A 115343-nucleotide genomic window follows, 5' to 3' on the forward strand; every position below is an offset into this window, starting at 1 on the left:
AGCTCGTCAGTTTGCAGCTGCAACAGGATCTGCAAAATGCATTACAGCAAGTCCGGAAATTCCAGGAAAGTCTGGCTTACTACGAAGGCGAGGGCACCGCAAATGCGGACCTGATCATTGCCACTGCGGATCAGCAGTTTCAAGGCGGCGACATCGATTTCCTGCAATGGGCGCTCGTTGTGGATCAGGCCATTGCCATTAAAACGGAATACATTAATGTGCTCAGCGGCTATAACCAGGCCGTTGTCCAATTTCTCAAATTGAATAACCTGTAACGATATATGAAAAATTACATCATCCTGAGCTTGTTGCTCATCGCATCCTGCTCAGGCTTGTTGCTCATCGCATCCTGCTCAGCGCCGGAAAAGGAAACGGCCGATCACGAAGAGGCGCAGTCGGATTCGCTTGTGACCGAACAAATTGTATCAGTCAGCAATGCGCAGCAAAAAAGCGTAGGCATAGAAGTGGGAACGCCGGAGATGGAAAACATTAGCGGAATGATTTCATTGCAAGGGAAAATTGACGTCCCGCCCCAAAGCACGATCAGTCTGAGCTTCCCACTGGGCGGTTATTTGAAGTCTACAAACATGCTTCCGGGCATGCACGTGCGGAAAGGCCAGGTGCTCGCCGAATTAGAGGATATGGCGTTTATTCAGCTGCAACAGGATTATCTAACAGCGAAAGAAAAACTTGTTCTGGCAGAATCAGAATTTAATCGTCAGAAAGACCTTAATGCTAGTAAGGCCAGCAGCGACCGGGTGTTTCAGCAGGCACGCGCAGAAATGGAAACCCAACGTATTCTGGCCAGCGCATTAAGTCAGAAACTGGAAGTGATCGGAATTGATCCGCACAAGCTGAAAGCAGACAAGATCTCCAAAAGCGTGTCCATCGTTTCGCCCATTAACGGATTTGTTTCGAAGGTTAATGTGAATGTGGGCAAATACACAGCGCCCACGGATATGCTTTTCGAACTGGTTAACCCGAATGACATTCATCTCGTTTTGAATGTGTTTGAAAAAGATCTTTCTGCATTATCAGTGGGGCAGCGGGTGTATGCTTATACCAATGCCGATCCGGACAAGAAATTCCCTGCCGAAATCATTCTGATCACGAAAAGCCTCGATCAGGACCGCATGGCCGAAGTGCATTGTCATTTTGAAAAATACAGCCCTGCGCTGGTGCCCGGCATGTTTATCAACGGCGAAGTTTCCATCAGCAATCAAAAAGCGCTGACCGTTCCCGAGGATGCACTTGTGCGCTGGGAAAACAAATTCTATGTCTTCACCGACCAGGGCAGCGGCAAATTCGAAATGGTCCATGTCAAACCCGGCGTCATCAATGAAGGCAAACAGCAAATAGAAGCAACGGGCATTGACGACACTACAAGGCTCGTCGTAAAAAATGCCTATGCCTTACTGATGAAAATTAAAAACACCGAAAAGGATGGTTGATTGAATGTTTACAGAGCCTGATCCTCCAACAAGAAGACGATTTCCGTTTGCCATTTGTCAGGATCAGGCTCAAATTCCGGATCAACAAGATAGAATTCCGTCCTACCTCCCCAGGTGGTGCCATCGGCCGTGGTTTCAGCTTTTTCACGCAATCCCTGCTCCTTAATCCAGCTTTCCAGCGCCATATGTGCCTGCATCATGTGTTTGAAGTCGCCGGTGTAAACAAGTGTTGCATAATCACCGGCCGGAAAAACACCTGCCTGGACGTAACCGTCACCAGGAACTGCGCGGTCAACCGGAAATCCGGCTTCGCACGCCAGCTCATTGCGGTTGTTCATGGATTTGTAAAGGAAAAAATCCGGCCCTGATGCTGTAATGTCGTTCGCATTCAACCACTCCTTTACTTCCGGAATAAGCGGCGGCAATACGTCGGGCACGTCAGTACATGGGAACCGTTTTGGAAATAGCGGCATAATGTCTCGCGTCCCTGCGCTCAATTTTTGGTTGTGACAACATGGATTGGTTTGATAAATGTGTGAACAAAGCTATATGCTTCAAACAAAACGCTGCATGGCAAAACACGACAAATAAGAAGGCTTTTCACGACAAAAACAGAAACGCCATTCCACTGAAATTTTATCCTGCGAAAAGATGTGGTGGACGAGGAAGGATTTGCTATGATTTATAATCGGCAATATTATTTCCCGGTTTCGGAATCCAGTGCGTCAACAGGTTTGGATTCGGGCGAACCTTTCTGACGCAAAAAGATGGTCAGGATTACAATGCTGGCGATGGAAAGAAATTCGCTTTGCCAGTTTTGAAAGGATTCAAACCAGAAATTGGCCTGCATCAGGTAACTGCCCATTGAGTCGGCCGCTTCACCATTGATAATGTTATCGTTGTTGTGATCCACCCAGCTGCCATAGAAATGCAGATACCAGCTGATCAGAAACAGGATCAGGAAAACAGTGAATAAAGAATTTTCATAGATTTTAAGGATCCAGCCGCCTTTTCTGACCGGCCACGGCGCGTCGGGTCCGGGCTTTGGTTCGCGGTCTACTTCTTCCGGCTCGTCCAGTGACTTGGATTCTGCCGAACCTTTTTGCCGCAATCCGACGGTTAGCACCACGTATAAAGCCATTTGCAGGAATTCGCTCTCGAAATTTTCGAATGTCGCCGATATGAAATGCCCGCTTTGCAGATAGCTGAGAAAATCGATCGTAGCCGCTTTTTGCTGTTCCAGTTCCGCATTGTGTTCATGCCAGCCAAAGACCGCCTGTGCGACCAGCGCCATTAGAAAAAGGCTCAGGGCAACAATACTAAGCCCGTTTCGGTAAAAGAATGAATGATTTTTTGCGCTCATGGTTTTGGGTTGATCATATTTATTTGGCAAGAAGGGTTAACTGCACCACCGCAGCCTGTGAACCGTCGGAGTTGCTTCGCTGCCAGCCTACGGAAAGCGGCACACGCTTGGACAGGAATACTTCGAAACCAAGTGAAAGCTTGCCTTTCTGGTGATTGCCAGAGATCCAGTCCGCCAGCAAATGCACTTTTTCATGCAATATGCCCGCATCCACAGCAGCCTGAACGCCATAAACCGGTCCGTCGCCCAGATAATGATGATTGCTGATGTATGGCCCGGCGGCTAACTGATATTGCTCCTCGGAACCCAGCGAAGCGACCAGATTTGAATATCCATAATAAACCAGATGCTGGCGGTGTGCTGTCAAATTTGTGCCGCTGACGCCGCCAATGCCGATCGACAGTGCGTCTGTAAGCTCAAAAACCTTCTGCGCATTTAACAGCACAAGCGGTGCGAAGGGCGTTGCCATGGACGTGTCATTGACCTCAATATGCCGCGTATTGGGGTTGAAATCGAGATTAATGACGTTTATGCCCGCTTCCCAGTTCCGCCCCAGTCCGTACGTTAATGTGGTAGAAGATTCAATGATGTCCTCAATTTCAAATTGCTGCTGCACACTGATTTTTCCCGATTTTGAGATTTCAGAGGAAGACACATTGAAGACCGTAAGCTGAGCGAATGCTGCCGAATGAAGTAAGCTGCACACGATCAATGAGATAGCAAAAAGCAGGCTGCGCCTGCTTAGGCGCAATCCTGCTTTTATTTTGCTGTTTATCAATTTTTGAGTTTCTGTAAAAACGCGTGGTTGAATAGAATTATGTGATTGCATATCGTGGTGGTAAAATTCGAGAGATGTATCTCAAAAAGTTTGCCAACATTGATAACTATACGCAATTCTTGATCATGCTACTATTCAACCGGGCATCGGAGCACCATAATGGAGCGCGCCGCAATGTTCAGTTTCTCACCGGGCTTCATTTCATATTCATTTTCACCGATAAAATTTTCAGCCGTATTAATCACAATGTGCCATTTCGTAGCGCATTCATCTTTTGGCAACACAAAATCCACAGGCTTATTACCAGCGTGGAAAATGATGAAAAAATTGTCATCGGTGAGCCTTTTCCCATCAGGCCCTACGCAGCGGATTTCTAGTCCGTTAAGGAAAACCCCGAACGACCGAGCAACCGCCCGGTTCCACTGCTGTCGTCGATCTGCTTTCCGCTGGGCAGATACCACATAATGTCCTTGTATTTTGAGCCCGTAACAGGAAGGTCCTGAAACCAGCGGCGTCTACGGAAAGTAGGGTGGTCGCAGCAGAATGTGATCAGGTCTCTTGTAAAACTAAGCAGCTCCTGGTCAGCTCCTTTCCAGTTGAGCCATGAAACCTCGTTGTCCTGGCAGTAAGCATTATTATTTCCATTTTGCGTGCGGCCAAATTCATCACCGGCCACCAGCATAGGAACGCCTTGCGAAAGAAACATGGTGGTCAGGAAATTCCGTTTTTGTGTCGCACGGATCGCATTGATCTCCTCCTGATCCGTAGGACCTTCTACGCCGCCGTTCCACGAGCGGTTGTCATTCTCGCCATCCCTGTTATCCTCACCGTTCGCTTCGTTGTGTTTTTTCTCGTAACTCACCAGATCATTCAGCGTGTAGCCATCGTGGGCTGTGATGAAGTTAATGCTGGCTGTCGGGCGCCGGTAACCGCTTTGGTAAAGATCCGGGCTGCCCGTAAAGCGGTGTGCAAAATCGGTCAATGAAGTGTTTGCACCGCGCCAGAAATCACGGACCTGATCTCTGTACATGCCGTTCCATTCACCCCAGCCGACAGGAAATTTACCAACCATATAACCTTCTTCACCAATGTCCCAGGGCTCCGCAATCAGCTTAACCTGCGAAATGACGGGATCCTGATGGATAATGTTGAAAAACGAGCTCAGAGTGTCCGTGTCGTGCAATGTGCGGGCGAGGGCAGCTGCAAGGTCAAACCGGAATCCGTCGACGTGCATTTCGGTGATCCAGTAACGCAGGCTGTCCATAATGAGCGCGAGCACATTGGGAAGCTGCACATTAAGTGTGTTTCCCGTGCCCGTGTAATCCATATAATAGCGCAGATCGTCTTTAACGAGCCTGTAATAAGCCGCGTTATCAAAACCTTTAAATGAATAGGTCGGACCCAAATGGTTTCCCTCCGCGGTGTGATTGTAAACCACATCCAATATCACTTCAATGCCCGCTTTGTGCAGGTCTTTCACCATTTGTTTGAATTCCGTCACTTGTCCGCCTTGTGCGCCGCTGCTGCTGTAACGGGGATCCGGTGCAAAAAATGCGAGTGTGTTATAGCCCCAATAATTCGTCAGCCCTTTTTCGATCAGGTGCTGGTCTTCGACGAAGTGATGCACAGGCAAAAGTTCAATAGCCGTGATGCCCAGTTTTTTAAAATAATCGATGTTGACAGGGTGTGCAATAGCTGCATAAGTGCCTCTGATTTCTTCGGGAATCTGTTCCTGCAATTTGGTAAAACCCTTTACATGCAGCTCATAAATGACCGTGTTGTGATACGGAATGTCAAGCCTCACATCGTCTTCCCAATCAAAATGGCTGTCGATCACGACCGCTTTCGGGATAAACTGCGCGCTGTCCGTTTCACTGAAACTCAGATCTTTCTTCTTGCTATCCATTTCATAGCCGAAGACGGATTTGTCCCACTTAATGGTGCCATTAATGGCTTTTGCATAAGGATCAACCAGGAGTTTGTTGTGATTAAAACGATGGCCTTTTCGGGGCTCATATGGCCCGTGAATACGATATCCGTAAAGCTGGCCGGGTTTCAGGCCGGGAACATAGGCGTGCCAAATGTGATGCGTTACTTCCTCTACTTTAATCTTAATGTACTCTTCTTTCTCATTGTCCGGCTCAAAAAGGCAGAGCTCGACGCCGCTTGCATTTAAAGAAAATACGGCAAAATTGACGCCGTTCCCATCCCACGTCGCACCGAGGGGAAAGGGTTTGCCTGGCAAAACTTCAACATCAACTGATTTCGGAGATTCTAGAAGTTCATTTTCAATGTGTCTGTCCATGTTCGTTGAAGGTTTTTGTAAAATAATAGTGTGCATTAAATGCTTCTTCCCGGCCGCATCGGGCAGCAGCGCTGTCCAGGCAGATCCGGGAAGAAAACAGGAAGCGCTTAATGCTTACCAAAGCCACTCTTTCAATCTGATGGCTTCTTCAAGGTGATGCTGCAACGTTGGCAGTTTTCCGGCTGCAAAGCCTTTAACTTCCGCATCTTCACCCAAAATTGTTTCTGTTTTAAATAAATCGATTGTTTCCACGTGTGAAACCACCATCATCATCATGTAAGTGGAATCAAATGCCATTCCAGACAGCATCGCAAGGCTGTCCAGTTTCCTTTGCTTAGGTTCAGGCAGCGTCATCGGAAGCGTCACCATTTTCTTTTCGGCAAGCATTTTAAGTTCTTCGGTTGCCTTGCTGTGATCCATCACCATGTGGTGTCCATAATGTTTGACGGAATCAACGACCGCTTTCATGGATGCAAGCTCGCCCGCTTTAATCTCAAAAAGATTGCCCTCTGCGGCTTTAATCATGAACTGGCGGTCTGCCTCAGCAACCATCCCGACCTCATGGTCAGTACAAGAATAAAGGGAGAAGCCCAGCACTGCAACAAAGTAAAATAGTACGCGCTTTTTCATAATAAATGAGTTTTGAACAAATTGTTAAATAATTGATTGATGAAAAAAGTGATCATTGCGGCGAATGTGGCCGTAAACGCTGGGTGCACTAGTAAATAATATGCCAGGTTATTTCGGCGTATACCAAAACCGGCAACATTGTGATTTTCACCTTGAAATGGTGCGTTACATCTACATATGTGGGGAAGGCCCTGTTACTCGAATTGGGTAAAAAGGATGGTTAGGACGTCAGCAAGGCACTTTTCGAGTGATTGTTAGCGGCGATCGTGCGGACAGTTTTCGCTTAAGGAACGGTTTTTAAAAATGCGGCACTTCAAATGCTAAGTTTTCATCAACAGTTCTAAAAAACGAAAAGGTATGTTAGCAATGAATTACCGCGGGCCTTACCGCGTCCGGGCTGACCGGAACAAGCCGATGCCCAAAATTGAACATTCCGGTGACGCGATCGTGCGGGTGACCCGGTCATGTATCTGCGGATCGGATTTGCACTTATATCACGGCCTGGTGCCCGATACGCGCATCGGAACCACATTTGGCCATGAATTTGTGGGTGTGGTGGAAGAGATTGGTGACGCGGTGCAAAACCTGAAAGTAGGGGACAATGTGTTGGTCCCGTTTAATATCGCTTGCGGCAAATGTGTTTTCTGCGAGCAGCAACTCTATGGGAACTGCCACGAATCCAATCCCCAGGCCACAGCGGTCGGCGGGATTTTTGGTTATTCACACACAGCCGGCGGATTCGATGGCGGACAGGCAGAATATGTCCGCGTGCCTTATGCGGATGTGGGCCCCACGATCATTCCGGCTGATATGGATCACGACGACGCAGTGTTGCTCACTGACGTTTTGCCAACTGGTTATCAGGCTGCTGAAATGGGAGGGATCAAACCGGGAGACACAGTTGTAATCTTCGGTGCCGGCCCGATCGGCATTATGGCTGCCAAGTCAGCATGGCTCTTTGGCGCCGGGCGCGTGATCGTTATTGACCACATTGAATACCGCCTTGAATTTGTTAAAAACTACGCGCAATGTGAAGCATACAACTTCCGCTCGCTGGAAGATCCTGTTTTATTTATCAAGAAAACAACCGACTGGATTGGGGCCGATGTGTGTATCGATGCCGTAGGTTGTGAAGCGGCAGGTGATGCATTGCAGACCATTACGGGAAGGAAATTAATGTTGCAGGCCGGTTCGGCAACTGCATTGCATTGGGCAATCAACTCGGTGAAAAAAGGTGGAATCGTTTCTATTGTAGGTGTTTACGGTCCGACCGGCAATTTGATCCCGATCGGGAATGTGGTGAACAAAGGCATCACGATCCGTGCTAACCAGGCTTCTGTTAAGCGCTTACTGCCCCGGCTGATCGAGCACGTGCAGGCGGGCCGCATTGATCCGAAAGCGATCATTACGCACCGCGTGCCAATGGAAGAAGTCGCAGACGCGTATCATATTTTTTCGGCCAAGCTCGACAATTGCATTAAGACGATCCTTATTCCACCATCAGCAAGAAAATAAGAACGATATGAAAAAGACAGCAAGCGATTACAGTCACATCAACGGATGGGGAATCGACGCCGATCCCCTGGATGTGCCTGCTTATCCAATGAAAAGACGCACAGAAAATGATAATAAGGGCATGATCTGGGAACGGCCGCCACAGCAGCCCGAACTGGTTGAAGTCCTGCATTCCAATGAACGGCCTAATGTTACTGCCGTTTTTGGCTCGCCCAATCCGCCAACCGGACTGAGCGGACAGCTCCGCAGATTTGCATTCAGATACAGCGAATCGGAATGGACGCACTGGCTTTCATTACTCCTGGCCGACCGCATTCAAATGATAGAAGGAATCAGGGACGACATTAAGAGCGGACATTTTCCTGACTTCTTTACTGAGCTTGGCGGGAAGTCGGAATTGAAGTATAACAAAATAGGATTTGCCAAAAAAGTCCTCACCGGCATTGCCCTCACCGGCTTACTGGTGTTGCTGGTCAAAGGAGGTGACGACGATGATGACGAATATGAAGATCGTGATGATGATTAGTGATGATTGATAAAAGCAAAGGCTTCCGATTGGAAGCCTTTGCTTTTATGCCGGAAATTGGGTCGGTTTAGTCACCCTTTTCCTCTTCGCGCTTAAAGTCATCATTTCTGTTGCGCACATAGCCGCGTTGTCCGTCACCCGCTTTCACAGCTTGCCTTTCAACCAGTTCCTGATCTCTCGATTCACCGGAATCTGCTGTTCCGTAATCGTCAACATCGTCCGTATTGAAGTTGTCATTTGCATTCCTTCCGTTCGCAAGGGCCTTGTTTACGGCTTCATCGTCACTCAGTTTCGTTTCTTTATTTTGTTGATTTTCCATAGTGCAATTGGTTTAATAATGCCCATGCCTGATAAAATTATCATTCCAATAATTGATCTTGAACTACATCGGGCCAGAGGTCGAATTCGTTGGAACGTGTTTTTTAGGGTAACTGGCATTATCAAATAAACACTTCACCATGTCCAACGACGAATCGAAACAACCCAAGCCTGAACAACCTGCAAATGACAAGACCGCAGACCTAACCAAAAATACCGAAGTGTCTACCGGTCAATTCCTTACAACAAATCACGGTGTAAGGATCAATGACGATCAAAACTCACTGAAAGCCGGAGAACGCGGCGCCACCCTGCTGGAAGACTTCATTCTCCGCGAAAAGATCACCCATTTTGACCACGAGCGCATTCCTGAGCGCGTAGTGCATGCACGCGGCTCAGGCGCACACGGCGTTTTTAAGCTTTATGAATCCATGGCGTCGGTTACGAGAGCTCAGTTTCTGAATGATACGGAAATTGAAACACCCGTTTTCGTACGCTTTTCCACGGTGGCAGGCTCACGCGGAAGCACCGATCTTGCGCGCGACGTGCGCGGATTCGCGGTTAAATTTTATACCCAGGAAGGCAACTTCGACCTGGTGGGCAATAATATGCCCGTGTTCTTTATTCAGGACGCTATCAAGTTCCCAGATCTGATCCACGCTGTAAAGCCGGAGCCGGATAATGAAATTCCACAGGCCGCATCGGCGCATGATACATTCTGGGATTTTATTTCGTTAATGCCGGAATCCGCGCATATGGTGATGTGGGCAATGAGCGACCGCGCCTTACCACGCAGTTACCGCATGATGGAAGGCTTCGGCGTACATACATTCCGTTTGGTAAATGCGGAGGGCGTGTCCAACTTTGTTAAGTTTCACTGGAAACCTTTATTGGGTGTGCATGCAGTGGCTTGGGACGAGGCGCAGAAGATTTCGGGTAAAGATCCGGACTTCCACCGCCGCGATCTTTGGGATGCGATCGAAAGCGGTAATTACCCGGAATGGGAACTGGGCGTTCAAATAATCCCGGAAGCAGACGAGTTTAAGTTTGAGTTTGATTTATTAGACTCAACCAAAATTGTCCCGGAAGAACTCGTTCCTGTTCAGCGCATTGGCAAGCTTACATTAAACCGTAACCCGGACAACTTCTTTGCCGAAACAGAGCAGGTTGCATTCCACATCGGTCACGTTGTTCCCGGAATTGATTTTACCAATGACCCTTTGCTGCAAGGCAGATTGTTCTCTTATACGGACACACAATTGATCCGCCTGGGTGGTCCGAATTTCCAGGAGATTCCTATTAACAGGCCAATATCGCCGGTTCACAACAATCAGCGCGACGGTTACATGCGCCAGACGATCAACAAAGTGCGGTCTAGCTATAATCCGAACATGGTCGGCGACGGTTATCCGAAACAGGCTACCGTTGCGGAAGGTGGATATGCTTCCTATCCGGAGCGGATTGATGCAAGAAAGATCCGCGCAAGAAGCAAAAGCTTCCTGGATCATTTCAGCCAGGCAAAATTGTTCTTTAACAGCCAGTCTGTTCCCGAGCAAACGCACATTGTAGACGCACTAAGCTTCGAACTGGGCAAAGTGCAGGATCTGGACATTCGTAAAAGAATGTTGGGAATCCTGTCACTTATTGAAGAAAGTCTGGCTGCGCAAGTTGCATTCAATCTCCGTATGCCTGTTCCCGAAGATCCGGCATTGCCATTGAATCACAGCATTCCTGCCGATGCCGATCCAGCTGATTATGACTCCACTATGGTTGAAAGTTCGCTGAAATCATCGGGTGCATTGAGCATGGCAAACACGCCGAAAGACTCAATCAAAACACGCAAAATTGCATTCCTGACCGCAGATGGCGTGGATGGAAACTCATTGAAAACGGTTAAGCAGGCGCTTGAAGCGGCTGGTGCCGTTGTAGAAGTGATTGCGCCGCGTCAGAGCTTTGTGCTTGCAGAAGATGACTCTGAAATTCCGGTTAAACAGAGCTTCCTGACCGCAGCTTCTGTTTTATATGACGCAGTATATGTTCCGGGTGGAGCGGTTAGCGCGGCCACGTTGGAAGCAGATGCAGACGCAGTTCACTTCCTGAATGAAGCATTTCGTCATTGCAAGGCCATTGCCGCTGATGCTTCGGCAATGCAGGTTTTGGAAGCGACATATTTTGGCAAAAAATTACCCGCAGATCAGTCCGATGAGTCGGTGTTGACTGAGGGCGTTGTAGTCAATAGTGATGCTGCACAGCTTTCGGAGCAATTCATCAAGGCCATCGCGCAGCACCGTTTCTGGGAGCGTGAAAAGCCAAGAAGAATTCCGGCATAACCGGGTTTTAGTAAGGCTTATTAATGGCCTGACATAATAAAGAGCGAAGTAGGCGACATTGAACATGTCTTTTACTTCGCTCTTTTGTTTATTGAATGAGCGTGTTTATGCGTAGTTTTCCAGCAACTCCACTGCTTCATCATTGCCTTGTTGCAAGGCTAAATCTGTTACCGAAAGTCCGCGCACATCCAGGATTTCCTTGTCTGCGCCTTGTGCGAGCAGTAATCTTACAAGATCATTCCGACCGAACATGGCGGCGAACATTAAAGCGGTTCCGCCGTTGCCATGTTGCAGGTTCAGGTCTGCACCGCGTTCGATCAGCAGCTCAGCGATATCCGGATAACCTTTAAAACTTACCCCCATTAATGCCGTGTTGCCACCAAAGTCAAATGCATTGACATCGGCACCATTGTCCAACAGCGTTTTTGCGGCTTCCAACTTATTGTTATAGCACGCGATGATCAGTGGCGTGTAACCTTTTTCGTCCCTTACGTCAACATGGACGCCGCGGGCGAGTAATTCAAGAATGACCTCAACATTGCCTACCCGTGCAGCGTGGATCAGAACGTGATCGTAGTTTTCCATTAATTCATTGATTGTGATGGCGGTTCTGGCATCTGCATTTAGTGAGATGCGGTAGTCTGTTTTGTCTAAAAATTGTTCCAAGCAAGAATCGCTGCTGTTGCCATAATACAACATTTCAGCTTTTTCGAACCTGCAAATCCCTTCGGCACAATCTTTTATAACCTCCCGCCTGATATTTCAAACCTTATGAAAGAAAAAAATACGGATTTCAGCTTCAAGTTTGATTGCGGTTTTGCGGCTGTAAAGTTGCGCAGCGCATTGGCAGCACTCGCCTTCCTATCATTTTTATCTCCGGCATCAGCCCAGGAAAAGCTCGCTCCCCTTGACCTCAAAAACAACATTTGGTATAAAAACGCCATTATTTACAACCTGGAAGTTGGTGTGTTCAAAGACAGCGACGGCGATGGAAGAGGGGATTTTACGGGGCTGATCCAGAAGCTGGATTATCTGAGTTCGCTGGGCATTGACGCAATTTGGCTGGCGCCTTTTCAGCCCACGCCCGGGCAGGACGACGGATACGATGTCGCCGATTTTTATGGCGTTGATGAAAAGCTGGGATCAGGCGGTGACTTCGCGGAATTCCTGGTGCAGGCGCATAAAAGAGGCATTCGTGTTATAATGGACCTGGTTATTAACCACACATCGGAGCAGCACCAATGGTTTAAGGAGGCAAGAAAAAGTAAAAATTCCAAATATCGCGATTGGTATATCTGGTCGGAGAAGCTGCCCAAGGATTACGACAAGGGAATGGTGTTTCCGGGTGTTCAAAAAGCGGTTTGGACGATGGATTCGGTGAGCGGGCAATATTACTATCACCGGTTTTACCAATTCCAGCCCGATCTGAACTATGCCAATCCGGAAGTGGTGAAAGAAGCGCAAAAAATCATTGGTTACTGGCTCAATCAGGGCATTTCCGGTTTCAGGCTGGATGCTGTTCCATTTATCATTGAGGTCCCGAAAAGCCCGAGCGATAAACCGAAGCTGGATTACAGGTTTTTGGCGGATATAAGACAGTTTGCACAATCCAGACGTGCCGATGTGGTGATCCTGGGCGAGGCTAATGTGGTGCCGGAAGAGAACCTGAACTTCTTCGGGAAATCTGGTGAATCTATGCAGATGATGTTTAATTTTTATGTTAACCAATTCATGTTCTACGCTTTGGCAAGCGGCAAACTCGAACCTTTCAAAAAAGCACTGGCCGAAACACAGGAAATACCGGAAGCCTCACAGTGGGCTAATTTTCTGAGAAATCATGATGAAGTGGATCTGGGACGGCTTACAGACAAGCAGCGGCAGGAAGTTTACGACAAATTCGGTCCCGATGCGAACATGCAGCTTTACGATCGCGGCATCCGCAGAAGGTTGGCAACCATGCTTAATAATGACCAAAAGCATCTTGAAATGGCATATAGTCTGTTATTCTCTTTGCCCGGAACTGTCGTGATCCGATATGGCGATGAGCTTGGAATGGGTGACGATCTGCGGCTTAAAGAACGGATTTCGGTGCGGACTCCCATGCAATGGACTGCGGACAAAAATGCCGGTTTTACCACGGCTGACACGGCTTTGCGCCCGGTGATCGATTTCGGGGAACACGATTACAGAAAGGTTAATGTCGCGCAGCAATCACGCGATTCAAGCTCACTGCTCAGCTGGACCACCACATTGATCCGGCTCAGAAAGTCCTGCCCGGAAATTGGCCTGGGCGATTACACCGTGATAGACACCGGGTCGCCTAATGTGCTTGGGCTGCAATATCATCATGATGGGAAGTCGGTCGTGGTGCTCAACAATTTCAGCGACAAACCGCAGGAAACCAATTTCTCGGTAAAAGACGCGAATGTGTTATATGATCTGATCAAAAACGATGACAAGCGACCTGCGAAGGGCAAGTATAATGTTTCATTAAAAGGTTACGGTTATCAATGGTATCGAGTAGATCAGTTGATTCCCAATTAAACAGGATTGAATGTTATGAAAATAGGAGAGAAGTTGCTCAAAAAGCTCAGCAAAAAATATGAGCCGGATCGCATGATCACCCAAAAATTTGAACGCTACGATATCAGATTTAAAACAGATGACGAAGGCAATGCAATCCTGCTTTTCATCGGAACACTGGATGAACAAGGGCGGATCCGAGGCGAGCGTTTTGCGCGCAGATTAGTAAAAGATCCGCAGGGGATTTTGATCAAAGACCATTGGGATGCCAAGGGAAAGACCTGAACGAATGCTTTTAGGCAGAATCTGGCACCATTGTTATAATGCACAGCAGCAATTCAAAGAATGTACACTTCAAAACAAACAGGGATGAACAAGCAGTATGAAAGAAGACAGTTCTTGCAAAATATGGGAACGGCGGCCATCGCGGTTCCTGCCATGCAGTTGTTAAGTTTTGATGCGCTGGCCGGTGAAATGGCTTCGGCGCAGCCGGGCGGAAATCTTTCGCAGGACAAGAAGCTCGGCATTGCACTGGTGGGCCTTGGCAATTATAGCGAAAAGCAACTGGCGCCCGCATTACAGGAAACATTACAATGCAAGCTAACCGCCATCGTGACCGGCTCTCCGGACAAGGCGGCAAAGTGGAAGGAAAAGTATAACATCCCGGACAAGAACATTTATAATTATCAGAATTTTGATTCGATAAAAGACAATCCGGATGTGGACATTGTCTATGTCGTGCTGCCCAATTCCATGCACGCCGAATACACGATCCGTGCTGCGAAAGCGGGTAAGCATGTGATCTGTGAAAAGCCGATGGCGACTTCTGTAAAGGATGCGGAGGCGATGATCGCTGCGTGCAAGTCCGCGAGGAAAATGCTTTCGATCGGTTACCGGTTGCACTTCGAGCCGCACCACCAGACTTTCATGGAATTTGGCAAAAAGAAAATGTATGGCAATGTGAAAAAGATCGAGGCGATTGACAGTCAGGAAATGGAAAAAGGTGCCTGGCGGCTGGATAGGGAGCGCGCAGGCGGCGGCCCGGTGATGGATCTGGGGATTTATTGCGTGCAGGGAGCCATTTACAGCGCCGGTGTGAATCCGGTCCGCGTTTCTGCAAAAGAGGGAGAAAAGACGGATGTGGAGCGCTTCGGTGAGGTGGAACAGACCATGAACTTCCAGCTAGAATTTCCCGGCGGCATCATTGCCAATTGTCATACAAGTTATGCCGAATCGGGCAATTTGCTCCGGGTGGAAGCGGAGAAAGGCTGGTACGAATTGCAGCCGTCCTATGCTTATGACGGACTGAAAGGTAAAACTTCGCAAGGGCCGATGGATCTGAAAAACGTAAATCAGCAAGCCAGACAAATGGATGATTTTGCAGATTGCGTGATGAAGAAAAAGCCCACGCGGGTGCCCGGTGAGATGGGATTGCGCGATGTCAAAATCCTGATGGCAATATATGAGGCCGCACGGACCGCCAAGCCCGTGGATCTAAAACTTTCTTAACGATTATATGGAAGGAGTTGTTTCGCGCTGGGGTGATTTTAAAAGGGTGTGCATAGACGTCAGAACGGAGTCGAAATCCTGGGTTTTGGTCCAATCTATCGTCTTGTGCAACTCCTTATTCAAAGGGCCCCAGCGCTCCGGCTCTCCATCCATGCTGATAACAATGCTGGGCGTGCGGACCGCCGAAGCAATGTGCGAAACCCCTGTGCAATTGCTGATCAGCAGTTCCGCATCTTTAATCAACTGACCTATTTCACCCAATCCTGTCTTGCCGGTAAGGTCGATGGCCGGGTAATCCATCAGTTCAAGCACCTGGCTTGTTACCGGCGCTTCGTCTTTAGTTCCGGTTAAGATAACCTGATATCCTAGTCCCGCACATTCATCTGCCAGACATGCAAAATGCGAAGGCGGCCATTGGCGCCACGCACCCCGCGAGCCAGGATGCACACACACATAACGGCCATCTTCGAGATATGGATTTTCTTCTTTTAAATGTGCTCTTTCAGCTTCCTGAACAGGAAATTCAAGCTCATTGCCTTCCGGCTTAATGCCCAGATTGGCAAGCATTAGCAAGTGTTTGTCAATCTCTGAAATGCCATTTGGATATTCTAAAAACAGACCGTTATCCCGATAATTGCCAGCGCTATGAAATCCCGCCACGCGACCCGCCTGAAGGTTTTCCAGCATATCATTAACAATGTTGCCGTTACCCTGCATTTGCAGGATGAGATCGAAGTTTTCTGAACGCATTTGCTCCGCAAACTGATCCCAAAGTTGCTGATCGACAGGCTGCTCAGGCAAACCTTCATATCCCGGAAAATGAATAAACCGATCAACATATGATGAAAAACGCTCCTGAAATGACGCCGCCCAGGACAAGCCCAATAATGTAATTTCCGCATCCGGATAATTGCGCCTTAATGCACGTAAGGCAGGCACGACGCAAAGCATATCACCAAGTTGTAATGCTCTGAAAACGGCAATTTTGTGGGTGGTATCGATCGGGAATTTCATAGGAAAAATACTTTATAGCGCATCGCGCCGCGAAGCGTCCAATAAACAGAAAGATATGGAATAACCAATGATGTAACCACCATTTCAGCACGGTGCGAGAATGAAACATCCGTTCCTTTTAACCGCTTGGCAATAAAAGTGATGATCGCAATGGCCCATACGACCAGTGCAGCAATAGCCAGGAATTTGATTTGCATGGCAAATGCAATGATCGCTATAATGGTTGCAGCGATAATGGTGTAATAATTCCAGACCGGACCAGACGCGATTTTGGTGCGATACAAGTCTGGATGCTTTTTGAAGAGCAATGCATTGAACATACTTTTCTGCTGGTCCCGGATGCTCGTTCCCCACGATGCAGCCCGAGCGGGATGGCAAACCAGTGCATCGCTTACATGCAGAATGAGAATGTTCTCCTTTAATAACTTGAATTGCAGCTCGGAATCTTCGCGCCAGGCAATTGGAAAATCTTCGTCAAATCCGCCTACGCTTTCCAAAGCTGCGCGAGAACAGGCGCAATTCGCCGTGATGAATTCGGCTGTTGAAAGATGCGCTACATTTTTCTGGTAATCTGTCGGGCGCTCGGGAACGGGCACTTCCACTTTGCCCGTGAAACCAATCAATGACCGGTTGCGCAGCAAGTAAGCAGACCAGTAAGCGTCCAGCCACAACGGAGCCGGAATGCAGTCGTCGTCGGTAAAAACGATAAGTTCGCCCAGGCCTTTTTTCCAGCCAAAATTCCGTGCAGCGGCAGGCCCGCCCTTGGCTGGTAATGCATGGTAACGAAGCGGGAATTCGGGAAAGTTCCGGTTAAACTCTGCCGCAAGCGATTCGGTTTCAGAGTCCGGACCGTCGGAAATTACCAGCACTTCATAAGTGCAATCCGGACAGATCTGCTGCCGGATTGCTTCCAGGCACCGGCGCAAAAGCGCCGGCCGCCTGTATGTTGGAATCACTACGCTTAGGCGCACATTATGCATCATTTTTGCAGGATGAACGAGTTGATAATCAATGCATCAAACGGGGAAGTCCAGAAACATTCAATCGCGTCTCTCGGCGAGCATACGATGGGTTCTCCACGTGTGTTGAATGATGTATTTACCAAAACAGGGACGCCTGTCAATGCTTTGAATTCACTGATCAGCTCATAATAAAGCGGATGTTGCTGCGCATTGATGGTCTGCACGCGTGCGGTGCCGTCCGTGTGTCTTACCGCCGGAATGCGGTCGGCCTTGTCATCTTTGACAGGATAAACAAACAACATAAACGGCGACACGGTCGCATCTTCAAACCATTCCGGTGCATCTTCTTCTAAAACCACCGGCGCAACTGGCCTGAAATCTTCGCGGTCTTTAATGTCATTCAATCTTGCCTGCATATCCGGGTGGATCGGCGAGGCCAGGATGGAGCGGCTGCCAAGTGAACGTGGCCCGAATTCCATTCTGCCCTGATACCATGCAATGATCTTGTCTTCCGCCAGTATCGCTGCCGTTTCCTTTGCAATGTCAGTCAGTCTTTTATAAGGGGTTTTAGCCCAAATCATAAATTTTTCAATCTCATCGTCCGTGTACTCAGGGCCCCAGTAAACGTGGTCCATCGGTGCGGTATAACGCTCGCTTGTGCCTGCATTGATTTGTACATCAAGCCATTGTGCAGCGCCGAGTGCTGTTCCGGCATCTCCCGCAGCTGGTTGCACCCAAACATTTTTGAACGGGCCTTTGTCGCGGATCACTGCATTCATCACACAGTTAAGCGCGACGCCGCCAGCCATACAAAGGTTTTCGGACTGCGTTTCAGCGTGCAGCCACGTCACCAGTTCCAGGACCGTTTCTTCCAAAGCTTTTTGCAAAGAATGTGCAATGTCATGGTGCACTTGCTCAAACGGATCGTCTTTTTTGCGTCCCGGTCCCCACCATTGCTCCGGATCAAATTCGTCTATAACATATTGACCATTATCTTGCACATGGATTACGGAACGGAAATCTTCCAGATAAACCGGCTGACCATAAGACGCAAGCGCCATCACTTTGTATTCATCAGATGAATGCAGGAATCCGAGGTAAGTCGTGATTTTCTCGTATAACATGCCCAGTGAATGCGGCATATTGACGGTGCCAAGCTGTTTCAAAGCATTGCCTTCGCCCATGAAATATCCGGTTGTCGCTTTTTCACCGCGACCGTCCAATGTCATAACCGCCGCACTTGAGTAAGGCGAAGGGAAGAATGCACTGGCTGCATGCGCAATGTGGTGATTGACAAATTCCCACTTATCGATTACTGAGCCTGCATCGGCAAGTCTTTTTTGTAAATGATGCGGATAGCCGTCGCGCAATTGCTCTGGTGCTTTGCGAATGTAATTCAGGAAAATCGTGTCCCAGCCGTTGTAAATGTCGGAAGCAACGAGCACGTCCGAGTCTGTCAGCAAGTCATCTTCATAAACAGAAGCTTCATTAACACCTTCCGGATCGAACGAGTAAGCGACGCGGTCGACGTCTTTCAATGTTATCCCAGCCGTTTTGAGGCAATAATCAATGGCGTGAAAAGGCAATTCCCAGGTCGAAAACGGAACAGGTCTTTTGCCATGTTTGATGTGCGTAAATCGCTCTTCTTCCGCGGCAGCGATGATTTTACCGTCTTTTACAAGCGCAGCAGCAGAATCATGAAAGGCTGCATTGATTCCCAAAATATACATAGGCCATGAGTCAAGTTTAAAATGCAGCGTGGCGTGTACAAGTACCGTGCCAGTCGGCCCCAAAATTTCACCTGAAACCGGCACAATTATACGTTTTTGAACGAGAAGCGCTTGCTTATAAAGCGATTCCGTATAGTCTCCATAATTTTTTAGAAAACGCACTTTTTTTGTTGACACGAAGAATGTGCGTGAACTGTGGATATTCTTCCATGCCAGAATTATTTCATAACCATCTGTATACGTTGTATTTAGAGCCGTTTTATACGCTCTATAGAAGCGTTTTGTAATTGCCTCGTAATCAGGGAAGCGTTTCTTGTGGAATGGCACCGTTTTTTACAGGCCGCGTTCTGATTCATGCAACAAGCAACCATATGAATGATCTGTTCGACACGAAAAAACGGTTAAGAATATTTACCTGGCACATACACGGAAGTTACCTGTACTATCTTTCACAAGGCAACTACGACATTTTTATTCCGACAACGGAAAGTAAAACAGAAGGCTATTATGGCCGCGGAACAACGTTTCCTTTCGGCCCGAATGTAATTGAAGTCCCGGCCGAAGAGGTTCGCAACATGCAATTCGATTGCATACTTTTTCAGTCCCAGCGCAACTTTCTGATTGACCAGCACGAAGTTCTTGCAGACTGGCAAAAATTGCTGCCAAGAGTTTACGTTGAGCACAACACGCCTGAAATCCATCCTACCAATACGCGCCACGTTGTGACCGACCCGGCAGTGACACTGGTGCATGTGACCCATTTTAATAAACTCATGTGGGATAATAACGGACTGCCGCATGTGCGTGTGATTGAGCACGGTGTGTGCATTCCGAAAGTGGCTTATCAAGGTGATATTCCCAGAGGAATTGTTGTGATCAACCACATTCAGCAGCGTGGCAGGATCACGGGCTGGGACGTTTTTGACGAGGTCAGAAAACACGTTCCGCTGGATCTTGTGGGCATGGGAACACTCGAATCGGGTGGGTTAGGCGAGGTTTTGAATCCGCAGCTTCCTGAATTTATCAGCCATTACCGCTTCTTCTTTAACCCCATTCGCTATACCAGCTTTGGACTGGCTGTGTGCGAGGCCATGATGACGGGCATGCCGGTGGTTGCGATGGCGACAACTGAATATGTGACGGTGATCAAAAATGGCGAGTCGGGCTTCATCGATACGAACATCAACAAACTAATTGACGATATGAACCTGCTGATCGAAAACCACGATCTGGCGAAGCGGTTAGGTGAAAATGCGAAGCAGCTTGCTTTGGACAAATTCAGCATCGACCGCTTTACCAATGAATGGGAGGCGATTTTCAGGGAAACAATCGAACTAAACGTCAACGATCATGAAAAAGCAAATAGCATTTATCAGTGAGCACGCATCTCCATTGGCCGTTTTGGGTGGAGTTGACAGCGGAGGCCAGAATGTATATGTGGCCGAAATCTGTAAGTCACTTGCTAAACTGGGCTATGTGATTGACATTTTTACCAGAAAGGATAATGAAGAACTGCCGCAGGTGGTTTCCTGGCTGCCCAACATTCGTGTAATCCACGTGGACGCAGGCCCGGCCAGGGAAGTTGCAAAAGAAAAGTTACTGGGTTATATGGATGAATTTACGAGAAGTATGATCCGGTTTATCCGCAGTAATGATGTGGATTACGACCTGGTGCATGCCAACTTTTTCATGTCCGGACTAGTGGCTTCCAATATCAAAAAACGCCTCGGTATTCCTTATGTCATCACTTTTCATGCTTTGGGCAAAATACGGATGATCCATCAGAAAGAGAAGGACGCATTCCCCGCTGCCAGGCTTGATATTGAGCAAATGATCGTGGAAGATGCCGATTACATCATTGCTGAATGTCCGCAGGACAGGCAGGATCTGATCGAATATTACCATGCAGATCCCAGCCGCATCAGCATTATTCCTTGCGGGTTTAGTTCACATGAATTTTATCCTGCCTCAAAAGCGAGCGCCCGTGGGCGGCTTGGCTTACAAAAGGATGAACTGATATTGTTACAACTCGGGCGGGTGGTTCCGCGCAAAGGCATTGACAATGTGATCCGTGCCATGCGCTATTTAAAAGATATTCCAAAAATCAAGCTGCTCGTTGTCGGCGGTTCGACGGACAAACCTGACTTCGACAATGATCCTGAATTAAGGCGATTAAAAGAAATTGCGGATAAAGAAGGCGTTGCGACGGCAGTTGAGTTTGTGGGCAGGCGCAACAGGCAGGAGCTCCGGCATTATTACCAAGCCGCAGATTTTTTCATCTCGACGCCCTGGTACGAACCATTTGGCATTACGCCTTTGGAAGCCATGGCATGCGGCACGCCCGTAATCGGCTCTAACGTGGGTGGAATCAAATATACAGTTCAGCATGCAAAAACGGGCTTTTTAGTGCCGCCACATAACCCGGAAGCACTTGCTAATGCATTGAAAGAAGGCATTTCGTGCCCTGAAAAATATAAAGACTTGTGTGAAAATGCATTGCGCCGCGTGAATGAGAACTTTACCTGGGATTTTGTAGCAAAAAAAGCGCATCAGCTTTACGCCCGCTTGACCGGACAGACTTACGCCGGACGCGTTTATCTGCTGCATGTAAAAGGATTGCGCAGAAATGCACCGAAAAATTACAGGTCCAGCGCTATCACTTATGCTATATCCTGAACCGAAGCTCTCAAAAGCTGTTTTTTTAGACAAGGACGGCACATTGATCAAAGATGTGCCTTACAATGCTGATCCTGAAAAAGTGGTTTTTGAAGAAGGTGTATTTGAAGGCCTGGCAGGATTGCAGATGAATGGTTATAAACTGGTCATTATCTCCAATCAGCAAGGATTAGCGCTGGGCAAATTCACACAGGGTGATCTTGACCGGCTTATCCGATTTTTTGAAGAAAGTTTTAGAGAAGAAGGCCTGATTTTGTCAGGCTTTTATTATTGTCCGCATGCGCCGGTCAGCGATGATAATGCGTGCAAATGCCGTAAACCTGAGCCGGGAATGCTGTTTCAGGCGACGGCGGATTTACAAATTGACCTTAAACAATCGTGGATGGTTGGTGATATACTGAATGATGTAGAAGCTGGAAATCGTGCGGGCTGCAAGACAATCCTGATCGATAACGGCAATGAAACGGAATGGGTGCAAGGCGCACACCGCGAACCTGATTTTACGGCGTCCAACTTTTTCAGCGCAGCTGAATTTGTCCTTGCCAAAAGTGAATTACAACATGTTTGAGCAATCAGGTTATAAAAATATATTATGTATTCGGGCCGATAATATGGGCGATGTCATCATGGCGTCACCTGCTATACGGGCCCTGAGGGATTCTTTTGGCAGCAAAATTACTTTACTCACTTCAAAAGCTGGTGGCATTATTGCGCCTTATTTGAATTGTATTGACGATTCGATCATCTTCAATCTGCCCTGGGTGCAGAGCACGGGTTCTTATAGTTCGGAACTGCTGTCACTTGTTGACGAGATCCGCGGCCGCAATTTTGATGCTGCCGTTATTTTTACGGTTTACAGTCAGAGCTCGCTCCCGGCTGCTATGCTGGCATATCTGGCAGAAATTCCCGTGCGTGTGGCTTACGCGCGTGAAAATCCTTACGAACTTTTAACGCACTGGATTCCGGATCCGGAACCTTATCAGCTGATCCGCCATCAGGTCGAGCGCGATCTCGTGCTGGCTGCACATTTGGGCGCTGAGATTATCGATGATGCGTTTCATTTGAAAAGCAGCGCAGCGGAAAGAGATGCTTGCGAGCGAACGATGAGCAACCTGGGCATCACTCTGGATAAGGAGTTTCTGGTCCTTCACCCTGGTGTTTCGGAGGAAAAGCGTCAATATCCGGCAGACTATTGGGTTCAGTTGGGCAAAGATTTGATCGAGCAGTTTAATATGCCTGTGCTGGTAACGGGCTCTGCCACGGAGCGTGAATTGGCTGAGCGCATTGCCCTTGGCATTGGAAATGGCGCAGTGGCTGCCGCGGGGCATGTTTCGTTAGGTGAATTTATTTGCCTCATTAGTCACGCAACAGCTGTGGTTTCAGTCAATACAGGCACAATACACATTGCTGCGGCGACGAAAACCCCGGTCGTCGTACTTTACGCACAGACTAATCCTCAGCATACGCCTTGGAAATCGCAGCATAGGATCATTGAATATTCAGTGCCACATGCGCTTCGCAGCAAAAACGGGATCATTCAATATGTTTCAGAAAAGCTTTATAAAGAGGACATTCCGTTTCCCGGGCCAGCTCAGGTTCTGGCAGAAGTAAAAGACTTATTAAAAGAAACCCAGCAGTAAGCACTGCTGGGTTTTAAGTTTTATTTCGCTTCCGACGCATACACGTCGATTTGTTTTAATGCAATCCGTGGCGGCCCTGTCAGCACATTGCCGTCGCAGTCAAACCTTCCTCCATGACAGGGGCAATCCCAGCTTTTTTCAGAATTGTTCCATTGCACAATGCAGCCTGTATGCGTGCAAACCGGATCCAGCGCTTTTACATTGCCAGACAGATCTTTATAAATCGCAACTTTTTGGTCTTTGTAATCAAACACTTCACCCGTACCGAGCGGAATTTCTGTAACGGACTCAATTTCTTCGAGACCAATACGGTCGGTGATAAAACGCTTGGCGACATCCGCGTTTTCCTTCACCGTTTCCATGAAAGCAGCAATCGGTTTGACGCGGCTTGGTTTATAAAAATCCTGATAAATGCTTTTTCCGTTAGCAATAATGTCGCTAAGCACGATGGCCGACACGGTTCCCAGAATGATCCCGTTTCCACTGAAACCTGTTGCTACATAAATGCCGTCAGAAGCACCCGGCATCTGTCCCGTATAAGGCACGCCGTCCGAAGGTTCATAATATTGCGCCGACCATTTGGTCAAAACGCTTTTCACTGAGTAGCATTCTTTTGTATAATTAATTAAGTCAGCAAATGACTGCTCCGGATCGCCATGGCCTGTCTTGTGGTCATGTCCACCCGAAATCAGATATTTTTTGCCATCAATCACATGCGTCCGGAAATAATGGTAAGGATCCTGCATGTCGTAAATGAGTGCGTCCGGATAATCCTTTTCGTCAGTCAATTCGACGGCAACAACATAACTCCGGTAAGGCGCATTTCTGAAATGCAGCACATTAACGCCGCCTGGTGGAATGTGGGTGGCATAAACCACGCTTTTTCCTTTGATCGCTTTGTCCTTTGACCTGGCAATGTGATAATCATTTTCCGTATCAATTTTATCGATCAATGTATTTTCAATGACCGCTCCGCCCAGTTTAACAAATTCCGCAAGCAGCGTCGTAATGTATTTTAGCGGATGAAATTGCGCCTGTTTATCGAATACAACTGCTTTTTGATAGCTTACCGGGGCGGGAGCCTGATCCGTGAGCTCGACGCTTACGCCAACGCGTTTTGCGCTCTCGTATAAATCCTGCAAATCCTTAGCTTCCTGATCGGTTTGAGCATATACATAACCGTTTTTCCATTCAAAGTCGCAGTCAATGTTATAAGTCCTGACGAACTCATTGATCTGGTTCACCGCTTCCCCGATCGAGTCGGCAAACTGCTGGGCACCTTCCTGGCCGAAGTCTTTCTCAACTTCCGCATAAGTGGTGTCGGAAAATGTATTAATGTGCGCTGTGGTGCCGCCTGTGGTTCCGAATCCCGGATTATGCGCTTCAACAATTACGCAATTCTTTCCAGCGCGTTGCAGCAGCATAGCCGTGGTTACGCCTGTAATTCCGGCTCCGACTATAACTGCGTCATAAACGGTGTCTGCGTTAAAAGTGCCGTTTTCAGCACCTCTTTTCGCATTTAGCTGCCAGATGCTTTTGTTTTCGCCATCGCGGTTAAGGTGCGTGGCGTTGTCGCTTGCTTGTGCGTTTGTGGTATTCTCGCTTGTGATGTTTTCCATGATGAAGTATTTTCTTTGGCCTTTCGAAGTATAAAATCATACCAAATGCTGGAACAGGATTTGTATACATCGCGGCGTTTACCAAATCATCAACATTCCAGAAATCCAATCATTGCTTATGAAAAAAATCCACTCCCTTTCGAATGCTGCTTTAATGGTGGCATTTCTGATTGCGTCACCGCTGCTGATAACGGCCTGTAAAGATGATGACGACGATTTTTGGGATACGCTAATTCCCGAGACAGATGAAGAACCGACGCAGGCAGAAATTGAAGGATATGTTTTTTATCCCGCATTGCAGCCGGCGAATGATGCAAATGTTGCCCAACTGAAAGTGCCCGCCGGTTTCAAAGTGAACAAGTTCGCGGAAGGCGTTGGAAAACCAAGGATTCTGGCCGTTAACAGCAACGGAAATGTCTACGCTTCGGATCGTGAGGCAGGCATTGTTGTCATGCTGACGGATGCCAATAACGACGGCGTTGCAGAAGATAAGAAGACAGTTGCGACCATTAAGCAGGTGCACGGCCTGCACATTTATAATAACAAATTGTATATGGTGGCCGTGAAGGAAGTTTACGAAGCAGACATTAACGGCGACGGAACATTAGGCCAGCCAAGAATGCTGATCAACGATTTGCCGGACGGCGGACAGCATCCTAATCGCACCATAGCATTTGGCCCGGATAAAAAAATGTATCTCACAGTTGGCAGCACATGTAACTCATGTCCTGAGCCTAACCCTGAGAATGCGACCGTTTTACGTGCTGAGGAAGACGGATCCAATCGCAAGATTTTTGCAAAAGGACTGCGTAACACGATCGGCTTTGGCTGGCATCCCGAAACCAGCGAGCTTTGGGGAATGGACCACGGCATTGACTGGCTGGGCGACGACGAGCAGAAAGAAGAAGTGAACCAGATCAAGCAGAATGCAGATTATGGCTGGCCTTACATCTATGGCGAAGGGAAATACAACCCGAGCGACAGGCCGCAGGGTGACACGACTTATCAGCAATATCTGCAAAAAACAACATTGCCCGCGCTTACTTATCAGGCACATTCAGCGCCGATGAGCATGGCGTTTTATACGGCTTCCATGTTTCCGCAAGAATATAAAAATGATGCGTTCGTAGCCATGCGCGGTTCCTGGAACAGGAGTTCGCCGGTGGGTTATAAGATTGTCAGAATGCATTTTGAAAACGGAAAACCCGTTCGCTTCGACGACTTTGTAACCGGATTTATCGTCAATAACAACCGTGCACATTTCGGTCGCCTTGTGGGCATAGCCATGCATAAGGACGGTTCGCTGCTATTCACGGACGATACAAATGGCGTAGTTTACAGGGTTTCTTATCAATGACTAGGTTAACCTGTTGATCGCAAATCGGTTACATTCCAAAGTAGACGGTGATTAGGGAATTGGCTTAAAAAAATATTATTTTAACGGCTTCACTTCTATCCAATAGCCGTTCTGATATGTACGTAAATCGCTACTTGTCCCCAGTCATCGTTTATTATTATTCATGGCGAATGATCCTGTTTTCTATTGCAACAGGGTCAATCGCCATTTTTGTTTACAGTTATCTGGATTGGACCTGGGTTGCAATTCCCTGGTTGCCTGTTTCGCTGGTGGGTACAGCGACCGCTTTCTTTGTTGGTTTTAAAAACAATCAATCCTACGACCGCAGCTGGGAAGCGCGAAAAGTCTGGGGCGCAATCACGAATTACAGCCGCGCATTTGCCGCAGCATTACGGGGTTTCACCGAAGACGGCGAAATGGATAATGAAGTGCGGATTATGCTGCACCGGCACGTTGCCTGGCTTTATGCATTGAAAAATGCGATGGAGCAACGAACCAGCTGGGAGCATAAGGACAGGGCGAGTGAACGCCAGCGCATGGCATTGCACAGATCGCAAAACCCTTGTGAACAGGAGATTGTGAAAAACCTTTCCGCAAGTGAGTTTGCTGCGCTTAAAACGAAGAAGAATATGTCAACGCAAATCCTGGATATTCAGTCACAGCATTTGCGGCGGCTGCGGGAGTCTGGTAGGGTGGACTCTTTTCAGCAGGTGGCTTTGCAGGAACTGATTTCCAACCTTTATGATGAGCAGGGCAAAAGCGAAAGGATCAAAAACACGCCGTTTCCGCGTCAGTATGCGACCACTTCAAACCTGTTTATTTTTGTTTTTATGACGCTTCTGCCATTTGGATTGCTACAACAATTTGTCGAGCTGGGCGAAAAATATATGTTATTGCTTATTCCATTCAACATGATTGTCTCCTGGGTGTTCATGTTCATGGAGTATGTGGGCGACATTAGCGAAAATCCGTTTGAAGGCCTTTTAAATGATGTTCCAACGGGCACGATTGTCCGCAACATTGAAATTGATATCATGGATATGCTTGGCGATGAAGCGGTTCCCGATCGCCTGCCACCATATGTCGGTGTTTTGTTTTAAACTTTCGCGCGTAAATTTTCCGCTGCTTTTTCAACGGTCTGGTTGATGCGTTGCTGGCGTGTTTCCGGTCTTTTTGCATCTGAAATCCACGTGAGCATCAGCCGCCGGGCGGACTGCGGAAATGCCAGGAAATTCTTAAATGCTGTTTCGTTTTTGTCAAACAATTCTTTCAAATCGGCTGGTATAACGGAGTTTTCAGCATCATTTAATGCGTCCCAGGTTCCGGTTGCTTTGGCAAGATCGATGAGTTTCTGTCCGGCTGCTGTCATCAATCCGGCTGCGGTCAGTCTGGCGACGCGTTCTTTGTTGAGACCGCTCCATTTGCCATTCACTTTTCTGGGCGTGAACATTTGATAACTGCTTGTCTCATCCCGTTTGACTGATTTCGAATCGATCCACCCGAAGCACAATGCTTCTTCAACCGATTCTGCGTAGTTAATGCTGGGCGTTTTGCTGGATTTGTGGTGCAGGATCACCCACACGGCCTTTTCCGTTTCCCCGTTTTGCGCCAGCCAGTTGCGCCACTCCGTCCGCGTCGGTGCGTAAAAGGCCTTGATATCGTTTTTCGTTTCCATCTTGTTTGAATTTATAAACCAAAGATAAAAGCAGCGTGTGACAGCCTTATGTCAGGAGTTTTGTTAAATTAAAGGATCTAACGACAATTTTATGAGTGCTCAACCGGGAAAGAAGAAAGCAATTTTATTTGGAGCCAGCGGGTTCGTCGGTTCTTATTTGCTGGAAGGTTTATTAAATCATCCTGATTACAAATTGGTTACCATTGTGGTCAGGAAAAGCTTGCCAGTGGTTCATCCAAAACTCAAAATGCTGATCGGCGATTATCAGTCGTTACCAGGCCTGCAAAATGAAATCGTCGCGGATGAGATTTTCATTGCACTTGGCACGACGAAAAAAAACACACCGGATCAGAAGATCTATTATCAGGTCGATCATGATTATCCGGTGCTTGCGGCGAAGATGGCCAGAGAAGCTGGCGCGAATTCAGTCTTTCTGGTTTCAGCCGTGGGGCCAGACGCCAATTCGAGCATTTTCTACGTCCGGACAAAAGGCGAAACGGAACGGGACATTATCGCGCTTGATTTTCCGCATACACATATCTTTCGCCCGTCAATGATCATGGGCAGCCGCAAAGAAAGCCGGCCACTCGAAAAAACCTTTATCAGTATTTTTTCAATGGTCAATCCGCTGTTAATAGGCGGGCTCAAAAAGTTCAGAGGCATTGAGGGAAAAGACATCGCGAAGGCAATGATTGCCGCTGCGAAAAAACGAGCGGCGAAATTGAAAATCTATGAATGGGAAGAAATGATGGCGAATTTAAACCCTTAATGATCCGCGAAAACCTCTTGCCGCATAATAAGACTCTGCACCATTGTGGTAAATGAACACCCTGCCGAAACGGCGATCCCCGAAAATAGCGCCGCCCACTTTTCTGATCTCCGCAGGTGTTTTCAGCCAGCTTGACGTTTTCAGATCAAAGTTTCCGAGCTGCTGCAAATGCTGATACTCATCCTCTGACAGGAGTTCGATGCCCATTTCTGCCGCCTTATTCACCGCGCTGTTTTCCGGTTTATTGGCTTTTCTGGATTCCAATGCCTGGTGGTCGTAGCAAAAACTTCTCCGTTCTTTCGGGCTTTCTGCGGCACAATCGAAAAAGATAAATGCATCTGCTTTTTCGTCGTAACCAACCACATCGGGTTCACCGCCAGTCACTTCCATTTCGTCAAGCGTCCACAACTTTTCCGGATTGGCTTCTAGTTTGGCTTGCACTTTGGCCCATTCCAGGCCCTTATGCCGGTTCATATTTTTTTCAAATCGTGTTTGCAATGTTTTAAGCAGTTCTTCACTTTGCTGCGGCGATAATGTCTTTTTAGTGTTGCTCATAGGGTTTGGTTTTTAATGTAAAGGACGGTTTTTAGCAAATTGGGTTATGCACTTTGATATTGTTTTTCAAGCGTCATTTGAGTCGTAAGCCTGCGAGAAGCCGGTCTGAAATACCAGGAAACAATGGTCAGGACAAGCAGCAGCGACGGTCCGAAAAGTTCTTTGGCGCTATCCTGCACTGCCATATGCGAGAAAATTGCACCTGACATTGCGAAGAAAAAGCCTGCATAAGTCCATTCTTTGAGTAAAGGAAACTTTGGAACAAGTATAACGATGACGCCGAGGATTTTCCAGACGCCGAGGATGGTGAGGAAGTAAGCCGGGTAACCTAATCGCGTCATCATGGCGAGTTCTTCGTCCATTTTGATCAGCTGTACAATGCCCGTCGATGCCATTCCGAGTGCGAGCCAGAGGGTTGTAAACCAATAAATGATTTTGTTGCGCTTTGTCATGATCGTCTTATTTGAGTTTGCCCACTATTTCCTGAATGCGGTTATGCGCCATGTTAAGGCCTTGTGCAAAAGGCATTTGCAGCATTTTGTCACGGTCTTCCACTGATTTGTAGATGATCTGCATGGTCAGTTTGCTTTTGTCGTCCGTTATTTTTTCAAAGTCCAGAAATTCAAGCTGGATCGGAAAAGGCGTATTTTCCATTTCGAAAGTCCGGGTAATCCGCTGATTGTGGATGAACTCGGGAAACACGCCATTCGCTTTAAAAACGACATTTCCCTGCGCGTCCGACGTTTCAAATTGGTAAGTGCCATGCTTTTTGGTTTCCAGTTTCAGCACTTTCGTCCCCATCCACTGAGCGAAAATTTCCGGGTCGACATAGGCTTTGAATAGCAATTCCAGGGGCAGGTCAAATTCTCTTGTGATCAATAAATCCTGCTTGCCGTCTTCGGCATCAACTTTGGTTTTTCTTTCCATAAGACATTATTTTTCGGGTTTGTAATTCTTCATGATCTCCTCCAATTTGTTAAACCGGTCATCCCACATATTGCGGAACGGCTCAATGAAATCCGCGACCTCCTTCATCTTTTTTGCATTGATATGATAGTAAATCTCACGGCCATTCTGCTGTTGCCCAAGCAGTTCACACTCCGTTAATATGGCCAGATGCTTGGAAACAGTCGGCCGTGCCGTATCAAAATTTGCCGCAATCGCACCCGCCGTCATCGCCTGCGAAGCCACGAGCAGCAGGATTGCCCTCCGCGTAGGATCCGCAATCGCCTGAAACACATCCCGTCGTAAATTCATATCTCCTCTAATGCGTAGTTAAGTGGCTACAAATATATGTGTAGTCATTTAGCTACGCAAGTGTTTTATTCATTTTCTATTGAAATGCTCTGGAAGGATGATTAAGCAGTAAAACCGAATTGGTACGATTATTGAAAGGCCAATCTAAATTTACAACCACTAAAAATCTTACAAGATGAATATCGAACCGACTATTGACAAAATTAAGGACACAGTGCAGGGCGCTACGGAAACGGTGATTGAGAATCAGAACGTAGCCAATACAGAGCGGATCATTTCCGGTCTGGCTGGTCTTGTGCTTACATTATATGGCTTGAAAAGAAAAGAAACAATGCTGGGTAAAGGCCTTTCCATCGTGGGTGGGATGCTGATATCGAGGGCAACAACTGGTTTTTGCCCTGTTAATAAGGCGATAGGCCGGAATAGCTTTGTTGATGCACTTGCCTAAAATATTTTAACTAATAAAAGGGATTGAAATGAGCTTAAAACTCACTTTCAATCCCTTTTTTTATTGTGGTTCTGCTACGGCCTGCATCATAGAAGAAGCCCAGAATTCGTATAATTTTGTCCAGGCATCGGCAGTTTCGTCATCCCAGGCTTCGGCCAAAATGCTTTGTAATGTGCCGATCAGCGCTTTTCCTACCAGCGCGTAATGTTCGGGTTGGACGCCATAGTGCACATGCCGCTTTCCCATCGCATTGATTTCACTTTGAATGTCGTCCATCGTTTGCAGATGCATCACCATATAAGTGATCATTGCGCTGAACTTGGTCTGCTGACTTTCCATGTCCGATTTGAACATAGGCATTAAATAGGGCGCCGACTCAAAAAGTCGTTCGTAGAAAACAGCTCCCGGATTGTCAGGCCGCGCAATGACCTGACTCCAGGAATTTTTAATGATAAGCATGTCGCGATTGTTCATGGCTGATGATGTGACAGTGAAGATTTACATCGCCAAACTTATCGGTCTGCAAGCGCGCATCCTATTTTTGAAGGTATACAAAAGGTAACGTGCCAAAATTAGATCTCGAAATGCGGATTTAAATTGTCATCAGGTAATCGGTGAGGTTACTGTCTTCGGGCAAGTTGAGTTTCTTGCGGAGACGGTGCCGGGCGGTTTTTACGCTGTCGGGTGCAATGTTCAGCAATGTCGCAGACTCCTTTAAATTCAGATTAAGGCGGATTAATGCCGAAAGTCGGAGCTCGCCGCTGCTCAGGTCGGGATATTTTTTCTTCAAGTTGGTAAAGAAATCCTTGTGCACGCCTTCGAAATACAGTTTAAACTCATCCCAGTCCTTGTCAAGGTTAAAACTATAATCGATGAGATTGATGAGGCGGCTGAAAAGAGGCGAATGCGCATCGGCCGTGCGTGATTTTAAGGCCATTGAAATCGTCTGGCGGATGTCTTCGAGAATGCTGTTTTTTTGTATCAGGTTCAATGTGTGCGTCGTAAGCGCCTTATTTCGAAATTCCAGCTCGCTCATCAACTGCTGCTCTTTCTCCTGCCTGCTGAGCAGCTCAATTTTCGCAAGTGCCTGTTGCGCCGTATGCACTTCCCGGTCCGACCGCACCTTCAAACGCTGGCGGTTAAATGCAAGCGCCAGAACAACTAGTCCGCAAACCAACGCCACCGCAAGCATATTTCTGTGCGCATAGCCCAGGTCTTTTTCGTTTTGAAGTAATTGAATCTCATGCTGTTTTCTTTTCGCTTTCATAATGCACGAGCAGGTTCGTGATCTTGCTCGAATTCTCAGCATTGAAAAGAGAATCTTTCAGCGTGCTGGCAAGTTGCTGGAAATGATATGCATTTGTAAAGTCTCTGCGGTCGCCGTAAGCCGTGGCCAAACCCTGGTATGATTGCTGCAATGCTGGCCGGATGCCCGTTTCGAGCGCAAGTGCTTTTGCTTTTTCAAAACTTGCAATCGCGTCGCTAGTCGCGTGCAGCTGGGTGTGAACCTGACCCAATCCGTTATACGAAGTCACCATGAGCCGCTTGCTCTGAAACTGTTCGTTAATGGCCAGTGAATGTTTGTAGCGTATTTTTGCCTCGTTATAATCTTGCTTTTGAATGTATATTTCGCCCAGATTATTCAGACAAATGATTTGGCCATTGCTATCCTTGAAACTTTCAAAAAGTGCAAGCGCTTTATCGGCATTAAGGATTGCGATATCGAATTTCTTTTGCTTTGTGTAAATGCTGGCGATGTTGATCAGCGATCCGGCCACCGATTTTTGATTCTCCAGCCGCCTCCCATATTGCCTTTGCCGCATTGTATGATTTCAGGGCTTCTTCGAAATTCTTTTGATTTTTATAAATGTTGCCAATGCTGTTAATGTTGCTGGCCATTCTTTTTTTATCGTCCAGTCCCTCGAATATCGCCAGGGATTGCTGATAATTGTCCAGCGCCAGATCATAATTTCCCTGCTCGCCGTATATCATCCCTATGTTGCTCAGCGCCCTGCCATAACCAATCTGATCGCCGAGTTTTTTGTATAGATTCTTGCTCTGCTCGTAAAAGGCTTTTGATTTGGGATAATCATTTTTTTGCCAATAATAAATCCCAATTCCCTGATAACTTTTCGCTTCACCTCTTTCGTAATTGATTTTCTTTGCCAAACTCAGCGCTTTTTCATTGTAAGTCAGCGTCTTGGCTGGGTCAGTCGACCAATATTCGATGCCGATATCCACCATCAGGTTTACTTTCAAAGTGTCTTCGGACGCACTTCGGAGCACATTTTCGAGACTGTCAATTTTGGGGGATTGGGCAAAAAGGGATGTTGTGAGGAATGAGAGGAATGCAATGCTGCTTAGTTTCATTGGACGGGCTGTGAGTAGTTTAGCGCGTCAAAATTATAGCATTCGAAAACCTTAATGCTTACCGTTAACTTAGAATAGTCATAAAAGTGCAATAAGGAAGACCTGTAAATCGCATCGCAGATTAATGTCAGTCAACGGTCAGCGATATCGCCGTTGCCAGATTTTATACCAGTTTTTATTTTTAGGATAATGGCGGTGCGATGCCCGATTATTGACAACCAAAGCAACGAGCAACAAAATAAGAACGCCGCTTAAGACATGGGCTCAACACGTAAATGTAACCCAGGGAAGTGATTTTTTCGGAGCCAATGTTCGCAATGAGCGCCGTAGCGCCGCCTGGCGGGTGGAGCGTTTTGGCTCATTTGCATTGCTACGATCGAGAGCGAAACCGCGAGTGCGGACGCCAGCCAGATTTCGCCGGGAAATAATTTGTGAACCGTTACGCCGACGAGCGCGCAGATCAAGTGCCCGCCGATGAGGTTGCGGGGCTGCGCAAGCGGACTATTAATAATGCCATAAATCAGGACTGACGATGCGCCGAATGATCCGATCAAAAACACATTATCGGATTGTGTGAACTGCGAACTGTTGATATAACCGATCAGTGCGATGCCCAGAAACGAGCCGACAAAGGTCCAGAAATGATCATTAAAATCAATTAAGGTCTCTTTATATATGACATACCGCGCCATACGGGCATGTTTTCGCAATCTTTTTCTCAATGTAAGGCAACTATTTTTGTTAAAGCTGCAAAGATAATCTGTTTCATCTCAACTCATAAAAAAGCGCTCGCCGAAGTTTGTGCTCCGGCCAGCGCCCTGAATGCTAACTTTTTATCTTGCTTATTTTGTCGCTTCCTTCACTGCCGTGATCGGAAATTCGCCGTCTTGTGAAACGATTGTTCCTTTCAGCGAGTCGCCGTCCTGAGCCAATGTAACATTCAGCAAACCGCCTTGGAAGTCAAGTTTGAATGTAACTTTTCCCTGACCCACAACCAGTTCCTTCATTTCCATTCTGTCGGTTGAGCCCAGCGATCCGGACCATTTATCGTCTTTTTGTTCAAAAGTCATCGTGCCGGTTTCATATTCCGGCGGCACATTGGAAACGGTGTATTTCCAGGTTCCTGCCAGGTCATTTGCCGTCATGATGCCACGCGCTTGCACGGCAAACATGCTGATTGCGAAAATCGCAAGGAAAAAGTACTTCATTTTCATTTTTGAAAGGATTAGATTGTTTTACATGACTAACTGCGGGGTCAACCGCATTGCGTAAAATTAGAAATTCCATTCACATTCTTGTGAGGCGCAATGTTATATTTTTAATTGAAATAGCAAACGGCGGACTTACTCCGCGACCGGATCAAATTCTCGATTCGCTAAATGCTTCATCTATCAGCGATTGCATCAAATCACCAGCCGTTCCTGCTTTTAAATTAACCGCATTCTGTCCCGACCAGAATATGCTGAGATCCGTTCTTCCCTGTGCCAGTGCGGCTTCCCGGATCGGTCCTGATGAAGCGGGATTGTAATGGAAATGGCAGGACTTCTGTTTCAAAGCTAATTTCGTCCGATATCCGGTTGCTGATCATTCGTCCCATTCTGCCCGTCATCGATTTGGAAAGAACCGAATATCTCGCCTCTTCGGACAGCAGCATTGCCCGGTGTGGCGGTGTTGCGTTGGATTCGTCGGTAACCAGAAACGCAGTTCCGAGCTGAGCAGCATCTGCGCCGAGTGTCAGCGCTGCTCTGATGCCCTTGCCATCCATGATTCCGCCGGCTGCGATCAATGGTGTTTTTATTTTGGCTTTCAACTGTTGAACCAGCGCAAATGTGCCCGTCAGCGATTGCTCGGCAGGTTTCAAGAACGAAGGCCGGTGTCCACCCGATTCGAATCCGGATGCGACAATGGCATCAACCCCGGCTTCCTCCAATGCCAGGCCTTCATCGAGCGTCGTTGCCGCACCGACTGTTTTTATGCCCAGCCTGCGTGCTTCGTCCAATATTTCTTTGGATGGGATGCCAAATATGAAGCTGAAAACAGCAGGCCGCGCTTCGAAAATCGCGTCAACTTGTTTCAGGAATTTTGAAGGAATGTTCGAATCCAGTTCAGGAAGCGGAATGCTCAGCGCATCGAAATAGGGTTTGAAAAGCTGTTTTACCGCTTCAAGTTTCTCCGTAGGATAATTTTCCAGGCTGTCATCCACGTCAGAAACCCACAGATTTAAATTATAAGGCCGATTTGTTCTGGCCTTAATTTCTTTATCGACCGCCAGAATCTGCTCCGGAGTCAAAGTATAAGCCCCGAAACTGCCCAGTCCGCCTGCATTAGACACAGCCGCAACAAGCTCAGGCGTGGAAAAGCCACCGCCCATTGGCCCTTGCACAATCGGATATTCAATCCCCAGAAGCGATGTAATTCTTGTCTTATTTTTCATTTTTTCAATGCTTATTTCCTTATTAAACGCTCGGTAACATGCCAACTGCGTAGATATTTCCCGCCGCCTTCTTTTAGCCCATGTCAACCAATCATCAGATCCCATGAAATATATGGATAGAAAGACATTTTTAAAAGATTTATCCTTGCTGGCAGGCGCGTCGATCGTTTACGGACAAGCAGCTGCGGGCGATCCGTTTCGGAATAAGGCTAATTTCAAGCTCGGATTTGTGACTTATTTATGGGTGAAAGATTGGGGACTTGCCGACATTGATCAAAAACTGCACGGATACCAAAATCAACGGTGTCGAATTAAGGGTTGAACACGCGCACAACGTGATGCCCGAATTGACTAAGGCTGAGCGCATTGAAGTCAAAAAGCGATTTGCAGACAGTCCGGTCGAATTGATCGGGCTTGGCACGAATCAGCAATATGATTATCCTGATCAGGCCAAACTGAAATCTTCCATCGAACGCACCAAAGAATTCATCCGGTTAAGTGCCGATGTTGGCGGTTCAGGCGTGAAAGTAAAGCCAAACGGACTCCATGCAGACGTTCCCGTTGAGAAAACATTGGAACAAATTGGAATGGCATTGCACGAACTGGCTGCTTATGCCAAGGATTTTGGTCAGCAAATCAGACTGGAAGTGCATGGCGAGAAAACGCAGGAACTGCCTAATATCAAACAGATTATGGACTTCGCAAATCACCCGAACGCGAAGATTTGCTGGAATTGTAACAAAGAAGATCTGATTGGAGAAGGGTTTCAGCACAATTTTGATTTGGTCAAAAAATGGTTTGGCGACACCGTCCACGTCCGCGAGCTCGACCGAACCGATTATCCATACACGGAGCTCCTCAGTAATCTCGGCAAAATGGATTACAAAGGCTGGGTTCTACTCGAATGTCACACCAATCCCGAAGACAAAATAAAATCCATGAAAGAGCAACGCGCCGTTTTTGATCGGATGATTAAGAGTGTTTAGGGGTGAGGGTTTGCGATCCGGTGCGGAGGAAAGCAATGTAAATGTTAAAGGCAGATTATTGGCAGAAGGCCAATCCCGGAGGGATGCAATCTCGGTAGCCCAAAAGGCGACGCATAAGCCGTAAATCCCGGAGGGATGCAATCTCGGTAGCCAAAAAGGCGACGCATAAGCCGTAAATCCCAGAGGGATGCAATCTCGGTAGCCCACATAGATCCGCATAAAAAGTAAATCCCGGAGGGATGTAACGTGGTGCACATCGTTACATCCCTCCGGGATTTACGTTGTTATGAACGTTTGTTATTTCTACCAATATTTTATCCCTCTGGGATTTGCGTTTTATGAACCGCTGTTGTTCCTACCGATATTACATCCCTCCGGGATTTTTCATTGTTGTGAATGATTTTTTGTTTCTACCAATCTTTTATCCCGCTAAGATTTGCGTTTTATAAACCGCTCTTGTTCCTACCAATATTTTATCCCTCCGGGATTTACGTATCCGCCGAAAACTACATCTTAATCACACGCTTATCACGATCCTTAAACCACGTGTCTCTCACTTCGGCGATGCCGTTGAAGCGATATTGGAGGCCGACGATGCCGGCGGGGGCGTTGGGGAAAGTGAAATCTAATGCCTTTTTGCCATTGACGAAAATCTGCATTTGCTTGTCCCGGCACGTGACGCGCAACTTTGTCCATTGGCTCAGGTTGGCGCCGAAGCCGGAGAGGTCTGCGAATTTGCTATCAAACATTTTTCCGGCTGCATACATTTTCACATCGCCTATGCACGCCGGATTCGCGAGCGGAACGAAGATAATGTCGTCTTTGCATTGGATCAGCACTTCTACGGACTGACAAGTGTTGTTGCCTTCTTTATAATCATTACGCAAGGTCGTTTCGAAGTCAAAATTGTCGTTCATCAATGTGCCCATATCGCGCTGATTGAAAAACCGGATCTTGGGTGCAACTGGTTTTAGCTCAAAATTATTGGCTTTCAATAATGCTTCATCAATCCGGATTCCGTCTGACATAGTAATGTCTTTTTTGTCGAAATAAAACGGTTTTTCATCCATTTCAACAAGCCCGAGCCAGCCGTCCGTTGCGATCTGAACGACGTGCCTCTTGACAACTTGTCCGTCGACGATAAGCCGTGCATTGAAATAGCCGGGATGATAATAGATTGCAGAATGCTTTGTCTGTGTCTTGGAAACCAGCGTTTTACGCGTGATGTCCCAGGTTTGCACAATGTAAACGGAATCGGTTTTTGCCTTTGAGGCGTCGTATGTGAAGACAACCGAATTAGGCACGCCTTCGGTCAGGACTTTGTCGGCCTTGAAAGCAAAATGTGCCGGATCGGCTGTTCCGGAACCGAGGACTTTTTGATAAATAAAATAACCGGCAATGATCAGCAAAAAAACGCCCGCAACGGTCCATGAAATGTTGGTCTTGTTTTCTTTGGCAGGTTTTTTCTGCGCATCTGCTTCGATTAAGGGAGGCACGGCTTGCTTAATAACCGGGCTGCTGTTTTGTTTGGCAAAATCCCGCCAGTCGTTGTAACCGGCAAATTGCGCAATGGTGTTAAGCGTCGCAATGTTCGGCGCGTGGTCGTATTTGATTCTTCCCCAAACGCGTTTCAACGTGGTGACGCTGAGCCGGACTTTTGTTTTCTCGAAAATCGCTTCACTCAATTTCTCAAAGTCGTAATTGGACCAATCTGCGCTGCTGCCCCAGGAAAGCATGACTTCGATCTTTTGAAGACAAGCCTTAATGAGATCGGTTTCGGAATTATTTGACATGGCTGTTTGAATTGTATCAACACAAGGCGCTGATCCGACAAATCTATTGGTTCAATGGCTTTTTCCCGTCAAACTTTGTGTTCACGAATGGCGTAAACTGCCCTTTAAATTGTCTTCTTTACACAGCAAAATTGTATTTGACAAGTTCTAGTTTTGATGCATATCAAGACCATTCATTCCTGTGCTTTCCCTAATGTTGCTATGCGTGCGTATCCTGGTGCGAATTCTCAAAATGATCCGGTCATTGTGGCCGATGCTGCTTCGGCTGTTGTACAAACCAGTTACGGAAAAGTAGGCGGCTACATCCGTCAGGGCGTGTTTACATTTAAAGGCATTCCATATGGCGATGCAAAGCGTTTTTTTTCTGCCGAAAAACCTGCTGCATGGGAAGGTGTCCGCAGCTGCAAGGCTTATGGCGCCACTTGTCCTACGACCCAGGCGCCTGTGTTTACGGATGAACTGGAATTTGCTTTTCAGCCTAACCGCGGTTACAATGTGGACGAAAATTGCCTTAACCTGAACATTTGGAGCAATGAAATCAATCATTCGGCTAAAAAACCGGTGATGGTCTGGCTGCATGGCGGAGGCTTGGCTGGCGGTTCGGCGATTGAGTTTCCTTCATTGGATGGCGAAAATCTTGCTCGCAACGGCAATGTTGTTGTCGTTAGCCTTAATCATCGACTCAATGTGCTGGGATTTTTGGACCTTTCCGGCTGGGGCGATGCGTATGAACATTCGGTTAATTTGAGGTTTAAAGGACATGGTTGCTGCATTAAAATGGGTGCGTGACAACATTGCGAATTTCGGCGGCGATCCGGATAATGTCACGATCTTCGGTCAATCGGGTGGGGGCGCGAAGGTGATTTGTCTGATGAATTTGCCAGCGGCTAAGGGGCTTTTTCATAAGGCCATTGTGCAGAGCGGGAGTTATCTTAATCATTTTACAGAAAAAAGTCTTTCCCAAAAAATCACAGCTGCGCTTTTAGACGAGCTCAGTTTAAGCGCTGATCAGATCGGTGTTTTGCAAACAATGCCTTATGAGCAGCTTGCCCAAGCTGGCGTAAATGCCTTGGAAAAAGTGCAGGCAACGCTCGCACCTGACGAAGCGCCAAGGCTGGGCCTGGAATGGAATGTGGTGCTGGACGGCATTTATTTTACCAATCAACCGCATGAACCGGCATCACAAGCACTTACTGCCGACATTCCACTGCTGGTGGGTTCGGTCAAAAATGAGTTTGTGCCGTTCGAGATTGATTTGCGGAAAATAACATTGCAGGAAGCGCAGACCATGTTGCAGGAAAAGTTTGCAGGAAATGCGCCCGCCTTCATCGCCGAGTTACAAAAAGCCTATCCGGAATGCACCGATCCTGCTGATTTGGTTTCACTTGATTTGCTGTTCAGGCCATTTGTTATTGCACATGCCGATCAAAAATCACTGTCAAGAGCCGCGGTTTACACTTATTTGTTTACCTGGCAGTCGCCTATGCTGGACAAGTCGCTGCGCGCGGTGCACAATATGGATCTGGCATTTGTATTCGACAACATTGCCCGTTGCGAGGCCATGAACGGCGGGAGTGCGGATGCTTATCAGCTTGCATCATCCGTGAGCAAAGCCTGGGTGCAATTTGCGGCGACTGGGAATCCCAATCATGAAAATCTCCCGCATTGGCCAGCTTACACGACAGAAAATGGTGCTGTAATGATATTGGATTCCGTGTGCGAAGTCCGAAATCACCACGATACGGCTTTGATGGAAATCGCTGCAACGGTTAAATAATGCGCTGAAAACAGCAGCTGGCAAAAATTATGCAACGCGATAAATTAATTGTGTAAGGCTTCCGGAACGGCGCTGAACTAACTTTGTATAAAATTACAGAGTTATGGAAACAACGATTTCAGGTAAGAAGAGCGGTTCAAAAACCGAACATATAAAACAAACTTTTCCCGTGCTGGGCATGAGTTGCGCGGCATGTGCAGTGAGTGTGGAAAGCATGCTTAAATCAATGGAAGGCGTGCATGATGCGGGCGTGAATTACGCCAATCAGACGGCCTGGGCTGATTTCGACAGCTCCGTTTCGCCATCAGAGCTCCAAAACAGCGTCCGCTCAATTGGTTATGACCTGGTTGTGGATGCGGAAGATCCGGGGCAAGTGCAGGCCGAGGCACAGGAAAATCATTACAACGAGCTAAAAAAGAGAACATTATGGGCATCGATCTTGTCCGCACCGATTGTTATCATAGGCATGTTTTTCATGGAAGGATCGGCGCATGCGCTGCCTTACGGGAACTGGATTATGATGGCGCTGGCTGCACCTGTGGTTTTTGTTTTAGGTAAAAGCTTCTTTATCAATGCCTTCAAACAGGCGCGTCACGGCAGGGCCAACATGGACACGCTCGTTGCGCTGAGCACCGGCATAGCATTTCTTTTCAGCACTTTCAATACCATTAATCCGGCTTTCTGGCATGCACGCGGCTTGCATGCGCATGTGTATTTTGAGGCGGCGGCGGTTGTGATTGCGTTTATTTCATTGGGTAAACTTTTGGAAGAAAAAGCGAAGTCAAACACGTCGTCGGCGATCAAAAAACTGATGGGATTGCAGCCGAAGACGGTGACCGTGATCCGGCAAGGCAATGAAGAAGTGATTCCCGTCTCGGAAGTTGTGGTTGGTGATGTGATTCTTGTAAAACCAGGCGATAAAATCCCCGTAGACGGCGTAACGACCGAAGGGACATCATTTGTAGACGAAAGTATGATCAGTGGCGAACCCGTTCCGGTCGAGAAATCAGAGGGACAAAAGGTGTTTGCCGGAACGATCAATCAAAAGGGAAGCTTTCGGTTTAAGGCACAGAAAGTGGGCGGCGATACGGTGCTGGCGCAGATTATCAAAATGGTGCAGCAGGCGCAGGGCAGTAAGGCGCCGGTGCAAAAGCTGGTGGATAAAATCGCCGGTATTTTCGTTCCGGTCGTGATTGTGATCGCTTTGGTAACGTTTGTTGCGTGGATGATTTTTGGCGGAGAAAATGCTTTTACACACGCCTTGCTAACGTCTGTAACCGTGCTCGTTATCGCTTGTCCGTGCGCATTGGGACTCGCTACGCCTACGGCCATTATGGTTGGTGTGGGAAAAGGTGCGGAGAACAATATTTTGATAAAAGATGCTGAAAGTCTGGAACTTGCACACAAGGTTAACGCCATTATTTTAGACAAAACAGGCACCATAACACAGGGAAAACCGACGGTAGCGAATGTTCATTGGGCAGATCAAAATTCCGATCAAAATCTGCTGGAAAGCATTCTACTTGCGATTGAGTCACGTTCCGAACACCCACTGGCTGACGCTGTTGTCGACTATTTGAGAAAGGATCATGTGGCTGCTGCATTGCAATCATTTGATAGCATCACCGGCCAGGGTGTGCAGGCTGTGAGCAACGGCATGACTTATTATGTCGGCAATAAAAAGCTAATGTCATCCCGCAACCTCAACATTCAAGGTGAACTTGGAACATTGGCTGAAAAGTGGCAAAATGAAGCGCAAACGGTCATTTACTTTGCCGATGAGAAACAAATTTTAGCAGTGATCGCCATCGCCGATCAGGTGAAAGCAACTTCTCGCCAGGCCATCGAAACCTTGCAGCATATGGGCATTGAAGTGTATATGCTAACAGGAGACAACAGCCAAACTGCCGCGGCAGTGGCCAATCAGGTGGGTTTGAAACATTATAAGGCCGAGGTGATGCCGTCGGAGAAAGCGGATTTTATTCAAACATTGCAGCGTGAGGGGAAAGTGGTGGCAATGGTTGGGGACGGAATCAACGACAGCCATGCATTGGCGCAGGCGGATGTAAGCATTGCCATGGGAAGAGGTTCGGATATTGCTATGGACGTTGCTAAAATGACATTGATCACGTCTGACCTGAATGTGATTCCGAAAGCGCTTAAACTGTCTGCAAAAACGGTCAAAACGATCCGGCAGAACCTGTTTTGGGCATTTATTTACAACCTGATTGGAATTCCGGTTGCAGCCGGTGTGCTTTATGCGGTCAATGGATTTTTGCTGGATCCAATGCTGGCGGGCGCGGCGATGGCATTGAGCTCGGTTTCAGTGGTGAGCAATAGTCTGCGATTAAAAGCGATGAAATTGTAATTTCAAAATCTTTGATTAATTATGCTGTAAGGCATCTTTGGCCAAAGCATTGAAATTGAAAACCCATGACCATCCCGATTAAAAATAAACTGCTGGAAGACGAGCTTTTCCGGATCAAGCGAATGAAAGAGGTGATTAAGACGACCAATCCGCACGGTCATAAAGATTACCTCGAAATCATTTTTCTGCATGAAGGAGCCGGTTTACATCGCATTGATCATCAGTCGTTTGACGTGCAGCCATTTTCGTTATATATGATCATGCCGGGACAGATCCACAGCTGGGAACTGACCGCTGTTCCAAAAGGATTTGTGATCATGCTGCAAAAGGATTTTCTCCTTAACCAGCCGTTTTACGACCATTTGTTTCAAACTTTCCCGAGAACATTCAAGAGCGGATATGCGCTGGACCATGTTCACGCGACGATCTCGGATATTTTTACAAACATTGAAAACGAGTACAACCAGAAGCAGGAAAATTTTCATGCAGTAATCCAGACCTATCTGCAACTCCTTTTTAATTTGCTGAAACGCGAAGCGGGACCGGAGCAGGTCGCACCATTTCCGGAGCAATTGAAACAGTTTCTCAGCGAACTGGACACTCATTTCAAAACAGATCACGAAATCGGTTTTTACGCAAGTCAGCTGGCGATCACGTCAAAAACACTCAATAATCTCTGTAAAAAAACACTGGGCAAAACGGCGGGTGAAATCATTACCGAAAAGTTGAATATGGAAGCAAAAAAGCTCTTGTTGTATTCAAATCAAACCCTTTCTGAGATTGCCTATGAGCTGGGTTTTAGTGATCCTTCTCATTTCAACAAGTTTTTCAAACGACAAATCGGCGTTCTTCCTGCCATTTATCGCAAGGGAATTTCCTGAATGTACCAGTTATTGATCGTAATCTACTAAGTCTACTAGTTTGCAAGAGATATATTTGCCTGCTCAATCATTACGGGCAGGCGAAATTTATTCAGAATGAAATTTTTTATTACAATCCTGGCCTTATGGGTTGCAGGTTTGTCGGCATACGCACAAAATAACTTCCGTATCGAGGGCCAGGTGACGGATAAGGAAACGAAAAAGCCGCTCGCATTTGCTTCACTGGCATTATACAAAAGTTCTGATTCAACATTGGTTAATGGTCTGATCACCAATGAGTCTGGTAACTATCGTTTTGAAAATGTAGCACAGGAAAAGTATTACATTGAAGCACAATACATTGGATATTATAAGTTTCGCCTCACGCTTCCCGCATTAGCCGGTGCAAGCCTTATGCAGCCCGTCGAGCTCAGCGCTGATGCCCGAACATTGCGCGAGCTGAATGTAGTAGGAGATCGGGCGGGAGTGGAAAACAAAATTGACCGGCAGGTTTACCGCGCAGATAAATTTTTGGGAAGCCGGGGCGGCACTGCCATCGATGTGTTACGGAACACGCCTTCGGTGACGGTGAATAGCGAGGGCGACATTACATTGCGCGGATCAGCCGGATTTCTGGTGCTTGTTAATGGCAAGCCCGTGCAGTCGGATCCTACTTTGGTGCTGAACCAGATCGCCGCAAACCTGATTGAAAATGTGGAAGTGATCACTTCCCCATCCGCGCGGTTTGACCCGGATGGGAAGGCCGGCATCATTAACATTACGACCAAAGCGCCGCAGGCAGGCGAGCGTTCGTTTTCTGTCAATGTGCAGGGCGGGCTGCCTGCAATCCATACTTACAATAATTTGAAGAATCCACTCCGGTTTGGCGGCGACGCGGCTTACAACATTCGCACTTCCAAATGGGATTTTCAGATTAGCGGAAGTTACCTGCGTAACGACATTGCGGGCAGGCGCGTAGGCGATGTGAACACGACGATTGACAACATTTTTACTTCCTTTCCGTCTGATGGCGAGCGCAGCTTTATTCGCTACAATTACACCGGCCGCACATCGCTCACTTACACACCGAATGCCAATAATGCGTTTTCAGCCGGTTTGTACAAAGGTTACCGGTCACAGGCGCGGCGGGCAGATATCGTTTACAACAATACGAAAACGGATTTGAGCACTCAGGAAAATGTGGGCCGCATCACCTATTTCAATTCCAACATTGCCAAGAAAACTGCGGATATCACGCTCGGAAATTTAGATTATACACACACATTCATCAATAAATCGACGCTCAGCGTCTCGGGGCTTTATGAGCAGGCCGACCTGGAAGGACTAACTACGAACGTAAACCTTGCCGAGCCGGACCGTCAGAATGTTTTGCAAAACACGCGTAACCCGAGCGAAAATCCTTTGACAGCCTATCGGCTGCGCGCGGATTACAGCATTAATGTGCTGAAAGGAAAGTTTGAAACGGGTTATCAATTCCGGAATCAGGAGCAAAAAGGAAATTTTCAGTATTTAAACCAAAATCTGGAAACCGGCGCCTTTGACATTGTGCCTGAATTCAGCAGCAATACGAAGGTTTTGCAGAAAATCCATTCGGTTTATGGTCAGTATGGCGCGAAGGCGGGCAAGCTGGAATACATTGCGGGTTTGCGTTATGAATATGCGACGCGGGCGTTCACGGCAGGCAATGATGCGGTCCGTAACCTCAATTTATCGAACCTTTTTCCAACATTGAATCTGCAATATCAGGCTAGCAAAACATTTAAAGCGAAAGCGGGTTACAGCAAACGCGTGCAGCGCGCGACCAACGCCGAGCTCAATCCGTTCCCCGAGCGGGAGCATTCGGAGACTTTGGAATCGGGCGATCCTGAGATTTTACCTGAGTTTATAGATTTGTCAGAAATCGGCGTGGTTAAAGACTTTGGAAAGGGAAGTGCATTTCTTACGGCTTATAATCAGCGCATTAAGAATGTGGTCAACCGCGTGAACAGCGTCTATAACGACACAATTTTGAACCGGATTTACACCAATGCCGGCATAGCGACTTCGTGGGGAGTTGAAGCGGGAACGACCTTGCAACTTGCTAAGTGGTGGCAGTTTTATGCCGGCGCAAATGTTTACGATTACAAGATCAAAGGCTCGCTTTTTAACAATGATGTCGCTGTAAACAACTCAGGGATTGTATATTCCGTCAATGCGAACACGGGTCTGAAGTTATCTTCGACGATGAATGTGCAGCTGACTGTCAATTATTTATCTAAAAGAGTCACTGCGCAAGGAACGGATTCACAGTTTTTCAATCCGGCCCTTTCTGTTAAAAAGACGTTCATGAAAGGCAGGCTGTCAGCATTGCTGCAATGGCAAAATATCGATATGGGATTATTGGGATCGAATGAGCAGCGCATTACGACATTTGGGAAAAACTTTTTTACAACGACCAATTACATTCAGGAAACGGATATTTTCATGCTTAATCTGAGTTACAACCTCAACTCGCTGACCAGAAAAACGAAGCTGCCGGTCAGTGAATTTGGGGATAAGGAGTTTTGATCCGGCTTCACACAAACCGAAAAGTAATTAATGGTGACTTTTAAACATTGGAATCGTCAAATCTGACGGGAATTTGTAGTTTTGAAGACCCGGCTAAGCTTTATTTTGATCGGGCCCCCTTCACATGAATTTTATTTTACTGCCCGTTTCGGCGTTTTTGCTGTTCATTGTTTGCTATTTATCGCTGTCAGGCGAAGGCATTTATACAAAGGTCAGAATCGCCATAATCCAGTCGTTGATAGCGTGTGCTGTGCTAGCGTTCGTCTACAATGAGGTGTTTTCAACGTTTAATGGCATTAATTCTATCAGCGCCGCATGGTTCTGGATTACGGTTGTCTTATCGCTTTGCGCTTATCTTTTTTATCAAAGAAAAAGTAACCCGCTTAGTTTTAAACATTTAGCCGATTGGAGGCCACTCATGCAGCTTCGAGGCATGAGCCGAACGGCGAGGACTGCGGTCATTTGCTCAATCCTATTTTACATCGTTCCGCTGCTTTTTCTGGCCATTTATTCGCCGCCAAATAATTTTGACACGCATAGTTACCATTTGAACCGAATCCTTTTCTGGATCGACAATGGTAATCTGGACCATTTCCCGACGCAGCATATTTTCCAGTTGTATCTCAATGTCTTCGCAGAATATCTGGTGCTGCACACCGTCTTACTTTCAGGATGTGACCAATTTGCAGGATTAATTCAGTTTGGATCATTTATCGGATCATTGGCAGCTGTGAGTTTGATCGCCAAAAAACTGGGGATGAAAACCAGCGGTCAGCTGCTCGCAGCCATGTTTTTGCTCACATTGCCCATCGGGATTTTTGAAAGCACAAGCACGCAGGTCGATTACGTTGCCTGTTTTTTCTTCATCGCATTTGTCTATTTCGGCATCGAGCTGCTCGAAAAGAAAAGTTTCAGCACGCTACTCGCCATGTTGTTATCGCTCGTTTTCGGCGGCTTTACAAAATACACCATTCTGATTTTTGCGATTCCTTTTACAGCCTATTTCGCTGTCCGGATTTTGATTCAGTACAAGATCCTTTATGCTGTACAAGTGCTGGCGCTGGCTGTTGGCCTGTTCTTTCTAGTCTTCACTGCCTTCTTCGTTCGCAATTATTCGCTGTTCGGGAGTGTAATGAGCCCGCCGGAAGAGACAAGGCTTTTTGCAGAGAAAATTCCAGTCGACAAACATGGTTTTCTTTTCACAATTTCCGGGATTGTCAAGAATGCGAGCCTGCATATGAGCTTGCCTAATACTGCTTATAATCAGGTTATTGAACAGCAAATAAGAAATTTGCACGACACGATTGGCGTAGACATTGACGATCCCGCGCTCCGGCTCGACTGGTTCCGTGTACGCTACTCCGTTCATGAAGATATGGCGGCAAATACTTTTCATTTCTGGTTGATCATTGCTGCGTCACTGCCCTTATTTTTCATGCGCGGGCGATGGGAAATGAAGTGGTTATGGCTTTGCGCGATCCTGGGTTTTGTGCTGTTTTGTACGTTATTGAAATTTCAGCTTTGGAGCAGCAGAACGCACATGCCATTTTTCGCGATAGGCGGTTTGCTTGTCAGCTATGTTTTTTCTCACGTCCTGCGCTGGAAAATCCTTCTGATCGCAATGCCGTTGTTTTTGCTTTCTTCGGTGTTCGTTTACGGAAATCCTAACAAGGCACTCGTCCCGCTCGTTTACCTCACCCAAAACTTTATTGCACACATTCCTGTCGCCATTTGTTCGTCTGATGAAACACAAACAAAGCTTTTTCAAGATCAGTTGAGCCCTTATTATACTTTCGTTGAAGGACAAACTTGCCATCCGCTCAAACAATGGCCGGGATATGCGGAGCGGCTGCGGATTTTCAGGATGCTGGATAAATTAGGTTATTATGATGAAGATAAAACAGCAACCGTTTTCGCAACCGAAAGGGAAAAAAGTTACTTTCTGAGCCACCAGCTGGATTACGACAGTTTCAAGCCATTGCTGACACACATTAATGGTGACAAGAAAAACATAGGCGTGCTTTTTCGAAATGATTTCGGATTTTATCATTACTGGGCAGCTGCGGCGACAAAAGTGGCTCAGCCCGGGCAAATGCAATACATTCGTTATCGGCGCGAATTGGCTGCCTTACCCAATGCACAGAAACCATTTTACTACGATTACGTGCTGGCCGACGACGCCGGATTAGCCGAGACATTCATCCCGAAGGCGAACATTGATACGATATACAAAGCGCCGCGGCTGTGCCTGGTTAAGCTCAAACATAAAAGCGCTGAGCGGCTTTTGTTTTAACACTTTGTAAAGAACCAAAAAAGGAGCTGCCCCGTTGTAAAATTGTGTCCATAACCAAAATGGGCATGATTGCACGAACGTTATTTGCACCTGAATGAATTCTTTTTTCGACAAGAAATACGACAAACCGGTCATTAAGAAAAACCAGCCGGACGACTCCTATAAATTTCAGCCACTTCCAGCACCTTCCGGAAAATATCCATATCATCTTGATTTAGAAGATGTTCAGTCATTAAATGATCGGAATAAGCTTGCATTTCACATGCTTGGCGACACGGGAAGCATTCGCAATCCGGATTTTCAGAAACTCGTTGTCGGGGAAATGATCAAGCAATATCAGCAAACGGATGGCACAGGGCTCGAACCCATGTTCTTGTATCATTTGGGGGATATCGTTTATAATTTTGGTGAAGCAAGCCAGTATAAGCGTCAGTTTTTTGACCCTTACCAGAAATATCCTGGGCCGATTTTCGCAATCCCGGGCAATCACGACAGCGACGTCAATCCCGACAGCCGCGTTTCGTACAAAAGTCTGGATGCATTTACGAAGGTTTTTTGTGATAAACAGCCGCAAACGGTTTCTTTCAGCGGCGGTGCAGCGCGCAAAAGTATGACCCAGCCTAATGTTTTCTGGTCATTGATTACGCCCGTTGCGCGCATCATCGGCATGTATGGCAACGTGACCAAGTTCGGCAACATTACGCCGGATCAGAGAAAGTGGCTGCTGGAAGAGTTGCGCAGCGCGGACGCGGAAAGGCCGGATAAAGCGATCATTCTATGTGTGCACCACGCGCCTTATTCAGCGGATATTAATCACGGTTCGAGCTTGCAAATGATCCAGTTTCTGGATGGTGTTTTCGAACAGACCGGCGTGCGGCCGGATATTGTTTTTAGCGGACACGTCCACAATTATCAGCGATTTTCGAAACGCTATTTTGACGGAAAAACCGTTCCTTTCATTGTTGCAGGCGGAGGCGGTTATGATGAGCTGCACGCCGTGGCTTCTGTAAATGATTCACGTTTTACGGGCAGCAATGCGCTTTTTAACAATGTTTCACTGGAAAATTACTGCGATAACAAGCACGGGTTTTTGAAAGTTTTAATCGAAAGAACAGATAAAGGACTTCGTCTGACGATCGAATTTTATGCGCTTCCGCATGAAAAAACGATCGAGCCAGGCATGAATGCTGTCCTGACCGATCGTTTCGAGATTGAAATTTAGCAGTTATTGCTTAAAAGTAATTTTAGAAAGCGTCATCAATGGTTCGACCGGTTTGGCCTCATCATTTTTGAACACGAGGTAAATGTCATGTTTGCCGCTCGTAGGCTGAATATTCACCACAACCGGAGCGCGTGTTGGACGGCGGGGAGGCTTGACGGTTTCGCCAGGCTTTTTCTGACTTTCCATTTCTGCCATCAGCTTTGCCATATCCACCTCAGGGGCGACTTCCACTTGCTTTTCACCCACCAATGTGCCCGTAGGTGAGTCCAGGTGGATTTCAATTTTTCCGCCTAATGCACCTTCGCGTTTTTGCGCAGCCGCATTCATTTCAAGCTCCTTAATTCCCGTCAAATCCAGCTCTTTGAATGCCAGAAAGCTGTTGGCAAAAGTTACTACGCTGAAACCGAGGCCAGCCGTGCCGAGTGCTTTCATTTCAGCGCCCTGCACCACAGGTGCTTCGGCAGCATTGATTTCAGGGCTTCTCAACACGATCATTTCTTCGGTTGTCTGCGCCGGGATCGCTTTGTTTCCGCTTACGGATCGGTCTGTAAATGCCGCACGGATCAGCACGGTGCCTTTTCCATTGTCTTTTTCGGGAATTTTGGGTGTATACTCACCTTTAACCGGCAATGTGCTCAGCGTTTTATCCGTGCTGTTAAGAATGTATTTCACAATTGTTTCCGCATCAGCAATGGGCAAAGCAGGGTGGGCGGCCATCGCCACTTCTCCCCAAACGCCAGAGCCGCCTTTCAGAATTTTTTCAACCAGCTTTTCTGAGACACCCGGCTGTCCTTTGTACTTATTGGAAATGTCCGCAAATGAAGGGCCAACTGACTTTGTATTAGGCTGATGGCAAACCTTGCAATCGCTTTTTCCGATTAAAACCTGCGCCACGGCAAACTGCGTGCTTGCATCCACACTCCGCTGACCCTGAATCACTTCCGCATAATCAAAGCCTTCCGACGCGTAATCAATGCTCACCGCGATCTGATCCGCTTTTATCTTTCCGTCAGAAAGACTTCCATCTTCCTTATCAGCCACATCGACAGCATAAGGAATTGGTTTTCCGGCGAAAAAGAATGTTTTATTGCCTTCCAGATTAACCGTCACTTTTGGTGGTTCATTGCCCGCGATGATCTTGATCGACTGTGAGTTTGCTGCGCCTTTGGCATCAGTAACCGTCAGATTTGCGGTGTAAACGCCTGGCTTGGCAAATGTTACGGTTGGGTTTGCAGTGTTAAATGTTTGTGGAGCAGCGCCGGTTCCTGTGATTTTCCAGTTGTATTTCAGCTTGTCGCCATCAAAATCTTTTGTCCCGTCCGCCGATAACTTAGCCTGAAAAGGAACGGTGCCGCCTTTTTTGTCGGTTGAAACCTGCACGATCGGTTTGCGGTTTCCGCCATTGTATTCGATCCGGATTAATCTAGAATTCTCGCTTTTTCTGAACCAGTTGCTGCCATATTCCAGCACATATAAATCGCCGGAAGGACCAAATTTAATGTCGATAGGCTGAACCGGATGATAATTTGGCAGCACGCGCTCCATCGACTGGTAATCACCGTTTTCGTTCATGGAAATCGCCATGATCCAGCCGCGGGAAAAGTCTGCGGCGATCCATTTATTTTCGTAATAAGCCGGCCAGGGGCGGGAAGGCGCTTTGAAATCCGAGCGGTGATAAACCGGACCGCCCGTTGCGCTTCGTGAACCTGAACCCACCAGCGGAAACTTGTCAGAAACGCCATAAGGATAGTAAATGAAGTTCGGAGCTGTCGGCATCAGCTCTTTGAGGCCGGTGTTATTTGGCGACTCGTTCATCGGCTTAGCCGGATCTTTTTTAGCCAAAGGTTTATTTGCAGCATAATCATAAACCGGAAATGCCTGATTGTCACCCACAAACCAAGGCCAGCCGAAATTCCCCGGCTTACGCGCCTGGTTCATTTCATCATAACCTCTCGGCCCAATCTCAGAATCTTCACTCGCATCCGGACCCACTTCTCCCCAATATAAATAGTCCGTTTTGCTATCAACGGAAATTCGCCACGGGTTCCTGTGACCCATTGAATAGATTTCCGGACGTGTTTTGGCTGTGCCTTTCGGATAAAGATTTCCTTCGGGAATGGTGTAAGAACCGTCTGGCTCGGGATGGATTTTAAGAATTTTTCCACGCAGGTCATTGGTGTTTCCTGCATGTCCCTGGTCGTCCCAGCTGGCGCGTCCGGGACGCTCGTCAGTTTGCGCAGCCTTCTGATTTCCAGTGTTATTGCCGACTGTCAGATACAGATTTCCCGCTTTGTCCCAGGTCATGCCGCCGCCGGTGTGGCAGCAAACCTCTCGCTGGGTTTCAACTTCGAGCACCGTCTTTTTAGAGCTTTCGACCAGCTGCTCATCCGTTATTTCAAAGCGTGCGAGAATGTGTTTTTTCTCGGTTGGATGGGCGTAGTAAAGGTAAATCCAGTGGTTTTTTTCATAATTGGGATCCATTGTGAAGCCCATTAATCCTTCTTCGGCTTCCCGCGAAACTCCTTCTGCGCTGGTGTATTTCGTGTTTACCGGAATGGTCGCAATCAAGTCCGTCGTTTTGGTCAATGGATTGTATTTTTTCAAAGCGCCTTTCCGCTCGGCAATGTATACGGAGCCGTCGGGGAGGACTTCAAAAACCATCGGCTCGTCGAGATTGTCGGCCACAACAATGGGCGTAAAACGGCTTTCATCCGGTTTTGGGGGCGTATCCTGCGCTGTAAAAGCGGCTAAGGAAATTAATGCAGCGCCCGAAATTGCGTTCTTCATCACGCGGGTCAGGCGCTGGTAACGAAAGTATAGGTTTGTCATAAATAGTAAACTTAGAGTTTACTGGAAATATAACAATAAATAACGAAAAATTCTTACTTCGTCATTTTCCCATCCAATGCTTGAAATCGCTCACCTTCTCACGGCTGACGAGCACTTCCTTATTGTGTAATGGCCGCAAGCTCAGCGCAAGCCGGTTTCCAAAATACGGGTCAATTTTGTCTTACAGATTTATGCGTGACCATCATGCCGCGGTTAATGCGGAAGAAGCGGTCGGGGTCAAGCACGTCTGCCAGTTCGTCCAATGTGTAGTCTACGAGCAGTTTTTGATTGTTATCGGTGATGAAAAAGCTGTAACGTTCCTCCGTAAAAAAGTACGCGATTTCACTCACCTCAACCGAAAGCATTTTTTGCCCTTGTTTGACCAGAAAACGTTGTCTGTAATCATTTCTGGCGGGTTGCCTGAAACTTTCAAGCAACTTTTTAATGCCTTCAAGCGAATCGGTTGCGGGTTGTGCACGCATGTTCTCATATTTCTGCAGGCTTCTCTGCAAGTCGTCACGGTGGATCGGTTTGAGCAAATAATCGATGCTGTTGAGCTTGAAAGCCTGCAATGCATATTCGTCATAAGACGTTGTGAAAATGATCGTGCTGCTCACCTGGACACGATTAAAAATCTCAAAGCTTTGGCCGTCAGATAATTCAATGTCCAGAAAAATTAAATCCGGATCTGCTATACCATTCTTTTGGTTAGCGGAAAGCCATTCCACCGTTTCTTCAATGCTGTCTGTAACGCCGCTAATTATTAGCGCCGGTGCGGTTTCGGTCAGCAGTTTCTTTAATCTCCGGACAGACAGGTCTTCGTCTTCAACAATGAGTGCGTTCATATTTTCAGGCTATCAATGGCAGGATTACAGTAAAAAATTCATGGGTGCTTTCAATCAGCGGCTCGCGCAATGTGGGCTGGTGTGCTTTCAGCAATTTGTATTTTGTAATAATGTTGACCAATCCAACACCCGTCGATTCAAGATTTTCAGCGCCGGCAGTAAGTGTCTTTTTTTGCAGATTATTACGCACCATCAGTTGTCCGTCCTGAGTGCTTAATATGAAGATCGTCAGCGGACGGCTTACCCTGATCACATTGTGTTTGACGGCATTTTCAACCAAAAGCTGCAAGGTAAGCGGCGGGATCCTGTATTCCAGCAAATGCTTTTCAACATGAATATAAAGCTTCATTCCGTCGCCATAACGTGTTTTTAGCAAATGTCCGTAAGAATCCATGAATGATAATTCCTTCCTTAACGTCGTGAGTTGACTGAATTCTCCATCGTCCGCCGAAGCATGATTGGTTTGTAATAAATAGCGGTAAACCCGCGCCATTTCGTCAACAAACTGCTCCGCCTTTTGCGGATCTTCGGCAATGAGGGTCGATAAAGAATTCAATGTGTTAAACAAAAAATGAGGGCTGACCTGCGCTTTGAGACTTTCCAGCTGGCCATTTACATTCTCTTTCATGAGGCGTTCCCGGTTCACTTCGTGCTGTTTCCACCGGCTTATGGCGTGAAACGATTCCTGGATTCCCATGACCAACAAAATCGCTGCCATATTAATCAGGTAAAGCATTATAACTCGGTTCACCGTAAGCGTGGATCCGAAAAATTTGAAACCAACGTAAAGCCAGGCGATCAGGAGCAAAAACACGCCTGATAAAACAGCATGAGCGCAAATAGACACGAAAATTCTGCGCGGCGTCTGGTCCAGCCTTGGATATCGGCTGGCAATGTCCTCGTTAACTTTTGATTGGATTAGAAACGTTATTGTGAGCAGGCACCCGTTGAGCAATGTGCTTCCCAGGAAGGTTTGCCAGTTACGTACGAAGCCCGGGCCGACCATGATATAATTAAAAAACATCAGGAAAGCCGGCATGGTCAGTGCATAAGACCAGCGGCTTTTTGAGCTGAAAACGCCAGATATTTTTTCGGTTAGTCTTTCGGTTGCCATTTTTCCTGTCCGCCTGAGACCGTCGTCTGCTCAGTTATTTAGTTGGTTCAAAAGTAAATGAAGGCTGACAAAACAATGCATGGATTTTGTATCAGTTGTTTGAATAATCACATGAATTGTCAAGAAATGCGCAATGCGTATTGCTACGTGCGAACACGGGCGGATAACATAGGAAGTGTCACTACAAAATGTTCGTCCGTCTGTTCTACACGCACTTCGCGATTGCTGATCGCGTGATATTTCGCCTGCAATCCGCCAAGGCCGCCTTGATCGGTCAGCATGGGCCTTACTTTACTCTGGATATTATTTTGGACCCGTATGCGTTGGCTGAATGCAATTTCCACGCTGATAATGAGCGGTCTGGCTTTGGTCATGGTGTTGAATTTGATTGCATTATCCACCAAAACCTGCAACACGAGCGGCGGCACAAACAAATCGCCGGAATAGGGCTCAGGCTGGATAATTTGGAGCGTTTCGCCATAGCGGGCGTTAAGCAGCCGCGCATAAGTTTGTAAAAATTCGAACTCGGACTGAACAGGAACGAGGTCTGTTTTGGAACCTTGCAGAATGTAACGATAAATCTTGGCGAGGTCTTCCACGAAATCTTCTGCTTTGGCCTGATCATCACCGATCAGCGCAGAAAGCGTGTTCAAACTATTAAATAAAAAGTGCGGGTTAACCTGTCCTTTTAGCGCGTCAAACTGGTGCTGTAACGATTGCCTTTCCAGTTTTTCACTTTCCGCCTCATTATTCCGCCATTGCTCGAGTGAATAAAAAAGGCCCAGCATAGCACACAGGAAAACGTCAAAAAGAACGCCCAAAATCATAATCGGCCAGATATTATCCCATATCAGGCGCACGCCAAAAGCCGGGACTAAACTATAAGCCCACACATCAAAAACAGCAAGCAGCATTGTCAAGTCGCCCACGGCCAGCAGCATGACAATGAGTCGCTTACTGGTTTGGTCTACACCCGGAAAATGGTTAATAACCCACCGGACAACAACCGTGAGTGTTACAATTGAAAACCAGTAAAGCACGAAAACCAGCGCCGTGGCCGCGATGAAAGTGCTGAAATTTCTGAAATAACTTTCTCCAATAAAATAGTAGTTGCCGACAGCGAAAAAAACCGGCATCATGGCGAGGTGATACCACCATTCATATCTGGAAAAAAAGCGCGGCTTCAAGGTTCTTAACGAGGGTTTTGACAAGATAAAGTCAAAAATAAAGAACCGTAAAAAATTACCTATCAGTCAGGTTTTCTTTTTTTCAAATCATCTTTCGCATCCTAATTTTGACGCACATCAAAGCGTGCCTGCCTTCATTTTGGCAAGATCCGTTTCTATTGAAGGCGTTAATTGCTTAGCCGCTTTGCCTGCTGCCACTGCTTTTGTCTGCCATTCAATCGCTTCTTCCTTGCGACCCAGTTTGTAGAGCAAATGCGCGTAAGTGTCCAGATAGGCGGGATTTCCGAGGGTCATAGGGTGGTTTTTGTCTTTATTAAGCTCATCAAACCACTCTATTGATCTTTTCGACCAGATCAGTGCTGCTTCTAAGTCACCTTTTCTGGCGGAAATTTGATAAAAATGCCACGCATTCTCATTGAGATCCATATGGTAAAACTGCGAGGGAGGGGCAAAGGTTGAGGTGATTGGCATCGGGCCACTCTGTTTGCCCTGTTTTGTAGTAGTGCTGAGTTGCTGCATATATTTTGCATCAATCCTTTTCAGGGAGTCGACAGAAAGCGGCAAATACATGTTGTTAAGAAAGCTCTTGGCACCTTGAATGTAGTTGGAAGTGTCTTTTATAGCGAAATAAAAATGGTTCAGGCTTCTTTGGTAGGCCACATGGCCGGCGGTAAAGTCATTGGTATAAGTGCCTTGAACGAAGCTGGCTGCCTGATAAGCAAGGTTCTCATCTTTATTTCTGACCGCTTTGTTAAATGTGTTTCCAATGATGCCATTATTGAGCGCAACTGCCTCGGGGAAAGGCAAGCTTTTGTAAATGCTATCAATCAGTTTTCGTGATGTCGCTGCCTGGATCAGTTTATAAATTTTGCTGTCTACCGCCGGGCTCATTTTGTAAATGAATTTGACGGTTTCGAAATTTTGCAGTGAATCAATTGGCAATGAGCCAGCATATTCTTCCAGGAGATCGTCAACAAGAATATTCATTTCCCGCTGACGCGTCATGTATTGCTTCAAAAAAGCAGGTGACCGTTCGCCGGCTTTGTATTCTTTCTCAAAATCGACAAGCGGCTTTTGCCCGATTTTTGAAATGGCGATGTCTGCTTCTTGTAAATAGATCTGGCCGCTGGAAGTGGAACCCACATGTTTATGCAAAACATTGCCGTCGGCATCGACAAAAAGTGAGATCAAAGGATGCGGAATTTTGAACCTCTTGACAAATTTCTGGCCGTTCGGCGATTCCATATTAAGCCGGGTTGATACAAAGTTTTTAGCAAACTTTTCTTTCAGCACCGGCGAGCTGAAACCTTGCGTAGCCACGGTGTTACATTGTTCGCAGCCCGTGCCCTCAATGTGAATGAAAACGAGTTTTTTGTCTGCTTTTGCCATATTTGCAATTTCTTCCCAGGACATATTGGGATCCACAAATTCGATTTGGGCAAAGCCTGGAATGGCAATAAAGAGAAAAGAGGCGAGTAATAATAGTCTCATAGTCCGGATGATTGGAGTTCGCCCAAAACTAGAAACTTTTTTGTAACCGTTTGTTGAGATTACATTAAATCTTCGAACTAGTTTGAAGTTATAACCCAAGGGTCATCTCCAGCCGACACCGAATGCAATGCCAGCGCTTGAAGCAAATTCGTTTGCCATTAATGCCGGCGTAAAACGGGCTTTTAAAATGTAAATGAATTTGTCCGTGACGAAATGAAAGCGGCAACCTCCGACTCCGAGCGGCGTCAGGAGATTTTGCTTATTGCGAGCGCCAGCGATTCCATCATAACGATCCACCAGAAACGCGGCTAACCCTGCTTCCAGATAAATTTCCAAGACACGTGCACCTGGGGCAGGGGAGCAGGAATTGGATTTGTAAGGATTTAAAAGAAAACATTGTGTAAGTGCGCCCGATACAACCGGACTTTTGAATGCGCCTGCGTCAATAGCACCAAGTCCAAGCTGGACATTAGAAAAGGATCTTCCCCGATAGCCGAACATTACCTCTGCAGTGGCGGCGCCTTTCGGAGCAATGCCATAAACTTCTCCACCGAAAGCGCCTCTGAGCTGCGTGTAGGACTGCGCAGCCGCAAATTGATAGCATAACAAAAGGATTGCAGTCTGTTTGATAAACACAGCTCCGGGGTTTGTTTTTCAACGCGAAAGCCAAAAGTCAAGTATGTAACCGGAAGGTTAAATTGAAGCGGCTGGGTCAGGAAACGTGACCAATGTTCTTGTCATATTTGGTGAAGGGTTTTCGAATCGGATTTTGAGGCTGGTTTTTTCTGAAAGTTCTTCAACCAGTTTCAGGCCTAAACCGGACAAGCCTTGCGTATTTTCCTTTTGGGATAAAATGTTCAGATATGCTTCCTGTGTAAATGCTGTTCCCGAATTTTCTATAAAAAGCGCTGGCGCAAGCCCATTCTTTGTTACTCCTAAGCGGATTAAGCTGCCTTCATCAGATGCTTTCACGGCGTTTTGCAGCAGGTTTCTAATGATTGCCTGTAAATAGTAAGGATCGGTTTCCACCATGATCCCGGATGGGATTTCATTTTCAATAAGCAGATTTTTTGCCTCAATATTGAGTTGTAAAAGTCGCAAACTTTGCTCGGCAATGCGGGCAATTTCCACCGGCTGAATGTCGGCTTTAAACTGGTTCATCTGTGTTTTGGACCAAAGAAGTAGATCTTCCATCGTTTCCAATAGCGAGCCGGTGGCGGTCTGGATTTTGTTGCTTAACTCTGCTTTTTGACCTTCATTCAACAGGTTAGGGTTGAGTTGCTGCAATTTCAAAAACTGATAAACCTGACTGATCGGCGAGCGCAGGTCATGGCTGATAATGCTGAAAAGTTTCGCTTTGGTGCGGTTTGCTTCCTCCAATTCGCTGATCAATGTTGCCAGTTCCCGGTTTTTCGCGTCCAGTATTTCCGCGTTTTTGCGCTTGTTGCGGTAAATGACGCCCAGCAACGCAAGGGAAACTACAAGCAGCATAAGTCCCGAAATCAACCAAAGCCGTTCTTTTTTTGCCCGGTCTATTTGCAGGTTTTTGACCTCAATTTGTTGTTGCTTGTCCTTATTCTGATACTTTGCTTCGGCGTCCGCAATACTTTTTTGCGAAGATTCAATGTACAACGAATCCCTTAATGGCGCATATTTGTCATAATAAGCATATGCCTGCTGCCACTGGCCGGTTGCCGCATAGCATTTGGCGAGCGACTGCAATAATGCAACATGGATTTCCAGTCCCAATCCGTCACTGTTCGGTTCCGAAGCCTTCAACAGGGGCAGGGCTTTTGCATATTGTCTTCGCGCCATCAGCATTGCTCCTGTCATATAATTGACTTGTGACATCAGAAAATCATCCGCGCCGTAGGGAGCTAATTCATTGGCACGACGGACGTAAATGTCAGCGCTATCCAGCTTTTTATCCGTCAGATAATAGTCTGCAAATGTCAGGTCGAGCGCGATTCTGGCGGCATAGCGGCCTCTTTGCTGTTTGTCTTCCAGCATCATTGCAGTAACGCTGTCATAGTACATCCGTGCCGCCGCCGGTTGTTTGTTAAGCAGATACGCGGTTGACATATCCCTATAATAATAGTTGAGATAAGGTTTGTAAGCGACAATGTATTTTCTGCTTTCTTTGGTATAATAAAGTGCTTTTTCGCCTTGCTGCAATTGCGCAAATAGTTCGCCAAGGCTAATCAGGTCCACTACAATGTCTTCCCGGTCCTTGATTTTGCCGTTTTCAGTCAGTGTTTTTTTGATAGCAATGGCTTTTAATAAATAATCAACCTGCGTATTGTACTGCCCTTTGGAACCGAAATAATTGCCGATGGTCGCGTAAATGGTGGACTTTTCATACTCATTTCTGGTGGTGTCAATGCTTTTTAGCATCTCCTTCAGAATCGGTCCGGCCTTCTCTTTGTGGCCTGCCGAGTTGTTGTAGGAATATAGCAGACGGTTCAAAGACATCAGAATTCGCTTTCCGTTTTTGTCTTTTCGTGCATCGGCCATTGACAGCTCGTGATAATAGATCGAAGTGTCATCATTGGTCTCCTCGAAAGCGTATCCCAGGTTGTAAAGAAAAATTGACCGGTAGTAATAATCATTTGCCGGAGCAATCCGCAGCGCATAACGGGCAATAATTTTTTCTGTTTCCAGATCGTCAACTGCTGCGAGCGAATCGCAATAATCGGCCAGTGCTTCGAGCTTGTCTCTGGTGGTTTTATATTTTGTCAGATCCGGAATAACCTGACCAAATGCCGTCGTTAACGAGATCAAAAGCAGGATTGTAACATGTAAAGTTGATTGCATGCGGTCAGATTCTGAGCTTGGCGATGGCAGACCGATAAGTTTTGCCAACCGGAATAACGGCATTGTTGCAAACCACTTCCGAGTGCCGCAGCTCCTTGATCTGATTGAGGGAAACGGCATAACTCCGATGCACGCGCATGAAACGGTCCGCTGGAAGCTGTTCCATGAAACAAGTTAATGTTGAGAGCGTTACGTAATTTTTCTGCTGCGTAATGATCTTGGTGTAATCCTGCATGGCTTCCAGATAAATAATGTCTTTCTGAGCCAGCTTAATGTGGTTGTAACCTTCTTTGATCGTCAGCATATCCTGCTCAAAAAGTACTTCATAGGCCTCTGCACGCTGTTTCATAAGCGAATATTCACGCACCCGGCGCGCAGTGTCAGCGAAGCGTTCTTCAGTAAGCGGTTTGAGAATGTAGTCCAGCGCAGACAACTCATAACCGTCCAGCGCAAATTCGTGGTGAGATGTTATAAAAACGGCCATCGTCACATCCGACCTTATTTTCCGAAGCAGATCGAGTCCGCTGATGCCGGGCATTTCAATGTCTAGAAAAACCAGATCGGGCTTAATGTATTGCTGCGCCTCGTATCCTTCCAGTGCATTGGGAAAAGTGCCGCAGTTTTGCAGAAATGGAAATGCTTTTGCGTATTCTGTAATTGAAAATAAGTCCAGCGGATTGTCGTCTATTGCAAGAAAACGTACCATGGGATGCGTACTGCCGGTCATAAGCGGATTTCGTAAATGAGCCTCAATATATACAAAACCATTTGCCGGATAAACCCAGTTAATAAAGTGTTTGCATCGAAGGAAGTTTTTTTTGGACTAATGCATTGAAACGCGAATTCTATTTGCATTTGTAAGTCAATGCAAGTGCCCGGTGCGTAGGGTAAAAGCCGTCCAGCGGGTAACCGTCCGCATTGTATGAACGCGAAACATCGATCACAAAATCATTGGTCGTTTCAGGATAGTCAATGGTTGTCCGGGTAATGTTATTGGCTGACATTAAATGCGCGTAATCGTCGAAATAAGTGCTTTGAATGGCATAAATCTTTCGAAAAGGATTAGGGCTCTGGTCGTATTCAAACTTGAATGCGGCCGATGGTTTATCATCCATCCGGAAGCGTTTTATCGTTTGTAAATTCCCGTTTTCACTGAATTCGAGCAAGGCATATGCCTGTTCCGTTTCCTTGTAATTTGCAGGATCATTTGCCGATCCGGTTGCCACAAAAGTGCTCTGAATAATGCGGCTTATTTTTCCGGCTTTCCATTCAAATTTGGTTGCATATCGCGGCAAAACTTCCTTTTCATACCACGTCTTTTTTACCAAAATCTTGTTCGCGTCATATTCAAATTTTACATTCATGCCTTGGCTCGCATTGGTCACAACCGATGGGCGCTGCTGATCATAATAACTTACGGTGCTCGACAATTTGGTGGTGTCGCCGAAATATCCGGTGTAAGCGTAAGTGGTTCCGCTGATCAGGTTTTGGTTATTGTAAAAGATCTCCACCCGCGCTCCCGATCCTGTCGTGTCCGTCACATATCCCGCTAATTGGCATGGTTCTGCTTCGACAAGCGGCTCCTTAATATCATCTTTTTTACAAGCAAGCACTGTTACAAACAGCGCTAGGATCATAATGTGTTTCATGGTGATTGGAATGACGGATGGCTTTAACAGATAATTAGTTAACAAAGACAGCGGTCGCCAGCATTTACCATTCGGCAACGCGGGCGCGAGAGCCTTTGCATTCAAAAACTAGTATAATCGCCCGTTTTCTGCCTTCATTCTTTTTCAAAAAGTCTACATTCAGCAAGCATGAAACCAAAGTTGGCGCAGGTAAGATGGTACAGGATCATTCCGGTTGTATTTGTCACTTATAGCCTGGCGTATCTGGACCGGGCCAATTTCGGATTTGCGGTCGCTGGCGGCATGGCGGGCGATCTCAACATTACACCCAACACATCTACATTACTAAGCTCACTTTTCTTTCTCGGCTATTTCTTTTTCCAAATTCCAGGCGCACAATATGCAGCGCATAAGGCAGCTAAAAAGCTCATTTTCATTTCCTTAATTTGCTGGGGCGGCTTGGCCGCTGCCACGGGAATGGTCAACGATACTACAACGTTGATCATTATCCGCTTCATGCTTGGTGTCGTTGAAAGCGCGGTTATGCCCGCAATGCTGATCCTGCTTAGCCAATGGTTTACCAAAGAAGAACGATCTCGTGCGAACACTTTCCTGATCCTTGGAAATCCCGTTACGGTGCTCTGGATGTCGGTTTTATCCGGTTATCTCATCGATTCCATGGGCTGGCGGTGGATGTTTATTTTGCAGGGAGCGCCTGGCATTCTCTGGGCATTCATCTGGTGGAAAATGATCGACGAACGTCCTATGGAAGCCAAATGGCTTTACGACGAGGAAAAATTGGAGCTGGAAAAAAGGCTTCAAGAAGAACAGGTTGGCATTAAACCGGTGAAGAATTATGCAGAAGCATTCAAGTCGCGAAAGGTCATTTTGCTGGCCTTGCAATATCTGCTGTGGAGCGTGGGCGTTTATGGTTTTGTAATGTGGCTGCCGTCGATCATTAAAGCTGCGCCGGATATGAACATGGTGACGACGGGCTGGCTGTCTTCCGTTCCTTATTTACTGGCTGTGATCGGAATGCTGAGCGCTTCCTATTTTTCTGATAAAACGGGCAACAGAAAAGTCTTCATCTGGCCTTTTCTGCTGATTGCCGCCGTGTGTTTGTACGCAACCGTCTGGCTCGGACCGGAAAAATTTTGGCTCTCTTATACATTGCTAGTCATCGCAGGAGGCGCATTATACACGCCTTATGGGCCTTTTTTCGCCGCTATTGCGGATGTTTTGCCAAAAAATGTGATCGGAGGAGCCATTGGTTTGATCAACAGTCTCGGTGCTTTGGGTTCTTTTGCGGGATCGTATCTCGTGGGTTATCTTAACACTGAAACGGGAAATTTCAATGCGTCATACACGCTCATGTCCGCTGCACTGGTGCTTGCCACGATCATTACAATAATCGTCATTCCAACTCTGAAAACGCAGAAATTGACAACAATAAGCGCTCAATGATTATATAAGCACAACTTCGTCCCCTTCGCGAACCATGCCTGTTTCCAGCCCGATTACATTTTGCCCAAAGAAAATGTTCCGGTCTACTTTGCGGTAACTGGCCAGCGTTTTCAATGGTTCAGGTGTTTTAATAGCCGTTTTTGTATCAATCGTCACCATAATGCAGCGCTCGCAAGGCTTGGCCACTTCAAATCTCGTGTTTCCAATGGTGATATTTTTCCAATGGTCTTCGGCATACGGCAATGTTCCGGCAACGACAAAATTGGGTCGGAATCGCTTCATGGTAACCGGGTCTGCGAGTCGGCTGTTGAGGTCGTCCAGTGAAGCTTGTGAGATCAGGAGAAAAGGAAAATCGTCTGCAAAACTCACATGACTCACGCCGTGGGCATATAATGGATCTAGCTGGCGGTATGTTGCAGAAGTCATTTCTACAATCCGCACCGGTTTCCCCAAATGTTCCGAAAGCCACTCGTCCGCCAGATAAGAAACGGTTCGGGCAAGCACGAAATCTTTCCAGATCTTCACCCGGACTTCTTCATTACTTTCTCTTTGAAAAGGAATAAGGATCTGTTTTTCAGGCTGGTAACGATGCCATATGATTAAGCCCGCTTCGTCAAACTGCACGTCCAGAAGGGCCATTTGCGCATTCACGCGCTGCGTCATGAAAATTCCCTTTTCGTCGACAATCAGCCAGCGGCGATCGTATTTCAATCCGGTCTCTTCTACTTGCGATTCTTTCAGACGAATTCCGCCGAGGGATTTAACGGGATAGACCCATATTTCTGATAAATGCATTTGCGGAAGATTATGGTGCGGATCAAAGATCCATGGAAATATTTAGATTGTCGTAAAAAACCATTCCCAGTGACATTGGTATAATTGTTTATATGTATCCAAAAACGATCGGACTATTTACAAATATTAATATTTAAAGAATTGAAGAAACGTATTGCCATCCTCGGAGGAGGCCCGAGTGCATTATTTGTATACAAAAGGTTTGTGGACGCAGGTCAGACAGACTTACAAATACACATTTTTGAAAGCAAAAAGCAGTTGGGCGCTGGAATGCCTTATAGTTATCAGGGTTCTAATAATGAACATGTTACCAATGTTTCTGACAACGAAGTTCCTGAAATAGTTACCTCGATTGCCGAATGGATCCAGACGGTTCCGCAAGATCAATTGGATGACTTTAACATTGATAAAAATAAATTCAACGAATATAAAGTGCTTCCACGCCTTTTATTCGGCCAATATCTTTCAGGACAATTTGATCTGCTGTTAAAAAGAGCTGCTGAAATTGGTCTGGAAACATTGGTGCATGCCGGCTGCAAAATCATTGACATTATTGATAAACCTGGCGAAAACAAGATCGATGTTGAGATTGAAGGCTCAGGTTTTTCTACATTCAATCAGGTGATTATTTGCACCGGGCATAATTGGCCGGTAAAAAATGAAGGCGAAACGCATGGTTATTTTGACTCGCCTTATCCGCCATCAAAGCTCAGACTTGAACTTAATCACCCGATTGCGATCAGAGGTTCATCGCTGACGGCCATTGATGCAATCCGCACGCTGGCCAGAAATAATGGTGGTTTTCACAAAGACGAAAATGGTAAAGTTACGTTTCAAGCTTCTGAAACAAGTCCTGAATTCCGGCTTGTAATGCATTCCCGCAGCGGCTTGTTACCTGCAATTCGCTTCCACCTGGAAGACCCGCTTTTGTCGGATGAAGCATTGCTTACGGACGAGGAAGTGGAACAGAACAAGCAGGAAAACGGAGGTTTTTTGCAATTGGATTATATGTTTGAAAAAGCATTTAAAGACCTTTTCCGTGAAAAAGACCCCGTTTTTTATGCACGCATCAAGGACATGCGCATGGAGGAATTTGTGCATGCGATGATGGATCTGCGGGAGGGCGTGGAGCCGTTCAAGCTGTTCAGAAGGGAATACGCCGAGGCTGAAAAATCCATTAAAAGGGAAGAATCCATTCACTGGAAAGAGATTCTGGCGGTGCTCAGCTTTGCAATGAACTATCCTGCCAAATACATGTCCGCCGAAGATATGCAACGGATGCAAAAAGTGCTTATGCCTTTGATTTCGGTTGTTATTGCGTTTGTTCCGCAGAGTTCGGCCGAGGAATTAATGGCACTCGATGAGGCAGGCCGTCTTGAAATTATTCCGGTTGGCGATGACAGTCACGCTGATCCTGAAAGCAAAGGCGGGGTTACCTATCATTATTCAGATGAAAGCGGGGAGCAAAAGGCCGTTTATTATCAAACATTCGTAAACTGTGTGGGTCAGCCGCATTTACCTTTTGAAGCATTTCCATTTAAAAGTCTGATCAAAAACGGAACGGTGAGTCCGGCCATGTTGAAGTTCAAATCTGACGAAAGAGGAAGCGCTGCCATTGACGAAGGAAATGAAAATGTGGAGCACATCGGCAATGAAGGCTATTTTCTCAAAGTCCCGGGTGTGGCAATTAATGATCAGTTTCAGGTTTTGGATCATTTCGGAAAAGAAAATCACCGCATTTACATTATGGCTGTCCCTTACATTGGCGGTCACAATCCCGATTATTCCGGTCTGGATTTCAGCGAACAGGCATCAGGAACGATCGTTAATACGATCCTGACAGACTAAGGGCTTATCAAAAGTTCAAATACAGGTAAGTATTTTTTCGAAATCACATGCTTGTATTTGAACAATTTTATCCAACCATTATGAAGCTATCTGCCTTTTTAACCCTGTCTTTATTTTTTGTTTTAACCAATGCTTTTTCACAAGCGCTTAACACACTTTCTCCCGCCGAAAAAAAGGAAGGCTGGAAATTGTTGTTCGACGGAAAAGACTTGAAAGGCTGGCATGCATATGGCGGAAAAGAAGTGGGCACCGCCTGGCAGATCGAGGAAGGCGCAATCAAACTGAATGTGCCTGAACGGGCTGGAAACAAAGCCAAAAATGGCGGCGACATTGTGATCGACGAAGTTGTTAGCGGTGATTTTGAATTTAAAGCTGAATGGAAGGTTAGCAAATACGCGAATAGCGGCATTTTCTTCTTCGTAAATGAATCGCTGAAATACAAGAACATGCACGACACCGGCCTGGAATTGCAGGTGATTGATGATAAAATTTATGAAGGTGCAAAGGAAAATACGCACCGGGCGAGTGATTTCTTCGGTGTTGCCAATGCTCGTTTACGGGAAGGAAATCCGCAGGGCGAGTGGAATAAGATCCATTTTATTGTTAAAAAAGGCAAGCTGACCGTTTATCAAAACGAATTCATTGTTCAGGAACATGACCTGAACGGTGCAGATTGGAAACAACGAATAGCCAACAGCGGACTAAAAGCCGCACCCATTTCCAAAGGTTCCTATGCCGGCCGCATCGGATTGCAGGATTGGGGAAGCACCGTTTGGTATCGTAATATTAAATTGCGCAAGCTGTAATTGCGGCTAAAATTATTCTCTGCCGCAATTACAACTCGACTAATTGGCATTAGGACCGCTTGAACTTTACATTTTCGTTCAAATTCTGAGCGATTTTCTTGCCCTGCTTTTGACCCGCATCACAAGTCTTTTTGTAATGAATGCCGCCGTAAACGCGCGAGTTTCCAGCTTCAATTGCGGCATCTTCAAAGGATTTATATGATCTTGGAGTGAAGCCGAGCCGGTTGTATGAATTGTCAGTAAAAGCATAATTTTCTCCAAAAATGTAGGTTAAGGTCTGCGCTGCGGCAGCTGAAATAATGGCGTGTCCGGATGGATATTCGGGATGAGGCGGCGTAATAATGAGCGCATTCCATTCCGGTTTGTTCATCACTGTGCGGATATAAGTGACTGGCCGCAAGCCATTGTAACGATATTTTCCTTTAAAAATACTGATCGCAGATTCCGAGCAAGCCATGCCGAGCTTTGCATTGGCAACGACCGCCTTTTCCATATTTGCATTTTCCTTAATCAGGACTTGATTTAAGATAGAAAGCCAATGTGCACCGCCATAACTTTTTCCATCCGGATCATCTGCCCAGAATAATGCAATGGCCTTTTGCTCAGGAGTTAAGCTTTGTGAAATGTCGTAAACTTCCTTCACCTGCGCATAGTAATCCGAGGACGGATCAGTGGAATACGGGATTGGCTTTTCAAGATCAGCGTCAGCATCACTTCCTTTAAAAACCTGGCGGTTTTTCCCCAGTTAGGCGATGCAGCCGCACTATTAGCAGGCGGCGTAGGCAGCCAGGCGCCAGCCATAACGGGAACATTAAAAGGCGTTTTATCATCGCTGCCATCCGTTTTAGACCACTCAAAAATGGCCGACGCAATGCTTTTTCCAAATGCCGAAGACCTGGCCAGTTCCTCCCGATTGGCATCTTTTTCAAACAGGGCCGTTTGTGCCGCTTCCAAAGAGTCAATGGATGCTTTATTGGCCGGAGAAGTCATCGGATAAAAGCTTCTTGTAATAGCAGCCATAGCCGCATTAGCCGATGCCGGCCAGTAATATTTAGCTCCGGTTTCGATAGCCCGGAAGATTAGTGAGTCCGTTCAGTTGCGGTGCCATGGATTGATAACACGGGCATGCCCGGCACGACAGATTCATAAAGTGTAACGCCCGTATACACACATCTGCGCACCGTATGTGGAGGCGGAGCAGGCGTCGTTTGCGTGATTTTAAGTTGGAGTGAAGTCCAGGTTGTTACTAAATCGGCTGAAAATGAAGAAACGTCTTTTGCTTTTTTTCCACCAGCATGAACCGATGCGGCGTACAAGGAGCAAACAAGAAGCCATACCAAATAACGGGCGGCAAGCGGGGCTTTCGAAGATTGTTTCATCTGACAAGTTAGTTTGTGATATCTACCAAATTAGGATAAATATCGCCAAACAGCCAGTTGCATCTTCAAAACTTATTTAGCGTAACTGGTTTATTATCAGTTACTAATTAGCCTTATTTTTTATTAAGTCCCAATGTTGTATTGTAATATTTCACAGTCTGGATAACAGATTGCAGGTTGCTCGGCTTCTCCTGACGGTCGCGTTCGATGATAATGTGGCCATTGAATTTTTGTCTTTCCAATTCTTTGAAAACAGCAGGAAAATTGATTACGCCCGTTCCTACGACCACATCCACCAGTTTGGGATTGTCGTAAGCTGCGATATCTTCAGGTGAATGGCAATGATGTTGCCTTCCAGTTTTTTCAATGCATCCACCGGATTAATCCCGCTTTTGGGCATGTGGCCAAGATCAGCGCATACGCCAAAACTCGGATGACCCTTCAATGCTGCCAACACAGAATCCGGATGCCAGTAAGCGCTCGTTCCTTTCCAGTGATTATGAATGGCAACTTTTACGCCGTAAACACGGGCAAGGCTGTCGATGCTGTCCCACATATGCACGGGCGGTTCGGCCGTAACATACTTAACTTTGAATTGGCGTGCTATTTCAAATTCTTTTTTCCACGCTGCCACAGTCTTCCCGCCGACCAGATATATCGATTCCATTTTCAGATCCGTTTTGTCCAAAGAGCCTTTGAGCTTTGCAATGCCAGCGGGTGACAAGTTCATGATAGACCGAATCTTTCAGCTCAGGACCAGCCTTCGCGAATGTGAAACCTTCCACGTATTTCAAACCGGCACTATCCGCCTTCGCTAGTTGTCCTGCAAAATTGGTTGGATTAAATGTATATAAAGCAACCCCCAATTTCCAGTCTTTTGGACCAAAGTGTCTCATTGACAGTAAGCTGCAACATATGCGGATCGTAGTGATGCTCGATTTGAAAAGCAAAGATTTAGACATCGATCGGGACCTGGTTTTATGTTTGAAATGCAGTGAAAATGATTGGTTCTTAATTTGAGAAGGCTAATAAGAACGCATTGGTAATTTATCTTTTTTAATCATTATGTAAAAACTGGCGTCTATATTCTTTGCGGCTGATGGGGCAATTTGGTATTTTTGGAATCATAAAATTGTTATTAAAAGTAACAATATACTCAATGTCCTATGAAACAGCCCGTTTGCTTAAAAGTGAGATCGCTGAGCGGTTACAAAGGAGATTCTTTCGCTGGAAGGTTTTCGCTCACATGCTGATGGACAGCGCAATCATTTTGGTTTGGGAGAAATGGAACTGGCGTTTCCGAACGGCATATTTCCCGTTGGGGCTGTGCATGAGTTTATGAGTGTTACCCATGAAGAAGCGGCGGCGACTGTGGGTTTTATGTCTGCATTATTAGGCAAAGTGATGCCTGCACGCGGTTCTTGTTTGTGGATCAGCATTGACCGGATGTCTTTCACCTGCATTGAAATTTTTCGGTATTGAACCCGACCGGGTTATTTTTGTAGATATTAAAAAGAAGCAGGATTTGCTTTGGGCCATTGAGGAATCACTCAAATGTGATGTGCTTGCGGCTGTCGTGGGTGAGGTGAGCGACGTCACATTGACGGAATCCAGGCGTTTGCAGCTGGCGGTGGAGCAGAGTCGGGTCACCGGATTTTTGCACCGGTGTAATCCGCGTTCTTCCAACACATTAGCCAGCGTATCGCGCTGAAGAGTTGCTCCGATTCCGAGTGAAATTGAACATGGCATGCCCGGCATCGGACATCCGCGCTGGCATGTAGAATTGCAGAAAGTAAGGAATGGCGAGCCTACAAGCTGGGATCTGGAATGGTCGTCAGAAAACTTCCAATATATCCAGAAAGACGTGGCTCTTCCAAAAGATCATAATGTGATCAGAATGGCATAAAAAAATGCTTCAAAAACGCAATTAATGGCACTTTGAAGCATTTGAAGTTGACTTATCCAGCTAACCTTGGTATGTCGGCGGCATCAGAGCTGTCTCTTGAAAAATGCCCACGTTTCTTCGAACATATCAAAATCCGTCAGAAATTCGTGCTTGCCGTTGATGACTTTCAGCAATGTTACTTCCGGTTTGCCTTCTTTTGATAAGTGTATTTTTCAACCGTAATGTTGTTTGATTTGTCGTTGTCTGGCATCATTGATTTGACCGGTGATCCGCTGTAACCGTCAAGCTTCGCCCAATATTCAAATGACTTGTCCGTTGCGCGCACGGTGCCCAGCGTTACTCCGGCAGTTTTCACTTCGCCACCGTCATAAGGATTGGTTTCATCCGCCGTGCCATTGGTAATCATCACCGGAAGCGGAACATTCATCGGTGTGCAATCCATGTTCTCGTCCGTTGGCATGTTGGCTACAATCGCCGAAATAGCCTTGATTTTTCCAGGCATTGTCAACGCTAGCTTATAAGACATATGTCCGCCTCCTGAAAATCCGGTTGCAAAAACGTGTGCTTTATTGATCTTATATTTCTCAGAAAACAAATCAATCATTGCAGAAAAGAATGCTTCCTCATTCACATTTTCCTTATTGGCAATCGCTGTTGAGGCTTTTCTGCATTCGTTCCAATACCGCTTATAACCAGCCGGATAGACAAGCACCAGATTTTCGGCCTCAGCCTTTGCCTGCAACTTAGCCGCCCGTGGCGCAAATCCCATCGGCTCTCCACCCGAGCCATGCATTAGAAATACAAGACTGGCGCCAGGTTTCACTTTGACCGATTTATCATAAACAAAAACGCGGTAACGGCCCTCAATAAGCAGGGAATCGGAAACAAGCTGCGCATTGGCAGTAAGGAATGAAACAGAAAGCAGCGCCGAAAAAATGAATTTAAGCATTTGGGAATGACTGGATTTGTTGGCAATTGATGTTAAAAGAATAGGATTTTCAAACTTATAAAGCGTATTAAGCATTCTCCAATGCTGCAATATCAAACTTACTCATTTGCATAAAAGCTTCAAATTACACGTGGGCTCTTTCCGGGTCGGACATGAGTTTAGACAAAACACTGGGCACAACTTGCCATGACATTCCGAATTTATCATCCAGCCAGCCGCATTGGTTATAAGCGCCGCCCGCGCCTAATTTTTCCGAATAATAATCGATTTCTTCCTGGGTGTCGCATTCAACAACGAATGAAGTTGCGGGTGAAAATTTATAATGCGGGCCACCATTCAGGCCCCATGAATTTGAAACCATTCAGTTCGAAAATCACAACCATCGGGTTTTCACTCGTAATTTTAGAACTTTTGAAAATGGAGCAATAGTACTCGGCAGCTTCCTTCGCATTTCCATCGAACCAAAGGCAAGGGTAAAGGGGTTTGATCATTTTAGTCGCAGTTTAGTTATGCAATCGACCGGCATTTTTGGCAGCCTGTGTCGCATTACAATTTCCAGAAAAGATTGGAACAAATAGCGAGAAACTCCATTGATTTTTTTCCGTTATCAGCTATTTCCCTGCATTTTTTCCAAATAAGCATCCAACTGGTCAAATGTTCCACCAAATCCTTGCTGCATACTGTCCTTAATCGAATTGTAAGTTTCAATTTGTTCAGGCGTTGCGTTAATCGGATTTCCCTGAATCGTCAAAGTGGTGATTCCTTCGTTTTCTTCCAATGTGATCTGGTTGAAAATTTCGAGCGGAAAGTCCATCGGAAAAGGAGAGGTGATAATGTTTCCTTCGGCGTCAGCAAACGAGTTGATAAATTCGATCAGGTCAGCACGATTGATGTTTTTGTATTGAAACAAGCCCCACATTACATGACCGTTTCCTTCCATCTTATAATGTGTTTTTCCACCAGGCGTAAAGTCAAAATGCTCCACGGAGAGCTGGCTTCCCGATGGTCCCCACCATTCAGCAAATGCTTCCTTTGATGCAAAAGCGTCAAAAACGAGCGTTTTAGGCGCTTTAAACTGTCTTACAATTTTCAAACCGGCATTTTTTTCTGCTTGCTCTTCCATTTTTACTTGTCGTTTAATTGATCGTTATTGGACTGATTTGTTGTCTGAATTTTATCAAGATAGCTTCCCAAAGAATCAAGTTTATCATTCCAGAATTGCTTGTATTGATCCACCCAGGTGGAAACTTCGCTAAGTGCGTCGAGCTTTGCTTCACAAAATCGCTGTCGGCCTTCCTGCTTGATCACCACCATCCCACATTCTGTAAGGATCTTAATGTGCTGTGAGATGGCAGGCCTGCTGATTTCGAAATTATCGGCAAGCGAATTGAGGTTCATACGCTTATGAGCGATCAAATGAATGATTTGCCGCCGGGTAGGATCCGCAATTGCCTGAAAAACATCTCTTCTCTTGCTTCAATAGACATATCGTGTAAGTAAATGCTTACGCAATATTAAATGTAAGTATTTGCTTACGCAACTATTTGTCTAAAAATCTTAAACTTTTCTGAAAGTAAGATTAATCCTGGCGTCCATTGGTTTGATGGATTTCGCAATTCTATGTTCCCAAAACTTCTGCAAATCACCTTTCATAAGTAACAAAGAACCATTTTCCAATTCCAGAGAATATTGCTGGCGATGGTTTTCCTTATTTCTAAAATCAAAATTCCTGGGCTGTCCGAAACTTACGGATGCAATCTCCATTTTCATGCCGGTAATCGTGTCCTTGTCGCTGTGCCATGCAACCGAATCATTTCCGTCCCGGTAATAGTTGAGCAAAACGCCATTGAAGATCATGCCGGTAAAGTCTTCAACTTTGTCTTTTATTTCCAATAATTCTTGGGTCCATGGAATAGGAGGGCGCATGTCGCCATCTCGCAGAGGTCTGTCGCCAAACCACGCTGTAAGTCTGGGTGTCAGGACTTCTTTTTCATACATCATCACCTTATGCTGTTGAAATGGAACAGTCCTGATAAATCAGATTCAGATAACGCCCACTTTCCAACTCATTGAAGAATGCAGGCTCATAAGTCATTAAATGTTGCGGCAACATCAGCTGCTTCCGATCGTCGAATAATTTTAACTGTTCCATTTCTTTATGTTCTGCATTAGTCGTTTTTCCTTTTAATCAGCTTTGGATCTTTTGATGCCAGCCTTTTAATGCTGTCGGCCTTAGGCAGATTTTCAGGCATTGTTCCTCCAAGTTCGTCTATTGTTTGCCGCACTTTTTGTCCTACTTCAAAATGTGTTTGATTCGCTTTATGCTTTCCGGTAATATTTTCTCTTTCTCAGCTTATCATCGGTTTGCGTAGTGCGAAAAAGGTTGGCAGCCAGCTCCGAGCTTCCCATATGATCCAGAATGTGCTGGCTTTTTTTAAGTTCTTTCTTTTCATGAATTGCTTTTGCGTCCAACCCACCGTATAATCCCATGTAACCATGATTTTGGAAAATAGCATAGTCGATCGGTTCAACGACACCGGCAACGCGGGCGGAATCAGCCAAAAGAAGATTATGCCGGGTAACTTCACCGCGGAGAAATACGCGCTTCTCACTTTCTTCCGGAAGGTTTTTGTATTCCTCCATTTGCCGAATTTCCTGCAAACGGGTTTGTACAGCAAAGTAAGTTTGTCCGAGCGCAACCACTTCCTTAGCCGGATCCGCATTCTGGACGATCAGATAACAAGCGTATCTGGAAAGCTTAATGTTCTCCAATTTTCTTGTAGCGCCCGATCCGATTTGGACCATTTCGAGCAAATGCTCGAAATGGTCTGAGACGCTCTGTTGGCTGTTTTTACAAGATTCTTCAGCCTTTTGATGACCGGTTTAAAATGTCGATACTCCGTATATTCCAGGATTTTTGCCAGATCTCTGGCGCTCCAAAATTCGTTTCCACTTTCGTCGGTTTTGCGGATTGCTTCAAAAAGTGACGGGCTTTGATGTGCATGCATAGTAATGTTTTTTAGGTGTGTAAACTGATTTAATTAACTGAAACAAAGTAAAGAAAAATCTTGCGACTGAACAAGAGATTTGATATCATTGTGACCAAATTAAAGATATTTAAAATATCATAAAGCATTTAATTAATTGATTTATAAATAATTATACTGATAAAATGTAGACAATGCCTTTACGCTATTCAGCCATATGGTTCCGACATTTGCTCACGGATTGGGTCGTTAAAACACGGCCTGAGCTTGATGGCGAGCAGTTTGTCCTGGCTGCTCCGGAGCGCGGCAGAATGGTGGTGAAGGCTGTAAGTCCGAAAGCATTAGCGAGTGGAATTGAAACCGGAATGGTGCTGGCCGATGCAAGGGCATTATTTCCTTCTCTGGAAGTGATTGATGATAAACCAGGTCAAATCGAAGTTCTGCTCACAGAGCTGGCGGATAGCTGTATACGTTATACGCCGATCGCTGCTGTGGATTTACCTGATGGGTTAATGCTCGATATTACAGGCTGTGCACATCTTTGGGCGGGGAAATTCCATACTTGAACGACATGGCTGAGCGACTGCGCAATGCTGGTTATGACTTTCGTATTGCGATTGCCGATTCCATTGGAACAGCCTGGGGCGTTGCAAGATTTGGAAGTAATGATCGCATTGTTCCGCCTAACCGACTTTTGGATGCTCTTTTGCCACTGCCGCCCGCTGCCTTGCGACTTGAACCTCTGGTGCTGGAACGCATGCAAAAGCTTGGTTTTTATCAGATCAAGAACTTTATAAATATGCCCCGCTCTGTTTTGCGGAGGCGATTTGGTCAGCAGCTTTTGGAGCGGATTGACCAGGCTTTGGGGCATGCCATAGAGCTTATTAAGCCGATTAAACCGGCAGTTCCTTATCAGGAAAGGCTGCCTTGCATGGAACCGATCGTGACGGCAGCAGGCATTCAAATCGCTTTACAAAAACTTTTGGAAATGCTTTGCAGCAGACTAGTTAAGGAGGAAAAAGGACTCAGAACTGCGGTTTTTAAAGGATATAGAGTGGATGGCAAAGTGGAGGAAATTGACATTGTTACCAACCGCGCCTCTCACCACATTGCGCATTTGTTTCGTTTGTTTGAGTTAAAAATAGCGATGATTGAGCCAGATCTGGGAATTGAACTATTTGTATTAGAAGCGCCTGTTGTTGAGGATGTTGACCCGGTTCAAGAATCCATCTGGCATTTTACGGGCAACAATGACAATGTGCTGTTAATGGAGCTTTTGGACCGACTCACCGGCCGGACGGGCATCGAGGTCATCCAGCGTTATTTGCCCGATGAGCATTACTGGCCCGAAAGATCGTTTAAAATATCAGGTTCATTATTGGAAAAGCCGGAAACCAGCTGGCGGACTGACCGGCCAAGGCCAGCACTTTTGTTAAAAGATCCCTTGGTAATTCAGGTTACATCACCCATTCCCGACTACGCACCTATTATTTTTCGCTACAAAGGAAAAGTTTATACAATCAAAAGATCAGACGGCCCCGAACGGATCGAACGGGAATGGTGGCTGGAACAAGGAATGCACCGCGATTATTTCTGTCTGGAAGATGAGCATGGTGCTCGTTACTGGGTTTTCAGGCTGGGACATAATGGAGAGGATGCCTCACAATGGTTTATTCATGGCTTTTTTGCCTGATAAAATTGATCTAAAACAATGCAATACACAGAACTGCAGGTAACCACAAATTTTAGTTTTCTCCGGGGCGGGTCGCATCCGGAAGAGCTGGTGCTGCAGGCATTGAAATATGGCTATAAAAAAATTGCTATTACGGACAGAAACACCCTCGCAGGCATTGTTCGCGGGCATGCCGCGGCAAAGGGAAAGGATATTGAAATCATTCCGGCATGCCGGCTGGATCTGCTGGATGGTCCCAGTTTGCTGGCCTATCCCAAAACGCAACAAGCTTATTCACAGCTTTCTGCCATGCTTACGGAAGGGAATCTCAGGACAGAAAAAGGGAAATGTGATTTATACAAATCCGATGTTTTCAAGTATGCAAAGGAAATGATATTGATCGTAATCCCACCGGCATCTTTGAACCGCAACTTTGATTTTGATTCTGATTTCAAGAATGCAATGCGGGAATACAAATGGGCTTTGGGCGAAGACGTTTACATTGCAGCGGCAAGGTCATATCAGGGCGACGACACCAAAAGAATCCACAGGATTTCACAATTAGCGGAGCAACTGGATGTGCCAATGGTTGCTACAAATGATGTTTATTACCACCATCCGGCCAGAAGGGAATTGCAGGACGTGCTTACTTGCATCCGTGAGAAATGCACCATTTATAATGCTGGTTTCTTACTTTATCAAAACGGCGAACGCTATCTGAAAGAAAATGATGAAATGCTGCGGTTATTCAGAAATTATCCGGACGCGATTTGTCACACACAGGAAATTGCAGATGCCTGTCAGTTCTCGCTTAGTCAATTAAAATATATTTATCCCGAAGAAATTACGAGTGGAAACCGTCCGCCGGAGATAGAACTTGAAGAATTAGCCTGGAAAGGAGCTTGGGAACGGTTTGGTGAATGCATCCCCCAAAAAGTGGAAGATGCCATTCATTATGAAATGCAGTTCGTCAAGGAAATGGACTACGCGCCTTATTTTCTGACGGTTTACGACATTGTCCGCTTTGCCAGAGAGCAAAAAATATTGTGTCAGGGGAGGGGATTCGGCGGCTAACTCCACCATTTGTTACTGTTTGGGAATCACTTCGGTGGACCCGCTGGAAATTGACCTTTTGTTTGAGCGGTTCATTTCCTCTGCGCGCAACGAGCCACCCGACATTGATGTGGATTTTGAGCACGAGCGGAGGGAAGAAGTGATCCAATATATTTATAAAAAATACGGCAGGGACCGCGCAGGCATTGTTGCAACGGTAACTCAGGTGCATCAGCGTGGCGCAATCCGGGACGTAGCAAAAGCGATGGGCATGTCGCTTGATGCAATCAACCGGTTGGCGAGCTCCATTTGGGAATTTACGGATGAATGGTTTGAAGGTAAGCGAGTTGCAGAGCAGGGTTTCAATCCAAAAGATCCGCATTTGATCAAAATCCTGGACCTTACCAAACAATTCATGGGCTTCCCAAGGCAGCTGGGACAGCATACGGGTGGATTTGTCATCACACAAGGCAAACTTTCTGACCTATGCCCGATCCTGAATGCGAGGATGGAGGACCGGACCTGCATTGAATGGAATAAGGACGACATTGATACACTGGGTTTTTTGAAAATCGATGTGCTCGCTTTGGGCATGTTAACCTGCATCCGGAAGGCATTTGATCTGGCCAAAAAACATTATGACAAGGATTACACGCTTGCCAATGTGCCTCAGAATGAAGAGCCCGTGTACGATATGATCTGTCGGGCGGATACGATTGGCGTGTTTCAAATTGAAAGCCGCGCGCAGCAATCCATGCTGCCCAGGCTCAGACCGCGTTGCTTTTACGATCTGGTCATTGAAGTTGCTATAGTGCGACCAGGCCCGATCCAAGGCGATATGGTGCACCCGTTTTTGCGCAGGCGGAACAATGAGGAAGAAGTGGTTTATCCCACCAAAGAACTGGAAGAAATCCTGAAAAGAACATTGGGAGTGCCGCTGTTTCAGGAACAGGCGATGAAAATTGCCATTGTGGCAGCAGGTTTCACACCAACCGAAGCCGACGAGCTGCGCCGGAGCATGGCCACTTTTAAAGTGAAAGGCATGGTGAAAAAGTTTGAGGAAAAGCTGGTGGCAGGCATGACCAAAAATGGTTACACTGAGGAATTCGCCTTGCGGGTTTTCAAACAATTGGAAGGTTTTGGAAGTTACGGTTTCCCCGAAAGCCACGCCGCCAGTTTCGCATTGCTCGTTTACGTGTCGTGTTATCTCAAATGTTACTATCCCGATGTGTTTGCAACGGCCTTGCTCAATAGCATGCCGATGGGTTTTTACCAGCCCGCGCAGATCATCATTGACGCCCGAAAGCACGATGTGGAAGTGCGGCCGGTTGACATTAATTATTCCAATTGGGATAATCTTCTGGAAGAAAAGACCGGGAAATATTGTTCGATCAGGCTGGGTTTCAGGCAGATTAAGGGAATCAGGGAAGAAGAGATGCAGGCATTGATCGCAGCCCGGCACAAGCCGTTTGCCAACATTCATTTCCTGCGCGATGCCGGCGTTTCGATGGCTGCACTTGAACGGTTGGCCGATGCAGATGCATTCAGGTCCATTGGTTTGGATCGGAGAGCCGCTTTGTGGGAAGTTTCCGCATTGAGCGACAGGCCCGTTGGTCTGTTTCAAGGTCAGGCTTCGGAAAGTGCATCGGAATCACAAGTGGAGTTGCCGCTAATGTCTGCTTCTGAGCATGTGGTGCAGGATTATGCTTCCACGTCACTGTCACTCAAAGCGCATCCGGTCAGTTTTGTGCGGGAGAAATTGCAGTCGCTTAATGTTTTTTCGACTAAACAACTGGATCTGGTTGGTAATATGCGACCTGTAAAAGTCGCAGGTTTGGTGCTGGTCCGTCAGCGTCCCGGAACGGCCGGCGGCGTGTGTTTTATAACGGTTGAAGATGAAACTGGATTTGCCAATCTGGTGGTGTTTCAAAGTCTTTTTGAAAAATACCGAAAGGAAATCCTGCATGCGAAGCTGCTCATGGTCGAGGGCAAATTGCAGCGAGAAGGCGATGTAACGCACGTTATCGTTCAGAAATGCTTTGATTTATCCGTTTTGTTGAAAAAACTTACTGCTACCGAGGAAGAGAATCCAGCGATTCTGACCCTTTCGCGAGCCGATGAGAAAGATGAATATGCAACCCAGGCGATAAACAAACGCACCCAGGTCCGCCGGGATGTGCAAACAGAAATTTTTCCTTCCGGAAGAAATTTCAGATAAAAAAATGCATTTAATGCGCGAAGCGTAATCCGGCCGAAATGCCAACGCGGTAAGGCTGATAAAGAAACGGATCCCCTGAGCCGGAAAACTTAACAGGGCTGAATTCTGCATAAGGGCCAATCTGGATCGAGGTGCCCTTATTTACCGGAAACTGCTTTCCTATGCCCGCATTCACCCAGCCAATGTGTTGCCGGCTGTTAATTGCGTGCGAATATTCCAGACCGGCAACCGCATAATATTTGCTTAAATACGTGTTTCCCCAGGTGAATTGCTTATTAATGCCAATGCCCAAAAGACTGAATTTTTTCTCCTGGCTCACCCGCGTCCCTTGTCTGATCACCTCGTAGTCATTCTGGTCACCAGGTTGCACAACATACTCATCGCCAGCGATTTCATAAGAATAGGATTGCTGAAATCTGCTATAATGCATGAGGAACTGAAATCCTTTTTTCTCAGCACCCGCACTGAATTTATAGCCCAGCGAACGCAAAGAAAACGTGGAAGGAAAATGAAAATTCTGAAACTTCTGCCCACCCGAAGGCACAGTCAATATTTGATATGATTGCAAAACGGCAGCATTGAAAAGCAAATGAAGATTGGATTTGCGTGAAACCTTGGGCGCATTATCAATCTTTGACAGTGAAATGACAGGCAAATTCGCATTTACAGAATTCAATTTTAAAGGTTTGCTTTCCAGCTCATTTACATTATAATCAAAGTTTTGATTGGCAACTTCCTCATTAACAGCATTGTTATTTGGTGGAATGGCATTATTAACCTCCTGTTCCGAATTCCTTTCATTTGAAATCAAATCATTTCCCAATACACTTCTTACTTCAATTTTTGATCTGTTTTGTACAGCATTGTCTTTGGTCAAATGGTCAATGTCAGCAGATGATTTTACAATGTCTTTTATTGAATTAGACTCATCAACTTTGAAATTTTTACTCCTTTTTTCACTCACCTCGGCATACGCGCCAGCGCTGACAGCAATCTTGGACATTCTAGCTGTTTTCTTTTTCAGCATATGCTGATCCGTCATAATGCCCACGATCCCAATTCCTACGAAAAGCAGCGCAAAAAACAGATATTTCCACTGTCTTCCAGGTTTCAGCTGGGCGCGGATTTTCTCGTAAGCAGACGGATTGGGCGCGTCCTCGTAATGGTCAAACTTGCGTTTAAGGGCTGCCCGCAGTGCCTCATCGAGTTTTTCCTCAGAAGTTTTCATGTTGCACGATCCCTTTAAGTTCTAATTTTTTTAATAGCAAATTGCGTCCCCGCATAAACTGCGACCGCGAAGTAACATCAGGAATCGACAGCATTTCGCCGATTTCCGCGTGCGTGTATCCGTCGATCAGATGCAGGTTAATCACTGTTCTGTATTTGTCCGGCAGTTCGTTGATCACTTTTACCAAATCCGCGACATTCATTTGATCAATAATGCGCTCATAATCACCGGATTCAAACTGGATTTCTACATGATCCAGAGATCCGTTCAGTTCTTGCTGCTTGGTCGTTCGATGATAATAGTTGATCGCCGTCCGAACAACAGTTGTTTTTACCCAGCTGTCGACAGCATCAGCATCTTTCAAATCGTGGATGTTGTTAAAAATCTTAATAAATGCTTCCTGAAAAATGTCCTCAGCTTCCATTTTTGTCCTGGCATAACGCTGACAAACGCCCGTTAACCGTCCTTTGTATCGCTCATAAAATGCAGTCTGCGCACTGGTGTCCTGCTTTTGACAAGCTTTCACCAGTGTGGCCAGATTACTGTATTTTTTTGAGAGAAAAAACTTCATAAAAAACAGAATATGAACACCTTAACCCGTATTTCCTGCAATAGTTTATACTAATTACAATCCGAAATAATAAACTTTGTCAATCAGATTTCCATCCTTATCGAAGAACATCTCAATGCTTTGCTGTGACGTTTTATGACTGAACTGGATATAATAACTGCTATATTCTTTGTATTCACCTCTCCACTTAGATCCCGCAATATCCATCGTGTAAAACTCAACCAGCTCAGGCGACGACTCAATGTAGGCGCGCATTGGCTCCGGCATTTCGGTAACATTGGAGGGATCTTGCGGCGTTGCAGGCTCATTGAAAGCACGGGAAACCCATTTCAGATCGCCGTTTCCATCAAAAGTCATGTGCCCAATGACCCGCTGGCCATTTCTTTGGAAGCTGATCTGGAAATAATATTGAACGTTGTAATTTAAATCAATCCTAATGTCTCCCTGATCATATGTCAGATCCGGATTGGCATTGAAAAATTGCTGAATTTTTGCAGGCAGAAACTTGACGTCAGGAGCAGCGAAACCGAATTGCCACGGACTGAACATCAGACTCACCGAACGACCGTCTACAAATAGCCAGTCGAGCACATAATCTCTTCCATTGAATGCATAAATGACTTTATTGCGTCGATTTGGCGTGGTGTAAAATCCGATGTCTTCCGTATTTCGTGATAATGTGCCGCCTTTAAAGCCGCTGTCTTTGAGCAGATTTGTTATTTCTGCCGGCGCCGGATCGGAAGTGTAACGGAATGTCTCCCACATTTTCAGGCTGTCGACCAACGACACATATTGATCCGTTCCGGAGTTGAATTTTACTTCCCAGACACGTTTTTCAAATAACGGTTTGAACACCAGATCTTTTGCAACAGGAAACTGATCTTTCACATGCTGGATGACTTTTGAAGGGACCGGTTCAGGCTCAACTTGCTGTAAATCATTCACCTGATTACATGAAGTAACGGCAAACAGGCAAACGATTATCAGGATAATTAGTCTCATATATGCTTGAAGCGGGCCAGGCCGTGTTTTTACTAACGGCGTTCAAAATCAAAGACACCGGTTGAAAGCAAAAACGTTGCATTTATATGAGGCTAAATAAAGAAATGCTTAGCATCCAATGTTAATGGCTGTAAAATAGCCAGTTATCTTACGACGCTTGTAAATTGCAGACCGGTGCGGCCGTCCCAGTTGTAAACCCATTCGGTCCAGGACCTGTCCAGATATTTGGATTTGAATTTTTGGTGAACGGTTTCAGGTTGTTCCTTTCCATTCACGATCAAAAACATGTTGTGGAGCTTATAAGAAAGGTTTTCTCTCGTTTTTACAATGCCCTCTTGAATCAGATCATTGATGAGCTCTTCCTGCTTTTGCTGTTCCTGCAACTTCCTGTTCTGGCTCGCTAGCTTTGATAATGTATTAATTTCTTCCAAGGCCGACTCAATTCCAGCATTTTGCTTAACTAAAATTTCTTGCTGAGCACTTATTATCTCGTCCTGCATGTCCACTAAAAGCTGGTTACTGTCCAGCTTTGTTTTGTTGTTTTCAAATGCATTGGCCAGCATCGCAGTTTGTTTGAGTTGCAATTTGATCTGGCTCTTTGTCTCCCAGGCCAGTTGATATGCGGTCCATTTCAAGCGCTCCACCTTTGCTGCATCGCCTTCTTTAAGCGCATCTTTAAGATCTTCAATTGCGCTTTCAACAGCTGGAAGCGAGTCCGTTTTTACAACTTGTTTTTTATTCGCCGTAAGTTTGGCGGAAGCAGGAAGCGCACGCATTATCGGCTTTGCCAATGGCTTTTCCACCTGATTTGCTGCTGCAACCTTCTGTTCTGAAACCATTGCTGGAATAACAGTTTGTGTTGCCGGTGCCGGCGTCAAATATGCTGCCGACAGGAAAGTGACAGCGATTAATGCGGTTGTTACCGAAAATTTTTCCATGGTATTAAGTGGTTTATTAGTCTTGAAAATGATCCTTTTAATGCGATGAAGTAACTGATTTTCTTTGCCCCTAAATGATAAGCCGGGACTTGAAGCAGGCATCACTGATTCCTGAAAAGACACCAGCGCAGTCACAAGCGAAGTGCGGTCTTCGATCAGGGCGATGACCAGATCGTCGCAACAATTCTCGCGTTCTCTGCGGATCAATGACGACACCCAGACAAACGCGGGATTGTAGCAATAGACATTTTCAAATAATGTTTGCAAAAAATTGACAAGGAAATCATGACGCTTCACGTGCGCCAGCTCATGCAACAAAATCGCCTGAACTTGCTGATGTGGCAAACTGGTCAAAAACCCGAGCGGAACAATGATCACTGGTTGCAGAAATCCTTGCAAAACAGGCGCCCTATAAGCCCCGATTCAAAAACCATTATGACTTCATAAACACCCATTTTGGCTGCTAACTGCCTTATTTCCCATTTCCATGCATCGCTGATCGCACGCGTATGGTTGTGCCTGATCGTATGTATGTAATGCAAGCCAGCAAGGGTGCGGCCAGTTTTAAACAAAAAAAGGACGAGCCAACAGCCCACAATCAAATTTTGGTAACGGCCTAAAAACAGGCTGAATGTTCCAAAAATGCTGTCTGAGAATTGAGAAGGAAATATCGCCGTTGCAAAGTCATTCTCAACCGGAATGCCTGAGTTCAATGCTGTGTGATCAATTTGCGCTGGATCGTTCGCCACTCCATTTTCGAGCAAAAACCAGCATGTAACAACATTGACCACAACAAACATCCCTAGCAAAGCCAGCAACACATTATAGCGTAAGGCGGGCTGAGATTTGCGCGTCGTCGCCAAAACCATCGCCGCCAGGATCGCAAGCGCCATTCCTTGCCAAATTGAATGCACGAGTGCCCAGCAGAAAGCGTGAACGAGCGTTTGCAAGACGATTGGATTTGGGAGTTGGATAGTCATGATCTAATCTTTAAGATAACTATTTCAAGAGCACGGCTTAAAGGTAGGAAATATTTCGTACGATAAAAGGTTTAGCAAAAGATTTTTTGTGAGCGAAATTAATAGGGAAAACGGACGCATAAACACGAACGGTTGTGCGTTGGGAAATGGCTGGTTATTCGCTATTTTACAGACCATTAAGTGACACACGTTTTCGTTCAAAAGATCAAAAATAAAGCCCTCATGAAAAAGCCGCTTTGCATGATTACGAACATGATTACTCCTCAAACCGCTCTGGATCAGAACCTTCATTATCCTTTTCTTAACCGTGTTTGCGGGCAACATTCATTCCGCTACGCTTCATGAAATCATTGATATCAAAGGCACGATCAAAGACGAAAATGGCTTTGCAGTCGCTAATGCAGCCGTTTTTATCAAAGAATCGACATTGGGGACGGTTAGCAATGTGAAAGGATATTTTGAACTGAATGGCGTTCCCGAAAATAGTGTGCTGACCATTGATCATCCGCATTTCGAGCCGCTGGAAATCAGTGTAAAAAAGACGGTTAAAGATTATGATCTTGCCCTTAAACGCAAACCGGGATGGGTTCGCCAAAGTAACGCTTTAACTGAAAGCAGGGCCCAATCTGCTGGAAACGGCGAATCGTCCGGCAATGGCTTAGCGCTTGAAAAGTGGCCAAGATTTCCCGGAGGGAATAAAGAACTGGTCAAATTTTTTGCGCACCACTTGAAATATCCCGATGAAGCGCTGAAAGCAGGCATTGAAGGACAAGCGTTTGTATCGTTTTTTCTGGATGAAAAAGGGAACATTAGCAGTCCGGTGATCGTGAACGGGCCAGGGTGGGGGATTGACGAAGAAGCTGTGCGACTTGTGCAGCATATGCCGCAGTGGACGCCCGCCCGGCAAAATGGCAAAGCAGTGGCGGTGCGTTACACCATTGTTATTCCATTCGACATTGAAATTGAGAAGCTGCCTATTCATATTAAGGAAAAACAGCCGGATATATATGCCCGAAAAAGTCGCCTAAGTGTCACAAAGCCATCATTTAATCCAAAATCAGCGATCAAGGCATTCTTTGAAAACACCATTAACCTTTCGGAAAAGGAAGCGCCGAAAATTGAGCTTAATCGTTACTATATGATTTCCAGTCCGATCGAGATGCCTTTGCCGGCGGTCAACATGAAATATAAAAAATGATGTTCTGTAAAATTTGATAATATAATTTTTGCTTCAATCCGATTCACAGGCCGCGATTTCACATCCCGCGGCCTGTTTTTTTGTTTTAATCTGTTACACAATTACGAAACATCAGCGCTGAAGGAATAATTATTTTAAAGGTGGCGGTTGAAAGTGCAGAAAAACGAATAGGCTAAAATGAATAACAGTATTTTGCTAATAGACGATGATCCGGATGATCATGAAATTTTTAATTACGCATTGGAAATGGCCTTTCCAGATGCAATCTGCGAACATTCATTCAATTGTCAGGATGCGGCAGAGAAAATAAGAAACGGCAGTTGTCCCCCGCCCGCAAACATATTTCTCGATGTGAACATGCCCGCTATGGAGTTGCCCAAATGCCTGTTTTCTATTAATGAAGCATTGGGAACAAGTTCTACTGAAATCATTATTCTGACCGGATTTCGCATGTCTGATCTTCCTAATTATGATTCTTTCGGCATTTTGAAAGTGATTTCAAAGCCCAGCACAGTGGAAATGCTGGCTGAAAAACTTCGTGAGGCGATGGTCTTAAAATAACCCCTAAAATTCTTTCCAAGGTCACTGAACGTAATTTTATAAATTTTCTTTGCAGAGTAACAATTTCAGTTTAATTTACGTAGAAATAATTCTAACTGATTTGTTGGCATGCAAAAAACGTTTACCAGCGCCTTCTTCATTGTTCTTTTTGTTGCCCAATCTTTCGCCCAGGATATCAACGCCAAATTCAGGCATCTTACCACAGGACAAGGCCTTTCGCAGAATAATGTAACGTGCATTATGAAAGACAAGCGCGGCTTTATGTGGTTTGGCACACAAGATGGCCTCAACAAATTCGACGGTTACAAATTCACCGTTTACCGCAACGATCCGCAAAATCCCAACAGTCTGAGCCACAATTATGTGCATGCTATATTCGAGGATAAGTCGGGAAAAATGTGGATTGGGACGGATGATGGCGGTCTAAGCCTTTTTGACAGCAGTAAGGAAACCTTTACCAATTATCTCCACAAAGCAGGCGACAAGTCAAGCATTGGCAGCAACAAGATTCACTCCATTGCAGAAGATCGCGAGGGAAATATCTGGCTGGGCACAATCGGCGCTGGCGCAAGCGTTTTTGATCCGAAAACAAAACGATTTACAACTTTCTCAAATAATCCGGCGGTGTCCGGTAGCCTGAGTCACAATGTGGTGAGTGACATAACTGTCGACCGCAGCGGGACAATCTGGATAGGGACCAGCGGGGGCGGGCTCAACCGTTACATCAGCACCACAAAAAGCTTCATTAATTATCGGCACGATCCGGCAGATCCTGCTTCTATCAGCTACGATGACCTGAACGACATTGTGGAAGATTCTCGCGGCAGGTTGTGGATCGCGACGGAAGGTGGCGGGCTCAATTTATATGATAGGAAAACAAGCAAATTTACCAGTTTCAAGCGCAACGATCAGCAGCCAGACGGCCTCTCGCACAATGATGTGATCTCCATTGTGGAGGACAAAAATGGTAAAGTGTGGATTGGCACGCGTAATGGTGGGATCAACATTTTGCAGGAAAATGGCGACTTCAAGCATTTCAAATACAATAAAAACAACATTGACGGCCTCAATAACGGCTCCATTTACACCATGTATTGCGATCCGCAAGGAACAATGTGGGTTGGCACTTACAGCGGCGGTGTGAATGTGCTCGATCGTGAACCGTTGAAATTTGGCTTGTATAAAACAAGCATGAACAACCCGCAAAGTCTGAATAACGACAATCTGCTGGCTGTAATTCAGGATGTTGCAGGAAAGCTCTGGCTCGGGACGGATGGCGGCGGTGTTAACCTTGTGGACCGAACCAACAACCGATTCACTTATTTCACACACGATGCCTCGAACGCGAACAGCATTGCAAGCAATTATGTGATTGCCATTACCGAAGATGAAAATCAGAACATTTGGATTGGGAATTACAAAGGCGGATTAAGCCTTTTTGATAAAAAAACAGGCAGTTTTCAAAACCTGAATCAAGGGAGAAATCCGGCTTCGGTGATCAAGGCGAACATTCATGTCATGACCAACGATCCGGGCAGGGGTTGCCTGTGGCTGGGCACTTCAAAGGGTTTGCTTAAATATGATAAAGCGACGGGTGTAATCACCACTTTTAAGGCCGATCCGAAGAAAGCCGGCACACTTAGCGGCGACCTTGTTCTCTCATTGTTACTCGATTCTCAGAATAAACTTTGGGTTGGGACGGAAGGCAGCGGTTTCAATATATTCAATGAGCAGAGCAACACTTTTACAACATTCAAGGCGAATGGCCAGCAGGCTAACAGCTTGTCTAACAATCAGGTGAATGCGATTTATGAGGATAAAAAGGGACAAGTGTGGATCGCCACCAACGGCGGTCTCAACCTGTTTGACCAAAAACTAAAAACATTTAAACATTATCAAAAAAAGGACGGCTTGCCCAATGATGTGATCCAGGGAATTACGGAAGATGGCAACGGCATGCTTTGGGTGACGAGCAACAAAGGCCTTACAAGGTTCAATTCAAAAACGGGCGAGTTCAAAAATTTCGATTCCAGTGACGGGTTGCAGGAAGGCTCGTTCAACCGGTTATCCCTTTTTAAGAATAAGCAAGGCGTCGTTTTCGTCGGCGGCCAATACGGACTAAATTATTTTCATCCCGACAGCATTAAATATAACAAGTTTGTTCCTCCCGTTTTCATCACTGATTTTCAAATTTTCAACGAGCCGGTGCATGTAAACGCAACGGATTCTCCCATTGAAAATGAGATCAGCGCAGCCAAAGAAATCACGGTTTCCTATGAGCAATCCATGCTTTCGTTCGAATTTACGGCACTCAACTACACGCTTTCGGACAAAAACCAATATGCGTATCAACTGGTTGGATTTGATAAAAACTGGATTTATGCAGGCACAAACCGGAAGGCGACTTACACCAATCTTGATCCCGGAGACTATGTTTTCAAGGTAAAAGCCTCTAACAATGATGGCATCTGGAATGAGAAGGGCACGAGCATTATTTTGCACATTACGCCACCTTTCTGGCAGACGCTTTGGTTTCGTGCATTGGCCGCATTATCCTTTGCGGGCCTCATTTTCGGCGTTTATTTTTGGCGCGTTGGTGTTATTAAAAGACAGAAAAACCTTTTGCAAAAACAGGTTGAAGAGCGGACTGTTGAAGTAATCAGGCAAAAACATGAACTGGAATTACAGTCGGCCGACCTGCAAATAATGAACACAAAATTGCAGGGCCAGCACGAACGCGAGTTGCTAGCAAGGCAGGAAGCGGAGAAAGCGAATATGGCCAAAAGCGTCTTCCTGGCAACGATGAGCCACGAAATCCGTACGCCCATGAACGGCGTGATCGGCATGGCGCTGCTGCTGGCGCAAACGCCTATGAATGAGGAACAATCCGAATATACAGACACCATTATCAAATGTGGCGACAGCCTGCTGACGGTGATCAATGACATTCTTGATTTCTCTAAAATTGAGTCCGGCAATATGGAGCTGGAAAAGATCAGCTTCAATCTGCGCGATTGCATTGAAGGCGTGCTCGATATATTTTCTTCCAAAGCTGCTGTGATCGGGCTGGATTTGGTTTATGAAATTAGTCCGCAGGTTCCCAATCAGATCATGGGCGACAGCCAGCGCCTCAGGCAGATTCTGATCAATCTCGTTGGTAATGCGATCAAATTCACACATCAGGGTGAAATTCTGGTGATTGTGAAATTCGTGCGACATATCAGTGAAGATGAAATTGAGCTGAATTTCCAGATTAAGGACACCGGCATAGGCATTCCGGCTGATAAACTGGATCGTCTTTTTGTGGCGTTCTCGCAGGTTGATTCTTCACATACACGGAAATACGGCGGCACGGGACTTGGCCTTGTCATCAGCCAAAGGCTCGTTAGCCTCATGGGCGGCACCATCAGCGTGGATAGCGAGCCGGATAAAGGAACATGCTTTCAATTCACGATTTGCACACAGATCAGCAATGAGACGCAGCGGCAATATGTTCATTTCAACACGGTCGAAAATGATGGTAAGGCGATTTTGGTAATTGATGATAATGAGACAAACCTGCGTATTTTCCAGGCGCAAATGGAACAATGGAAACTCGTTCCTACGCTTGCATTATCGGGATCTGAGGCACTTGAAATCCTGGATAGCGGAGCAAAATTTGATCTCATCATCACAGACCAGCAAATGCCCGGCATGGACGGCGTGACGCTTGCCGCTAAAATAAAGGATCGTTTTCCCACATTGCCTATATTTTTATTAAGCTCGGTTGGAGACGATCAGCGGCGGAATTTTAAAAATCTGTTCGCAGCTATTTTGACCAAACCGGTGAAACATCAGCAGCTCGGACAGCTTATACAACTTGAACTGAAAAACCAGGGCGACATCACCCGGTTGCCTGTTGCCATTCCTGCCCTGTCTCCGTTGTCAGAAGATTTCGCAACGAAATATCCTCTGAAAATATTCGTCGCAGAGGATAATCAGATCAATGAAATGCTTTTTGTAAAAATACTTTCAAAGCTCGGTTACAAGCCGGAAGTTACCCGCGACGGTGTGGAAGTGCTGGCCAAAGCGATTGCAGAAAGGTGTGATGTTATTTTTATGGATGTGCAAATGCCTGAGCTGGACGGACTGGAAGCCACGCGGCGCATCCGCAGGCAACACATTGATCAGCCATACATTATCGCCATGACCGCCAACGCAATGAAGGAAGATCGCGAGGAATGTATACAGGCCGGAATGGATGACTACATTTCTAAACCGCTGCGATACGACGACATTACTTCATCGCTTAAAAGGGCTTATCTGGCTTGCATTTCGGCTTAACGAGCATTCAAAAGTCAGTCAGCGGGCCTGGATGCGGGCATTTTCTTGAAAATCGGATTTTTGTTATCTTGCCGATACAATCCGCTTTCGCACCTTATATATACAAATGCCAAAGAATTTGACCGTCTTTCTGATAGACGACGATATTGACGATCAGGAAATATTTTCCCTGATGCTCCAAGATGCGCTGCCCGACGCTGAGTGCGTATTCGCGAAAGACGGTGTTCACGCGCTCGAAAAATTAGCACAACCTTCGTTTAGTCCCAATATCATATTCATCGACATTAATATGCCCAGAATGAATGGTATGGAATTTTTAACAGAGCTCCGCAAACGACCAGCATTTACCAACATTCCGGCTATAATGTATTCGACCTCTGATGAACAGTCGCTTGTCAGGAAATGTAAAGAGTTGGGCGCTTCGGGCCTGATCAAAAAGCAAGCGAATACAGATGAGGTGAAGGAAGAAATTAAACAAGTTGTCTTAAAACATTTCTAGGCGGATCTTTAATGGTTGATTCTGAAATAAAATCGTTAGAATTTCTTGCCGGGGGAGGTGAGATGGGCGAGCGGATGCGCCTTTTCAATTGGAGCGCAACCCCGCTCGGTAAGCCGCAGCTGTGGCCGCAAAGCCTCAAAACCTGCGTGCGGATTATGCTGAGTTCCAAACAACCGATCTGGATCGGGTGGGGAAGCCAGTTGATCAAAATGTACAATGATGCTTACATTGACATTGTGCGTGGAAAACACCCCATAGCGCTCGGACAGCCCGCATCCGTGGTCTGGAAAGACATTTGGAAGGACATTGAGCCGCTCCTTTCGCGTGCTATGAAGAAAGACGAAGGCACATATGTGGAATCCCAGCTGCTCATTATGGAACGCAGCGGTTTTCCGGAAGAAACTTACTACACATTTTCTTACACACCCGTGCTGGGAGCCGATGGTTTCCCAGCTGGGATGATTTGCTATAACACTGCTGACACTGAGCGCATTGTCAATGAAAGATCGCTGAGAACCATGCAGCAGCTGGACACCCTCGCGCAGAAAAAAAACGAGCAGGAAGTTTACGCACAGGCTGCAAAGGCGCTTTCCATCAATAAACGCGACTTTCCATTCGCCGTTTTATATAAAATCAAACATGAGGGCACCATTGCTGAAATAGTCGGTTCAGCCGGCTTTGGAGAAAATGAGCAGCCGCTCGGGCATCTGATCGACTTGCAGTCCGCAGTCGCTAATGCGTCATGCGTTGCCAAAGCTGTTCACGAAAACCGCATTATTGAATCTGGAAGCGATGACAGGTGGGATTCGTTGCCTAAAGGCGCGTGGGATGTGGTGCCGCATACTTTTTTGGACGTTCCGATCAAATCCGCGAATAAGCAGTTTCCGTTAGCCATATTAACTGTTGGACTGAACCCTTACCGGAAATTCGACGACGTTTACCGCAGTTTCATCCAGCTCATCGCCGACCAGATTTCGCTCGGCGTGAACAATACACTTGCTTACGAAGAAGAGCGCAAGCGGGCAAAAGCATTGGAAGAATTGGATAAGGCCAAAACCTTATTTTTTACAAATATCAGCCATGAGTTCCGCACGCCATTGATGCTGATCCTGGGGCCGCTTGAAGAGCTGCTTAACAAACCTTTGCTGCAACTTGGCGAAGCGGAAAAGCAAAGCATTGAACTGACGCACCGGAATGCATTGCGGTTGCTTAAACTCGTGAATGCGCTGCTGGATTTCAGTCGGATAGAAAGTGGTCGGCACCAGGCTAATTTCGTGCTGACTGACATTGCAACTTATACCCGGAATCTGGCCGCTAACTTCCGTTCTGTGATAGAAAAGGCTGATTTACAGTTCGATGTGCGGACGGAAGAGAATCTGCCGTCCGTTTATCTGGACAAGCAAATGTGGGAAAAGATTGTCTTTAATCTTTTGTCCAATGCATTTAAATATACATTAAAAGGCACCATTACATTAACACTTACGGCGTCCAAGGAAACCGTTATCCTCAATGTGGAAGACACAGGCGTAGGCATTCCGAAGGCTGAATTGCCGCGCATGTTTGAGCGTTTTCACAGGATTCAGAATGCTTCCGGGCGCACGCATGAAGGAACCGGGATTGGATTATCATTGATCAAAGAGTTGGTTCAGCTGCATCAGGGGACGATTATGGTCGAAAGTGAGGAAGGCGCAGGCAGCAAGTTCAGTGTTTTATTGCCCGTCGGAAAAGCACATTTGCCGGGTTCACAGGTTTCAGAGCGCGAGATCGGTTTCGAGATCTCAGGTTCAAGTCTTTATTTGCAGGAAGCAGCCGCGTTGGTTGCAAGCGATAAGGAGAAAAAGGATGGTGATTATGTTTTAAAACCTGCCGCAGCTGTGGAAGGTCAGGAGCTGGTGATGATCGTTGACGACAATGCGGATATGCGACAGCACATTGAATCACTGATTGCGACGCGATACAACACAGTCACCGCTACGAATGGACGGGATGCGCTGGAAAAAATTCAAAAACAGCGTCCTACGCTCATTTTGAGCGATATAATGATGCCGGAAGTCGATGGAATAGAGTTGTTAAGGCGGCTTAAAAGCAATCCGGACACCGCGCAGATCCCGATTGTGCTGGTTACTGCCAGAGCTGGGGAAGAATCCAAGATCGAGGGTTACGAAATCGGTGCGGACGATTATCTTGTTAAGCCGTTTTCTGCCAACGAAATGCTTGCGCGGATCAAGGCGCAGATCAAAATATACAAAGCCCGAAAGCAGGTTGAGCAGCGATTAGAGGGCTTTTTGATGCAGATGCCTGCGGCAGTTTCTCTCGTTGAAGGACCGGAATTCAAGTTCATTATGGCCAACACATTGTTCCAGGAGACATTTGGCCGGTTGCAATCGGAGCTGCAAGGGAAAACAATCAGAGAGGCATTTCCAGAGTTCAAGTTGCAGGGGATTTTTGAGCTTTATCACAAAGTCTACGCGAATAGGGAGCCTTATGTGCGCCACGAACTGCCAATCGAGTGGAATGATCGGGAGGGAAGGCATAAGTCTGCGTATTTTGACATTGTCATTTATCCCGTTAATGATGGAAGTGAGAGCGTCAACGAATTAATGATCCACGCTGTGGACACAACCATGCAAGTGGAGGCGCGGAAAAGGATCGAGGCCAGTGAAAAGCAATTCCGTAACGTTTTGCTCGAATCGCCGAACATTTTTGCCATCCTGAAAGGCCCCGAAATGCGGATCGATTTTGTGAACGAGCCGCTGCTGAATTCGTGGGGAAGAACACAGGATATTGTTGGAAAAAATCTGCTGGAAGTGCTGCCTGAGATTGAAGGTCAGGCTTTCCCTCGGCTTCTAAAAAGCGTGTTTGAAAGTGGACAGGCACATTATGGAAACGAAGAAAAGGCCACGCTCATGAAAAATGGCTCGCTTTCTGACATTTATTATAATTACGTTTATCAGCCTATTTGCGATTCCGATAATGTTGTTTCCGGCATCACCATTATGGCGACTGACATTACGGAGCAGGTTTTGACACGTAAAAAAGTGGAAGCAAGCGAAGAACAATTCCGGACACTAACGGAAACGCTTCCGCAGCTCGTGTGGATGACTAATGCCAGCGGTGACCTCCTTTTGCTTCCCGCAGATGGCAGGAATACAGCGGTAAGCTTCCGACCAACAGGCATGACTGGGACGATATTGTGCATCCGGATGACATGCCAATTCTGGCTTATAAATGGAGCAAAAGCCTCTCGTTAGGAGCAAGTTACCGCATTGAAGTGCGACTCAGGAACAAATCAGGCGATTATCGCTGGCATTTCGGACAAGGAGAGCCGATTAAGAACGACTCGGAAGACATCATCAATTGGATCGGCGCGTTTACGGACATTCATGACCAGCGCGTCTTCACTGACAAGCTGGAACAAAAGGTTCAGCAGCGCACGCAGGATCTTTTAAATGCGAATAAAGAGCTGGAATCATTTAACTACATTGCCAGTCATGATTTGCAGGAGCCGTTACGCAAGATCCAGACATTCATTCACATGATCCATAAGAATAGTCATGATGAAAAGGCTGTTCAGGTTTATTATGATAAAATAAATTCGTCGGCGCAACGCATGAGTGACCTTATACAGTCCGTGCTGACATACAGCCGGCTTGCGAAAATAGGAGAGGATTATACGGAAGTTGATCTGAATGAAATACTGAAAGACATTGAAATTGATTTTGAGCTTTTGATTGCTGAAAAACATGCAAAGATCCTCGTCGGTGAGCTTCCCAAGATCCGCGGCAACAGTTTTCAGCTCGATCAGTTGTTTTCAAATCTGATCAGCAATTCACTTAAATTTTCTACGGAAAACCCGGAGATCAGGATCGTTTCAAAGGTCGTGAATGGTGACGATGTGATCGCGCCTGCACCGGTTAATGCGGCCGACCGCTTTCACCAGATTACGTTTTCTGATAATGGCATTGGTTTCGAGCAGGAATTCAGCGAAAAAATATTCAGCTTGTTCCAGCGGTTGCACGGCAAGCACGAATATTCGGGAACGGGAATCGGGCTGAGCATTGTGAAAAAAATTGTCGAACAGCACAACGGATACATTGCCGCAGAGTCCAGCCCCGGCCACGGCGCCACATTCAACATTTGGTTTCCTGTTTGATTAAATCAATGTTTTTAGAAACAAAAAATGCCTTCCCTTTTACAGGAAGGCATTTTGTTATGAATTGTTTACGATAGATTAATAGGTCAGTTTAAGCACTTTGCCCATTCCCAGCGAAACAACATAATAAGTGTTCGTATAAACTTTCTCGATATCGGTAGGCATTACGAGACCACCCTGCACGCTAACTTTTCCTTCATTTTGAACTGATCCCGATCCCGGAAGGAATCCGGTTTTGGCATCAAAGTCAGCAAAATGCAAAACGAGCGGCTTGTTAGAATCTGTCAAAACCACATCTACAAGTGTTGTGAAGCCGTTTTCATATGTCTTCACCGTTCCGTCTGCGCTTACTGTCTTAATTTCAGCAAGGTCCTTATTAAAAGGAAAACCTGTAAGTGATGTTACGTAAAACTTAGTGCCGTCCCAGGCGATTCCCGTTGGGACAAAGTCAACTGTCGGCGGGCCAAATGGTGCTGGGTTTACGAAATCGTCAAAAGTTGCAAATTTGCTTAATGTTCCGTCTGATTTTCTGCGAATGATCATGTTGCCCGCTGCGTCTGTAATGAAAAGGTCGCCGTCGGGTCCCCATGTCAGGTTGTAAAGATTGGATTCGGCAATTGCTGGCGGAAGCTGCTGTTTTACAAAATCGCCTATATTCTCAAATGCAAGATTTTTAGCTTCCAATGGCGCATCACCCGGTTTCCATGATCCCACATTTGCCTTGTAAAGTCTGCCTTCAACGCCGTGTAAGATGTAGAGCCAGCCGTCTTTGTAAAGTAAGTGCGTTAAGCCGCTCGGCATTCCTTCAACACTCAAAGTGGACTTAAAACCGTTGATTGCCGGATGCACGGTTCCGTCTGCGGCAAGCATGGAAACTCTTCCGTCAAATGTGCCAATGGAATCGGAGGCCGATCCTTGCTCGGTTACCCAAAGTGTGTTGTTGTCGCCCTTTGTGATGGCAATCGGGGCGATCAGCTGTCCTTTGGAAAATTCTTCACTGTTGAACTCAACCGGGTCAGGCGCGTGGTCTGTACAACTGATGGCAAGCGCGAGCCCGAACAAGGCGAATCTCAGTAGATTTGAGGTCTTCATAACAATAGAATTTAGTTGAGATAAAACTTTACCTATAGCAATATCATCAAAACTGCTCATGGTTTGGCCATTCACTCCTGTGTTCTTATTATATGGTTTGAAACTTCAAATTAGGGTATGATGAGCCTTTTTTCGTCTTTGATTTAAATCACATTAACCTTAACCATGAATATCAAAAGATCGCTGATCGCATTGCTTTTGCTCACTTCCGGAGTGGATGCAGCTTTTGCTCAAAAGGGCGAACCACTTTTTCCGGAAACGCCCGGAATGGTTTCTTTCACTTTCCGCAAAAGCCTCGCCAAAGATCCTGCCGCAACACTGGATACGTTGCAAAAACTCGGGATCAAGGATATGGAATTTTCAAGTTTGTTTGGAAAAACGGCGGCGGAACTCCGAAAGCTGCTCGACGAGCGCGGGATGAAATGCTCCTCATTCGGTGTGCAGTATGGTGACGCGCTGGATAAAACCAAGGAAGTTGGCGAAAATGCAAAAACGCTTGGAGCGAAATTTGTCCGCGTAGCCTGGATCCCGCATACAGGCCCTTTTACGCTTGCTATGGCTGAAAAAACGGTTGCTGATTTCAATAAGATCGGAAAGCAGCTGAAAGATGAGTTTGGACTCACGTTTTGCTATCATAACCATGGTTACGAATTCGAAAAGCACGAGGATGGCACTTTGATGGATTACATCATTCAAAAAACGGATCCGAAATACGTGAGCTTCGAAATTGACTTGCTATGGACATTCTTCCCCGGAGCTGATCCTGCGGCGTTGATCGCGAAATATCCAAAGCGCTTCAAACTCATGCACATGAAAGATTTGAAAAAGGGAGTAACAGGAAACATGTCAGGCGGAACGCCGGTGGAAAATGATGTGGCGCTTGGAACTGGACAACTGGACATTCCGGCGATCCTGAAAGCCGCAAAAAAATCATCCATCGAACATTACTACATCGAAGACGAAAGTCCAAGCTACGGCACCCAGGTCCCGCAGACGATGGCTTATTTGAAGAGTTTAACTTATTGATTCACAGAAAATATTTAGCGCCTAAGCATGATCATTGTGACGTGCTTAGGCGCTTTTTTAATGTAGTAAATTCAAGCGGCGGAATCTCATCCAAGGTTTCAAATTGCTTACTGCGATAGGTCACAGACTCGCGGATAATCGAACTTTCTTCATTATTTGAACCTATTTCTGCCCCATGATCCAGCAACAAATTGCAGATTTCCCATTGTTCTGCATCAACTGCGGCATGAAGGATAGATGAAACAATTACGCCATCATGATATGAACGATATAATGTATTCGCATCCGCTCCGTGATCCAGCAGCAAACCGACTTTCTTTGCCTTAAACGGATCCTTGTTATCCAGATAGAGCGCCTTGAAAAGGATGTGGAAATCCGGGTCTTTTTCGAAAGCGTTAGCATTAGCTCCATTTTCGAGAAGCAACGCGAGCAACGCAGGATCAGATGAGAGAACCAGTAATTGAGGCGGGGTTCTTAATATGTCATTTGTTTCAATCTTGGCACCTTTGTCCAGCAGTAGTTTAAGGATCGCCATTGACGTCTCTTTGGGCACTTTACCTGCCTGCATTGCCGCGAAATCAAACAGCGTGACGTGTTTATCCCCAGTTGCATTAAGGTTAGGAACTGGTTCTTCCAGCGCTTTTTTCAGATTCGGAATATCACCAGCCGAAATGTAAGCTGCCAGATTCCTCCTGACGGGGTCCTCGAAATAATACGATCCGTCCGCCCGTGCATCGAATTCCTGCTGGTAACTGCTGTCTTCGTAATAGCCGATCACCTTACTTATTCCAAGTGAAAATACTCCCATCACAATCGGATAAATATTGACAATGAGTGCGATGATTTTGGTTGTCTTGTAAGGTAAGTAATTGAGTATCGCTAAGATGCTCAGCGGAATGTAAAGCATCAGCAGCATCCCCTCTGCCATGCGCTCGGATTGCCACTTTGCAGTCAATAATGTTCCTGCAATGCCCAATGCGTAAAGGCCGATAGCCAGCCAATTGATAAGTGAGATCGTTTTCATGCAAATAAACTAACTAATCGCACACAGCGATTACATTCTATTTATTCGCAGGCGGCGCAGGTTTACTTATCGGTTTCGGCTATTCAATGTCTTTCAGTTCGATCCAGGTTGGGGCGTGATCGCTTGATTTTTCCCAGCCGCGCACTTCCTTATCCACGCCGGCAGCGACGAGCCTCTCATCGAGATGCGGGCTTAGTAAAAAGTGATCGATCCGTAAGCCGGCATTGCGTCCGTAAGCATTTCGGAAATAGTCCCAAAATGTGTAAATGACTTCGTCGGGATACAGTTTACGAATTGCGTCGGTCCAGCCCTGGTCAATGATATTTTTAAAAGCTGCCCTCACTTCCGGCCTGAAAAGTGCATCGTCAACCCAGCGTTCCGGCTTATAAACGTCTAGTTCTGTGGGCATGACATTGTAATCGCCCGCAAGCACAACGGGCACGTCGAAAGCAAGCAACTCGGCGGTGTGTGCCGCAAAGCGCTCAAACCAGCGCATTTTATAATCCAGTTTAGGTCCCGGCGCGGGATTTCCATTGGGCAGATAAAGGCAAGCCACGAGCATGCCATTGACAATTGCTTCTATATAACGGCTGTGCAAATCTTCCTCATCGCCCGGCAGCTCCCGACGCACTTCCTTCATTTCCAGACCGCGGGATAAAATGGCCACGCCATTCCAGCTTTTTTGACCATTCCAGATCGCATTATAGCCAGCATCCAGGATTTCCTTCTCGGGGAATTTCTCCTGCGGAGCCTTTAATTCCTGCAAACAAACGACGTCAGGCTTGGTCAATTCGAGCCAGCGCAGCAGCACGGGCAGCCGCCCATTTACGCCGTTCACATTATAAGTCGCAATTCTCATAGCAAGTGTTTCTAATGTTGTTTCAATGTTATATCATAAAAACCACGCCTTTGATTTTCTAATCTATATTAATTCGATAGACTTTATATTATTTATCTGGTTTTTTGCTAGTTTTGGATGAGTGGAATCCATTGTAGTGTAACTATGCAAACTGGCAGATTGATCGATTTTTATAAAAATGAGCAGGTTGCTACGGCAGCTTTTAAGGAATTGAGGTTAAGGAAAGGCATTACTTGTAAAAAATGCGGCGGGACGCATCATTATTGGCTCGCGCCGAAGCAGCAATTTCAATGCAAGCAGTGCAGGTTCCGGACGACGCTGCAAAGCGGCACCGTGCTGGAAGGCAGCAAGTTACCGATCTCATATTTCTTCATTGCCGTATATTTGATGCATTAAGAAGGGAAGCGCATTTACGATCCAGGAGTTTCGGGATGAAACGGGCCACAAATATTACGAGCCGCTTTATGATTTTGTCAGAAAAATAAAATCATATCTCAACGAGAATGATCAAAACACGCTTTTAATCGATTTTATAGAGATTTTAAATGAGCAATTGTTGGAAACTGCAAAGGCCTAGCAGCAATGGCGTTAGGGTTTTCAAATGGTTTTTAGGGCTCTACGGCCTTACTATCAAAGGTAGAAATCTCTTCATTTAAGCCTTTTTCAGCGAACAAACATTGTCCGCCGATGAAAATCAAGTTTTTCGCTCCCGAATGGGGAAATACGTTGCCCTTTGATCAGTTTTGTGGACGTGTGAAAGCGTCCGGCTATGATGGCGTTGAAATGTCTTTGCCTTTTGATAAAACTGAAAAGGAAGCAATTCTGGAAAGTTTGGATAAAGCTGGCCTGGAACTGATCGGGCAATATTGGCAGTCGTTTGAGTCGGACATTGATGTGCATGCGGCCAATTACGAGAAATATTTAACCAATCTCATCGACGCTAAACCGCTCTTTTATCAATTGTCAGACCGGGAAGGATTGTTTGAGTTTCGACAAAAATATAAGGACTTTTCGAGCTTGCTGCATCACTTTCAAAGGCGTCGGGCGTTCGCATTATTCATGAAACGCATCGTGGCAAAAGCCTGTTTGCCGCGCACATTACCAAAGAATATCTCGCTCAAATTCCGGACCTGCGCATTGCACTCGACATTTCGCATTGGTGTAATGTGCACGAGTCGCTTTTGGAGGATCAGGCTGAGGCCGTTGCGTTGGCCATCGCCCACACTGATCACATTCACAGCCGGGTAGGGCATCCGGAAGGGCCGCAAGTGAGCGATCCGCGCGCTTCGGAATGGGAAGAAGCGTTGGAAGCACATCTCAAATGGTGGGACCAGGTGGTTGAAACGCATCGCAAAAATGCCACGCAGCTCACCATAACCACCGAATTCGGCCCTGCGCCCTACATGCCATCCCTTCCACACACCCAAATGCCCATCGCCAACCAATGGGAAATCAACGTCTACATGATGCAAATGTTAAAAGCGCGGTATTTTGGGTGAAGTTTCGAGCCCGCATATAACGCACCCGTAAACTGCAACCTGCATTATTTCGCTAATTTTAGCATTCGACCAAAATACCATTCAAACGTTATGCGATTACGTGATCTCATCAGTCAAATTTGCTTTGCTGCTTGCTTAGTTTTTCCGGTTTGTGGTTTTTCTCAAACTGTGACGGAGATTCAATCATTTAAGGTTACTGAGGCGAAACAGGCTGTTGCGGTTGATGAGAAGCATTTTTATGTGATCAACAACAGCACCATTACGAAGCATACGAAGGCTGACGGCAAACAGGTTGCCATGTGGGATGGCACGAAGGACGGGATCAAGCATTTGAATAGTGGCGTGGTTATTAACGGAAAAATGTATTGTGCCAATACGAACTATCCGGAAGTCCCAATGGCGAGCGCGATTGAGATATTCGACGTCAACACAATGCAACATGTTGGTAACCATAGTTTTGGCATTGCAGAACACGGTTCGCTCGCCTGGATTGATCAGAAAGATGGATTTTGGTGGTGCGGTTTTGCTCATTATGCGGGTAAAGAAGCGAGCGAAGGCCGTGATGTGCGTTGGACGTCTGTGGTGAAATATGATGCGGAATGGCGGCAACTCGAATCGTGGGATTTCCCCGAAAAACATCGTCGACTTGTTCACGCCAAAAAGTAATTCCGGAGCGGTTTGGGGCAAAGACGGCTTACTGATATTGCACTGGACACGATGAAGCCGAACTTTATGTAATGAAGCTGCCAAAATCGGGCTTTACGCTCGTCCACGTTGCAACAGTGCCTGCTCCAATGCATGGCCAAGGGGCGTTGCAATGGATGATTCGCAGAAAAGCAAGCAGGTTATTTATGGCATTAATCGCACAGAAAATAAGGTTGTTACGGCTGAGATTAAGTGAGATAATCAATTCTGAAATCCATGAAAATGAGAGCAACATTCATTTTTTACTTCTTAATGTCCGTTTTTTTCTGGCTTCGGCGTCTTTGCGCAAGTGGCAAAGGATTCGGCATCTGGCAGAAACAAAACGTTAATTGTCTTTTTCGACGGCCTCCGACCGGATTACATCACAGCGGAGCAGATGCCTAATTTGTTCGAATTCCGTAAAAAAGCATCCACCGGCGAACGGCATCACAGCGTATTTCCCACCGTTACAAGGGTTAATTCTGCCTCCTATGCAACTGGTTCCTATCCCGGGACGCACGGTTTGCTTGGCAATGCAGTGTATTTTCCCGAGGTGAGTAAAAGTGCGAGTGTCGGCACCACATATGCAGATTTGTCGAAGGTGACGACTTCCATTTCCGGTCCGTTGCTAACTGCGGTTACGCTTGGTGAAGTCTTGAAGGCAGCAGGCGAAAGCATGATGGTTTTCAGTTCAGGAACAACCGGACAGGCGTTTTTACAAAATTATAAAGTAAGCGGCGGCGCCATTGTTAACCCAGGTTTGATCCTGCCGGATTCATTCAAGGCGCAGGTTTTGGCCGATCTGGGTCCCGTTTCCACCGACGGTCCGAAAGACAGAAACCGACATAAATGGATCACGGATGCATTGGCCAAATATAGTTTGAGTAAAGAAGCGCCGCTTGTGAGCGCAATCTGGTTTTCCGATCCTGACGGCGCAGCGCATGAAATGGGAATCGGCTCAGATGAGGCTGTTGAAGCAATAAAATTGGTAGACGGGCAGTTCGGCCGCATTTTGGATACATTAAATGCACGCGGACTTTCTGATCAATATAACATCATTATTTCGACTGATCATGGATTCGTTACTCATGCCGGAAAACAGGATTTGACAGAATTTTTGATTAAATCTGGCTTTAAACGAGATAAGGAATCGGACGACGTCGTAGTTGCGGAGGGGTCAGTTTATGTAAAAGATCACAATGAGGAAATTATCGAAAGCATCGTCACCGCACTGCATAAGGAGCCTTGGGTTGGCGCTGTTTTTACCAAAGCAATAAAAGAAGGCAATAAAAAAGGTTGGGTAGAAGGGACTTTTTCCTTCGATGTTATACATTTTAACCACCAGCGTGTAGGCGACATCCTCGTCGCGCCGCAGTGGAATAGTGAAAAGAATAGCAAGGGTTTTGCCGGAACCGATTTTGCAACGGGTGTCGCGGGTCATGGCGGTTCAAGTCCTTTTGAAATCAACATTGCACTCACTGCTTACGGGCCGGATTTCAAAAAACTGGCTACCTCCAATTTGCCCACATCCAATGTTGACATTGCGCCAACGATCCTGGGCATTTACGGACTTCCGATTCCCAAAGAAATGGACGGCCGCGTCATTGCTGAATTGTTAAAAAAGCCAGGCCCGCCGGCAGCAAAAGCCGTCGAAGAAACCCTCGTCAGCGAAGTAAAATACCCATGGGGCACTTACCAGACTCACATTATATATGTCCGTCCTCGGAAAACACCCGCTACTTCAATTTCAGCCAGACGGATCGGAAGTAGGAGGGGCATGAACTATAAACGCTTTAACCTAGCAGCACCTGCGCGGGAATACCAAGCTTTTCGTGAAAGAGCTTAGCCAGTTTCAGTGTAAGTGGCTTTTTCCTGTTCAGAATCGCTGAAACGTAGCTTTTACTGCCCACCCAGTCAACAAGATCCTTACTTTTTAAACCTTTTTCGTCCATTTTCAGCTTGATAGCCTCGATCGGATCCGGTGAAGGGATTTTGTAATACTCATCTTCATATGCTTTGACAACAAGCAAAGCGATTTGCAGTTTATTCCCCTCATCGCTATCAGGGTGCGGTTTTTTGTCAAATTGCTCGTCAATCCATTCCAACATCAATTCGTATTCCGCATCGTTTTTTATCAATTTCACTTCCATGATTATGGTTTGTATTTGACTGATTTAACATCTACATTATCGTACGCTGCATGGGTTCCAAACCACTTAATTTGAACGGTCTTGTATGCAAACACAATCCTCACCACCAGTCGATAACGGTTGCCCAAAATATTGAAAACAACCCGATCATCGCCTACCAAACTAGCCTTCGCGAAAACGCTTTTCAATTCCTGGAAACTGCTAAAATCGGTGCTGATCATTTCTTCATACCATTCTCTTAATGCATTGGAAGCCTGCGGATACATGACGCAATAAGCCAAAAGCGTCTTGCGTGCGATAATATTAAACATGATAAAGTTTACTATTAGTGAACAAATGTAATGTCTTATTCCGAATAAAATATATAAGACGATACATTTTTCGAATGGTCACCCAGCTCTCACCAATTACAAGTTTTTCTTAATAAATCACGCGCGTTTCGACCGCATCGCCTTCACAACTTCCAGCTTTTCGTCTGCTGAGTATTTTTTATATTCTTCGGAGTCGACGGCTACTAATGCAACTTTGCCTTCTGCGTCGCTGTGGACGCCCCAGCCGTAGCGTTTTGTTAATGGAGAGGCGCGGAGGCAGGGCTGGCCTTTGGAGAAGAATTTCTCGCGTTCGGCGGCTAGCGCATCCGGCGCTATGCCGTTCCTGATGGCGAATGTTTGGAACAGGACATCGTCGGACGTGTATTGATAAGGCTTGTCTTTGATGATTTCAAACTGAATGTTGGCAACGGACTGCGCATCACCTTTAACGGGCGGAACTTCGCCTTGCTTTGCAGGACAGTCATCCGCAACCTGAATAAGTGCGTTTTTGTAGTTTGTTGTATGCGTTTTCATCCGGTTCGGTGGTTAATGATGTAAGTCTTTTCAAGTTAATGCGGGTTGAAATAAAAGCAAAAATTAAAATCGGCAAACCTCCCGCTGCTCTTCGGTTGCAAAGATCGAGGGAAAGGCTAACTTTGGTTAACTAACCAAATTCAGAAAATGAAAACGACGTTTGCACTATTTTTCCTGATGATTTCGGCGCCATTATGGGCACAGCTTCCCGCTGCCGACGACATTGCTACATCAAAAGGCCCGCTAAAAGTCCAGCCGCTTAATCACGCGACAATGTCCATGACCTGGGGCGGAAAAACGATTTATGTAGATCCTTACGGCGGCGCAAAAACGTTCAACGGCATCGCAGCACCGGATTTGATCCTTATCTCCGACATTCACGGAGACCATTTTGACCCAAAAACGCTTGAAGCATTGGATTTGAGCAAAGCGGTGATTGTTGCGCCAAAAGCGGTTGTCGACATGATGTCTGATGCATTGAAAGCCAAAACGACGGTCGTTAACAATGATCAAACCATTAGCAAGTTGGACGTGTCCATCATGGCTATCCCAATGTATAACCTTCCCGAAGCAGCTGACGCAAAGCATACCAAAGGCCGCGGCAATGGTTATGTTTTAAAATTTGGTGATAAAACCGTTTATATCAGCGGAGACACGGCTGGGATCCCTGAAATGCGTTCGTTGAAAAACATCGATGTAGCATTCGTCTGCATGAACCTGCCTTACACCATGGATGTGCCCGAAGCGGCTTCCGCAGTGCTGGAATTCAAGCCCAAAGTAGTTTATCCATATCATTACCGCGGTCAAAACGGTTTGAGCGACACCGAAGCATTCAAAAAACTAGTCAACACCGGCGATTCAAAAATCGACGTGAGATTGAGAGATTGGTATTCTATTAAGTAAGCTTTAGAAATGGGCTTAAAGAGTAAATCGAAATCCTGCTCGGTGCACACCGGGCAGGATTTCTAACTTTCCAGCCATGACTTAAATGCCGGGGCTTTTTCGCGGCTTACGATGACTTCCTGGGTGGTTTCTGGTCGGAGCTGGACTTTTAGTTTGCCATTGAAATAGGTGTGGATCTTTTGGATGGCGGTTACGCGGGCGATGAATTGGCGGTTGAGGCGGAAGAAACTGGCGGGATCCACAAGCGCTTCCAATTCTTCCAGCTTATAATCGACCAGAAATTGCTTTCCGTCTGTTCCGACCAGGCACGAAAGCTCGTTGGCTGTGTAAAAATAGGCAACCTGATCTTGATGGATCGGGATTAATTGCTCTCCGTTTTTGACCAAAAATCGCGTCTTATGCGCCTTTTTCGTCATTTCCAGACTGTCCAGCAGCGACTCAACTTTTCTCGCATAAGCCTTCGGAGAAAAGTCTTCCTTCAACCCGTCAAACTTTTTAATTGCGTCTGCAAGCTCAGGCAGTTTAATTGGTTTCAACAAATAATCAATGCTTTTTACCCGAAACGCCTTGATCGCATATTCGTCATAAGAGGTCGTAAAAACAATGGGACTGTGCGCGGGAAATGCTTCAAATATCTGAAAGCTCAAACCGTCTGAAAGTTGAATGTCAGAGAATATCAGGTCAACCGCGCTACCCGTTTTAAACCAGCGTTTCGCCGATTCGACGCTTTCGAGCACAGCAACAATCTCAATCCGCGGATCGAGCTTTTTGATCAGCTTTTCCAATCTTTCCGCTGCCGGATACTCGTCTTCAATGATGACAACTTTCATAACGTTGGCTAATAAATCAGGCAGAATGTCCTAACAATGGAATTTTGACCGTGAAAAGTTTGTCGCTGCGCAGGATTTCAACACGCCTTTCCGTGAGCAGACTGTAACGGTTAATGATGTTTTGCAAACCAACCCGCGTGGACTTTTCAAGCACGGTCTTCTCCAAAATGTTGTTTGCTACGACGAGATATTGGCCATTTTCTTCCTTAATGACAATTTTCAATGGGTTTTCCTTCGAAGCAACATTATGCTTGATCGCATTTTCAATCAGCATTTGCAGGCTCAGCGGCGTCACATGCTGCTGATAAGTTGATTGAGACAAATGCTTCTCTACCAATAAATTATCCCGAAAACGAATTTTGTTCAAATAAACGTAGGCATCCACAAAACCCAACTCTTCCTCCACCAGCACTGTGTCCTTATTCCGGCTTACCAGCACATATCTGTACACATCCGACAATCTTTCAAGATAATCCTGCGCATCCGTATTTTCATCATCGATCAATGCTGCGAGCGTGTTCATGCTGTTAAACAAAAAATGCGGATCGAGCTGATTTTTAAGCGCTTCCAATTGCGATTGCACACTTTCACGCATCAGCGATTCCGTCTTCCGGACATTCGCTTTCCAGGCATCGAAAAAATACATCGCTTCGTAAACCAGGTAAACAAGCACGGTTGGGATAATACTGATGCTGAACCCGACCAGCGTCCCGTCTGAATCTAGAAAAATTGAACACAGAATTTTATCCAAAATCAGGGTGACCACAAAAGTATACAGCAACGCGAAGAATGCCTGGATTAACAACCGCCGGTCCGTTTGGCTGAAATCAGGAAACATCCGGCGCATTTTGATAATAATCAGCCGGTTACCTTCCCATAATGAGAAGGTAATCGCTGCGGAAACCAGGATATTATAAATGAAGAGCACACTGAATTTTTCCCCGCCGTTGATGAGATGGACGACAACCGGAATGAGCACAGTCAGCAAAGGAATGCCGATCAGCCGCATTTTACCATCATTCAATGTGTAAGTCTCTTTCATGGTCGCTGGCGCAAAATGCAATTAAAAAGTGTATCTGAACAATGGGACAGGGAAAAATCCTTGCTGATATTGCGTTGCCAGACTGTTCGTCCGCGGGTTGTAAGTCTGTTGAAACACATTCTGATTTGCCGTCACGTTTTGCAGGTCCAGCGCAAATTCCATCGTGCTTTTCCGGTATTCCTTTCTATATGAAAACCGCAAGTCGGTCCTGAAATAAGCATCCTGACGAAGTGAAAATGCTTTTGCCTCATCATAAACTGCGTCGCCGCGTCGTCTGGACGCTTCCAGGTTCAGCGGAGAAATGTATTTTCCGCCTACCAATGTTGTCCGGATGCTGGCGCTTAAAATATTATTTTTATTGCGGCCAACTTTAATTTCCTTTCCGGCGAGCACATTCAGCACATAGCGCGTGTTGAATGCCGTGTTGCGCTCGATGCCGTCGCTGCCTTTGTATTTTGATTCAAAAAGCGATGAAGTGATCAGGAAATAGTAACCCTTATTAAAGTATCTTTCCAAAGTTAACTCAATCCCGATATTTTCCCCGGTTCCTTTATTAACCAGGCTGTCGCGGTCTGACGGGCCGAATGAGCTGCCGATGTTAAGCGCTGAAAACGAGGATTTCGTCTGCTCAACAGGCGCATTATTAATGGTTTGATAATAAGGCTCGATTTTTAGTAACAAATTCTCTGTCAGGCGGTTTTCATAACTCAGCACAAAATGGTGGCTTCTCGTGTAACCCAGATTTTTATTAGTATACACCGGCCCCGACTCACTTTTGGTTTGTACAAAATAAGTGTAAATGTCCTGCGCCTGGCTGTTCATTCCATAACCGGCGCTAAGCGATTGTCCATTTTTGAAAGCATATTGAAAACCAAACCGTGGCTCCACGGCAACCTTATCATTTAAGCTGTAATGTTGAAAATGAACGCCCGTCGTAAAAAGTATGCTGCGGTTCAGGCGATATTTCCACTGGCCGTATGCCTGCGTCAGCAGGGAATTTTCACCCTTCACATTAACCCGGACCGTATCGAATTTTCCAGCCTGATACATATCCCGGCTGTAAAGGTCGAAATTCAGCAAATCCGTGGTCACGCCGGCATAGAGACTATTTTTGGCATTGATCTTGTGACGAACATTTAATGTTGCCGAATATTTTTGTGTTTTAAAACGGCTTTCTGAATTCGCAAAAGCCTCACGCGTCGTAATGCTGATCGAGTCGCCGTTGAACTTTTGATTAGTTGTGCTCACCCCGAGCGTCAGTTTTGCGAAGGTTTTCGGCGTAAGCGTATGCTCGTATGACACGCCCAATATATTCGTTGCATAACGGACTTTGGTGTTTGAATTTTCTGTTCCGTATAAGTTCGTTTCGGTCGTGTCCACGTCATTGCCCAGAAATTGCACGTCGCTTGCGCCGATGATCCCAAACATGGTCAGCTTGCCTTTTGCACTTGTAGGAACAGCGACTTTAAAGTTAAGATCCTGATAGTCAGGAACCGCGTTGCCCGTTCCGAATTGAATGCCCAACGCTTTGAAAACGCCCAAAGTCGAATAACGATAATTGACCAGATACGATGCCTTTGAATTTTTGGAAAAAGGCCCTTCTGCTCCCAACTCAAATCCATTGAAACCAACCTGCCCTAAAAACTCCGATTTCTCATTATTTCCTTCACGCATCCGCAGGTCAAACACAGCCGACAAAGCATTCCCATACTGCGCAGGAAAGGCGCTTGTCATGAAGTCCGACTTTGCCAACACATTGTTATTGAGTAAACTCACCGGCCCGCCGGTTGCTGACAATGATCCGAAGTGATTCGGATTCGGAATGTTAAGTCCTTCCAGTTGCCACAACATGCCGGTTGGTGAATTGCCGCGCACCACAATGTCATTACGCGAGTCGTCACCGGAAACTACGCCCGCATAATTGGCGGCCATCCGCGACGGATCGCCCAGTGAGCCTGCATATCGTTTCGTGTCTTCAATGTTGAAAGAACGGCCGCTTACCAATGACAACTCGTTGTTTGTCTTGGTCTTATCATTCTGGCGCTCTGCTGTTACGACGACTTCATTCAGCGCCTGTACGTTCTCGGTCATTGTTACATTGACAACGACTTCTTTGCCCGAAGTAAGCAGGACGTTTGAGAGTCGCTGCTCTTCGTATCCCACGGAAGTGATCCGGAATGTCTGCCTTCCCTGAGGCACGCCGGTGATCTTGAATTCGCCGTTAATGTCCGTAATCGCACCAATCGGACTTCCGCCATCCGGCTTGATCAGCATCACGGAAGCGCCGATCACCGGTGTTTGAGAAACTTCGTCGCGGATCGTTCCCCGGATTGTTTGGGTTGCCTGCTGCCCCTGAACTTGCAGACAAACAATGAACATTGTCAAAAAAAGTAAAATTTTCATGGCTAATGATTTTGAGTGATGATACAAAAATGCAGGTTAACGAAGCATGGAATGAGCGACTATCGGGTGAAACGTAAAATGAAATAGGCGAAACGTAAGCGGAGAGAGGGGAACCGGAATGTAGCAATGAAATTAATGCCCGTTAGCGTATAGTTTAACACGTTCAAATCATGGTTTTTTAGGTTTTGGTTACATCCTCGTTTTTGCTAACTTTAAAATAACACTAAACGCTTCATGATATGGCTTACTTAAAGAGTGGATTGCTGCTGATTGTACTTTTTGTGGGTGCGTCGTTCACCGTTCTGCATCACGGCTGGGCTGATTACGACCAAACCAAAACGCTTGATTTCAAAACGACAATTGACGAATCGGTTTACGAAAATCCGCATGCATTGGCGAAGGTTAAATATCAGAAAAAAGTCTGGACCGTGTTCCTTGCGCCAACCACGCGGATGACAGACCGCGGGTTGTCTGCCGATATGATCAAAAAAGGCACAGAAGTGCGTCTGGTGGCATATCCGCATAAAACAGAAGAAGGAGAAATGCGTGCTGAGCGGATCTTTGTCGACGGAAAGAAATACGAATTGCGTTAACCGTGCCGGCATCTGCTATTGAATTTTTTGAACTGCTTGAAAAGACATCCTGGGCGGTAGGCATCCGCCAGTCTGCATGGCTTTATCCGGCTCTGGAAATTATACATATCCTGGGCATTGTCATGCTGGTTGGCGCCGCTTTCATGTTTGATCTCCGGCTATTGGGCTATTCCCAAAGCCTCCAAGTTTCGGGCCTCGCCGACCATCTGTTGCCATGGTCGCGGCGGGGTCTTTTGCTGGTGATCCCCTCCGGACTTTTGCTTTTCATCACCAACGCGCAAGCGCTGGGAACAGACTTTGTTTTTTGGCTAAAAATTGCGCTCATACTCATTGCGGCAATTAATGTTTTAATCTTTCATCGATATACTTTTCCAAACGTTACTGGCGCGTCATCCGGTCAACTTCCAATCGCAGCCAAAGTTTCCGCTGTGGTTTCGATCATCGTGTGGATCGGCGTTATTGCGTGCGGCCGGTTGCTGGCTTATTAAAGATTCAAGATTCCTGTTGTTTCAAAATACAAACTAGTTTTACAAGCAAGCGAAAGTGCGTTTACATTGATTTTATCATATCATTAAAATGCGTTTTTTAGCAGCTAACAACTTGTTTACCAAAGCATATTACTTTAATTTGTGGAATCATTTAAGCTTGAAACCTTGTCCGTATCATGCGTTATGCTCTCCCGTTTCTGTTCCTGATCCAGTCATTTTGGTGCCAGGCACAATTGCAAATCGGGAAAGTTTCTGTTAACGGAAAGCCGCAGCAAATTTCAGGCGACAGCATCCGGCTAAAACCTGGTGACACCGATTTGATTTTGGAATTCAAGCGCGCTGGCAATGATTCAATTCAATATCGTTACCAGTTGCAAGGAGTTGATCAGCAGGAAATTATCTCAGCTTATCCTGTTTCGCGCTATGCACGCCTTGACGCTGGCAACTACATTTATCGCATTGCGGCGTTGAAAAATGGTAAAATCCTAACCGAGTTCGAAATTCACATCGAAAAAGATATGGGATTTTGGGATCAATGGTGGTTTTTTCCTTCGATTGCCGTTTACGTCGTCGTGCTGATCGGCGTGAGCATTTACTTATTTATGCTTTACGATTTCCGGCAAAAACTGCGCATGCAGCAAGTCAGGAACCGCATTGCCGCTGATTTGCACGATGAAGTCGGCTCAAACCTGAACAGTATTGCGATTTTTGTCGAGGTTTTGCGAAAAAAAGCGCCGCCCGAAATGCTTCCTGTTTTGGAAAAGATCATTGCAAATTCCAAGGAATCCGTGGCGCTGATGCAGGACACCGTTTGGACGATCAATCCCAAGAACGACAACATTCAAAAGCTTTTCGACCGCATGGAATCGTTCGCGTCGGGTGTGCTTGCGAGTCGGGAAATCGGTTTTGATTTTCGGGTAGAAACTGATCTCGGACAGGTGAACTTTACGATGGATCAGCGCAAAAGCATCTATCTTATTTTCAAAGAAGCCATCAATAACATTGTAAAACATGCCGAAGCCAACATGGTGAAAGTCCATGTTTCCCGTGCAAAAGACATGATCCAGATCGGCATTGAGGATGATGGAAAAGGTTTTGATATCAATGCCGAACGCGATGGTAACGGACTTTTTAACTTTAAAGAAAGGGCATTAGAGGCTGGAATCGAGCTGATGATCGAGTCGGAGCGGGGCAAAGGCACCCGTTTGAAAACGCAGATTGCGGTGTAATTACGCCGGCCGCGTATCCATACAATTGTTGATATTTAATGTCGCGATAAGCCCCCATTTTTGTCTTATCAAAAACATTATCACCTCAAAAGATCAAGAGCATGATTCGTGTCTTACTGTTCGAGGATAACAAAAACTTGCGGGAAAGCCTGTCAATGTATCTTTCTGTGACCGACGGGATCTCGCTGATTGAAGCTTTTCCAAATGCAAAAGACGCGTGGCCGCTGGTAAAGAAACACAGACCGGACGTGGTGCTGATGGACATTCAAATGCCGCACCGCTCTGGAATTGATGCCATGGTCGAAATTAAAAAGCATGCGCCTCAGGTTAAAGTGCTCATTCAGACGGTTTTCGAAGACGACGATAAGATCTTTCAGGCGATTTGCTCAGGTGCATCAGGTTACATTATCAAGAATCCCAACCCGGAAGTGTATGTGCAGGCGATTCAGGAAGTTAACAGGGGCGGGTCGCATTTGTCGCCGTCCATTGCGCGACGTGTGCTGGAAATGTTTCAGCATCAGTTTGTGAAAAGTGAACTTACTTATGTCGATCTGACCCAGCGGGAGCAACAAGTGCTGCGCTTAATGGTCAAGGGCATGAGTTACAAAATGATAGCCGACGCTTGCAATATTTCTTTTAGCACGGTCGCAACACACGTGAATCACATTTACGAAAAACTTCATGTTAATTCCGCCCCGGAAGCTGTCGTTAAGGCGCTTGAATGGCGACTTGTCTAACCCCTAATTGATCATGAGCATCCCCAATTTTCCTAACATTCGCCAAGTCCATTCCACCATTTGCTGGGCGGCGTGCATTGAAATGGTCGCGCGGTTTCTTAATCCGCAAGGCAAATTTGAAGGCATTGACGCGGCTGACATGCCTTTGCAGCGGCGCATTTTAAAACAATATTACGGAATCGAAGGCGGCGTCGATAACTCCGAAACAGGCATGCTCAGCAGCTTTTGCGAAATAGGGGACGGCTATCCGACATTGGGCCACGATGAACATTATTACGAGCAGATCTTACTCGATGTATTCAAAATCCGCTCTACGCAAAAATTTCAGGATAACATTCCGACATTCAGTTACTTAATGCGAAATACGGAAGCCAGGAAACCGGTTATTCTCGGACTCAAATTCCCTGGTATTCAAAATGGCAATCATGCAGTTGTGGTCGTTAACTGCATCAAAAGGCAGGACGTAAAACTGCTTCACATCATTGATCCGTTTGCCAATCATACGAGCACTGAAATATGTGTTACGGGCCCTGGAAAAATTGCTTATCTCAGCTATTCGTATCTCCGCAACCTCAACAGGAACGATCCGTCGCCTGTTTCTGTGGTCAGTAACTTTGAAAAAATAGCCATTGCTTCGCTGTCGACAAACGCACCGGAGCCTACGCCGATTGAGATTTCTGGTTTGCAGTATACAGGCGGCATTGAAGACATCCGCAATATGGTGATGGGACTTTTTCTCGATGAATCCATTTTCCGGGTAAAATTGGAAGAGCTGAAAATGCGGGAAGCGGTCATCACATCGCGTTATCAGAGTTTGCGGCAATTTCTTGATAATGAGCCTGCGGAAGAATTGAAGTTGCTCAAAGTGCTGACCAGCAAGCGCGATAGTCTCGAAATAATGATCGCCGAAACGCCAGCAACCGCTGTCTCGCGTGCGTCCTATGAGTTTGTCGGGATCAGGGAAAGTTACTTTACTGACCAGCATATTTCAAACGTCAGGCTGCGCTTCAAAGGGAAAGATTCCGGTCGGCAAGTCAATCATTTTGAGCCTAATTACAAATTGCTGCACCTGCAACCCGGCGACCTTACATTCATGGTGTTCACGCAAGACGATGAGAAGTGCTTTGTTTCACTTTCCGAAATGCCGTCGATTGGCATACATTATCGTGAACCCTATTCTATTGATGAGTTGAAAGCGATCATTCGAAAAGCATTTCCCCGATATATTGCCTACGAGACCGACAAGCAGTTAAAATCCAAATAAACCAACATGTCAGATTTTATCATTAACAAGTCAGATTTTGAGAGTGAAGCGCAGAGCCAGGAACCGATTCCACCGGGGTTTGAGCTGAAATGCAGAACCAAAGCCGCAATTTTCCGTGTGCTAAACAGTGGCAGACACGCAGACGGAATCCTGATCCGCATTATTAAAAGGTCGGGCGGCACGGCTGATGTCCGGATTTTCAAATATTTCAATAAACAGGATCTCAAAGGCGGATTTGTCATTCTTCGGGCCGTTCTGGAAGACCAGATTTTACGCGGCACTTTCGACAACCTGAACATTTATATTTACACCACACCAACTCCATCGCTCATCATTGCGGGAAGCGAAAATCCATGTCATCAGAATGGTGGCGGAGACGGCGGTGAAGGCGTAAAGGTGCGGATACCAACATGACAGAGTCGGAATTCGGGCAGTGGGTTATAAAAGTCGGTTATGTTTTGTTGGCTGCAAGAGGCGCGATAGTCGGCGTTTTTCTCTTGCGTTATCACGGCGTGCCTCGTAATGTCATTCTCAAACCATTGTTTTGGTATGCGGTTATTGCGCTGCTCATAGCGATTTTCGAGTCGTCGTTTATCAGCTTGGTCAATGCATTTCCTGATTTTTTCGTGCCCTATCTCACGCTTTTCGAGATTGATGATACATTCTTTATTTCACCACTTTATTATCTGAATGAATTCTGGTTTCTCGGCATATTTTTCAGCCGCATTGTGCAGGGCCAAACGGGGCGGTTGATCCGGATCGTTTCAATTTGCCTTTTTGTACTGGAAATCTGCAATACGGTTTTTGGCGAGGGTTATAAAGACGCGCAAAAGCTCGGTTCATTTTGTCTGGCTTTGTATCTGATCGTGGTTTCAATTCTTTTTTTTAAACAACACTTCATCAACAAAGTGGGTAACTCCCTGAGTACAGATGCCCTGAACCTGATCGTTTGGGGCTTTTTCTGTATCAACACGTTTTCAATTCTCATCCTTTTCTTCTCAGACAGGCTTTATAATGATCTGCCTTCGCTCTTTTACCAGATCAGTATGGGCAGAATGGCGATCGAGATTTTCGGATTAATGCTCATTGCATATGGCGTCAGGCTGTTCAAACCCGCCTGAAAATTTGTAACTGCCGATTCGTGAACGGCGAATTAAAAAGCGACTTGCGTCGTTCGAAGTTTAAGAATAAACCTTATCCCGATCGCATGCAGCGCTTTTTAGCTCTTTGTTTTACGTTACTGATGTTGTTACCGAACGCCCGTGCGCAACGCGATTGGAAGCTCGTGACAGAGTCAGACGGCATTAAAGTATTTTCCCAAAGTGTTCCCAATTCCAGAATTAATGCATTGCGCGTCGAGTGCGAAGTGAAGGCCAGCGCCGGACAGGTGGTCGCGATGTTGCTGGACGTGAAGGCCGCAGAGCAATGGGTTTTTCATACCAAATCCTGCGACTTGCTAAAAAAGGTTTCTCCGTCTGAGCTCTATTATTATTCCGAGGTGAGCATGCCTTGGCCGTTATCGAACAGGGATTTTGTGGCACATATCCGTGTCAGTCAGGACAAGGTTACGAAAGTAATTACGGTTGACGCGCCGGCAATTCCAGGAATGGTTGCTCCTAAGGAAGGCATTGTCCGCATCAGTCATTCGAAGGGGTTATGGACACTTAAACCGCTTTCCCCCGAAAAAATCAGCATTGTTTACACATTACAGGTTGATCCCGGAGGCGATATTCCAGCCTGGGTTGTTAACATGTTTTCTGCGCAGGGACCATTGCAGAGCTTCCGGAAAATGAAGGTGGAATTGCAATTGGGAAAATATAAAAGCACAGCAGCCGAATTTATTATAAACTAAATCCGGCTGCCTGCTTTCGTTAGCTAAGCCATGCAACCTTCTGACTTGAAGCGTGTTCAGTGCCGATAATGTCCCGGTAAAGTTCGGGACGGCGCGCCATTTTGTAACGATAACCTCCTGCTTGCGTCAGCTTTTCCGGGGTTAATGTGGCAATCGCGATATCATTGTCCAGTTTGCGGCATTCTGCGATAATGTCTCCAAATGGGTCAAGAATCATGGAGCAACCATTTTTCAGCTGGTCATCGTCCATACCGATCGGATTGGCGAAAACGGCGTAGATTGCATTGTCATAAGCTCTTGCCGGCAACCATTTCATGAGCCAGGCGCGGCCCTTTAATCCATCAAATTCCAGTCGGAGCGAGGTTGAGTCTTCGTGTCTTTTTTCCCACAAAGCCGGATCTGCAAAACCAGCACCCGGACGCGTTGATGGCGTCATCATGGTCACGTGCGGCATAAATATAATGTCTGCACCCAGCAAAGTCGTTGCACGCACATTCTCGACAATGTTATTATCATAGCAGATCAGAATCCCACATTTCCAGCCAAGAATTTCAAAAACAACATACTGATCACCCGGCGTCAGATTGCCATTAATGAACGGATGCAATTTCCGGAATTTCGCCACCAGGCCGTTTTTGTCCACACACACATATGCCTTGAAGAGATTGCCTTCGAGATCTTTTTCAAACAGTCCTGCCAATATGATAATGTCATGTTTTCCAGCAATTTGGATCAGTTTCTGAATGCTGGGTCCATCGGGAATC

The 115343-nt window shown here is 46.2% G+C and carries 117 protein-coding genes and 4 pseudogenes (2 of these 121 running past the window's edge); 56 read left to right on the forward strand and 65 right to left on the reverse strand.

Annotation, left to right across the window (positions count from 1 at the left end):
* Both AC0IYG_RS15700 and AC0IYG_RS15705 read left to right on the forward strand, forming a co-directional pair.
* Nucleotides 1-275, forward strand: partial view of a CusA/CzcA family heavy metal efflux RND transporter gene (locus AC0IYG_RS15700; RefSeq protein WP_471712017.1) — the 3' end only. Its footprint begins 4081 nt before the window's first position; only the last 275 of its 4356 coding nucleotides appear in the window; its start codon lies off the left edge, out of view; the stop codon is at nt 273-275.
* Between the two features lie 6 nt (nt 276-281).
* The gene (locus AC0IYG_RS15705) at nt 282-1451 is read left to right on the forward strand and encodes an efflux RND transporter periplasmic adaptor subunit (RefSeq protein WP_471712019.1); all 1170 of its coding nucleotides are present in this window, start codon (nt 282-284) and stop codon (nt 1449-1451) included.
* A gap of 8 nt (nt 1452-1459) precedes the next feature.
* Here the strand turns inward: AC0IYG_RS15705 and AC0IYG_RS15710 are convergent, their stop codons facing one another.
* From AC0IYG_RS15710 to AC0IYG_RS15735, 6 genes are all read right to left on the reverse strand, one after another.
* Nucleotides 1460-1888: a GyrI-like domain-containing protein gene (locus tag AC0IYG_RS15710; protein WP_471712020.1), complete on the reverse strand. Its 429-nt coding sequence runs from the start codon at nt 1886-1888 to the stop codon at nt 1460-1462.
* Nucleotides 1889-2148: 260 nt separating this feature from the next.
* Nucleotides 2149-2814: a DUF6766 family protein gene (locus AC0IYG_RS15715; RefSeq protein WP_471712022.1), complete on the reverse strand. Its 666-nt coding sequence runs from the start codon at nt 2812-2814 to the stop codon at nt 2149-2151.
* Between the two features lie 19 nt (nt 2815-2833).
* Nucleotides 2834-3520, reverse strand: a complete 687-nt coding sequence (locus AC0IYG_RS15720; RefSeq protein WP_471712023.1) for a hypothetical protein — start codon at nt 3518-3520, stop codon at nt 2834-2836.
* Nucleotides 3521-3723: 203 nt separating this feature from the next.
* On the reverse strand, nt 3724-3885 hold the full coding sequence (locus AC0IYG_RS15725; RefSeq protein WP_471712024.1) for a hypothetical protein: 162 nt from the start codon (nt 3883-3885) through the stop codon (nt 3724-3726).
* 80 nt (nt 3886-3965) lie between these two features.
* Nucleotides 3966-5897, reverse strand: coding sequence for a glycogen debranching protein GlgX (gene glgX / locus AC0IYG_RS15730; protein ID WP_471712026.1), 1932 nt, complete (start codon nt 5895-5897; stop codon nt 3966-3968).
* A 114-nt stretch (nt 5898-6011) separates the two neighbouring features.
* Nucleotides 6012-6527 (reverse strand): DUF4142 domain-containing protein, encoded by a 516-nt coding sequence (locus AC0IYG_RS15735; protein WP_471712027.1) that lies wholly within the window; start codon nt 6525-6527, stop codon nt 6012-6014.
* Between the two features lie 357 nt (nt 6528-6884).
* Between AC0IYG_RS15735 and AC0IYG_RS15740 the strand changes: the two genes are divergently transcribed.
* Complete coding sequence (locus AC0IYG_RS15740) at nt 6885-8042, forward strand: zinc-dependent alcohol dehydrogenase (protein WP_471712028.1); 1158 nt, start codon at nt 6885-6887, stop codon at nt 8040-8042.
* A 7-nt stretch (nt 8043-8049) separates the two neighbouring features.
* Nucleotides 8050-8568: a hypothetical protein gene (locus tag AC0IYG_RS15745; RefSeq protein ID WP_471712029.1), complete on the forward strand. Its 519-nt coding sequence runs from the start codon at nt 8050-8052 to the stop codon at nt 8566-8568.
* Between the two features lie 67 nt (nt 8569-8635).
* Here AC0IYG_RS15745 and AC0IYG_RS15750 read toward each other — a convergent pair whose 3' ends face one another.
* Nucleotides 8636-8887: a hypothetical protein gene (locus AC0IYG_RS15750; RefSeq protein WP_471712030.1), complete on the reverse strand. Its 252-nt coding sequence runs from the start codon at nt 8885-8887 to the stop codon at nt 8636-8638.
* Nucleotides 8888-9026: 139 nt separating this feature from the next.
* Here AC0IYG_RS15750 and AC0IYG_RS15755 point away from each other — a divergent pair, with 139 nt between their 5' ends.
* Nucleotides 9027-11216 carry a catalase gene (locus AC0IYG_RS15755; RefSeq protein WP_471712032.1) on the forward strand — a complete coding sequence of 730 codons (2190 nt, stop codon included), beginning with the start codon at nt 9027-9029 and terminating at the stop codon, nt 11214-11216.
* A 105-nt stretch (nt 11217-11321) separates the two neighbouring features.
* Here the strand turns inward: AC0IYG_RS15755 and AC0IYG_RS15760 are convergent, their stop codons facing one another.
* Nucleotides 11322-11882, reverse strand: a complete 561-nt coding sequence (locus AC0IYG_RS15760; protein ID WP_471712033.1) for an ankyrin repeat domain-containing protein — start codon at nt 11880-11882, stop codon at nt 11322-11324.
* A 105-nt stretch (nt 11883-11987) separates the two neighbouring features.
* Between AC0IYG_RS15760 and AC0IYG_RS15765 the strand changes: the two genes are divergently transcribed.
* The 3 genes from AC0IYG_RS15765 (at nt 11988) to AC0IYG_RS15775 (ending at nt 15248) form a co-directional block, all read left to right on the forward strand.
* Complete coding sequence (locus tag AC0IYG_RS15765; RefSeq protein ID WP_471712034.1) at nt 11988-13760, forward strand: alpha-amylase family protein; 1773 nt, start codon at nt 11988-11990, stop codon at nt 13758-13760.
* 15 nt (nt 13761-13775) lie between these two features.
* Nucleotides 13776-14024 (forward strand): hypothetical protein, encoded by a 249-nt coding sequence (locus AC0IYG_RS15770; RefSeq protein WP_471712036.1) that lies wholly within the window; start codon nt 13776-13778, stop codon nt 14022-14024.
* A gap of 84 nt (nt 14025-14108) precedes the next feature.
* Entirely contained in the window at nt 14109-15248 is a 1140-nt protein-coding gene (locus AC0IYG_RS15775) for a Gfo/Idh/MocA family protein (protein WP_471712037.1), read from the forward strand.
* Between the two features lie 3 nt (nt 15249-15251).
* On the opposite strand, the gene AC0IYG_RS15780 is transcribed toward AC0IYG_RS15775, so the two are convergent.
* From AC0IYG_RS15780 to AC0IYG_RS15790, 3 genes are read right to left on the reverse strand one after another with little or no spacing between them, the layout of a single operon-like run.
* Nucleotides 15252-16262, reverse strand: coding sequence for a glycosyltransferase family 9 protein (locus AC0IYG_RS15780; protein ID WP_471712038.1), 1011 nt, complete (start codon nt 16260-16262; stop codon nt 15252-15254).
* Entirely contained in the window at nt 16259-17242 is a 984-nt protein-coding gene (locus AC0IYG_RS15785) for a glycosyltransferase family 2 protein (protein WP_471712319.1), read from the reverse strand. Before AC0IYG_RS15785 ends, AC0IYG_RS15780 begins: the two co-directional genes overlap by 4 nt.
* Nucleotides 17242-19131 (reverse strand): carbamoyltransferase family protein, encoded by a 1890-nt coding sequence (locus AC0IYG_RS15790; RefSeq protein ID WP_471712039.1) that lies wholly within the window; start codon nt 19129-19131, stop codon nt 17242-17244. The genes AC0IYG_RS15785 and AC0IYG_RS15790 overlap by 1 nt, the downstream gene beginning before the upstream one ends.
* Nucleotides 19132-19325: 194 nt before the next feature.
* On the opposite strand from AC0IYG_RS15790, the gene AC0IYG_RS15795 reads away from it, so the two are divergent.
* The 4 genes from AC0IYG_RS15795 (at nt 19326) to AC0IYG_RS15810 (ending at nt 23270) form a co-directional block, all read left to right on the forward strand.
* Entirely contained in the window at nt 19326-20333 is a 1008-nt protein-coding gene (locus tag AC0IYG_RS15795; protein ID WP_471712041.1) for a glycosyltransferase, read from the forward strand.
* Nucleotides 20305-21630 (forward strand): glycosyltransferase family 4 protein, encoded by a 1326-nt coding sequence (locus tag AC0IYG_RS15800; RefSeq protein WP_471712043.1) that lies wholly within the window; start codon nt 20305-20307, stop codon nt 21628-21630. Before AC0IYG_RS15795 ends, AC0IYG_RS15800 begins: the two co-directional genes overlap by 29 nt.
* Complete coding sequence (locus AC0IYG_RS15805) at nt 21617-22198, forward strand: D-glycero-alpha-D-manno-heptose-1,7-bisphosphate 7-phosphatase (RefSeq protein WP_471712045.1); 582 nt, start codon at nt 21617-21619, stop codon at nt 22196-22198. Before AC0IYG_RS15800 ends, AC0IYG_RS15805 begins: the two co-directional genes overlap by 14 nt.
* A 151-nt stretch (nt 22199-22349) precedes the next feature.
* A complete protein-coding gene (locus AC0IYG_RS15810) occupies nt 22350-23270 on the forward strand; it encodes a glycosyltransferase family 9 protein (protein WP_471712046.1) in 921 nt (306 codons plus the stop codon).
* Between the two features lie 20 nt (nt 23271-23290).
* Here AC0IYG_RS15810 and AC0IYG_RS15815 read toward each other — a convergent pair whose 3' ends face one another.
* Entirely contained in the window at nt 23291-24889 is a 1599-nt protein-coding gene (locus AC0IYG_RS15815) for an FAD-dependent oxidoreductase (RefSeq protein ID WP_471712047.1), read from the reverse strand.
* A 118-nt stretch (nt 24890-25007) separates the two neighbouring features.
* On the opposite strand from AC0IYG_RS15815, the gene AC0IYG_RS15820 reads away from it, so the two are divergent.
* Together AC0IYG_RS15820 and AC0IYG_RS15825 are read left to right on the forward strand one after the other, a co-directional pair.
* Nucleotides 25008-26246: a PQQ-dependent sugar dehydrogenase gene (locus AC0IYG_RS15820; protein WP_471712049.1), complete on the forward strand. Its 1239-nt coding sequence runs from the start codon at nt 25008-25010 to the stop codon at nt 26244-26246.
* Between the two features lie 170 nt (nt 26247-26416).
* The gene (locus tag AC0IYG_RS15825; protein ID WP_471712050.1) at nt 26417-27346 is read left to right on the forward strand and encodes a bestrophin family protein; all 930 of its coding nucleotides are present in this window, start codon (nt 26417-26419) and stop codon (nt 27344-27346) included.
* Here AC0IYG_RS15825 and AC0IYG_RS15830 read toward each other — a convergent pair.
* On the reverse strand, nt 27343-27921 hold the full coding sequence (locus AC0IYG_RS15830; protein WP_471712051.1) for a YdeI/OmpD-associated family protein: 579 nt from the start codon (nt 27919-27921) through the stop codon (nt 27343-27345). The genes AC0IYG_RS15825 and AC0IYG_RS15830 overlap by 4 nt on opposite strands.
* Nucleotides 27922-28012: 91 nt before the next feature.
* Here AC0IYG_RS15830 and AC0IYG_RS15835 point away from each other — a divergent pair, with 91 nt between their 5' ends.
* Nucleotides 28013-28690, forward strand: a complete 678-nt coding sequence (locus AC0IYG_RS15835; RefSeq protein ID WP_471712053.1) for an NAD-dependent epimerase/dehydratase family protein — start codon at nt 28013-28015, stop codon at nt 28688-28690.
* On the opposite strand, the gene AC0IYG_RS15840 is transcribed toward AC0IYG_RS15835, so the two are convergent.
* Genes AC0IYG_RS15840 through AC0IYG_RS15855 form a run of 4 tightly spaced genes read right to left on the reverse strand, consistent with a single transcriptional unit; the run spans nt 28679 to nt 30502 of the window.
* Complete coding sequence (locus AC0IYG_RS15840; RefSeq protein WP_471712054.1) at nt 28679-29245, reverse strand: DUF4256 domain-containing protein; 567 nt, start codon at nt 29243-29245, stop codon at nt 28679-28681. The genes AC0IYG_RS15835 and AC0IYG_RS15840 overlap by 12 nt on opposite strands.
* 44 nt (nt 29246-29289) lie before the next feature.
* A complete protein-coding gene (locus AC0IYG_RS15845; RefSeq protein WP_471712055.1) occupies nt 29290-29697 on the reverse strand; it encodes a DoxX family protein in 408 nt (135 codons plus the stop codon).
* Nucleotides 29698-29704: 7 nt separating this feature from the next.
* A complete protein-coding gene (locus AC0IYG_RS15850) occupies nt 29705-30172 on the reverse strand; it encodes an SRPBCC domain-containing protein (RefSeq protein ID WP_471712057.1) in 468 nt (155 codons plus the stop codon).
* A 6-nt stretch (nt 30173-30178) separates the two neighbouring features.
* A complete protein-coding gene (locus tag AC0IYG_RS15855) occupies nt 30179-30502 on the reverse strand; it encodes an ArsR/SmtB family transcription factor (RefSeq protein ID WP_471712058.1) in 324 nt (107 codons plus the stop codon).
* 175 nt (nt 30503-30677) lie between these two features.
* Here AC0IYG_RS15855 and AC0IYG_RS15860 point away from each other — a divergent pair, with 175 nt between their 5' ends.
* Complete coding sequence (locus AC0IYG_RS15860; RefSeq protein WP_471712059.1) at nt 30678-30950, forward strand: YgaP family membrane protein; 273 nt, start codon at nt 30678-30680, stop codon at nt 30948-30950.
* A 60-nt stretch (nt 30951-31010) separates the two neighbouring features.
* On the opposite strand, the gene AC0IYG_RS15865 is transcribed toward AC0IYG_RS15860, so the two are convergent.
* The 8 genes and pseudogenes from AC0IYG_RS15865 to AC0IYG_RS15900 form a co-directional block, all read right to left on the reverse strand.
* Nucleotides 31011-31424 (reverse strand): globin domain-containing protein, encoded by a 414-nt coding sequence (locus tag AC0IYG_RS15865; RefSeq protein WP_471712060.1) that lies wholly within the window; start codon nt 31422-31424, stop codon nt 31011-31013.
* Between the two features lie 118 nt (nt 31425-31542).
* On the reverse strand, nt 31543-32217 hold the full coding sequence (locus tag AC0IYG_RS15870) for a helix-turn-helix transcriptional regulator (RefSeq protein ID WP_471712062.1): 675 nt from the start codon (nt 32215-32217) through the stop codon (nt 31543-31545).
* Nucleotides 32192-32728, reverse strand: coding sequence for a tetratricopeptide repeat protein (locus tag AC0IYG_RS15875; RefSeq protein WP_471712063.1), 537 nt, complete (start codon nt 32726-32728; stop codon nt 32192-32194). The genes AC0IYG_RS15870 and AC0IYG_RS15875 overlap by 26 nt, the downstream gene beginning before the upstream one ends.
* Nucleotides 32658-33320 carry a tetratricopeptide repeat protein gene (locus AC0IYG_RS15880; protein WP_471712065.1) on the reverse strand — a complete coding sequence of 221 codons (663 nt, stop codon included), beginning with the start codon at nt 33318-33320 and terminating at the stop codon, nt 32658-32660. Before AC0IYG_RS15880 ends, AC0IYG_RS15875 begins: the two co-directional genes overlap by 71 nt.
* Before the next feature lie 208 nt (nt 33321-33528).
* Nucleotides 33529-33639 (reverse strand): hypothetical protein, encoded by a 111-nt coding sequence (locus AC0IYG_RS15885; RefSeq protein ID WP_471712320.1) that lies wholly within the window; start codon nt 33637-33639, stop codon nt 33529-33531.
* Between the two features lie 94 nt (nt 33640-33733).
* Nucleotides 33734-34012 (reverse strand): annotated as a pseudogene (locus tag AC0IYG_RS15890) (HPP family protein); the annotation flags it as partial.
* Nucleotides 34013-34162: 150 nt separating this feature from the next.
* Nucleotides 34163-34534: a hypothetical protein gene (locus AC0IYG_RS15895; RefSeq protein WP_471712067.1), complete on the reverse strand. Its 372-nt coding sequence runs from the start codon at nt 34532-34534 to the stop codon at nt 34163-34165.
* Between the two features lie 218 nt (nt 34535-34752).
* Complete coding sequence (locus tag AC0IYG_RS15900) at nt 34753-35754, reverse strand: NAD(P)H-dependent flavin oxidoreductase (RefSeq protein ID WP_471712068.1); 1002 nt, start codon at nt 35752-35754, stop codon at nt 34753-34755.
* A gap of 103 nt (nt 35755-35857) precedes the next feature.
* On the opposite strand from AC0IYG_RS15900, the gene AC0IYG_RS15905 reads away from it, so the two are divergent.
* Together AC0IYG_RS15905 and AC0IYG_RS15910 are read left to right on the forward strand one after the other, a co-directional pair.
* Nucleotides 35858-36076, forward strand: coding sequence for a hypothetical protein (locus AC0IYG_RS15905; protein WP_471712070.1), 219 nt, complete (start codon nt 35858-35860; stop codon nt 36074-36076).
* A gap of 16 nt (nt 36077-36092) precedes the next feature.
* Nucleotides 36093-36740 (forward strand): sugar phosphate isomerase/epimerase family protein, encoded by a 648-nt coding sequence (locus AC0IYG_RS15910; protein ID WP_471712071.1) that lies wholly within the window; start codon nt 36093-36095, stop codon nt 36738-36740.
* 506 nt (nt 36741-37246) lie between these two features.
* Here AC0IYG_RS15910 and AC0IYG_RS15915 read toward each other — a convergent pair.
* Nucleotides 37247-38533 carry a hypothetical protein gene (locus tag AC0IYG_RS15915; protein WP_471712072.1) on the reverse strand — a complete coding sequence of 429 codons (1287 nt, stop codon included), beginning with the start codon at nt 38531-38533 and terminating at the stop codon, nt 37247-37249.
* A gap of 201 nt (nt 38534-38734) precedes the next feature.
* On the opposite strand from AC0IYG_RS15915, the gene AC0IYG_RS15920 reads away from it, so the two are divergent.
* The 7 genes from AC0IYG_RS15920 (at nt 38735) to AC0IYG_RS15950 (ending at nt 49621) form a co-directional block, all read left to right on the forward strand.
* Complete coding sequence (locus AC0IYG_RS15920) at nt 38735-39322, forward strand: carboxylesterase family protein (protein ID WP_471712073.1); 588 nt, start codon at nt 38735-38737, stop codon at nt 39320-39322.
* A complete protein-coding gene (locus AC0IYG_RS15925; protein WP_471712074.1) occupies nt 39294-40310 on the forward strand; it encodes a carboxylesterase family protein in 1017 nt (338 codons plus the stop codon). The genes AC0IYG_RS15920 and AC0IYG_RS15925 overlap by 29 nt, the downstream gene beginning before the upstream one ends.
* Nucleotides 40311-40413: 103 nt before the next feature.
* Entirely contained in the window at nt 40414-42678 is a 2265-nt protein-coding gene (locus AC0IYG_RS15930) for a heavy metal translocating P-type ATPase (RefSeq protein WP_471712075.1), read from the forward strand.
* A gap of 65 nt (nt 42679-42743) precedes the next feature.
* Nucleotides 42744-43559 carry an AraC family transcriptional regulator gene (locus AC0IYG_RS15935; protein WP_471712076.1) on the forward strand — a complete coding sequence of 272 codons (816 nt, stop codon included), beginning with the start codon at nt 42744-42746 and terminating at the stop codon, nt 43557-43559.
* A 96-nt stretch (nt 43560-43655) separates the two neighbouring features.
* Nucleotides 43656-46106: a TonB-dependent receptor gene (locus AC0IYG_RS15940; RefSeq protein WP_471712077.1), complete on the forward strand. Its 2451-nt coding sequence runs from the start codon at nt 43656-43658 to the stop codon at nt 46104-46106.
* Nucleotides 46107-46230: 124 nt separating this feature from the next.
* Complete coding sequence (locus AC0IYG_RS15945) at nt 46231-48399, forward strand: ArnT family glycosyltransferase (protein ID WP_471712078.1); 2169 nt, start codon at nt 46231-46233, stop codon at nt 48397-48399.
* A gap of 94 nt (nt 48400-48493) precedes the next feature.
* A complete protein-coding gene (locus tag AC0IYG_RS15950; RefSeq protein WP_471712079.1) occupies nt 48494-49621 on the forward strand; it encodes a metallophosphoesterase family protein in 1128 nt (375 codons plus the stop codon).
* A gap of 3 nt (nt 49622-49624) precedes the next feature.
* On the opposite strand, the gene AC0IYG_RS15955 is transcribed toward AC0IYG_RS15950, so the two are convergent.
* The 9 genes and pseudogenes from AC0IYG_RS15955 to AC0IYG_RS15995 all read right to left on the reverse strand — a co-directional run bounded on the left by AC0IYG_RS15955 (nt 49625) and on the right by AC0IYG_RS15995 (nt 61550).
* A complete protein-coding gene (locus tag AC0IYG_RS15955) occupies nt 49625-52450 on the reverse strand; it encodes a PQQ-dependent sugar dehydrogenase (RefSeq protein ID WP_471712080.1) in 2826 nt (941 codons plus the stop codon).
* A 61-nt stretch (nt 52451-52511) separates the two neighbouring features.
* Nucleotides 52512-53295 (reverse strand): annotated as a pseudogene (locus AC0IYG_RS15960) (LytR/AlgR family response regulator transcription factor).
* Nucleotides 53296-53299: 4 nt separating this feature from the next.
* Entirely contained in the window at nt 53300-54409 is a 1110-nt protein-coding gene (locus AC0IYG_RS15965) for a sensor histidine kinase (RefSeq protein ID WP_471712081.1), read from the reverse strand.
* A gap of 143 nt (nt 54410-54552) precedes the next feature.
* Nucleotides 54553-55596, reverse strand: coding sequence for a sensor histidine kinase (locus tag AC0IYG_RS15970; protein ID WP_471712082.1), 1044 nt, complete (start codon nt 55594-55596; stop codon nt 54553-54555).
* Nucleotides 55597-55713: 117 nt separating this feature from the next.
* Nucleotides 55714-57087: a thioredoxin family protein gene (locus tag AC0IYG_RS15975; RefSeq protein ID WP_471712083.1), complete on the reverse strand. Its 1374-nt coding sequence runs from the start codon at nt 57085-57087 to the stop codon at nt 55714-55716.
* 102 nt (nt 57088-57189) lie between these two features.
* A complete protein-coding gene (locus tag AC0IYG_RS15980; protein WP_471712084.1) occupies nt 57190-57723 on the reverse strand; it encodes a hypothetical protein in 534 nt (177 codons plus the stop codon).
* A 57-nt stretch (nt 57724-57780) separates the two neighbouring features.
* A complete protein-coding gene (locus tag AC0IYG_RS15985) occupies nt 57781-59901 on the reverse strand; it encodes a tetratricopeptide repeat-containing sensor histidine kinase (RefSeq protein ID WP_471712086.1) in 2121 nt (706 codons plus the stop codon).
* 4 nt (nt 59902-59905) lie between these two features.
* Nucleotides 59906-60607: a LytR/AlgR family response regulator transcription factor gene (locus AC0IYG_RS15990; RefSeq protein WP_471712087.1), complete on the reverse strand. Its 702-nt coding sequence runs from the start codon at nt 60605-60607 to the stop codon at nt 59906-59908.
* Between the two features lie 139 nt (nt 60608-60746).
* Nucleotides 60747-61550: a hypothetical protein gene (locus tag AC0IYG_RS15995; RefSeq protein ID WP_471712089.1), complete on the reverse strand. Its 804-nt coding sequence runs from the start codon at nt 61548-61550 to the stop codon at nt 60747-60749.
* Between the two features lie 168 nt (nt 61551-61718).
* On the opposite strand from AC0IYG_RS15995, the gene AC0IYG_RS16000 reads away from it, so the two are divergent.
* Nucleotides 61719-62993 (forward strand): MFS transporter, encoded by a 1275-nt coding sequence (locus AC0IYG_RS16000; protein ID WP_471712091.1) that lies wholly within the window; start codon nt 61719-61721, stop codon nt 62991-62993.
* On the opposite strand, the gene AC0IYG_RS16005 is transcribed toward AC0IYG_RS16000, so the two are convergent.
* Nucleotides 62994-63788 carry an MOSC domain-containing protein gene (locus AC0IYG_RS16005; protein ID WP_471712092.1) on the reverse strand — a complete coding sequence of 265 codons (795 nt, stop codon included), beginning with the start codon at nt 63786-63788 and terminating at the stop codon, nt 62994-62996.
* 141 nt (nt 63789-63929) lie between these two features.
* Between AC0IYG_RS16005 and AC0IYG_RS16010 the strand changes: the two genes are divergently transcribed.
* Nucleotides 63930-65636: an FAD/NAD(P)-binding protein gene (locus tag AC0IYG_RS16010; protein ID WP_471712094.1), complete on the forward strand. Its 1707-nt coding sequence runs from the start codon at nt 63930-63932 to the stop codon at nt 65634-65636.
* 80 nt (nt 65637-65716) lie between these two features.
* Nucleotides 65717-66442 carry a 3-keto-disaccharide hydrolase gene (locus AC0IYG_RS16015; RefSeq protein ID WP_471712096.1) on the forward strand — a complete coding sequence of 242 codons (726 nt, stop codon included), beginning with the start codon at nt 65717-65719 and terminating at the stop codon, nt 66440-66442.
* A gap of 49 nt (nt 66443-66491) precedes the next feature.
* Here AC0IYG_RS16015 and AC0IYG_RS16020 read toward each other — a convergent pair whose 3' ends face one another.
* The 5 genes from AC0IYG_RS16020 to AC0IYG_RS16040 all read right to left on the reverse strand — a co-directional run bounded on the left by AC0IYG_RS16020 (nt 66492) and on the right by AC0IYG_RS16040 (nt 68551).
* Entirely contained in the window at nt 66492-67085 is a 594-nt protein-coding gene (locus AC0IYG_RS16020) for a vanadium-dependent haloperoxidase (protein ID WP_471712097.1), read from the reverse strand.
* Nucleotides 67082-67462, reverse strand: coding sequence for a hypothetical protein (locus tag AC0IYG_RS16025; RefSeq protein WP_471712099.1), 381 nt, complete (start codon nt 67460-67462; stop codon nt 67082-67084). Before AC0IYG_RS16025 ends, AC0IYG_RS16020 begins: the two co-directional genes overlap by 4 nt.
* A 59-nt stretch (nt 67463-67521) precedes the next feature.
* Nucleotides 67522-67821 carry a hypothetical protein gene (locus AC0IYG_RS16030; RefSeq protein WP_471712100.1) on the reverse strand — a complete coding sequence of 100 codons (300 nt, stop codon included), beginning with the start codon at nt 67819-67821 and terminating at the stop codon, nt 67522-67524.
* Between the two features lie 113 nt (nt 67822-67934).
* Nucleotides 67935-68117, reverse strand: coding sequence for a hypothetical protein (locus AC0IYG_RS16035; protein WP_471712102.1), 183 nt, complete (start codon nt 68115-68117; stop codon nt 67935-67937).
* The gene (locus AC0IYG_RS16040; RefSeq protein WP_471712103.1) at nt 68102-68551 is read right to left on the reverse strand and encodes a sugar phosphate isomerase/epimerase family protein; all 450 of its coding nucleotides are present in this window, start codon (nt 68549-68551) and stop codon (nt 68102-68104) included. The genes AC0IYG_RS16035 and AC0IYG_RS16040 overlap by 16 nt, the downstream gene beginning before the upstream one ends.
* 554 nt (nt 68552-69105) lie before the next feature.
* Between AC0IYG_RS16040 and AC0IYG_RS16045 the strand changes: the two genes are divergently transcribed.
* From AC0IYG_RS16045 to AC0IYG_RS16055, 3 genes are read left to right on the forward strand one after another with little or no spacing between them, the layout of a single operon-like run.
* Nucleotides 69106-69303 (forward strand): hypothetical protein, encoded by a 198-nt coding sequence (locus AC0IYG_RS16045; RefSeq protein ID WP_471712104.1) that lies wholly within the window; start codon nt 69106-69108, stop codon nt 69301-69303.
* Nucleotides 69284-69532, forward strand: coding sequence for an ImuA family protein (locus tag AC0IYG_RS16050; protein ID WP_471712106.1), 249 nt, complete (start codon nt 69284-69286; stop codon nt 69530-69532). The genes AC0IYG_RS16045 and AC0IYG_RS16050 overlap by 20 nt, the downstream gene beginning before the upstream one ends.
* Nucleotides 69533-69568: 36 nt before the next feature.
* Nucleotides 69569-69727 carry a hypothetical protein gene (locus tag AC0IYG_RS16055; RefSeq protein WP_471712107.1) on the forward strand — a complete coding sequence of 53 codons (159 nt, stop codon included), beginning with the start codon at nt 69569-69571 and terminating at the stop codon, nt 69725-69727.
* A 175-nt stretch (nt 69728-69902) separates the two neighbouring features.
* Here AC0IYG_RS16055 and AC0IYG_RS16060 read toward each other — a convergent pair whose 3' ends face one another.
* The 9 genes from AC0IYG_RS16060 to AC0IYG_RS16100 form a co-directional block, all read right to left on the reverse strand.
* A complete protein-coding gene (locus AC0IYG_RS16060; protein ID WP_471712109.1) occupies nt 69903-70676 on the reverse strand; it encodes a CE1 family esterase in 774 nt (257 codons plus the stop codon).
* Nucleotides 70677-70800: 124 nt separating this feature from the next.
* A complete protein-coding gene (locus AC0IYG_RS16065; RefSeq protein WP_471712111.1) occupies nt 70801-71037 on the reverse strand; it encodes a VOC family protein in 237 nt (78 codons plus the stop codon).
* A complete protein-coding gene (locus AC0IYG_RS16070; RefSeq protein WP_471712112.1) occupies nt 70994-71167 on the reverse strand; it encodes a VOC family protein in 174 nt (57 codons plus the stop codon). The genes AC0IYG_RS16065 and AC0IYG_RS16070 overlap by 44 nt, the downstream gene beginning before the upstream one ends.
* Before the next feature lie 116 nt (nt 71168-71283).
* Nucleotides 71284-71799, reverse strand: coding sequence for an SRPBCC family protein (locus AC0IYG_RS16075; RefSeq protein ID WP_471712113.1), 516 nt, complete (start codon nt 71797-71799; stop codon nt 71284-71286).
* Nucleotides 71800-71801: 2 nt separating this feature from the next.
* Nucleotides 71802-72092, reverse strand: a complete 291-nt coding sequence (locus AC0IYG_RS16080; protein ID WP_471712114.1) for an ArsR/SmtB family transcription factor — start codon at nt 72090-72092, stop codon at nt 71802-71804.
* 141 nt (nt 72093-72233) lie between these two features.
* Complete coding sequence (locus tag AC0IYG_RS16085; RefSeq protein WP_471712116.1) at nt 72234-72677, reverse strand: alpha-ketoglutarate-dependent dioxygenase AlkB family protein; 444 nt, start codon at nt 72675-72677, stop codon at nt 72234-72236.
* A 4-nt stretch (nt 72678-72681) separates the two neighbouring features.
* Nucleotides 72682-72828, reverse strand: coding sequence for a hypothetical protein (locus AC0IYG_RS16090; protein ID WP_471712117.1), 147 nt, complete (start codon nt 72826-72828; stop codon nt 72682-72684).
* A gap of 167 nt (nt 72829-72995) precedes the next feature.
* A complete protein-coding gene (locus AC0IYG_RS16095) occupies nt 72996-73490 on the reverse strand; it encodes a hypothetical protein (protein ID WP_471712119.1) in 495 nt (164 codons plus the stop codon).
* Nucleotides 73409-73684 carry a hypothetical protein gene (locus AC0IYG_RS16100; RefSeq protein WP_471712326.1) on the reverse strand — a complete coding sequence of 92 codons (276 nt, stop codon included), beginning with the start codon at nt 73682-73684 and terminating at the stop codon, nt 73409-73411. Before AC0IYG_RS16100 ends, AC0IYG_RS16095 begins: the two co-directional genes overlap by 82 nt.
* A 173-nt stretch (nt 73685-73857) precedes the next feature.
* On the opposite strand from AC0IYG_RS16100, the gene AC0IYG_RS16105 reads away from it, so the two are divergent.
* Genes AC0IYG_RS16105 through AC0IYG_RS16120 form a run of 4 tightly spaced genes read left to right on the forward strand, consistent with a single transcriptional unit; the run spans nt 73858 to nt 78606 of the window.
* On the forward strand, nt 73858-74229 hold the full coding sequence (locus AC0IYG_RS16105; protein WP_471712121.1) for a Y-family DNA polymerase: 372 nt from the start codon (nt 73858-73860) through the stop codon (nt 74227-74229).
* 5 nt (nt 74230-74234) lie between these two features.
* Nucleotides 74235-75356, forward strand: coding sequence for a DNA polymerase Y subunit UmuC family protein (locus tag AC0IYG_RS16110; RefSeq protein WP_471712122.1), 1122 nt, complete (start codon nt 74235-74237; stop codon nt 75354-75356).
* Nucleotides 75357-75374: 18 nt separating this feature from the next.
* The gene (locus AC0IYG_RS16115) at nt 75375-76409 is read left to right on the forward strand and encodes a PHP domain-containing protein (RefSeq protein ID WP_471712124.1); all 1035 of its coding nucleotides are present in this window, start codon (nt 75375-75377) and stop codon (nt 76407-76409) included.
* Nucleotides 76360-78606 (forward strand): error-prone DNA polymerase, encoded by a 2247-nt coding sequence (locus AC0IYG_RS16120; RefSeq protein ID WP_471712126.1) that lies wholly within the window; start codon nt 76360-76362, stop codon nt 78604-78606. The genes AC0IYG_RS16115 and AC0IYG_RS16120 overlap by 50 nt, the downstream gene beginning before the upstream one ends.
* A 10-nt stretch (nt 78607-78616) precedes the next feature.
* Here the strand turns inward: AC0IYG_RS16120 and AC0IYG_RS16125 are convergent, their stop codons facing one another.
* From AC0IYG_RS16125 to AC0IYG_RS16145, 5 genes are all read right to left on the reverse strand, one after another.
* A complete protein-coding gene (locus tag AC0IYG_RS16125; RefSeq protein ID WP_471712127.1) occupies nt 78617-79834 on the reverse strand; it encodes a hypothetical protein in 1218 nt (405 codons plus the stop codon).
* Nucleotides 79821-80405: an RNA polymerase sigma factor gene (locus AC0IYG_RS16130; RefSeq protein WP_471712129.1), complete on the reverse strand. Its 585-nt coding sequence runs from the start codon at nt 80403-80405 to the stop codon at nt 79821-79823. The genes AC0IYG_RS16125 and AC0IYG_RS16130 overlap by 14 nt, the downstream gene beginning before the upstream one ends.
* Before the next feature lie 54 nt (nt 80406-80459).
* Nucleotides 80460-81407, reverse strand: coding sequence for a hypothetical protein (locus AC0IYG_RS16135; protein ID WP_471712130.1), 948 nt, complete (start codon nt 81405-81407; stop codon nt 80460-80462).
* Between the two features lie 143 nt (nt 81408-81550).
* Nucleotides 81551-82723 carry a M56 family metallopeptidase gene (locus AC0IYG_RS16140; RefSeq protein ID WP_471712131.1) on the reverse strand — a complete coding sequence of 391 codons (1173 nt, stop codon included), beginning with the start codon at nt 82721-82723 and terminating at the stop codon, nt 81551-81553.
* Nucleotides 82720-83325 carry a hypothetical protein gene (locus AC0IYG_RS16145; protein WP_471712132.1) on the reverse strand — a complete coding sequence of 202 codons (606 nt, stop codon included), beginning with the start codon at nt 83323-83325 and terminating at the stop codon, nt 82720-82722. The genes AC0IYG_RS16140 and AC0IYG_RS16145 overlap by 4 nt, the downstream gene beginning before the upstream one ends.
* 307 nt (nt 83326-83632) lie before the next feature.
* Here AC0IYG_RS16145 and AC0IYG_RS16150 point away from each other — a divergent pair, with 307 nt between their 5' ends.
* The 6 genes and pseudogenes from AC0IYG_RS16150 to AC0IYG_RS16175 all read left to right on the forward strand — a co-directional run.
* A complete protein-coding gene (locus AC0IYG_RS16150) occupies nt 83633-84523 on the forward strand; it encodes a TonB family protein (RefSeq protein ID WP_471712133.1) in 891 nt (296 codons plus the stop codon).
* Nucleotides 84524-84700: 177 nt separating this feature from the next.
* Nucleotides 84701-85084: a response regulator gene (locus AC0IYG_RS16155; protein ID WP_471712135.1), complete on the forward strand. Its 384-nt coding sequence runs from the start codon at nt 84701-84703 to the stop codon at nt 85082-85084.
* Between the two features lie 108 nt (nt 85085-85192).
* On the forward strand, nt 85193-89407 hold the full coding sequence (locus tag AC0IYG_RS16160) for a hybrid sensor histidine kinase/response regulator (RefSeq protein WP_471712137.1): 4215 nt from the start codon (nt 85193-85195) through the stop codon (nt 89405-89407).
* Nucleotides 89408-89513: 106 nt separating this feature from the next.
* Nucleotides 89514-89906: a response regulator gene (locus AC0IYG_RS16165; protein ID WP_471712138.1), complete on the forward strand. Its 393-nt coding sequence runs from the start codon at nt 89514-89516 to the stop codon at nt 89904-89906.
* Nucleotides 89907-90424: 518 nt separating this feature from the next.
* On the forward strand, nt 90425-93157 hold the full coding sequence (locus AC0IYG_RS16170) for a response regulator (RefSeq protein ID WP_471712321.1): 2733 nt from the start codon (nt 90425-90427) through the stop codon (nt 93155-93157).
* Nucleotides 93091-94059 (forward strand): annotated as a pseudogene (locus AC0IYG_RS16175) (PAS domain-containing sensor histidine kinase); the annotation flags it as partial. The gene AC0IYG_RS16170 and the pseudogene AC0IYG_RS16175, both read left to right, overlap by 67 nt.
* Before the next feature lie 78 nt (nt 94060-94137).
* Here the strand turns inward: AC0IYG_RS16175 and AC0IYG_RS16180 are convergent.
* On the reverse strand, nt 94138-95151 hold the full coding sequence (locus AC0IYG_RS16180; RefSeq protein WP_471712139.1) for a ScyD/ScyE family protein: 1014 nt from the start codon (nt 95149-95151) through the stop codon (nt 94138-94140).
* A gap of 165 nt (nt 95152-95316) precedes the next feature.
* Between AC0IYG_RS16180 and AC0IYG_RS16185 the strand changes: the two genes are divergently transcribed.
* Nucleotides 95317-96177, forward strand: a complete 861-nt coding sequence (locus tag AC0IYG_RS16185) for a sugar phosphate isomerase/epimerase family protein (protein ID WP_471712141.1) — start codon at nt 95317-95319, stop codon at nt 96175-96177.
* A 31-nt stretch (nt 96178-96208) separates the two neighbouring features.
* Here AC0IYG_RS16185 and AC0IYG_RS16190 read toward each other — a convergent pair whose 3' ends face one another.
* Nucleotides 96209-97201, reverse strand: coding sequence for an ankyrin repeat domain-containing protein (locus AC0IYG_RS16190; RefSeq protein WP_471712142.1), 993 nt, complete (start codon nt 97199-97201; stop codon nt 96209-96211).
* 79 nt (nt 97202-97280) lie between these two features.
* Nucleotides 97281-98060, reverse strand: coding sequence for an exodeoxyribonuclease III (xth, locus tag AC0IYG_RS16195; protein WP_471712144.1), 780 nt, complete (start codon nt 98058-98060; stop codon nt 97281-97283).
* Nucleotides 98061-98204: 144 nt separating this feature from the next.
* On the opposite strand from xth, the pseudogene AC0IYG_RS16200 reads away from it, so the two are divergent.
* The 5 genes and pseudogenes from AC0IYG_RS16200 (at nt 98205) to AC0IYG_RS16220 (ending at nt 102089) form a co-directional block, all read left to right on the forward strand.
* Nucleotides 98205-98637, forward strand: a pseudogene (locus AC0IYG_RS16200) (transposase).
* Between the two features lie 110 nt (nt 98638-98747).
* Entirely contained in the window at nt 98748-99308 is a 561-nt protein-coding gene (locus AC0IYG_RS16205) for a hypothetical protein (RefSeq protein WP_471712145.1), read from the forward strand.
* On the forward strand, nt 99269-99559 hold the full coding sequence (locus AC0IYG_RS16210) for a hypothetical protein (RefSeq protein WP_471712146.1): 291 nt from the start codon (nt 99269-99271) through the stop codon (nt 99557-99559). Before AC0IYG_RS16205 ends, AC0IYG_RS16210 begins: the two co-directional genes overlap by 40 nt.
* A 168-nt stretch (nt 99560-99727) precedes the next feature.
* Nucleotides 99728-100225 carry a hypothetical protein gene (locus tag AC0IYG_RS16215; protein ID WP_471712147.1) on the forward strand — a complete coding sequence of 166 codons (498 nt, stop codon included), beginning with the start codon at nt 99728-99730 and terminating at the stop codon, nt 100223-100225.
* Between the two features lie 415 nt (nt 100226-100640).
* On the forward strand, nt 100641-102089 hold the full coding sequence (locus AC0IYG_RS16220) for an alkaline phosphatase family protein (protein WP_471712149.1): 1449 nt from the start codon (nt 100641-100643) through the stop codon (nt 102087-102089).
* Here AC0IYG_RS16220 and AC0IYG_RS16225 read toward each other — a convergent pair.
* The 3 genes from AC0IYG_RS16225 to AC0IYG_RS16235 all read right to left on the reverse strand — a co-directional run bounded on the left by AC0IYG_RS16225 (nt 102037) and on the right by AC0IYG_RS16235 (nt 103238).
* On the reverse strand, nt 102037-102393 hold the full coding sequence (locus AC0IYG_RS16225; RefSeq protein WP_471712151.1) for a helix-turn-helix domain-containing protein: 357 nt from the start codon (nt 102391-102393) through the stop codon (nt 102037-102039). The two genes, AC0IYG_RS16220 and AC0IYG_RS16225, sit on opposite strands and share 53 nt — an antisense overlap.
* A 2-nt stretch (nt 102394-102395) precedes the next feature.
* Nucleotides 102396-102704, reverse strand: coding sequence for a type II toxin-antitoxin system HigB family toxin (locus AC0IYG_RS16230; RefSeq protein ID WP_471712152.1), 309 nt, complete (start codon nt 102702-102704; stop codon nt 102396-102398).
* 117 nt (nt 102705-102821) lie between these two features.
* Nucleotides 102822-103238 (reverse strand): DUF6157 family protein, encoded by a 417-nt coding sequence (locus tag AC0IYG_RS16235; protein WP_471712153.1) that lies wholly within the window; start codon nt 103236-103238, stop codon nt 102822-102824.
* Between the two features lie 147 nt (nt 103239-103385).
* On the opposite strand from AC0IYG_RS16235, the gene AC0IYG_RS16240 reads away from it, so the two are divergent.
* The gene (locus tag AC0IYG_RS16240; protein WP_471712155.1) at nt 103386-104141 is read left to right on the forward strand and encodes an MBL fold metallo-hydrolase; all 756 of its coding nucleotides are present in this window, start codon (nt 103386-103388) and stop codon (nt 104139-104141) included.
* A gap of 62 nt (nt 104142-104203) precedes the next feature.
* On the opposite strand, the gene AC0IYG_RS16245 is transcribed toward AC0IYG_RS16240, so the two are convergent.
* Genes AC0IYG_RS16245 through AC0IYG_RS16255 form a run of 3 tightly spaced genes read right to left on the reverse strand, consistent with a single transcriptional unit; the run spans nt 104204 to nt 108416 of the window.
* On the reverse strand, nt 104204-104971 hold the full coding sequence (locus AC0IYG_RS16245; RefSeq protein WP_471712156.1) for a LytR/AlgR family response regulator transcription factor: 768 nt from the start codon (nt 104969-104971) through the stop codon (nt 104204-104206).
* Nucleotides 104972-104987: 16 nt separating this feature from the next.
* Complete coding sequence (locus AC0IYG_RS16250) at nt 104988-106013, reverse strand: sensor histidine kinase (protein WP_471712157.1); 1026 nt, start codon at nt 106011-106013, stop codon at nt 104988-104990.
* Nucleotides 106014-106034: 21 nt separating this feature from the next.
* Nucleotides 106035-108416 carry a TonB-dependent receptor gene (locus AC0IYG_RS16255; RefSeq protein ID WP_471712158.1) on the reverse strand — a complete coding sequence of 794 codons (2382 nt, stop codon included), beginning with the start codon at nt 108414-108416 and terminating at the stop codon, nt 106035-106037.
* A gap of 239 nt (nt 108417-108655) precedes the next feature.
* On the opposite strand from AC0IYG_RS16255, the gene AC0IYG_RS16260 reads away from it, so the two are divergent.
* From AC0IYG_RS16260 to AC0IYG_RS16295, 8 genes are all read left to right on the forward strand, one after another.
* Complete coding sequence (locus tag AC0IYG_RS16260) at nt 108656-109009, forward strand: DUF6152 family protein (protein ID WP_471712159.1); 354 nt, start codon at nt 108656-108658, stop codon at nt 109007-109009.
* 2 nt (nt 109010-109011) lie between these two features.
* Complete coding sequence (locus tag AC0IYG_RS16265; RefSeq protein WP_471712160.1) at nt 109012-109497, forward strand: DUF6644 family protein; 486 nt, start codon at nt 109012-109014, stop codon at nt 109495-109497.
* Between the two features lie 176 nt (nt 109498-109673).
* The gene (locus AC0IYG_RS16270) at nt 109674-110726 is read left to right on the forward strand and encodes a sensor histidine kinase (protein ID WP_471712162.1); all 1053 of its coding nucleotides are present in this window, start codon (nt 109674-109676) and stop codon (nt 110724-110726) included.
* A gap of 101 nt (nt 110727-110827) precedes the next feature.
* Nucleotides 110828-111463, forward strand: coding sequence for a response regulator (locus tag AC0IYG_RS16275; protein WP_471712164.1), 636 nt, complete (start codon nt 110828-110830; stop codon nt 111461-111463).
* 13 nt (nt 111464-111476) lie between these two features.
* On the forward strand, nt 111477-112727 hold the full coding sequence (locus AC0IYG_RS16280) for a hypothetical protein (protein WP_471712165.1): 1251 nt from the start codon (nt 111477-111479) through the stop codon (nt 112725-112727).
* A 6-nt stretch (nt 112728-112733) separates the two neighbouring features.
* The gene (locus AC0IYG_RS16285) at nt 112734-113141 is read left to right on the forward strand and encodes a hypothetical protein (RefSeq protein WP_471712166.1); all 408 of its coding nucleotides are present in this window, start codon (nt 112734-112736) and stop codon (nt 113139-113141) included.
* On the forward strand, nt 113138-113848 hold the full coding sequence (locus AC0IYG_RS16290) for a hypothetical protein (RefSeq protein ID WP_471712167.1): 711 nt from the start codon (nt 113138-113140) through the stop codon (nt 113846-113848). Before AC0IYG_RS16285 ends, AC0IYG_RS16290 begins: the two co-directional genes overlap by 4 nt.
* A 20-nt stretch (nt 113849-113868) precedes the next feature.
* Entirely contained in the window at nt 113869-114579 is a 711-nt protein-coding gene (locus tag AC0IYG_RS16295) for an START domain-containing protein (protein ID WP_471712168.1), read from the forward strand.
* 19 nt (nt 114580-114598) lie between these two features.
* Here the strand turns inward: AC0IYG_RS16295 and AC0IYG_RS16300 are convergent, their stop codons facing one another.
* Nucleotides 114599-115343, reverse strand: partial view of a nitrilase family protein gene (locus AC0IYG_RS16300; protein ID WP_471712170.1) — the 3' portion only. It continues 200 nt past the right edge of the window; only the last 745 of its 945 coding nucleotides appear in the window; its start codon lies off the right edge, out of view; its stop codon occupies nt 114599-114601.

Source organism: Dyadobacter sp. AC419, from assembly GCF_979253085.1.

Bases quoted from the DNA above. Each gene is read 5' to 3' on its own strand.
- AC0IYG_RS15865 (WP_471712060.1), bottom strand. From the start codon at position 31,424: ATGAACAATCGCGACATGCTTATCATTAAAAATTCCTGGAGTCAGGTC.
- AC0IYG_RS15950 (WP_471712079.1), top strand. From the start codon at position 48,494: ATGAATTCTTTTTTCGACAAGAAATACGACAAACCGGTCATTAAGAAA.
- AC0IYG_RS15880 (WP_471712065.1), bottom strand. From the start codon at position 33,320: ATGAAACTAAGCAGCATTGCATTCCTCTCATTCCTCACAACATCCCTT.
- AC0IYG_RS16025 (WP_471712099.1), bottom strand. From the start codon at position 67,462: ATGGCTGCTATTACAAGAAGCTTTTATCCGATGACTTCTCCGGCCAAT.
- AC0IYG_RS16205 (WP_471712145.1), top strand. From the start codon at position 98,748: ATGAAAATCAAGTTTTTCGCTCCCGAATGGGGAAATACGTTGCCCTTT.
- AC0IYG_RS16170 (WP_471712321.1), top strand. From the start codon at position 90,425: ATGCAGCAGCTGGACACCCTCGCGCAGAAAAAAAACGAGCAGGAAGTT.
- AC0IYG_RS16110 (WP_471712122.1), top strand. From the start codon at position 74,235: ATGGCTGAGCGACTGCGCAATGCTGGTTATGACTTTCGTATTGCGATT.
- AC0IYG_RS16285 (WP_471712166.1), top strand. From the start codon at position 112,734: ATGTCAGATTTTATCATTAACAAGTCAGATTTTGAGAGTGAAGCGCAG.
- AC0IYG_RS15930 (WP_471712075.1), top strand. From the start codon at position 40,414: ATGGAAACAACGATTTCAGGTAAGAAGAGCGGTTCAAAAACCGAACAT.
- AC0IYG_RS15855 (WP_471712058.1), bottom strand. From the start codon at position 30,502: ATGAATTTACGACGGGATGTGTTTCAGGCGATTGCGGATCCTACGCGG.
- AC0IYG_RS16000 (WP_471712091.1), top strand. From the start codon at position 61,719: ATGAAACCAAAGTTGGCGCAGGTAAGATGGTACAGGATCATTCCGGTT.
- AC0IYG_RS15735 (WP_471712027.1), bottom strand. From the start codon at position 6,527: ATGAAAAAGCGCGTACTATTTTACTTTGTTGCAGTGCTGGGCTTCTCC.
- AC0IYG_RS15770 (WP_471712036.1), top strand. From the start codon at position 13,776: ATGAAAATAGGAGAGAAGTTGCTCAAAAAGCTCAGCAAAAAATATGAG.
- AC0IYG_RS15750 (WP_471712030.1), bottom strand. From the start codon at position 8,887: ATGGAAAATCAACAAAATAAAGAAACGAAACTGAGTGACGATGAAGCC.
- AC0IYG_RS16275 (WP_471712164.1), top strand. From the start codon at position 110,828: ATGATTCGTGTCTTACTGTTCGAGGATAACAAAAACTTGCGGGAAAGC.
- AC0IYG_RS15715 (WP_471712022.1), bottom strand. From the start codon at position 2,814: ATGAGCGCAAAAAATCATTCATTCTTTTACCGAAACGGGCTTAGTATT.
- AC0IYG_RS15945 (WP_471712078.1), top strand. From the start codon at position 46,231: ATGAATTTTATTTTACTGCCCGTTTCGGCGTTTTTGCTGTTCATTGTT.
- AC0IYG_RS16230 (WP_471712152.1), bottom strand. From the start codon at position 102,704: ATGTTTAATATTATCGCACGCAAGACGCTTTTGGCTTATTGCGTCATG.
- AC0IYG_RS16245 (WP_471712156.1), bottom strand. From the start codon at position 104,971: ATGAAAGTTGTCATCATTGAAGACGAGTATCCGGCAGCGGAAAGATTG.
- AC0IYG_RS16135 (WP_471712130.1), bottom strand. From the start codon at position 81,407: ATGAGACTAATTATCCTGATAATCGTTTGCCTGTTTGCCGTTACTTCA.
- AC0IYG_RS16130 (WP_471712129.1), bottom strand. From the start codon at position 80,405: ATGAAGTTTTTTCTCTCAAAAAAATACAGTAATCTGGCCACACTGGTG.
- AC0IYG_RS15765 (WP_471712034.1), top strand. From the start codon at position 11,988: ATGAAAGAAAAAAATACGGATTTCAGCTTCAAGTTTGATTGCGGTTTT.
- AC0IYG_RS15915 (WP_471712072.1), bottom strand. From the start codon at position 38,533: ATGTCAAATAATTCCGAAACCGATCTCATTAAGGCTTGTCTTCAAAAG.
- AC0IYG_RS16180 (WP_471712139.1), bottom strand. From the start codon at position 95,151: ATGAAGACCTCAAATCTACTGAGATTCGCCTTGTTCGGGCTCGCGCTT.
- AC0IYG_RS16155 (WP_471712135.1), top strand. From the start codon at position 84,701: ATGAATAACAGTATTTTGCTAATAGACGATGATCCGGATGATCATGAA.
- AC0IYG_RS16255 (WP_471712158.1), bottom strand. From the start codon at position 108,416: ATGAAAATTTTACTTTTTTTGACAATGTTCATTGTTTGTCTGCAAGTT.
- AC0IYG_RS16065 (WP_471712111.1), bottom strand. From the start codon at position 71,037: ATGGTTTCAAATTCATGGGGCCTGAATGGTGGCCCGCATTATAAATTT.
- AC0IYG_RS16090 (WP_471712117.1), bottom strand. From the start codon at position 72,828: ATGGAACAGTTAAAATTATTCGACGATCGGAAGCAGCTGATGTTGCCG.
- AC0IYG_RS16145 (WP_471712132.1), bottom strand. From the start codon at position 83,325: ATGACTATCCAACTCCCAAATCCAATCGTCTTGCAAACGCTCGTTCAC.
- AC0IYG_RS16100 (WP_471712326.1), bottom strand. From the start codon at position 73,684: ATGCATGCACATCAAAGCCCGTCACTTTTTGAAGCAATCCGCAAAACC.
- AC0IYG_RS16115 (WP_471712124.1), top strand. From the start codon at position 75,375: ATGCAATACACAGAACTGCAGGTAACCACAAATTTTAGTTTTCTCCGG.
- AC0IYG_RS15745 (WP_471712029.1), top strand. From the start codon at position 8,050: ATGAAAAAGACAGCAAGCGATTACAGTCACATCAACGGATGGGGAATC.
- AC0IYG_RS15740 (WP_471712028.1), top strand. From the start codon at position 6,885: ATGTTAGCAATGAATTACCGCGGGCCTTACCGCGTCCGGGCTGACCGG.
- AC0IYG_RS15955 (WP_471712080.1), bottom strand. From the start codon at position 52,450: ATGACAAACCTATACTTTCGTTACCAGCGCCTGACCCGCGTGATGAAG.
- AC0IYG_RS16270 (WP_471712162.1), top strand. From the start codon at position 109,674: ATGCGTTATGCTCTCCCGTTTCTGTTCCTGATCCAGTCATTTTGGTGC.
- AC0IYG_RS16240 (WP_471712155.1), top strand. From the start codon at position 103,386: ATGAAAACGACGTTTGCACTATTTTTCCTGATGATTTCGGCGCCATTA.
- xth (WP_471712144.1), bottom strand. From the start codon at position 98,060: ATGAGAATTGCGACTTATAATGTGAACGGCGTAAATGGGCGGCTGCCC.
- AC0IYG_RS15830 (WP_471712051.1), bottom strand. From the start codon at position 27,921: ATGGAAACGAAAAACGATATCAAGGCCTTTTACGCACCGACGCGGACG.
- glgX (WP_471712026.1), bottom strand. From the start codon at position 5,897: ATGGACAGACACATTGAAAATGAACTTCTAGAATCTCCGAAATCAGTT.
- AC0IYG_RS15820 (WP_471712049.1), top strand. From the start codon at position 25,008: ATGAAAAAAATCCACTCCCTTTCGAATGCTGCTTTAATGGTGGCATTT.
- AC0IYG_RS16235 (WP_471712153.1), bottom strand. From the start codon at position 103,238: ATGAAAACGCATACAACAAACTACAAAAACGCACTTATTCAGGTTGCG.
- AC0IYG_RS16085 (WP_471712116.1), bottom strand. From the start codon at position 72,677: ATGATGTATGAAAAAGAAGTCCTGACACCCAGACTTACAGCGTGGTTT.
- AC0IYG_RS15905 (WP_471712070.1), top strand. From the start codon at position 35,858: ATGAAATATATGGATAGAAAGACATTTTTAAAAGATTTATCCTTGCTG.
- AC0IYG_RS16220 (WP_471712149.1), top strand. From the start codon at position 100,641: ATGCCTAATTTGTTCGAATTCCGTAAAAAAGCATCCACCGGCGAACGG.
- AC0IYG_RS15775 (WP_471712037.1), top strand. From the start codon at position 14,109: ATGAACAAGCAGTATGAAAGAAGACAGTTCTTGCAAAATATGGGAACG.
- AC0IYG_RS15840 (WP_471712054.1), bottom strand. From the start codon at position 29,245: ATGAGCAACACTAAAAAGACATTATCGCCGCAGCAAAGTGAAGAACTG.
- AC0IYG_RS16185 (WP_471712141.1), top strand. From the start codon at position 95,317: ATGAATATCAAAAGATCGCTGATCGCATTGCTTTTGCTCACTTCCGGA.
- AC0IYG_RS16030 (WP_471712100.1), bottom strand. From the start codon at position 67,821: ATGAAACAATCTTCGAAAGCCCCGCTTGCCGCCCGTTATTTGGTATGG.
- AC0IYG_RS15755 (WP_471712032.1), top strand. From the start codon at position 9,027: ATGTCCAACGACGAATCGAAACAACCCAAGCCTGAACAACCTGCAAAT.
- AC0IYG_RS15805 (WP_471712045.1), top strand. From the start codon at position 21,617: ATGCTATATCCTGAACCGAAGCTCTCAAAAGCTGTTTTTTTAGACAAG.
- AC0IYG_RS15800 (WP_471712043.1), top strand. From the start codon at position 20,305: ATGAAAAAGCAAATAGCATTTATCAGTGAGCACGCATCTCCATTGGCC.
- AC0IYG_RS16055 (WP_471712107.1), top strand. From the start codon at position 69,569: ATGCCCGGCATCGGACATCCGCGCTGGCATGTAGAATTGCAGAAAGTA.
- AC0IYG_RS15870 (WP_471712062.1), bottom strand. From the start codon at position 32,217: ATGAAAGCGAAAAGAAAACAGCATGAGATTCAATTACTTCAAAACGAA.
- AC0IYG_RS15910 (WP_471712071.1), top strand. From the start codon at position 36,093: ATGCCCGAATTGACTAAGGCTGAGCGCATTGAAGTCAAAAAGCGATTT.
- AC0IYG_RS16040 (WP_471712103.1), bottom strand. From the start codon at position 68,551: ATGAACTTGTCACCCGCTGGCATTGCAAAGCTCAAAGGCTCTTTGGAC.
- AC0IYG_RS15900 (WP_471712068.1), bottom strand. From the start codon at position 35,754: ATGAAAAATAAGACAAGAATTACATCGCTTCTGGGGATTGAATATCCG.
- AC0IYG_RS15935 (WP_471712076.1), top strand. From the start codon at position 42,744: ATGACCATCCCGATTAAAAATAAACTGCTGGAAGACGAGCTTTTCCGG.
- AC0IYG_RS16225 (WP_471712151.1), bottom strand. From the start codon at position 102,393: ATGGAAGTGAAATTGATAAAAAACGATGCGGAATACGAATTGATGTTG.
- AC0IYG_RS15845 (WP_471712055.1), bottom strand. From the start codon at position 29,697: ATGACAAAGCGCAACAAAATCATTTATTGGTTTACAACCCTCTGGCTC.
- AC0IYG_RS15985 (WP_471712086.1), bottom strand. From the start codon at position 59,901: ATGCAATCAACTTTACATGTTACAATCCTGCTTTTGATCTCGTTAACG.
- AC0IYG_RS16005 (WP_471712092.1), bottom strand. From the start codon at position 63,788: ATGCATTTATCAGAAATATGGGTCTATCCCGTTAAATCCCTCGGCGGA.
- AC0IYG_RS16105 (WP_471712121.1), top strand. From the start codon at position 73,858: ATGCCTTTACGCTATTCAGCCATATGGTTCCGACATTTGCTCACGGAT.
- AC0IYG_RS15815 (WP_471712047.1), bottom strand. From the start codon at position 24,889: ATGGAAAACATCACAAGCGAGAATACCACAAACGCACAAGCAAGCGAC.
- AC0IYG_RS16190 (WP_471712142.1), bottom strand. From the start codon at position 97,201: ATGAAAACGATCTCACTTATCAATTGGCTGGCTATCGGCCTTTACGCA.
- AC0IYG_RS15785 (WP_471712319.1), bottom strand. From the start codon at position 17,242: ATGCATAATGTGCGCCTAAGCGTAGTGATTCCAACATACAGGCGGCCG.
- AC0IYG_RS16260 (WP_471712159.1), top strand. From the start codon at position 108,656: ATGGCTTACTTAAAGAGTGGATTGCTGCTGATTGTACTTTTTGTGGGT.
- AC0IYG_RS16160 (WP_471712137.1), top strand. From the start codon at position 85,193: ATGCAAAAAACGTTTACCAGCGCCTTCTTCATTGTTCTTTTTGTTGCC.
- AC0IYG_RS15860 (WP_471712059.1), top strand. From the start codon at position 30,678: ATGAATATCGAACCGACTATTGACAAAATTAAGGACACAGTGCAGGGC.
- AC0IYG_RS15990 (WP_471712087.1), bottom strand. From the start codon at position 60,607: ATGGTACGTTTTCTTGCAATAGACGACAATCCGCTGGACTTATTTTCA.
- AC0IYG_RS16045 (WP_471712104.1), top strand. From the start codon at position 69,106: ATGGAACTGGCGTTTCCGAACGGCATATTTCCCGTTGGGGCTGTGCAT.
- AC0IYG_RS16015 (WP_471712096.1), top strand. From the start codon at position 65,717: ATGAAGCTATCTGCCTTTTTAACCCTGTCTTTATTTTTTGTTTTAACC.
- AC0IYG_RS15705 (WP_471712019.1), top strand. From the start codon at position 282: ATGAAAAATTACATCATCCTGAGCTTGTTGCTCATCGCATCCTGCTCA.
- AC0IYG_RS16165 (WP_471712138.1), top strand. From the start codon at position 89,514: ATGCCAAAGAATTTGACCGTCTTTCTGATAGACGACGATATTGACGAT.
- AC0IYG_RS16250 (WP_471712157.1), bottom strand. From the start codon at position 106,013: ATGAAAGAGACTTACACATTGAATGATGGTAAAATGCGGCTGATCGGC.
- AC0IYG_RS15825 (WP_471712050.1), top strand. From the start codon at position 26,417: ATGATCCTGTTTTCTATTGCAACAGGGTCAATCGCCATTTTTGTTTAC.
- AC0IYG_RS16125 (WP_471712127.1), bottom strand. From the start codon at position 79,834: ATGAAAACTTCTGAGGAAAAACTCGATGAGGCACTGCGGGCAGCCCTT.
- AC0IYG_RS15940 (WP_471712077.1), top strand. From the start codon at position 43,656: ATGAAATTTTTTATTACAATCCTGGCCTTATGGGTTGCAGGTTTGTCG.
- AC0IYG_RS15780 (WP_471712038.1), bottom strand. From the start codon at position 16,262: ATGAAATTCCCGATCGATACCACCCACAAAATTGCCGTTTTCAGAGCA.
- AC0IYG_RS15995 (WP_471712089.1), bottom strand. From the start codon at position 61,550: ATGAAACACATTATGATCCTAGCGCTGTTTGTAACAGTGCTTGCTTGT.
- AC0IYG_RS15975 (WP_471712083.1), bottom strand. From the start codon at position 57,087: ATGAGACTATTATTACTCGCCTCTTTTCTCTTTATTGCCATTCCAGGC.
- AC0IYG_RS15850 (WP_471712057.1), bottom strand. From the start codon at position 30,172: ATGGAAAGAAAAACCAAAGTTGATGCCGAAGACGGCAAGCAGGATTTA.
- AC0IYG_RS16075 (WP_471712113.1), bottom strand. From the start codon at position 71,799: ATGGAAGAGCAAGCAGAAAAAAATGCCGGTTTGAAAATTGTAAGACAG.
- AC0IYG_RS16060 (WP_471712109.1), bottom strand. From the start codon at position 70,676: ATGCTTAAATTCATTTTTTCGGCGCTGCTTTCTGTTTCATTCCTTACT.
- AC0IYG_RS16290 (WP_471712167.1), top strand. From the start codon at position 113,138: ATGACAGAGTCGGAATTCGGGCAGTGGGTTATAAAAGTCGGTTATGTT.
- AC0IYG_RS16070 (WP_471712112.1), bottom strand. From the start codon at position 71,167: ATGATCAAACCCCTTTACCCTTGCCTTTGGTTCGATGGAAATGCGAAG.
- AC0IYG_RS15920 (WP_471712073.1), top strand. From the start codon at position 38,735: ATGCGTGCGTATCCTGGTGCGAATTCTCAAAATGATCCGGTCATTGTG.
- AC0IYG_RS15835 (WP_471712053.1), top strand. From the start codon at position 28,013: ATGAGTGCTCAACCGGGAAAGAAGAAAGCAATTTTATTTGGAGCCAGC.
- AC0IYG_RS15895 (WP_471712067.1), bottom strand. From the start codon at position 34,534: ATGAAAATGAAGTACTTTTTCCTTGCGATTTTCGCAATCAGCATGTTT.
- AC0IYG_RS15925 (WP_471712074.1), top strand. From the start codon at position 39,294: ATGGTTGCTGCATTAAAATGGGTGCGTGACAACATTGCGAATTTCGGC.
- AC0IYG_RS16280 (WP_471712165.1), top strand. From the start codon at position 111,477: ATGAGCATCCCCAATTTTCCTAACATTCGCCAAGTCCATTCCACCATT.
- AC0IYG_RS15965 (WP_471712081.1), bottom strand. From the start codon at position 54,409: ATGGCAACCGAAAGACTAACCGAAAAAATATCTGGCGTTTTCAGCTCA.
- AC0IYG_RS15795 (WP_471712041.1), top strand. From the start codon at position 19,326: ATGAATGATCTGTTCGACACGAAAAAACGGTTAAGAATATTTACCTGG.